The organism is Flavobacterium pectinovorum, assembly GCF_022802975.1.
Lineage (GTDB): Bacteria > Bacteroidota > Bacteroidia > Flavobacteriales > Flavobacteriaceae > Flavobacterium > Flavobacterium pectinovorum_B.
Map to the genome: position 1 here is coordinate 1 of NZ_JAFEVZ010000009.1, position 115,343 is coordinate 115,343.

Annotated in this window: 95 protein-coding genes (1 of these 95 running past the window's edge); 53 read left to right on the forward strand and 42 right to left on the reverse strand. The window is 34.3% G+C overall.

What is annotated here, in order from left to right; all coding sequences use genetic code 11:
- Nucleotides 1-344 precede the first annotated feature (344 nt).
- Complete coding sequence (locus FLV_RS13545) at nt 345-1,553, reverse strand: anhydro-N-acetylmuramic acid kinase (RefSeq protein WP_243234559.1); 1,209 nt, start codon at nt 1,551-1,553, stop codon at nt 345-347.
- Between the two features lie 215 nt (nt 1,554-1,768).
- Between FLV_RS13545 and FLV_RS13550 the strand changes: the two genes are divergently transcribed.
- Nucleotides 1,769-3,205, forward strand: a complete 1,437-nt coding sequence (locus tag FLV_RS13550; RefSeq protein ID WP_243234560.1) for an AAA family ATPase — start codon at nt 1,769-1,771, stop codon at nt 3,203-3,205.
- A gap of 529 nt (nt 3,206-3,734) precedes the next feature.
- Here the strand turns inward: FLV_RS13550 and FLV_RS13555 are convergent.
- Together FLV_RS13555 and FLV_RS13560 are read right to left on the reverse strand one after the other, a co-directional pair.
- Complete coding sequence (locus tag FLV_RS13555; protein WP_243234561.1) at nt 3,735-4,151, reverse strand: DUF1634 domain-containing protein; 417 nt, start codon at nt 4,149-4,151, stop codon at nt 3,735-3,737.
- Nucleotides 4,129-4,965, reverse strand: a complete 837-nt coding sequence (locus FLV_RS13560; protein WP_243234562.1) for a sulfite exporter TauE/SafE family protein — start codon at nt 4,963-4,965, stop codon at nt 4,129-4,131. Before FLV_RS13560 ends, FLV_RS13555 begins: the two co-directional genes overlap by 23 nt.
- A gap of 95 nt (nt 4,966-5,060) precedes the next feature.
- On the opposite strand from FLV_RS13560, the gene FLV_RS19955 reads away from it, so the two are divergent.
- Nucleotides 5,061-5,195 (forward strand): hypothetical protein, encoded by a 135-nt coding sequence (locus tag FLV_RS19955; RefSeq protein ID WP_262916450.1) that lies wholly within the window; start codon nt 5,061-5,063, stop codon nt 5,193-5,195.
- 58 nt (nt 5,196-5,253) lie between these two features.
- Here the strand turns inward: FLV_RS19955 and FLV_RS13565 are convergent, their stop codons facing one another.
- Nucleotides 5,254-7,692 (reverse strand): TonB-dependent receptor, encoded by a 2,439-nt coding sequence (locus FLV_RS13565; protein WP_243234563.1) that lies wholly within the window; start codon nt 7,690-7,692, stop codon nt 5,254-5,256.
- Nucleotides 7,693-8,013: 321 nt separating this feature from the next.
- Here FLV_RS13565 and FLV_RS13570 point away from each other — a divergent pair, with 321 nt between their 5' ends.
- Nucleotides 8,014-10,920, forward strand: a complete 2,907-nt coding sequence (locus tag FLV_RS13570; protein ID WP_243234564.1) for an FAD-binding and (Fe-S)-binding domain-containing protein — start codon at nt 8,014-8,016, stop codon at nt 10,918-10,920.
- A gap of 199 nt (nt 10,921-11,119) precedes the next feature.
- Here FLV_RS13570 and FLV_RS13575 read toward each other — a convergent pair whose 3' ends face one another.
- Nucleotides 11,120-12,277, reverse strand: coding sequence for a Gfo/Idh/MocA family protein (locus FLV_RS13575; RefSeq protein ID WP_243234565.1), 1,158 nt, complete (start codon nt 12,275-12,277; stop codon nt 11,120-11,122).
- A gap of 380 nt (nt 12,278-12,657) precedes the next feature.
- Between FLV_RS13575 and FLV_RS13580 the strand changes: the two genes are divergently transcribed.
- Nucleotides 12,658-14,592: an amino acid permease gene (locus FLV_RS13580; RefSeq protein WP_243234566.1), complete on the forward strand. Its 1,935-nt coding sequence runs from the start codon at nt 12,658-12,660 to the stop codon at nt 14,590-14,592.
- Nucleotides 14,593-14,690: 98 nt separating this feature from the next.
- Here the strand turns inward: FLV_RS13580 and FLV_RS13585 are convergent, their stop codons facing one another.
- Nucleotides 14,691-17,510, reverse strand: coding sequence for a starch-binding protein (locus FLV_RS13585; RefSeq protein WP_243234567.1), 2,820 nt, complete (start codon nt 17,508-17,510; stop codon nt 14,691-14,693).
- Nucleotides 17,511-17,843: 333 nt separating this feature from the next.
- Nucleotides 17,844-19,046: an aminotransferase class I/II-fold pyridoxal phosphate-dependent enzyme gene (locus FLV_RS13590; RefSeq protein WP_243234568.1), complete on the reverse strand. Its 1,203-nt coding sequence runs from the start codon at nt 19,044-19,046 to the stop codon at nt 17,844-17,846.
- A gap of 363 nt (nt 19,047-19,409) precedes the next feature.
- Between FLV_RS13590 and FLV_RS13595 the strand changes: the two genes are divergently transcribed.
- From FLV_RS13595 to FLV_RS13610, 4 genes are all read left to right on the forward strand, one after another.
- Nucleotides 19,410-19,868, forward strand: a complete 459-nt coding sequence (locus FLV_RS13595) for an Lrp/AsnC family transcriptional regulator (protein WP_243234569.1) — start codon at nt 19,410-19,412, stop codon at nt 19,866-19,868.
- 267 nt (nt 19,869-20,135) lie between these two features.
- Nucleotides 20,136-20,381 carry a hypothetical protein gene (locus tag FLV_RS13600; protein ID WP_243234570.1) on the forward strand — a complete coding sequence of 82 codons (246 nt, stop codon included), beginning with the start codon at nt 20,136-20,138 and terminating at the stop codon, nt 20,379-20,381.
- Between the two features lie 499 nt (nt 20,382-20,880).
- Entirely contained in the window at nt 20,881-22,284 is a 1,404-nt protein-coding gene (gene lpdA / locus FLV_RS13605) for a dihydrolipoyl dehydrogenase (protein WP_243234571.1), read from the forward strand.
- Between the two features lie 158 nt (nt 22,285-22,442).
- Nucleotides 22,443-22,985, forward strand: coding sequence for a lipocalin family protein (locus tag FLV_RS13610; protein ID WP_243234572.1), 543 nt, complete (start codon nt 22,443-22,445; stop codon nt 22,983-22,985).
- Nucleotides 22,986-23,044: 59 nt separating this feature from the next.
- On the opposite strand, the gene FLV_RS13615 is transcribed toward FLV_RS13610, so the two are convergent.
- Together FLV_RS13615 and FLV_RS13620 are read right to left on the reverse strand one after the other, a co-directional pair.
- Complete coding sequence (locus tag FLV_RS13615) at nt 23,045-23,419, reverse strand: DoxX family membrane protein (RefSeq protein ID WP_243234573.1); 375 nt, start codon at nt 23,417-23,419, stop codon at nt 23,045-23,047.
- 206 nt (nt 23,420-23,625) lie between these two features.
- Nucleotides 23,626-24,537, reverse strand: a complete 912-nt coding sequence (locus tag FLV_RS13620; protein ID WP_243234574.1) for a DUF4349 domain-containing protein — start codon at nt 24,535-24,537, stop codon at nt 23,626-23,628.
- A gap of 188 nt (nt 24,538-24,725) precedes the next feature.
- On the opposite strand from FLV_RS13620, the gene FLV_RS13625 reads away from it, so the two are divergent.
- The 3 genes from FLV_RS13625 to FLV_RS13635 all read left to right on the forward strand — a co-directional run bounded on the left by FLV_RS13625 (nt 24,726) and on the right by FLV_RS13635 (nt 27,617).
- Nucleotides 24,726-26,021, forward strand: coding sequence for an anthranilate synthase component I family protein (locus FLV_RS13625; protein WP_243234575.1), 1,296 nt, complete (start codon nt 24,726-24,728; stop codon nt 26,019-26,021).
- A 26-nt stretch (nt 26,022-26,047) separates the two neighbouring features.
- On the forward strand, nt 26,048-27,058 hold the full coding sequence (locus FLV_RS13630; protein WP_243234576.1) for a dipeptide epimerase: 1,011 nt from the start codon (nt 26,048-26,050) through the stop codon (nt 27,056-27,058).
- 94 nt (nt 27,059-27,152) lie between these two features.
- Nucleotides 27,153-27,617, forward strand: a complete 465-nt coding sequence (locus tag FLV_RS13635) for a DUF1456 family protein (RefSeq protein WP_243234577.1) — start codon at nt 27,153-27,155, stop codon at nt 27,615-27,617.
- Nucleotides 27,618-27,890: 273 nt separating this feature from the next.
- Here FLV_RS13635 and sucC read toward each other — a convergent pair whose 3' ends face one another.
- Entirely contained in the window at nt 27,891-29,084 is a 1,194-nt protein-coding gene (gene sucC / locus FLV_RS13640) for an ADP-forming succinate--CoA ligase subunit beta (RefSeq protein ID WP_243234578.1), read from the reverse strand.
- A 416-nt stretch (nt 29,085-29,500) separates the two neighbouring features.
- On the opposite strand from sucC, the gene gltB reads away from it, so the two are divergent.
- The 20 genes from gltB (at nt 29,501) to FLV_RS13740 (ending at nt 55,510) form a co-directional block, all read left to right on the forward strand.
- Entirely contained in the window at nt 29,501-34,015 is a 4,515-nt protein-coding gene (gltB, locus tag FLV_RS13645) for a glutamate synthase large subunit (RefSeq protein WP_243234579.1), read from the forward strand.
- Nucleotides 34,016-34,019: 4 nt separating this feature from the next.
- Nucleotides 34,020-35,480: a glutamate synthase subunit beta gene (locus FLV_RS13650; protein ID WP_243234580.1), complete on the forward strand. Its 1,461-nt coding sequence runs from the start codon at nt 34,020-34,022 to the stop codon at nt 35,478-35,480.
- Between the two features lie 214 nt (nt 35,481-35,694).
- Nucleotides 35,695-36,918, forward strand: coding sequence for a diaminopimelate decarboxylase (gene lysA / locus FLV_RS13655; RefSeq protein WP_243234581.1), 1,224 nt, complete (start codon nt 35,695-35,697; stop codon nt 36,916-36,918).
- Between the two features lie 348 nt (nt 36,919-37,266).
- Nucleotides 37,267-38,505 (forward strand): PorT family protein, encoded by a 1,239-nt coding sequence (locus FLV_RS13660; RefSeq protein ID WP_243234582.1) that lies wholly within the window; start codon nt 37,267-37,269, stop codon nt 38,503-38,505.
- Nucleotides 38,506-38,943: 438 nt separating this feature from the next.
- A complete protein-coding gene (locus FLV_RS13665; protein ID WP_243234583.1) occupies nt 38,944-40,599 on the forward strand; it encodes a sensor histidine kinase in 1,656 nt (551 codons plus the stop codon).
- Nucleotides 40,596-41,228, forward strand: a complete 633-nt coding sequence (locus FLV_RS13670) for a response regulator (RefSeq protein ID WP_243234584.1) — start codon at nt 40,596-40,598, stop codon at nt 41,226-41,228. The genes FLV_RS13665 and FLV_RS13670 overlap by 4 nt, the downstream gene beginning before the upstream one ends.
- A 116-nt stretch (nt 41,229-41,344) precedes the next feature.
- Nucleotides 41,345-41,665, forward strand: coding sequence for a hypothetical protein (locus FLV_RS13675; protein WP_243234585.1), 321 nt, complete (start codon nt 41,345-41,347; stop codon nt 41,663-41,665).
- A gap of 430 nt (nt 41,666-42,095) precedes the next feature.
- Nucleotides 42,096-43,049 (forward strand): phosphatase PAP2 family protein, encoded by a 954-nt coding sequence (locus FLV_RS13680; RefSeq protein WP_243234586.1) that lies wholly within the window; start codon nt 42,096-42,098, stop codon nt 43,047-43,049.
- A gap of 187 nt (nt 43,050-43,236) precedes the next feature.
- Nucleotides 43,237-43,686: a hypothetical protein gene (locus tag FLV_RS13685; protein ID WP_243234587.1), complete on the forward strand. Its 450-nt coding sequence runs from the start codon at nt 43,237-43,239 to the stop codon at nt 43,684-43,686.
- Between the two features lie 42 nt (nt 43,687-43,728).
- A complete protein-coding gene (locus FLV_RS13690) occupies nt 43,729-44,091 on the forward strand; it encodes a hypothetical protein (protein ID WP_243234588.1) in 363 nt (120 codons plus the stop codon).
- A 125-nt stretch (nt 44,092-44,216) separates the two neighbouring features.
- On the forward strand, nt 44,217-45,083 hold the full coding sequence (locus FLV_RS13695) for an alpha/beta hydrolase (protein ID WP_243234589.1): 867 nt from the start codon (nt 44,217-44,219) through the stop codon (nt 45,081-45,083).
- 295 nt (nt 45,084-45,378) lie between these two features.
- Complete coding sequence (locus FLV_RS13700) at nt 45,379-46,563, forward strand: hypothetical protein (protein ID WP_243234590.1); 1,185 nt, start codon at nt 45,379-45,381, stop codon at nt 46,561-46,563.
- Nucleotides 46,564-46,769: 206 nt separating this feature from the next.
- A complete protein-coding gene (locus FLV_RS13705; protein ID WP_243234591.1) occupies nt 46,770-49,151 on the forward strand; it encodes a TonB-dependent receptor in 2,382 nt (793 codons plus the stop codon).
- A 34-nt stretch (nt 49,152-49,185) separates the two neighbouring features.
- Complete coding sequence (locus tag FLV_RS13710) at nt 49,186-50,007, forward strand: DUF4249 domain-containing protein (RefSeq protein ID WP_243234592.1); 822 nt, start codon at nt 49,186-49,188, stop codon at nt 50,005-50,007.
- Between the two features lie 7 nt (nt 50,008-50,014).
- The gene (locus FLV_RS13715; RefSeq protein ID WP_243234593.1) at nt 50,015-50,497 is read left to right on the forward strand and encodes a GyrI-like domain-containing protein; all 483 of its coding nucleotides are present in this window, start codon (nt 50,015-50,017) and stop codon (nt 50,495-50,497) included.
- Nucleotides 50,498-50,501: 4 nt separating this feature from the next.
- Nucleotides 50,502-50,954 carry a DinB family protein gene (locus FLV_RS13720; protein ID WP_243234594.1) on the forward strand — a complete coding sequence of 151 codons (453 nt, stop codon included), beginning with the start codon at nt 50,502-50,504 and terminating at the stop codon, nt 50,952-50,954.
- A gap of 101 nt (nt 50,955-51,055) precedes the next feature.
- Nucleotides 51,056-51,718, forward strand: a complete 663-nt coding sequence (locus FLV_RS13725; protein ID WP_243234595.1) for a thiamine diphosphokinase — start codon at nt 51,056-51,058, stop codon at nt 51,716-51,718.
- A gap of 90 nt (nt 51,719-51,808) precedes the next feature.
- Nucleotides 51,809-52,489, forward strand: a complete 681-nt coding sequence (gene trmD, locus FLV_RS13730; protein WP_243234596.1) for a tRNA (guanosine(37)-N1)-methyltransferase TrmD — start codon at nt 51,809-51,811, stop codon at nt 52,487-52,489.
- 168 nt (nt 52,490-52,657) lie between these two features.
- The gene (gene rplS, locus FLV_RS13735; RefSeq protein WP_243234597.1) at nt 52,658-53,008 is read left to right on the forward strand and encodes a 50S ribosomal protein L19; all 351 of its coding nucleotides are present in this window, start codon (nt 52,658-52,660) and stop codon (nt 53,006-53,008) included.
- Between the two features lie 279 nt (nt 53,009-53,287).
- The gene (locus FLV_RS13740; RefSeq protein WP_243234598.1) at nt 53,288-55,510 is read left to right on the forward strand and encodes an NADP-dependent isocitrate dehydrogenase; all 2,223 of its coding nucleotides are present in this window, start codon (nt 53,288-53,290) and stop codon (nt 55,508-55,510) included.
- A gap of 93 nt (nt 55,511-55,603) precedes the next feature.
- On the opposite strand, the gene FLV_RS13745 is transcribed toward FLV_RS13740, so the two are convergent.
- Both FLV_RS13745 and FLV_RS13750 read right to left on the reverse strand, forming a co-directional pair.
- The gene (locus FLV_RS13745; protein WP_243234599.1) at nt 55,604-57,139 is read right to left on the reverse strand and encodes a YifB family Mg chelatase-like AAA ATPase; all 1,536 of its coding nucleotides are present in this window, start codon (nt 57,137-57,139) and stop codon (nt 55,604-55,606) included.
- A 103-nt stretch (nt 57,140-57,242) separates the two neighbouring features.
- Complete coding sequence (locus tag FLV_RS13750) at nt 57,243-58,217, reverse strand: Gfo/Idh/MocA family protein (RefSeq protein WP_243234600.1); 975 nt, start codon at nt 58,215-58,217, stop codon at nt 57,243-57,245.
- Nucleotides 58,218-58,357: 140 nt separating this feature from the next.
- Between FLV_RS13750 and FLV_RS13755 the strand changes: the two genes are divergently transcribed.
- The 3 genes from FLV_RS13755 to FLV_RS13765 all read left to right on the forward strand — a co-directional run bounded on the left by FLV_RS13755 (nt 58,358) and on the right by FLV_RS13765 (nt 64,364).
- On the forward strand, nt 58,358-61,354 hold the full coding sequence (locus FLV_RS13755; protein WP_243234601.1) for an amidohydrolase family protein: 2,997 nt from the start codon (nt 58,358-58,360) through the stop codon (nt 61,352-61,354).
- Between the two features lie 37 nt (nt 61,355-61,391).
- Nucleotides 61,392-62,699 (forward strand): amidohydrolase family protein, encoded by a 1,308-nt coding sequence (locus FLV_RS13760; RefSeq protein WP_243234606.1) that lies wholly within the window; start codon nt 61,392-61,394, stop codon nt 62,697-62,699.
- A 339-nt stretch (nt 62,700-63,038) separates the two neighbouring features.
- Nucleotides 63,039-64,364 carry an ammonium transporter gene (locus FLV_RS13765; RefSeq protein WP_243234608.1) on the forward strand — a complete coding sequence of 442 codons (1,326 nt, stop codon included), beginning with the start codon at nt 63,039-63,041 and terminating at the stop codon, nt 64,362-64,364.
- A gap of 771 nt (nt 64,365-65,135) precedes the next feature.
- Here FLV_RS13765 and FLV_RS13770 read toward each other — a convergent pair.
- The 7 genes from FLV_RS13770 to rlmF all read right to left on the reverse strand — a co-directional run bounded on the left by FLV_RS13770 (nt 65,136) and on the right by rlmF (nt 73,826).
- Nucleotides 65,136-67,235, reverse strand: coding sequence for a protein-disulfide reductase DsbD family protein (locus FLV_RS13770; protein ID WP_243234609.1), 2,100 nt, complete (start codon nt 67,233-67,235; stop codon nt 65,136-65,138).
- The gene (gene tilS / locus FLV_RS13775; RefSeq protein WP_243234610.1) at nt 67,235-68,545 is read right to left on the reverse strand and encodes a tRNA lysidine(34) synthetase TilS; all 1,311 of its coding nucleotides are present in this window, start codon (nt 68,543-68,545) and stop codon (nt 67,235-67,237) included. Before tilS ends, FLV_RS13770 begins: the two co-directional genes overlap by 1 nt.
- Nucleotides 68,546-68,614: 69 nt before the next feature.
- Nucleotides 68,615-70,606: an excinuclease ABC subunit UvrB gene (gene uvrB / locus FLV_RS13780; protein ID WP_243234616.1), complete on the reverse strand. Its 1,992-nt coding sequence runs from the start codon at nt 70,604-70,606 to the stop codon at nt 68,615-68,617.
- Between the two features lie 50 nt (nt 70,607-70,656).
- On the reverse strand, nt 70,657-71,595 hold the full coding sequence (locus FLV_RS13785; protein ID WP_243234618.1) for an alpha/beta fold hydrolase: 939 nt from the start codon (nt 71,593-71,595) through the stop codon (nt 70,657-70,659).
- Between the two features lie 419 nt (nt 71,596-72,014).
- A complete protein-coding gene (locus tag FLV_RS13795; protein WP_243234619.1) occupies nt 72,015-72,605 on the reverse strand; it encodes an SMI1/KNR4 family protein in 591 nt (196 codons plus the stop codon).
- Complete coding sequence (locus FLV_RS13800; protein ID WP_243234620.1) at nt 72,581-72,820, reverse strand: hypothetical protein; 240 nt, start codon at nt 72,818-72,820, stop codon at nt 72,581-72,583. The genes FLV_RS13795 and FLV_RS13800 overlap by 25 nt, the downstream gene beginning before the upstream one ends.
- Before the next feature lie 55 nt (nt 72,821-72,875).
- The gene (rlmF, locus tag FLV_RS13805; RefSeq protein ID WP_243234621.1) at nt 72,876-73,826 is read right to left on the reverse strand and encodes a 23S rRNA (adenine(1618)-N(6))-methyltransferase RlmF; all 951 of its coding nucleotides are present in this window, start codon (nt 73,824-73,826) and stop codon (nt 72,876-72,878) included.
- Nucleotides 73,827-74,006: 180 nt separating this feature from the next.
- Here rlmF and FLV_RS13810 point away from each other — a divergent pair, with 180 nt between their 5' ends.
- The 5 genes from FLV_RS13810 to FLV_RS13830 all read left to right on the forward strand — a co-directional run bounded on the left by FLV_RS13810 (nt 74,007) and on the right by FLV_RS13830 (nt 78,092).
- A complete protein-coding gene (locus FLV_RS13810) occupies nt 74,007-74,876 on the forward strand; it encodes an archaemetzincin (protein ID WP_243234623.1) in 870 nt (289 codons plus the stop codon).
- A 183-nt stretch (nt 74,877-75,059) separates the two neighbouring features.
- On the forward strand, nt 75,060-75,407 hold the full coding sequence (locus FLV_RS13815; protein WP_243234625.1) for a cupin domain-containing protein: 348 nt from the start codon (nt 75,060-75,062) through the stop codon (nt 75,405-75,407).
- Between the two features lie 145 nt (nt 75,408-75,552).
- Nucleotides 75,553-76,689 carry an MFS transporter gene (locus FLV_RS13820; RefSeq protein ID WP_243234627.1) on the forward strand — a complete coding sequence of 379 codons (1,137 nt, stop codon included), beginning with the start codon at nt 75,553-75,555 and terminating at the stop codon, nt 76,687-76,689.
- A gap of 60 nt (nt 76,690-76,749) precedes the next feature.
- A complete protein-coding gene (locus FLV_RS13825; RefSeq protein WP_243234629.1) occupies nt 76,750-77,682 on the forward strand; it encodes a peptidylprolyl isomerase in 933 nt (310 codons plus the stop codon).
- A gap of 89 nt (nt 77,683-77,771) precedes the next feature.
- Nucleotides 77,772-78,092: a cytochrome c gene (locus FLV_RS13830; protein ID WP_243234631.1), complete on the forward strand. Its 321-nt coding sequence runs from the start codon at nt 77,772-77,774 to the stop codon at nt 78,090-78,092.
- A gap of 105 nt (nt 78,093-78,197) precedes the next feature.
- On the opposite strand, the gene FLV_RS13835 is transcribed toward FLV_RS13830, so the two are convergent.
- The 3 genes from FLV_RS13835 to FLV_RS13845 all read right to left on the reverse strand — a co-directional run bounded on the left by FLV_RS13835 (nt 78,198) and on the right by FLV_RS13845 (nt 80,527).
- Nucleotides 78,198-78,593, reverse strand: coding sequence for a GreA/GreB family elongation factor (locus FLV_RS13835; RefSeq protein WP_243234632.1), 396 nt, complete (start codon nt 78,591-78,593; stop codon nt 78,198-78,200).
- 362 nt (nt 78,594-78,955) lie between these two features.
- A complete protein-coding gene (locus tag FLV_RS13840; protein WP_243234634.1) occupies nt 78,956-79,510 on the reverse strand; it encodes a thioredoxin family protein in 555 nt (184 codons plus the stop codon).
- A 123-nt stretch (nt 79,511-79,633) separates the two neighbouring features.
- On the reverse strand, nt 79,634-80,527 hold the full coding sequence (locus FLV_RS13845; protein ID WP_243234636.1) for an alpha/beta fold hydrolase: 894 nt from the start codon (nt 80,525-80,527) through the stop codon (nt 79,634-79,636).
- Nucleotides 80,528-80,648: 121 nt separating this feature from the next.
- Here FLV_RS13845 and FLV_RS13850 point away from each other — a divergent pair, with 121 nt between their 5' ends.
- Nucleotides 80,649-80,984, forward strand: a complete 336-nt coding sequence (locus FLV_RS13850; RefSeq protein ID WP_243234638.1) for a tRNA-binding protein — start codon at nt 80,649-80,651, stop codon at nt 80,982-80,984.
- A gap of 103 nt (nt 80,985-81,087) precedes the next feature.
- Here FLV_RS13850 and FLV_RS13855 read toward each other — a convergent pair whose 3' ends face one another.
- The 4 genes from FLV_RS13855 to FLV_RS13870 all read right to left on the reverse strand — a co-directional run bounded on the left by FLV_RS13855 (nt 81,088) and on the right by FLV_RS13870 (nt 86,301).
- Nucleotides 81,088-81,636, reverse strand: a complete 549-nt coding sequence (locus FLV_RS13855; protein ID WP_243234639.1) for an RBBP9/YdeN family alpha/beta hydrolase — start codon at nt 81,634-81,636, stop codon at nt 81,088-81,090.
- A gap of 96 nt (nt 81,637-81,732) precedes the next feature.
- Nucleotides 81,733-84,051 carry a beta-glucosidase BglX gene (bglX, locus tag FLV_RS13860; protein WP_262916453.1) on the reverse strand — a complete coding sequence of 773 codons (2,319 nt, stop codon included), beginning with the start codon at nt 84,049-84,051 and terminating at the stop codon, nt 81,733-81,735.
- A gap of 34 nt (nt 84,052-84,085) precedes the next feature.
- The gene (locus FLV_RS13865; protein ID WP_243234811.1) at nt 84,086-84,454 is read right to left on the reverse strand and encodes a PUR family DNA/RNA-binding protein; all 369 of its coding nucleotides are present in this window, start codon (nt 84,452-84,454) and stop codon (nt 84,086-84,088) included.
- 68 nt (nt 84,455-84,522) lie between these two features.
- Entirely contained in the window at nt 84,523-86,301 is a 1,779-nt protein-coding gene (locus FLV_RS13870) for an ABC transporter ATP-binding protein (RefSeq protein ID WP_243234644.1), read from the reverse strand.
- 203 nt (nt 86,302-86,504) lie between these two features.
- On the opposite strand from FLV_RS13870, the gene FLV_RS13875 reads away from it, so the two are divergent.
- From FLV_RS13875 to yajC, 3 genes are all read left to right on the forward strand, one after another.
- The gene (locus tag FLV_RS13875) at nt 86,505-87,611 is read left to right on the forward strand and encodes a Glu/Leu/Phe/Val dehydrogenase (RefSeq protein WP_317235672.1); all 1,107 of its coding nucleotides are present in this window, start codon (nt 86,505-86,507) and stop codon (nt 87,609-87,611) included.
- Between the two features lie 216 nt (nt 87,612-87,827).
- Nucleotides 87,828-88,739 (forward strand): transcription antitermination factor NusB, encoded by a 912-nt coding sequence (gene nusB, locus FLV_RS13880; RefSeq protein WP_243234645.1) that lies wholly within the window; start codon nt 87,828-87,830, stop codon nt 88,737-88,739.
- Between the two features lie 100 nt (nt 88,740-88,839).
- The gene (gene yajC, locus FLV_RS13885) at nt 88,840-89,115 is read left to right on the forward strand and encodes a preprotein translocase subunit YajC (RefSeq protein ID WP_243234653.1); all 276 of its coding nucleotides are present in this window, start codon (nt 88,840-88,842) and stop codon (nt 89,113-89,115) included.
- A 268-nt stretch (nt 89,116-89,383) separates the two neighbouring features.
- On the opposite strand, the gene FLV_RS20010 is transcribed toward yajC, so the two are convergent.
- The 4 genes from FLV_RS20010 to FLV_RS13900 all read right to left on the reverse strand — a co-directional run bounded on the left by FLV_RS20010 (nt 89,384) and on the right by FLV_RS13900 (nt 92,504).
- Nucleotides 89,384-89,644, reverse strand: a complete 261-nt coding sequence (locus FLV_RS20010) for a YdeI/OmpD-associated family protein (protein ID WP_317235673.1) — start codon at nt 89,642-89,644, stop codon at nt 89,384-89,386.
- Complete coding sequence (locus tag FLV_RS20015) at nt 89,574-89,945, reverse strand: DUF1801 domain-containing protein (RefSeq protein WP_317235674.1); 372 nt, start codon at nt 89,943-89,945, stop codon at nt 89,574-89,576. The genes FLV_RS20010 and FLV_RS20015 overlap by 71 nt, the downstream gene beginning before the upstream one ends.
- A gap of 27 nt (nt 89,946-89,972) precedes the next feature.
- A complete protein-coding gene (gene pepT, locus FLV_RS13895) occupies nt 89,973-91,250 on the reverse strand; it encodes a peptidase T (RefSeq protein ID WP_243234654.1) in 1,278 nt (425 codons plus the stop codon).
- A 114-nt stretch (nt 91,251-91,364) separates the two neighbouring features.
- The gene (locus tag FLV_RS13900; RefSeq protein ID WP_243234656.1) at nt 91,365-92,504 is read right to left on the reverse strand and encodes a formylglycine-generating enzyme family protein; all 1,140 of its coding nucleotides are present in this window, start codon (nt 92,502-92,504) and stop codon (nt 91,365-91,367) included.
- Between the two features lie 195 nt (nt 92,505-92,699).
- Here FLV_RS13900 and FLV_RS13905 point away from each other — a divergent pair, with 195 nt between their 5' ends.
- From FLV_RS13905 to guaB, 5 genes are all read left to right on the forward strand, one after another.
- A complete protein-coding gene (locus FLV_RS13905; RefSeq protein WP_243234657.1) occupies nt 92,700-93,734 on the forward strand; it encodes a quinone-dependent dihydroorotate dehydrogenase in 1,035 nt (344 codons plus the stop codon).
- A 173-nt stretch (nt 93,735-93,907) separates the two neighbouring features.
- The gene (locus FLV_RS13910; RefSeq protein WP_243234658.1) at nt 93,908-94,774 is read left to right on the forward strand and encodes a hydroxymethylglutaryl-CoA lyase; all 867 of its coding nucleotides are present in this window, start codon (nt 93,908-93,910) and stop codon (nt 94,772-94,774) included.
- A gap of 83 nt (nt 94,775-94,857) precedes the next feature.
- Nucleotides 94,858-95,418 carry a hypothetical protein gene (locus FLV_RS13915; protein ID WP_243234659.1) on the forward strand — a complete coding sequence of 187 codons (561 nt, stop codon included), beginning with the start codon at nt 94,858-94,860 and terminating at the stop codon, nt 95,416-95,418.
- 1 nt (nt 95,419) lies between these two features.
- Complete coding sequence (locus tag FLV_RS13920; protein ID WP_243234660.1) at nt 95,420-96,820, forward strand: DUF5723 family protein; 1,401 nt, start codon at nt 95,420-95,422, stop codon at nt 96,818-96,820.
- 208 nt (nt 96,821-97,028) lie between these two features.
- A complete protein-coding gene (gene guaB / locus FLV_RS13925; RefSeq protein ID WP_243234662.1) occupies nt 97,029-98,501 on the forward strand; it encodes an IMP dehydrogenase in 1,473 nt (490 codons plus the stop codon).
- A gap of 83 nt (nt 98,502-98,584) precedes the next feature.
- Here guaB and FLV_RS13930 read toward each other — a convergent pair whose 3' ends face one another.
- The 12 genes from FLV_RS13930 to FLV_RS13985 all read right to left on the reverse strand — a co-directional run bounded on the left by FLV_RS13930 (nt 98,585) and on the right by FLV_RS13985 (nt 112,524).
- Nucleotides 98,585-99,469, reverse strand: coding sequence for a L,D-transpeptidase (locus tag FLV_RS13930; RefSeq protein ID WP_243234663.1), 885 nt, complete (start codon nt 99,467-99,469; stop codon nt 98,585-98,587).
- A 671-nt stretch (nt 99,470-100,140) separates the two neighbouring features.
- Nucleotides 100,141-100,401 (reverse strand): hypothetical protein, encoded by a 261-nt coding sequence (locus FLV_RS13935; protein ID WP_243234665.1) that lies wholly within the window; start codon nt 100,399-100,401, stop codon nt 100,141-100,143.
- Nucleotides 100,402-100,460: 59 nt separating this feature from the next.
- Nucleotides 100,461-101,042 (reverse strand): NUDIX domain-containing protein, encoded by a 582-nt coding sequence (locus tag FLV_RS13940; protein WP_243234667.1) that lies wholly within the window; start codon nt 101,040-101,042, stop codon nt 100,461-100,463.
- Nucleotides 101,043-101,097: 55 nt separating this feature from the next.
- A complete protein-coding gene (locus FLV_RS13945) occupies nt 101,098-102,369 on the reverse strand; it encodes an adenylosuccinate synthase (protein ID WP_243234668.1) in 1,272 nt (423 codons plus the stop codon).
- 91 nt (nt 102,370-102,460) lie between these two features.
- Nucleotides 102,461-102,919, reverse strand: coding sequence for a Fur family transcriptional regulator (locus tag FLV_RS13950; RefSeq protein ID WP_029268726.1), 459 nt, complete (start codon nt 102,917-102,919; stop codon nt 102,461-102,463).
- An 88-nt stretch (nt 102,920-103,007) separates the two neighbouring features.
- The gene (locus tag FLV_RS13955) at nt 103,008-105,227 is read right to left on the reverse strand and encodes a RelA/SpoT family protein (RefSeq protein ID WP_243234671.1); all 2,220 of its coding nucleotides are present in this window, start codon (nt 105,225-105,227) and stop codon (nt 103,008-103,010) included.
- A gap of 311 nt (nt 105,228-105,538) precedes the next feature.
- Nucleotides 105,539-106,327: a TrmH family RNA methyltransferase gene (locus FLV_RS13960; protein ID WP_243234674.1), complete on the reverse strand. Its 789-nt coding sequence runs from the start codon at nt 106,325-106,327 to the stop codon at nt 105,539-105,541.
- Nucleotides 106,328-106,960: 633 nt separating this feature from the next.
- Nucleotides 106,961-108,292 carry a DUF58 domain-containing protein gene (locus FLV_RS13965; RefSeq protein WP_243234675.1) on the reverse strand — a complete coding sequence of 444 codons (1,332 nt, stop codon included), beginning with the start codon at nt 108,290-108,292 and terminating at the stop codon, nt 106,961-106,963.
- A gap of 133 nt (nt 108,293-108,425) precedes the next feature.
- Complete coding sequence (locus tag FLV_RS13970) at nt 108,426-109,439, reverse strand: AAA family ATPase (protein WP_243234677.1); 1,014 nt, start codon at nt 109,437-109,439, stop codon at nt 108,426-108,428.
- Between the two features lie 120 nt (nt 109,440-109,559).
- The gene (locus FLV_RS13975) at nt 109,560-110,765 is read right to left on the reverse strand and encodes a DUF4350 domain-containing protein (RefSeq protein WP_243234679.1); all 1,206 of its coding nucleotides are present in this window, start codon (nt 110,763-110,765) and stop codon (nt 109,560-109,562) included.
- Nucleotides 110,758-111,531: a DUF4129 domain-containing protein gene (locus FLV_RS13980; protein ID WP_243234680.1), complete on the reverse strand. Its 774-nt coding sequence runs from the start codon at nt 111,529-111,531 to the stop codon at nt 110,758-110,760. Before FLV_RS13980 ends, FLV_RS13975 begins: the two co-directional genes overlap by 8 nt.
- A gap of 27 nt (nt 111,532-111,558) precedes the next feature.
- Nucleotides 111,559-112,524, reverse strand: a complete 966-nt coding sequence (locus tag FLV_RS13985; RefSeq protein WP_243234681.1) for a stage II sporulation protein M — start codon at nt 112,522-112,524, stop codon at nt 111,559-111,561.
- Between the two features lie 20 nt (nt 112,525-112,544).
- On the opposite strand from FLV_RS13985, the gene FLV_RS13990 reads away from it, so the two are divergent.
- The 5 genes from FLV_RS13990 to FLV_RS14010 all read left to right on the forward strand — a co-directional run.
- Nucleotides 112,545-113,291 carry an RDD family protein gene (locus FLV_RS13990; RefSeq protein WP_243234683.1) on the forward strand — a complete coding sequence of 249 codons (747 nt, stop codon included), beginning with the start codon at nt 112,545-112,547 and terminating at the stop codon, nt 113,289-113,291.
- A gap of 122 nt (nt 113,292-113,413) precedes the next feature.
- A complete protein-coding gene (locus FLV_RS13995) occupies nt 113,414-114,262 on the forward strand; it encodes a hypothetical protein (RefSeq protein ID WP_243234684.1) in 849 nt (282 codons plus the stop codon).
- Complete coding sequence (locus FLV_RS14000; protein WP_243234685.1) at nt 114,263-114,688, forward strand: PH domain-containing protein; 426 nt, start codon at nt 114,263-114,265, stop codon at nt 114,686-114,688.
- 28 nt (nt 114,689-114,716) lie between these two features.
- Entirely contained in the window at nt 114,717-115,319 is a 603-nt protein-coding gene (locus FLV_RS14005) for a trimeric intracellular cation channel family protein (protein ID WP_243234686.1), read from the forward strand.
- Between the two features lie 8 nt (nt 115,320-115,327).
- Nucleotides 115,328-115,343, forward strand: the 5' portion of a protein-coding gene (locus tag FLV_RS14010; protein WP_243234690.1) for a GNAT family N-acetyltransferase. Its footprint extends 962 nt past the window's final position; the window shows 16 of its 978 coding nt (coding positions 1-16); its start codon is at nt 115,328-115,330; its stop codon lies beyond the right edge, outside the window.

Here is a 115,343-nt window from a genome sequence, read left to right on the forward strand (position 1 = left end):
ACTGTATCTATGTATTTGAAATTTTAAGTTCTGCCTTTATTTTTTAAACACATAGCAACATAGTTTTTCTTTGTCTGTAAAGGCGTTTCACTTGTTTAAAAAACACAGAGCTATGTGTGAAAATCCAAATTTTTTAAGAACATCTTTTTGAAATTCTAAAACTGTATCTATGTATTTGAAATTTTAAGTTCTGCCTTTATTTTTTAAACACATAGCAACATAGTTTTTCTTTGTCTGTAAAGGCGTTTCACTTGTTTAAAAACGCAGAGCTATGTGTGAAAATCCAGATTTTTTAATATATCTTTTTTGAAATTTAAATCTATGTAATCTATGTGTTTAAATTTTTAATCCGGAAACGAAATTTTACCCATTGTTACAGATGGAATTCCTTTGTTTGCTCCAAAATTATAATCTCCGCCGGCAACCGTTTCATTGGCTAAAACAGCAAATAAAACCGCTTCTTTGGCATCGCTTAAAATGCCTAAATCATCGCTTTTTTGAAATTCGCATCGCAATAACTCTTTTAACCACTTGACCAATAAAGGATTGTTAGTTCCGCCTCCTGACATATATACTTTAAAATCTGTAATTGGTATTCCCGTGTTTTTAACTACAAACTGAATCGCTTCGGCAATTGTTTCTGCGCTCAGACGTGTTAAAGTAGCCAGCAAATCTGGTGCCGAAATGTTTTCAAGATTGGTTTTTGAAAGTGCCGAATCAACAAAACCTTTATTGAATAATTCCTGACCAATGGTTTTTGGGAAACTTTTTGTAAAAAAAGCATCGTTTTTTAGTTCCGCCAAAAGGATTTGATTTACGGTTCCGCTTTGGGCAATTTCGGCGTCTTTATCGTAGCTTTTTTCAGGGAAAAACTGTTTGGTGAAAATGTCGATTAGGGTATTGGCCGTTCCGGTGTCGGTTACAAAAACTTCCTCGGCGTTTAGGGAAGCGGGCAGATAGGTAAAATTTGCGATTCCGCCCATGTTGAGCATGATTCGGTTTTCGCCTTTTTTGCTGAATAATAAATAATCGCCATAAACTGCCAAAGGCGCGCCTTCGCCACCCGCTGCAACATGTTTTTGCCTGAAATCGGATAAAGTTATAATTCCGGTTTTTACGGCAATATGATCGCCATCGCCAATTTGTAAAGTCGCATTTGGGAATTTTTCCTGCTGATGCAAAAACTTCGGAGCATGCAAAACCGTTTGTCCGTGTGAAGCAATCAAATCGACTTCGTCAGCTGGAATATTCCATTTTTGAAGACAATCATTGACCATTCCGGCATGCAAAAGACCGATCCATTCGTTGAGCAAAGCCAAATGCTGAAAATCGATAGTTTTTTTAGCAAAAACTTTCTTGATTTCAGTTTTAATATCTTCTGAGTAATTGATGGTTTCAAATTCGAGAATGGTAACCTTTGTATTTTCGCCCGCTCCCGAAATTTCACACAACGCAATATCAAGCCCATCAAGCGAAGTTCCGGACATTAAACCGAGTATTTTTCGGGTTTGTTTTTGGGCGATGTTGTGGAGAGCGGTTATGTTTTTGTTCATTTTGATGAAGGCTTTTTTGATAATGCTAAAATCGGAATGTTTTGGGGATAAATTTAGGGAAAGTTGGGGATTTTTTGGTTTTAGAAAACGGGTATATATACGTGTTGTTCAATTTTCATTTATCTCTATCCTTGTTTTAAAATAAGCTTATGGTTTTCCATAATAGTTATAATGATTAAAAATTTAAATTTGTTTTTTTTAATAATATATTAAATATGGTTATAGATTTTTTAAAAGGAAGTGCGTTAGTAGCATTCGTTGTAGGATTTTGGGATAAGATAAAGACCGTAATATGGATAATTATATCGACATTTATTCAAAAAATTGAGATTAAAAGTGAAGATACGCATGATGCTATAGTTGCATATTTGATAACAAATTATAAAAAAATATCAAGTTATGATAGGGTTTATGGCTCACAATATGAGTCATATAGAAATGGAAAATATGGACTTGTTCCATATGAAAAATACGGAGTAAAATCTATAATATTTTTAACTGAGAAAAAGTTTTTGAAGCTTTTTAGGCTTCCTTTTTATTTTACCCACACAAACCCTCATACAGAAATAGGAAATGACAACAATCCTCATTCGATAAGTGAAACTGACAAGACTTATTCTTATATTTTTTGTTTACGATTTACTGTTAACTTCGATGAAATTGTAACTAAATCAATAATTGGGAGAAATAACGTAAGTTGGAATATTGATGAAAAGGAAGAGAATTCAAATAGATTCAATATCTATTATTTTCCTGAGAGAGAATATGGTGGAAGTGAGCGTCATGGACATAATTCTGGTTATGCATGGTATAAACAGAATCAATATCGGATCTTGGGTGTAACACAAGATGAATTAGGTAGAGAAAGGAAAAGTAATGGAAAAGCACTAGAGAATCTTTTTTTTCCTAAAAAAATTAAGAATTTAATTGACATTATTGGACTCTGGGTAAAAAGCCAAAATTGGTACAAGGAAAAAGGAATCCCATGGAAAAGAGGTTGGCTTTTGTATGGTCCTCCAGGTACAGGAAAAACTGCATTGGCACGTGCTTTTGCAGAAGATTTGGATATGCCAATTTATTTTTTTTCGATAGGTCAATTATCAAATAATGAATTTGTAAAATCTTGGCAAAGTATGCAACTTAATGTTCCTTGTATTGCACTCATTGAAGATATTGACAATGTTTTTGATAAAAGGAAAAATATAGCCCAAAATTCAATGGTTTTGTCAGGTTTATTACAAAACAGTGATGATGGAGCTAACACGGAAAATCAGTCTATGAAGATGCCTTTGACATTTGATACATTACTAAATTGTATTGATGGGGTTGATAAATCAGAAGGTGTTTTTACTATAATAACTACTAATGATATTACAAAAATTGATTCAGCGATTGGGGTTCCTCAGACTCTTGATGATGGAACGCTAAATTTTGTTTCCACAAGACCAGGAAGAATTGATAAAGCAATTGAGCTTACATATATGGAAAGAGAAAATAAAATTGAGATGGCTAATAAGATACTTGGAGATTTTAATGATGAATTAGAAAAGGTATTAGAGTATATTAGGACAGAAACTCAGGAAACTCCGGCTCAATTTCAAGAATATTGTTCACAAATAGCTTTACAAGAATATTGGAAAATTAATCAATAGGTTTCTAGAGATGTTTAAAATAGAATATACTATTCAATTAACATCAATATTATGTTAGATTAATATAAACCTAACTAGCGCTCGTTTACCAACAAATCTGGTGCTTGATTGCATCGAGTACCTACTTATATTATGTAACCGAATCGTAGCGTTTGCAACGCGAATAATTAAAATAAAGCTTTCATAAAATTGAAATCATACAGTCTCAATTTCAGTAGATTTATATTAAGTACTAAAAATATCCGCGTTGCAAACGCTACGTTTTAGTATCCAAAAGAAATTAGGTACTCGATGCAATCGAGCACCAGAATTAGTGAGGAACTATCTCTTAATTTGATGATTTTATTTTGAACGTTTCATGTTTTATCACATCAACTAATTCAAATATAAATTTCCACCAAAACCTCTCATGAAACCCAACCGCCCTAACCCAGATGGAAGCGGCATCCTTTTGTGGCGGGGTTCGCCACAAAAGATATAGTGGACAGCTGGATTAGCTTCTGAAAATCCTTAAACTAAAATGGCTTTATTAATGCGAAAACCCAAACGAAATACTGAGGATAATGATTCCGATTACGATGGAGGTGATGGCAACATAGAGGTAGTCTTTTTCGAGGAGAAAAGAAAATAACGACAGCAACACCCGAAACACTGGCGTGAGAAACAAAAGTATGATTCCGGAGAAGATGATCGAGTCACCTTTGCCCTGAATCAGTCCCTGGTAAATGGAGGCGATTACTTCGAAAATGTTTTTGTCTTTTTCTATAAATACCGAGTAGTTTTCGATTTCCTGCCCGTGGTGCAACAGATAAACAATGCCTCCAATGGCGGCTACAGACAAGGCCGTCCAAACGCCGTAGCGTAGTAAATTACCTATAATGTTCTGAAAATCTTTTTCCTGAGATATATTGGGTGTCATGTTTTTAGATTTTTCCGTTAATGCCATTGTAAATCATGTTTATCGCCAGTACAAAAATGAGGCAGGCAAAGAAAATGCGTAATTTTTTCGGGTTGGTTCTAACCAGAATTTTGGCTCCCGCCATGGCTCCGAACAACACCCCAATTACGACCGGCATACAAATTCCGGGTTCGATATAGCCTTTCTGAATGTAAATTACCGAACTGGCCATTGCCGTAACGCCCATCATAAAATTACTTGTGGTGGTAGAAACCTTAAACGGAATGCGCATGATATTGTCCATTGCAATTACTTTGAAAGCTCCTGAACCGATTCCTAACAATCCCGACATCATTCCGGCGATGCCCATCATGCTGAATCCGCCAATGACATTTTTTGTTCCGTATGCAATTACTTCTCCGTCATGAGTAGGGTAGGTGCCGTTTAGATGTAGTTTATTGGCCAGCGGACTGGATTCTAAAACAATGTGTTCTTCTTTTTTTCGGAGTGAATTAACAGCCGAGAAAATAAGTGTGAGTCCGAATAAAACGGCTATAAACGAAGTCGGTGCGATGGTCGAAAGCAATGCTCCGCCAACTGCCCCGAGTGTGGTGGCGATTTCGAGAAATATTCCCAAACGCATATTGGTAATTCCTTCTTTGACATAAGCCGCTGCAGAACCGGATGATGTTGCGATTACCGATACCAAAGCCGCACCTATGGCATAATGAATATCGACTCCGAGCATAATTGTAAGTAGCGGTATGATGATGATTCCGCCGCCTAATCCGGATAAGGAGCCTACAAAACCGGCTAAAAAAGCTCCTAAAAGCATAATCAGGGTGAATGTTAATACTGTCATTGTGGTGTGTTTATCTTGCCGCTAATTTACGAATACATATTGGCTATTAAGACTTAAAAAGAACTTAAAAATTATCAGCCCCGCATAAGCTTCTTATGAAAAAGAACATCTTAGCCCAGATGGGAACGGTATCCTTTTGTGGCGGGGTTCGCCACAAAAGATATAGTGGACAGCTGGAAACAGCTCCTGAAAAAATCAATTGTAATTTCAATAACAAAATAGGATCATAAAACAACGTCTCAAATAACACTTTGAGACGTTTTTTTTATGATAAAACAGAATTGCTTTTTAGAATTTATAGGTTACACCTACTCTAAAGTTTCTTGGTGGTTCGGTTTGCCAGTAATAAACTCCATTACTAACCCATTGGTAGAAGGAACCGCTATACAAATATTCATCTAAAATATTAAAGACATTAGCCGTTACTTTGAATTTGTTTGTTTCATACGACAATCCGCCATCTAATTTAAAATAATCAGGTAATTTTTCTAATCCTTCACTCCAGGTATCGGTTTGACGTCCTGCAAGATATGTTCCGCCAATAGAGGCACCGAAACCTTTTAAAATTCCTGAAGGAACTACATAATTTAGCCATGCATTAGCTACGTGTTTAGAATATCCGGGAACTATATCGCCTTCTGTAAAAGTGCTGACATTTGCTTCGGTTACTTTTGATTCTGTAAAAGCATAATTAGCAATTAAGTTTAAACCATCAATAATTTTACCTCTTAAATCAACTTCAAAACCTTCAGCTGTTTTTTCTCCTAATGTTGTACTGTAAATAACTGTCGATCCAGGGGGTTGAACAGGGTCAGTAGTCAATTCATTCTGTTTAATGATACTATAAGCAGAAACGGTGGTACTCCAGGTACCGTTAAACCAATCTTTTTTAATACCTATCTCACGATTTGTGCCTGTAAGTGGTTTTATACTTTCGGTAGGTCTCACTCTTCCGGACTGTGGAGTGAATGCCTGATCGTATACACCATAAACAGCTAAAGAAGGTGTTACTGACCAGCTTAATCCTATACGAGGTGTAATGTGGTTATCTGCAGCCGGATCACTATAACTGCTGGTTTGTTTAATCCAGGTATAACGTGCTGCTAAAGTAAGTCTTAATTTATTTTCAAAGAAACCTAATTCATCCTGTATATATCCGGCTGCAAACTGCTGACCATATAATCCAGCTGCCCTCTGACTTAAAGGTGTACTTTCATCAAAATTTGGCAGCCCATTTGCAGGCGTTCCATAATCAGGATTTAAAATATTAAAAGGATCTTCTAAAGTGTCTAATGCATGATTTTGTCCCCAATCGGCCATATAATCTTTTCTTCCTAAATCAATACCTCCTAAAAGTTTATGACTTACTGGACCCGTATTGAATTTTCCATTCACGAAAATCTGACCTAAAAACATATCACTTTCTGCATCCCAAATACTAACACCTCTGATAATTTCTCCTTGAGACAAAACTTCAGTATCTAAAGAACCATTTGCATCAGTATCAATACTTACGGGACCAACTGCTCCTGGCCAGGAGCTGTAACCATCCATTAAATATTTAAAATAGGAAGTCTGTGCGGTTAATTTCCAATTACTGTCAAAATTGTGTTCAAACATTAAATAACCACTGTGGTCATTAATTTTTGTATCAGGCAAACCTGGCTGAGTCATAGTAAAATCAACAGGTGTAGTTGCATAGCCTTCATTTGCTGAACTAAAAACATAATACGAACCTACTTCGCTCATATTAGCAAACTGACCATTGTATTCTAATGTTACTTTTGTTTTATCGCTCAATTGATAAGAAAAAACCGGGGCTATTACGTAACGATCATTATGTTCAAAAGGTCTGTGAGATCCCTTTTTTTGAAAGGCACCATTAAAACGGTAAAGGAATTTTCCGTCTTTATCAAATTTTCCGTCTAAGTCAATACTGGCACGGTAAAAGTCGTAGCTTCCGGCCAAAACGCTAGCCTCCCCTTTAGTAATTCCGGTTGGTTTTTTTGTTACTACATTGTAAAGACCACTCGGATCACCACTTGAAAGCATGAATCCCGCAGGTCCTTTTACAAATTCAATGTGGTCAACAAAACTCATATCTTCGGTAAGTGGTCCCCAGAAAGAAGATACTACGTTGAAACCATTTCTAAATGCCTGAATTTGAGATCCGCGCATAGAGATATTAGTGTACATGTCTCCCCAGTGTTCTAAACGAACAGCACCACTCACATTACGAATAACTCCATCGCTCATACTTGTAATTTGTTGGTCTTTTAAAGTCTGAGCGCTTACAATCTGAATATTTTGGGGAATTTCAAGTATAGGAGTCTGAAGACGCAATGACATTGACGGCTTGTCTTGTTTATACTTGTTTTTTGTAATGATTACTTCATCAAGATCTTCCTGACTTTCAGAAAGAGAGAAGTTTTTTGTTGTAGTCTGATTTGCTGCTACTACAATTTTTTCTTCTACCGATTTAATTCCGACAGAATTAATACTAATGATATAGCTTCCCGGTTTAACAGACTTAATTTCATATTGTCCGTTTTCATTCGTAACAGCTGTGTACTTTGTTCCTTTTAGTTTTATAGAAATATTCTCAGCAGGAAAATTTCCACTTAGCGATACTTTACCGCTTACTTTTCCAAGTTCCTGACCTATTGCAGTTAACGAGCTAAAAAACAGTAAGCTAAAGAACAGTTTTTTAATGGTATTTATTTTCATCTTTGGTAAGAGTTAAAATTTTTATGAAGCAAAAGTAATGGCTAATGTTCTTTTATCCAAATTATTTTTAATTATTCTAAATAAACTTAATAATACCGAAAAGTAATTAAACATTTTTGTGTTAGCAATTTAAAATAAATGCAAAAAACACATTTCTAAAAAGGATTTAAAGTCAAAACACAGTACAAGTTCGCAGTAATATGGCATAAACATTGATAACTCAGTGCCTAATTTTCTTAATTTAGAATAAAAACAAAGGAAATAAGAGTATTTTTGTAGCCGAAAAAACACATCCGTTTTAGGTTATAAATTCAAATCAGAATGTCAATAATTAAGGAGTTAGAACAACTGTCTGCATCATTAGAAGGAACACTTTTATACGATGATCTTCATAAAACGCTTTATTCAACCGATGCTTCGGTGTACCGAATTAAACCGAATGCCGTAGCTATACCCAAAACAACTGCGGATATTGCCAAATTAATCAAGTTTGCAGGGGATCATAACATTTCGGTTACGCCAAGAACTGCGGGGACTTCGCTGGCAGGACAGGCGGTAGGAGACGGATTGGTCATTGATGTTTCGAAGCATTTTACCAAAATTATTTCGTTTGATGCCGCAAAGAAAACCGTTACGGTTCAGCCCGGTGTTATCCGCGACGAACTGAATTTATTCTTAAAACCACACGGGGTATTTTTTGCCCCAATTACATCAACCTCAAACCGTGCGATGATTGGCGGAATGGTGGGAAATAATTCTTCGGGAACAACTTCGATTCGATACGGTGTTACCCGCGATAAAATTGCAGAGGTAAAAGCAATTTTGAGCGACGGTTCTGAAGTAGTTTTTAAAGACCTGACTTCGGATGAATTTATAGAAAAAACTAAAGGGGATACTTTAGAAAATAAAATATACAAAACGATTTCCGATGAGCTTTCGATTAAGGAAGCACAGGAAGAAATTGTAAAAGAGTTTCCGAAGCCTGAAATTCATCGAAGAAATACCGGTTATGCCGTTGATATTTTGCTGAAATCGGAATTATTTGGCGGCACAGAACCAACAATCAACCTTGGGAAACTGCTTTGCGGAAGCGAAGGAACTTTAGCTTTTACAACTGAAGTGACACTGAAAGTAGATGATCTTCCGCCAGCACACAGTATTATGGTTGTGGGGCATTATCATACAATTCAGGAATCTTTAGAATCGGTTGTCGTAGCAATGAAACATCATTTGTACACCTGTGAAATGATTGACGATACGATTTTGGATTGTACCAAAACGAATCGGGAACACGTAAAAAACAGGTTCTTTTTGCAGGGTGAACCTAAAGCGATTATGCTGTTTGAAGTGGCTGCCCATACTTTGGAAGATGCCGAAAAACAAGCAGATGCTTTAATTGCTGATTTAGAAAAAAATAATTTTGGTTATGCAAGTGTAAAGATTTACGGAGCTGATATTGACAAAGCCAACGAACTGAGAAAAGCCGGTCTGGGACTTTTAGGAAGTATTGTAGGCGACAATAAAGCGGCGGATTCAATTGAGGATACTGCGGTTGAACTAAGCGATTTACCTGCCTACATTGCAGAGTTTTCGGCGATGATGTTAAGCCACGGACAGGAAGCGATTTATTATGCACATGCGGGAGCGGGAGAATTGCACCTTCGTCCGGTTTTGAATTTAAAGAAAACCGAGGATTTAAAATTATTCAGAACCATTGCGACCGAAGTGGCACATCTGGTTAAAAAATACAGAGGTTCATTAAGCGGTGAACATGGCGACGGAATTGTTCGAGGTGAATTTATTCCGTTTATGATTGGCGATAAAAACTACGAATTGCTGAAAAGAATCAAACTGGCATTCGATCCGAATTCGGTTTTGAATATTGGGAAGATTGTCAACGCTGGGAAAATGGACGAAAACCATCGTGTAATTTCCGGAAGGGTTGAACCGGATATTAAAACGTTCCAGGATTTCTCAGACAGTTTGGGGATTTTGCGTGCAGCTGAAAAATGCAACGGTTCCGGTGATTGCAGAAAATTACCATCAGCAGGAGGAGCGATGTGCCCGAGCTATCGTGCGACCAAAAATGAAAAAGAAACCACTCGTGCCAGAGCAAATGCGTTGCGAGAATATCTGACGTATTCTGAAAAAGAAAATAAATTTGACCAGAAAGAATTATACGAAGTTTTTGAATTGTGCGTAAGCTGTAAAGCCTGTGCCAGCGAATGTCCTAGTAATGTGGATGTAGCAACTTTAAAGGCCGAATTTTTATACCAATATCAAAAAGCAAACGGATTCTCGACCCGAAATAAGATATTTGCCAACAATGCGAAACTGAATAAAATGGGGAGTAAATTCCCAGCAATTACCAATTTTATTTCGAATCAGTCCTTCGTAAAAAAAACAATGGGAATTGCGCCGGAAAGGCAAGTTCCTCTATTGGCGAAAAAGACTTTTAGAAAATGGTTTGCAAACCATAAACCTTCAGGAACAGATTTTCCGAACGGAAGATTATACTTATTTGTAGACGAATTTACGAATTATTACGACGTAAATATCGGAATCGATGCTTTCGAATTATTGACTAAATTAGGTTATCAGGTTTTAGTCGTGGATCACGAGGAAAGCGGAAGAACCTATCTTTCGAAAGGATTTTTGGAAGAAGCGAAGAAAATTGCCAATCATAATGTGAACGTTTTTAAAGATCTGGTTTTAGGAAATGCGCCTTTGGTTGGAATAGAACCTTCGGCGATTTTGACTTTCAGGGATGAATATCTTCGTTTAGCGGATGATAAAGAAGCTGCAGAAAAATTAGCCAGAAATGCTTTTACGATTGAAGAATTCTTCAAAAAAGAAATCATCGATGGAAAAATAACGCCGGATTCTTTTTCGGAAGAAACAAAAGAAATTAAAATCCATGGACATTGCCACCAGAAATCATTGAGTTCTGTTGAAGCAACTTTTGCGATGCTGAATCTGCCTAAAAATAACACGGTCACCATTTACAATTCGGGCTGCTGTGGCATGGCGGGTTCTTTTGGTTATGAAAAAGAGCATTATAAGGTAAGCATGCAAATGGGAGAAGATACTTTATTTCCGAAAGTACGTAATACAGCTGAAAATGTAAAAATCGCTGCAGCAGGAACGAGCTGTCGTCACCAGATTTATGATGGAACGAGTCGTGAAGCTCAGCATCCGGTAAGTATTCTAAGGAATTGTCTTAAATGAAATGTAAATTGTGAAATGTGAAAAGTTTTGCCACAGATTATAAGGATTTCTTTCACGCAGATTCTGCAGATTTTGGCAGATTTAATTTAAATTTTAGAAATAAATAAAATCTGCAGATATCTGCTTAAATCTTTTTTAATCTGCGTGAAATAAATATTTTAAAAAATCTGTACTAATCTGTGTAATCAGTGGCAAAAAACTATCTCAAACTAACTTTCTTTCCTATTTCAGCAGCTTTATAAATGGCGTTGATGATTTTTATGTCTTTAAGTCCTTCTTCACCTGTGATATGATTTGGAAGTTTTTTGTTTTCTAAAATGACTTTACAAATTTCATCCATTTGAGTCTGCTGTTGGTTCATTACAGGGAATTTTAATTCTTTTTCGGATGCTTTACCTTTAAAAGGACCGTAACTCAAAGCGGGGCTCAACTCAAACGAACCTTCATCCGCAGAAGCGTAAAATCTGTCAATATTGTAACTCACCGTAGTGTTGCAATTTGCAGTAGCTCCGCTCGGAAATTCCATTTGCCAGGAAATACTTTCTTCGGTTTCAGTAAAAATCTGTTTGTTGTGCACGGTACCAAATTGTGCCGTAACTGCAATTGGTTCTTCACCTAAGACGTAACGGCTTACCTGAATACAATACACTCCTAAATCCATTAACGGACCACCACCGGATAATTTTTTGTTAAGCCTCCATTCGTAGCGGTCATTGAAATTGACAGTACTTTTGGTGTCAGCTGGATCATGTATTTTATAGCCTAGAGAAGCTTCAATATAACGTACCTGCCCAAAAACTTTTTCCTGACCCAGACGTTTTATTTCCAAATGTGTTGGTTCATAATGCAAACGATAACCAATTGCCAATTGCACATTATTTTCGTTGCAGGTTTTTATCATTTCTTCACAATCTTTGACCGAAATTGCCATTGGTTTTTCAGTAATAACGTGTTTTCCTGCTTTTGCGGCACGGATAGTGAATTCTTTATGCAATCCGTTTGGTGTAACGACATATACTAAATCAATGTCTTTATTTTTTATGATTTTATCGAAGTTTTCGTAGTTATAAATATTCTTTTCTGGAATATTATATTTCTTTTTCCATTGTTCAGCTTTCGCCGGTGTTCCGGTAACGATTCCGGCAAGATGACAGTATTCAGAAACCTGAATTCCTTCTGCAAGCATAGAAGCGTAGTTTCCTAAACCGCAAAGCGCAGTATTTAATTTTTTTCCGGTATAAGAGAATCGTTTACTTTGAGCTTCAGTCAAAAAAGAAGGAAGCGTAGTCATTACAACCGAAGCCCCCATACCTATCCCTAATTTATTTACAAAAGAACGTCTTGTGATTTTTTCCATAAAATGATTATTTAAAGTTAAAAGGCTTCTTGATTAGTAAGCTGATTTTAAGAAATGTTACATTTATATTTAAATCGTAATGAAAATTTAACCACAGAATTAGAAGGATTTTTTTTCGCAGATTCTGCAGATTTTGGCAGATTGCTTTTTTGTGATAAATAAAATCTGTGAATATCTGCTTAAATCTTTTTAAATCTGCGTGCACTGAATATTAAAGAAATCTGTGCAATCTGTGGCAAAAAAATAATTCGTTACAGAAAAAAAAATCACAAAAAAAACAAAAACGTTTTATAAATTTGAAATCAGGATAATTTTTGCATTATTTGCAAAATAAAACGATAAACATCTAAAAAATTTAATTTTTAATAGCTAAACCACGTATGGCATTTTCAAGTTTATTTCGAAAAAAGACAGTACAGGATATCCTGAAACAAGTTGCACAAAATGAAACTGATGGGCACAATGCATTAGGGAAACATTTAACTACAAGGGATTTGACTGCTTTTGGAATAGCTGCTATTGTGGGGGCTGGTATTTTCAGTACAATCGGAAAAGCCAGTGCCGATGGTGGGCCAGCCGTTATTTTTCTGTTTTTATTTACTGCATTAGCCTGTAGTTTTGCAGCTTTTGCTTACGCCGAATTTGCTTCAATGGTTCCGGTTTCAGGAAGTGCTTATACGTATTCTTATGTTGCTTTTGGAGAATTAATTGCCTGGATAATAGGCTGGGCGTTGATTATGGAATATGCCGTAGGAAATATAACGGTTGCCATATCGTGGAGTGATTATTTTACGGGATTGCTCCAAAGTGGTGGTATTCGTTTGCCACAATGGATTCAGATGGATTATTTAACCGCTTCCAATGGTTTTAAAGATGCGATGGCTTTAATGCAGGGAGGAAAAACTTTTGAAAATTTAGATTCTGGATTGCAGGCGGCTTATATGGCCTGGACTACAGCACCAACAATTGGTTCCTTTCATTTTGTTGCCGATCTGCCTGCTTTGTTTATTATCGTTTTAATTACGGCCTTAGTTTATCGTGGAATGAAAGAATCTCGTAACGCCAGCAATTTAATGGTAGTGGTGAAACTTTGTATTGTACTTTTAGTTATTGCAGTTGGCGCTTTTTATGTTGATACAGCCAATTGGGATCCGTTTGCACCAAATGGAGTTGGTGGAGTTTTAAAAGGTGTTTCAGCAGTTTTCTTTGCTTACATAGGTTTTGATGCAATTTCAACAACGGCAGAAGAATGTAAAAATCCACAGCGTGATTTACCACGCGGAATGATGTGGGCTATTATTATTTGTACGATTTTATACATTGCGATTGCCTTGGTTTTAACCGGAATGGTGCGTTATAATGAATTAAATGTTGGAGATCCTTTGGCATTTGTTTTTGAAAAGTTAGATTTAAAATGGATGTCGGGTATTATTGCCGTAAGTGCTGTTGTGGCAATGGCAAGTGTTTTATTGGTTTTCCAGATGGGACAGCCACGTATCTGGATGAGTATGAGTCGTGACGGTTTATTGCCAAAGAAGTTTTCTACAGTGCATCCAAAATTTAAAACGCCTTCATTCGCAACTATTGTTACCGGTTTTGTGGTTGCTGTTCCTGCCTTATTTTTGAATCTGACTATGGTAACTGATTTATGCAGTATCGGAACCTTATTTGCCTTTGTACTGGTTTGTGCAGGAGTTTTGGTCTTGCAGAATAAACCTGAAATCCCGAGAGGAAAATTCAAAACACCTTATGTCAATTCAAAATATATTCTACCTGTTTTAATCTTAGCCGGATTGTATTATGCTTTTGCTTTTAATAATAAAGCGACTATGGCTTTTGTTAATAATGAAGCGCAGACTTTTGACGCAACAACAATTATAACTTCGTTAAATAAAGAAGAGTCAGTCAAAGTTCTCAATTATTTAGAAACTATTGATGTTAAAAATAAAACTTCCGAAACATCAGATTTGGAATATTTATTAAGTCAATATCAAGATGACGATGTAAAATACGCTCAAATAGTAAAAGGATTACCAATTAACGATTCACTAAAATATGAATCAGGGTTCAGTTTATTCAAACACAAAATTCCTATGTGGATTTTCCTTTTTGTTTTGGTAGGATTAGTCGTTTGGGCTTTTAGAAAAAACTTGTCTTTAATTCCGCTTTTAGGATTAATATGTTGCTTATATATGATGGCTGAATTAAGTGTCTGGAATTGGATTTATTTTACAATTTGGCTATTAATAGGACTTGTGATTTATTTTACTTATAGTCGAAAAAACAGTAAATTAAATTTTAAACAGGTTTCTTAGTTTTAATTTGAAAGCAGCTTTAACATTAAGTTTTTAACCAATAAAGGGATGATTTTAGAACTCTAAAATCATCCCTTTATTGGTTAATTAAGTGGTTTTTACTTCTTGATTACATTTTTATAAATTGTTTTTTTATCTTCCGTAATCATTTTGATAATATAAATTCCTGCAGCTAAATTGCTTATGTCTATCTGTTGATTTTGAATGCTTTGGAAAGAAACTAAAGCTCCTTTGCTGTCGAAAATCCCGGCCTCTGTTACTTTATTATCCAAAGAGATGTTTACAGTACCGTAAGTTGGATTGGGGTATAGTATCAAATTTTTTGGAGAATTTATAGGGTCGTTTAATCCAAGTACTGCATTATATGAAGAATCATACCATTTATCAGAAGTGATTCCTGTTAAATCAGGACTTTGTGCTGTTCCGGCCTGATTCCTAAAAATAACGTTTACAGAAGTTGTTCCGGTAAAACTGTATTTGTACCAGCCATTTGATGTAGCTTCCATTGCAATTGATTGTGCCCATGTGATAGTTGGTACACTACCTGAAGGAAGTGCTGCCCAATAATAAATTTTTGGTATTCCCCATGCAGTTGCCGGTTTAAAATAAACGGTTATAGGTGCAATATTTTCTCCAACTGTATATGTTTTTGTCACAACATCAGATGTATTACCATCTGCATCCACGGCAAAAGTCTTAAAGGTTGTAGTTTTGGTAATGTTAATTGTTTTGGAAGACTCTGCAAAAGAGGAAGAAAGAGTAGGGGTAGAACCATCCGTTGTATAATATAATTTAGGTTTTGGATCAGTGCTGTCAGTTGCAGAAATAGTAACATCCAAAGCTGTTGAAGAGTAATTATTTTCTGGTGTGAAAGCAATTTTTGGTGCAACATCCAGATTTTTTCCTACCCAGACATGCTGAATTTTCGATTTGGTTACGTTTCCTTTTTTATCCGTTACTTCTACATAATAATCTAATAACTTTTCAGAGATACCTGCAATTTCAGCATAGTATTGATTTGCTATAACTTCTGGCAGCATGTATAAATCTGCTTGAGTATTACTGGTAATATTTCCTTTTGGAAAAATTCTTTCACTCATTGGTAAAGTAATCCAGTTTCCTACTTCTGAACCGCCTGCGTAAATTTCATTATCATTTGAGTTCAAACTGTTTTTTCCATCAACATCAATTCGATATTTTAATTCAGACTTTTGAATACCGCTTACATCATACGCAAAAGTATATACTGTAAAATCTGCTGAATTGAGAAAATCTTTATAAGCATAAGGGGCTCCATATCCCTTTTCTCCAGGGTTGTATGGCCAGCGTTGCGGAATAAATACTGACGGTTTTGTGGCATCTACACCCGGATGTGCATCGAGAGTTGGTTTTGCAAATTGTACACAGCGGTTAACAGCAAGTGTAGTTTTTATTTCTAAATCTTCTGCAAGGCCATAATACGCATTTCCACTGTCATAACCGGCCATTAAAAAATGCCAAGCTTTTTCGGCAGGGCTTACAGCTGCAGTGGGGTTTACAATTTCACTCATTCTAAGGTTGTTGCCTTCCAGTTGCTCTGCCATGATAGCGTGATTTTCTCCTGCAGTTGTAATTGCTTGGTTCATCATGTCTTCTGTCCAGGCGGTCGGATTAAATTTTTTTGTCACCGAATCATAAAATGGCCACAGCCAGTTTGTAAACTGTGGGTGTCCAAAATCGCCATCTGCATTTACCCATGCCCCATCTTCAACATGCACAACTTCTGATTCCGGTACAGGATTGTCGTGTAAATATTGAGGTATTGTAGTTGGGATGTTTCCATTGGCAGCAGCTGCATGAGAAAATCCTGTAACCGATTCATTGTAATATGAGGAGCCACCGCCCCAGGCATTATCTCCATCATGGGCAAATAAAACCAAAGGAGGTCTTGGAGAAGTAGAAGCTTTTGCAACAATTGGAGCAATCAGCGAAGTACCAATTGCGGAATACCCATCTTCATAACTCTCATAATCAGCCATAGGAACTACAGTAATTTTGTATTCCTGAGCGGTTTCCGGATCTACATATTTTGCTTTGTATGGAAGGTAAGAATAAGGTATGGCAAACTGACCTCCACGAGCATCTTTTTGGGCAGAAAACCAAGTGTTCCCTTTGGTTTCGACTTGGTCGGCTTTATTAGGAACATCACACATTGTTCCGCCGGAACCATATTTTAGAGGATAATCAGAGAGTGTTCGGGACAAATGGCTATTGGCGATTACTGACCATTCAATACCGCATTCTGTCAATGTTTTTATAATTCTTTCAGAAAAAGCACATTCTGCCGGCCAATATCCTTTAGAATCATGACTGCCAAATAATTGAGCAGTATAATATTGATGTGCTTTAATTTCTTTTTTTAAAGCTTCGTCGCTTAATAGCGGTGAAAGTGCATGATGCATCGTAAACGAAACCATTTCCATGCGGGAGAATCCGCCCGAAGTCTTCCATCCTTTAGCATCTTTAATATTTTGTATCCAGGAGTTAGAATATCCCCATTGATTGGCTTGTGCGAGTTCGTTAACGTTTTCCAGCAAAGAACCTCCGTAAGTAATTTGTGCTCCGGCTTTAGCTAAATCCCGAATAGAATTAATGGCATTTTTTGGGGCAAATTGATAAGCAGCAACCCGATCTCCGGTGCTGAAAATTTCTACCAGATTGTTTGTAGGGTGTGCTAGTCCGTTTTGATCATTATTGGCCCCTGAAACTTTTAAGTCCTGAGATTCTTTTACAATCTGGTATCGGTTTGGATTTTTTTTACTAATATCTCCCCAATATGTAGGTTGATGTAGGTGCCATAAATAAGATGTATTCACTTGTGCCTGTAAAAAAGCAAAGGGAATTAACAGGGTATAAAATAATAGTAGGCTTTTTTTCATAATTTAATTTCTGTTAGTTAAATTGTAAATTTTTTGTTAAAAATATAATTTATTGGTATTGAAATTATTGTATGAATTTTTATTTAAGAACTATTACGTTTTAGTGTTTGTAACTTTTTGTTAAAACCAAATAAAAAATACTTTATTCGTAAAAAATGTTGTTTTTTATTGATTTGTGTTTTTATTGTGTTTTTATTGTGTTGTTAGTTTGTTGGTAATGAGTATTTAATGTTTTTTTTTGGTAAAAAAAACCGCTTAGAGAAAAATCTCCAGCGGATTCAAACAAATTAATTAAAAAATAGTGCAAATTTATCTATTAAGAAATGTTTCTGTCTATAAAACTCCAATCTCCATCATGCAAGCCTTCATCATCTCGTAAGTACGCTTAATATCATTATCCAACCCGATAGAAAAACGAATCAGACCATCTGTCAATCCCATTTGGTGTTGTTCTTCTAGCGGAATTTCGCTAGAGGTCGAAGTTCCCGGAGCGCTGAATAACGTTTTATAAAACCCTAAACTTACCGCCAGATAGCCCAGATTTCTCGCTTGCATTAACTCCATCAATTCGTTGGCTTTAGCTAAAGTTCCAACATCAATAGTCAGCATTCCGCCAAAACCATATTCTGGATTAATCATCGTTTTGTATAATTCGTGACTCGGATGGCTTTTTAATCCCGGATAGACTGTTTTTAAACCATCAGCTTCAAATTGATCGGCCAGAAAATGCGCATTATGACTGTGCTGTTTAATTCGGATATGAAGTGTACGCAGGTTTTTCATCACGCTTGCAGAACGTAAACTATCCATTGTTGGTCCCAAAAGCATACTTGCTCCCGAGTTTACGTTTTTCAGCGAATTAATAAATTCCTTTGAAGCACAGGTCACACCGCCAACAGTATCGCTGCTTCCGTTAATGTATTTGGTTAAACTGTGAATCACAATATCAGCACCCAATCTTGCCGGAGAAACCGATAATGGTGAAAATGTATTATCAACAACCAGTTTCAGATTATATTTTTTAGCAATTTTTGCTAAACCTGCAATGTCTGCGACTTCCAATAGTGGATTACTTACAGTTTCACAATACAAAATTTTGGTTTTAGTAGTAATTGCAGCTTCTACAACATCCAGCTTTGTAATGTCAACAAAGCTCGTTTCAATACCAAAACGAGGTGTAAAATTCTTCAAAAAAGCGTAGGTTCCACCATAAATCGTTCGGCTCGAAACAATGTGATCGCCTGCTCCGCATAACTGTAAAATAGTAGGCGTAATAGCTCCCATACCCGAAGCCGAAACATTTGCTGTTTCGGTCCCTTCCATCGCCGCCAAAGCCTGATCCAGATACAAATTACTCGGCGATGAATGGCGGGAGTACAAATAACAACCTTCCATATTGCCTTCAAAAGTGTCGAACATAGTCTTGGCCGAAAGAAAAGTATATGTCGAAGAATCAGAAATCGAAGGATTCACGCCTCCAAATTCACCAAAGTATTGCAAATCCTGAATGTTGTCTGCCGGGTTAAAGTTTTTCATAATAGTTAGTTTTTGTTTTGTTTAAAGTTTCAGGTTTCAAGTTCCAACAACCTGAAACTTTAAACCTGAAACAATTTTTTTAGAAGCTGTTTCCTGCTATCCGCTATATCTTTTGTGGCGAACCCCGCCACAAAAGGATGTCGCTTCTATCAGGGCTAGGGCACTCGTTTTCAAAAGAAATTCAGTTCAAAATAAAGTCTATTTAGAAAATTAATCAACTATAAAACAAATAATTAGATTTTAAAACTACAAAAATGATTTTATAATGATTTTTGATCTAAATTTGATGCAAAAATTGTAGTCTGGTAGATTTTATTTCTCTTTATAAAACTATCAACCATCAACCAAAAACCATCAACTAAAATGACTCTAGACGCTACAGATAAAAAACTCCTTGTTTTACTCCAAACCGACAGTAAAAAGACAACCAAAGAATTATCCTTAAAACTCAATCTTTCAGTAACGGCAGTTTATGAAAGAATCAAAAAACTTGAGCGTGAAGGTATTATCAAAAACTACGTAGCCTTAGTTGATAAATCTAAAATTGAAAAAGGTTTTGTGGTTTTCTGTCATTTGAAACTAATTCAGCACACAAAAGAGTTTCTGACCAAATTTGAAAGCGAAGTAATAAAACTAAACGAGGTTTTAGAATGCCATCATGTAAGCGGTGACTATGATTATATTTTGAAAGTTTTGGTAAAAGATATGGAAGCTTACAGAGAGTTTTTAGTAACTAAACTAACTTCCTTACAGCATATTGGAAGTACACAAAGTACCTTTATGATTAGTGAAGTGAAGAATTCGACGGTGATTTCGTTCTAATGATTCTAAGATTTTGAGATGCTGAGATTCTAAGTTTATAATATCAAGATGGTTAGCGTATTTTTTGTCATTTCGACGAAGGAGAAATCTCCACAAGTAGCTCCGCATAGAATTTCCCAATCGTTGTAGAGTTTCTCGCGAAGATTTCTCCTTCGTCGAAATGACATAACTTACGAAAGTACTTTACAACTGTGAAGTAAAAATTAAGTAATCAACACATTTTTTAATTACTAAAAAGTATTAAATTTGATTTAAAATGCTACGACAATGGAAACGAAAGAATTAAGACGTAAACTCATAAAAGATTTTGGGAAATTCATTGAAGACGATTCAAAATTAGAAATTTTAAAAAGTGTTTTTGATGCCATTAATCATGATGAAAAAAAGTCAATAGTTTCCGATTCCCACTACGATTTAGTTGCTGAAGAAAGAGAAAAATATATCTCTGGAGAAAATAAGTCAAGTTCCTGGGGAGAAGTAGAAAAACGTCTGAATGCTAAGTATGGCTTTTAAAATTACTATTTTACCATTAGCAGAAAAAGAGATAGACGAATCTATTGAATTTTACGAAAGCAGAAGTAAAGGTTTAGGTAAGCAATTTCTAATTTATCTAAAATCATACTTAAAAGTCTTAAGTGTAAATCCCAAGCTATTCGAAATAAAAAGTAACCAATTGATCGCGAATTGACATTGGTTAAATTTCCATTTGTTATTATTTATGAGATTATTGAAAAAGAACTAATCATTTATTCAGTTTTTCATAATTCAAGAAATCCTCAAAAAACCTTGAGTCTTAACTTTTGAAAAATATTCTGGCTTTAAATTTATATATTTTTTTGATATCGAAATTTATAAGATTTTAAAAAGTTCAAATTCGTTAATCAAAAATCAAAAAAGAATCACTTTCTTTTTAAAAATTAAAGAAATCATAACAAAAAACCTTAAGCTTTAAACTTTAAACAAAACTTTATTCCTTAATTTTGTAACGCTAAAAATAAAAAATAGAAAAACTATGAGTTCATTTGACGTAGTCATTATAGGTTCAGGTCCTGGCGGATATGTATCAGCAATTCGTTGCGCACAATTAGGTTTCAAAACTGCTATTGTAGAAAAATATACTTCATTAGGCGGAACTTGCCTTAACGTAGGTTGTATTCCTTCAAAAGCATTATTATCATCTTCTCATCATTATGCAGAAATTGCTCATTTTGCAGATCACGGAATCGAAGTTTCCGGGGATGTAAAAATTAATTTAGAGAAAATGATCGCGCGCAAACAAGCCGTTGTAGATCAAACCGTAGGTGGAATCAACTACTTAATGGATAAAAATAAAATCACTGTTTTCAATGGTTTAGGTTCTTTCTTAGATGCAACTCACATTGCTGTTGCAAAAGCAGACGGAACGTCTGAAACTATCGAGGCAAAATATACTGTAATCGCTACAGGATCAAAACCGTCTTCTTTACCATTTATCAAAATTGATAAAGAAAGAATCATCACTTCTACAGAAGCTTTGGCTTTAAAAGAAGTTCCAAAACATTTAGTAATTATTGGAGGAGGAGTTATCGGAATCGAGCTTGGACAAGTTTATCTTCGTTTAGGAGCTCAGGTTTCTGTTGTGGAATTCATGGACAGAATCATTCCTGGAATGGACGGTTCTCTTTCTAAAGAATTAACTAAAGTATTGAAAAAACAAGGAATGAAATTCTACGTTTCCCACAAAGTAAAATCAGTTGAAAGAAACGGCGATGCTGTTACCGTTCAGGCTGAAAATGCAAAAGGAGAAACCATTACGCTGGAAGGAGATTATTCGTTAGTTTCTGTTGGGCGTCGTCCTTATACAGATGGATTAAACGCTGATAAAGCAGGAGTTAAAATCTCAGACAGAGGACAAGTTGAAGTAAACGATCATTTACAAACCAGTGTTCCAAATATCTACGCAATTGGTGACGTTGTTCGTGGAGCAATGTTAGCACACAAAGCGGAAGAAGAAGGAACAATGGTTGCTGAAATCTTAGCAGGTCAAAAACCACATATCGATTATAACTTAATTCCTGGTGTTGTTTACACTTGGCCAGAGGTTGCAGCAGTTGGACAAACTGAAGAGCAATTGAAAGCAGCCGGAGTTAAATACAAATCGGGAAGTTTTCCATTCAAAGCGCTAGGACGTGCCAGAGCAAGTGCTGACTTAGACGGATTCGTAAAAATCTTGGCTGATGAAAAAACAGATGAGGTTTTAGGTGTTCACATGATTGGTGCCCGTACTGCAGATTTAATTGCTGAAGCGGTTACGGCTATGGAATTCAAAGCTTCTGCTGAAGATATTTCAAGAATGAGCCATGCGCATCCAACTTTCGCAGAAGCGGTAAAAGAAGCAGCATTGGCAGCTACTGAAAACAGAGCGATACACGTATAATATTTTACGTAAAATCATATTTCAGAACCGTCAGAATTTATCTGGCGGTTTTTTTTTATCCTCATTTTAGCTTCGTAATAATATAATAATCAGGAGCAATTTTGTAAATCAAATGTATTTCAGTGGTAGTATCTTTAGAAAAATAAAAAGATAATGATATGAAAAACAGGTATATCGTTCCAATTTTAATCGGAGCAGGAATCGGACTCGCATTATGCTCATGTGGAGGAGGAATTCCGAAGAAAGCAACTGCTGTAACAAATTTTGACAGCACAAAATATCTTGGTAAATGGTATGAAATTGCCAGACTGGATTATAAATGGGAAAGAGATTTAGACAATGTTACTGCTGAGTATTCTTTGAATGAAGATAAAACGATTAAAGTCGATAATAAGGGATATAATTTCAAAAAAGGCAAAAGGGAACAGAGTATCGGGAAAGCTAAATTTGTCGAAAAAGAAAATATTGGAATGCTAAAAGTCTCTTTTTTCGGCCCTTTTTATTCCGGCTACAATGTGGTTTTAATTGACCCCGATTACAAGTACGCTCTTGTTGCCGGTGAAAGTTTAAAATATATGTGGATACTTTCAAGAGAAAAGACAATTCCGGAAAGTGTTAAAACTGATTTTCTTATGAAAGCCAGAGAAATTGGTTATACAACATCAGATTTGGTTTGGGTAAAACACGATAAAACAAATTAAAAATAAACCCGAGAGATTTTTATTTCTGTCGGGTTTTGTATTTTGAATTAAAATCAGGATCATGGAGTAAAAACGCTTTTATAATTATCCCAATATCTGTAAATCAAAAATAAATTAGCTAAGAATAATAAACCTGCAATGGGTAAACCTTCCGGGGCAAGAAAATAATTGATGAACAGAATATTTACCGTTATGGGTAAAATCAAAATATTGGCTAATGTTACAAAACGTCCCGTGACGAAAGCGATTCCACAAAGTAATTCAATAGATTTTGCCAAAGGGAGTAAATAAGTTGAGGCAACAAGGCCTACATTAAAAGCTTTAAAGTTTCCTGTTACTTCTGGCTCAGGAGCCAGCTTAAAGAAAAAGCTGATTGAAGCAAAAAGAAGTAAAAGACCAATTAAAACGCGGACAATAATCGTGGCAATTTTCATAATACTTAGGATTTTTTAAGGTTAAAAAATATATATAAGCTATTGGAAAAGATGCAAACCGAAAGTCTCAAATTAAAATCACAAATATATTTTTTGTAATCTTTTTTAAGAATTTTGTAATTAAACGCATCAAATTTTAGTGATTGGTTTAATTCTATATCAAATATAACGAATTTTTTCTTATGAAAATGCAAATTTATTACCGATTATTGTTTCTTCAGATACTTCTTGTAAAGGAAAAATCCGCCAATGCTTATTAAGATAAATGGCCACAGATTAACGAAGAAAACTAAGATTGACTGTAAAATATACCAGCCACTTTTCAGCGAGTCTATTATCTGGATTCCAAGGTTTGGTTTGTAAGCAGCAGGATCTTTTTCGCAGGCAATTATTTCTTGCTGTATTGTTTCGTTTTGATAAAGTTGTAAAGTAACCGTGCTGAAATTAATTTGATCCTGAAGCGATAAATTTTCTACTGTTCGATTATCATTTGCTTCTTTTTGGTTTGCCAAAGTATTTTCAGCCGCCATAATATCATTGATTTTTTTGCCCTTTTCGTCAATCGCTTTTTCGACTCTTTTTTCGGTATTGGTACTTCTTTTTTGAGAAAGCTGATTTGATAATAATTTCAGTGAAACATCATCGGCTTTGATTACCCTGAAATCAAGGAAATCAATTTGTTTGGCAATAGTTTTTATAACCGTATCGAGCTGAGTATTAGGAACGCGGATTATGATGTTGTTTTCTACCGTATATTTAGTAGTTTCAAGAGTGCTGTCCTGACTGATTTTGGTTTTAATCTGTTCCTGAATAGTGCTCTGTAAATTGGTATAGGTAACAAATCCACCGAATTTTTGGGTAGCATTTTCAATTGCATAAGTTGATCTGACGACGTTTTTAACCTTGAATTTGATATCAGCAGTTCGGATGAATTTCTGTTTGCTGTCTTTTTTTTCGACTGCTGCCGATGATGAAATGGCTGTGCTGGATAAAACAGCTGTACTGTCGGTTAGTGCGTAATCTGCTGTAGCTTCAGCTGTAGCGTCTGCTTTTTTGCAGGAAAATAATACTGCGGTAACGACTAAGGTGGTCAAGCCTAATTTTGCAATTGTTTTCATAAAGTTTTTAAATGTTGATTAATAAATAATTTTTGTAAAAGGGTAGGTAGTGTTTAATCAAATAGGCAGAAAAGTTTTAAGAATTACTGTTAATTCGATATACTAAAAAGTGTGCCAATATTTTTTTACGATTACTTTATCGAAGGAAATTTTTTGTCGTAATTTTGAAGTCTAAAATTGATTCATTTTTGAGAGTTTCCATTCACAAGCACATTCCGGATCCGGAGCATTTTAAACAACAGCTTTTAAGTTGGTCACAACAATTTCGAGAAGTTATTTTTTTGGATAGTAATACGTATCCGCAAGAATATTCCAATTTTGATTGTATGATGGCTGTTGATGCTTTTACGTCTTTAAAAACAGATTTTCATAATGCGTTTGAGGATTTAAAACAGTATCAGCAAACTACAAAAGACTGGCTTTTTGGTTATTTGTCTTATGATCTTAAAAATGATACAGAGTCTTTAAAATCATCCAATTTTGATGGACTGAATTTTCCTGATTTGTTTTTCTTTCAGCCCAAAAAAGTATTTTTGTTGAAAGGAAATCAGCTTGAAATCAGCTATTTGATGTTATGTGATGATGAGGTCGAAGATGATTTTGAAGAAATTATTCAAAGTAAAAAGGATTCTTTTGAAACTTTGGATAAAGTCGAAGTGCAACACCGAATTTCAAAAGAATTATATCTTCAAAAAGTAACAAAAATGCTGGAACATATTCATGTAGGTGATATGTATGAAGCTAATTTTTGTATGGAATTTTTTGCCGAAAATGTAGTTGTAAATCCGCTGGAAAAATTTCAAAAACTGAATGAGATTTCAAAAGCGCCTTTTTCGGTTTTCTTTAAAAATAACAAACAATTTTTGCTTTCTGCTTCACCGGAACGCTACCTGAAAAAAGTGGGAGACAAAATCATTTCTCAGCCGATAAAAGGAACTTCAAAGCGATTTTCAGATATAAATCTGGATGAAGAATCGAAAAAAAATCTTCAAAACGATGCAAAAGAACGTGCTGAAAATATCATGATAACCGATTTGGTTCGAAATGATTTATCACACACAGCACAAAAAGGTTCAGTAGAAGTTACAGAACTCTGTAAAATTTATTCTTTTTTACAGGTGCACCAAATGATTTCTACGGTAACTTCAAAATTAGATCCTCAATATGCTCCTGTAGATGTTTTAAAAACAACTTTTCCAATGGGAAGTATGACGGGGGCTCCAAAAATTTCGGTAATGAAAATTATTGAAAATCTGGAAGAAACCAAGCGTGGTTTGTATAGCGGAGCAGTAGGTTATTTTACTCCTGAAGGCGATTTTGATTTTAATGTTGTAATCAGAAGTATTTTGTATAATCAGGAAAATAAATACGTTTCGTTTTCCGTTGGAAGTGCTATCACAGCTCAATCGGTTCCTGAAAAAGAATATGAAGAATGTTTGTTAAAGGCCAAAGCAATGTCTGAGGTATTATCAGGTTCATTTTGAAAATAATAATTTAAAAGTGTTTGTATATGAAGTTAATCTTAAGAGCTTATAATTTAAAATTAAAACACACTTTTAGAATTTCAAGAAAAACAATCGATTTTCAGCCTTCATTAATAGTTGAATTACAGGATGATGGATTTTCAGGATATGGTGAAGCAACTTCAAATCCATATTATAATATTACAGTTGAAATTTTGCAAAATGATATTGAAAAAATCCGCGATATTATAGAAGTAACTTCAAATGAAACGCCTGAGGAATTTTGGTCAAAGATAAGTCTGTTTTTAAAAGATAATCCTTTTGCTTTATGTGCTTTGGATAATGCATATAATGATTTGTATGCGCGTAAAAAAAGGAAAAAACTATACGAATTATGGAATTACGATATCAGTCATAATCCGTTGACTAATTATACCATTGGAATTGACAGTATCGAAAATATGATTGCTAAGATGAATGAGCTTCCGTGGCCCATTTATAAAATTAAACTTGGAACGCCGGAAGATATTGCAATTGTTACCGAATTACGAAAACACACCAATGCCATTTTTAGGGTCGATGCCAATTGCGCCTGGACAGTTGGAGAAACTTTAGAAAATGCAAAAGCATTTAAAGATTTAAACGTAGAATTTATAGAACAGCCTTTGAAAGCTGATAATTGGAAAGGCCATCGGGAGGTCTATCAAAATGCTGTTTTACCTGTTATAGCCGATGAAAGTTGTATTGCAGAATCAGATGTTGCAAAATGTCACAATCATTTTCATGGTGTGAATATCAAATTAATGAAATGTGGCGGAATAACGCCAGGTCGAAGAATGGTTGCTGAAGCCAAAAAACTGGGTTTGAAAACAATGGTGGGTTGTATGACCGAATCGTCTGTTGGAATTTCAGCTATTGCACATTTACTGCCTGAATTAGATTATGTTGATATGGATGGTTCGCTATTGCTGGCAGAAGATATTGCTGGCGGTGTGATAATAAAAAACGGTAAAACTTATTATTCGGACAGAGCAGGAACAGGAGTGATTTTATTCTAATATTTCCTTTTAAAATAGTGTACCTTTGCAAAATAAATGATCCTGAGGAAGAACAAATAAAACTTGAAACCTCAAACCTGAAACAAAACAAAAAATGACAAATAACGATATCTTAAAAAAACTTCGCGTGGCTCTGATGCTCCGTGACGATCAAATAGTTGAAATTTTAGAATTAGTAGATTTTAGAATTTCAAAATCAGAATTAGGAGCTTTTTTCAGAGCTGAAGATCATCCTAACTATATGGAATGCGGCGATCAGCTTTTGCGTAATTTCCTAAACGGATTGGTTATTCATTTAAGAGGAACTAAAGAAAATCCTAAAAATCCAACTGATGTTTTAGCGAAGCATAAAGCTGAAATTCCGAAGAAAGAAAATGCTAAAGACAGACCTGAGTTTAAAGCTGTGCCAAAAGACAGCGAAAGAGGAAGAGGTGATCAAAGTCCTTCAAAGTCTGGTTCGGCTGCTAAAAAACCTAAAAAGAAAGAATTTCCAAAAGGCAATGGAAAAATAGCTGTTGTAGAGAAAGTAGTTTACAAAAACGGTAAGAATAAAAAGTAGTAAATATTACGCGATATAAGATTTCATGAAATCCTTTCGATTGTTCGAGGGGATTTTTTTTACAAAGCATTTTATGGTAGAGACGCACAGCAGTGCGTCTACGTCCCGTGAATCCATAATCAAAATACGTTGGTAGACGCACTGCTGTGCATCTTTACAATATACCTTGTCTTAAAATATTCTCGAAAGGAATATTTTTGATATAATTACAAACAAAAAATCCATTCGTTTTTACGAATGGATTTTTAATATATAACTAATTTTCTTATTTAATTAAGAAAGAGCAGCTTTAACCTGATCAGCAGCTTCCTGAAATTGAACTGCAGATAAGATTGGCATACCAGAGTTGTCAATTAATTCTTTTGCAATTTCAGCATTTGTTCCTTGCAAACGAACGATAATTGGCACATTGATAGCGTCACCCATGTTTTTGTAAGCATCAACAACACCCTGAGCAACACGGTCGCAACGAACGATTCCTCCGAAGATGTTAATCAAAATAGCTTTTACGTTTGGATCTTTTAAGATGATACGGAAAGCTGTTTCAACACGTTTAGCATCAGCAGTTCCTCCTACGTCAAGGAAGTTAGCAGGTTCAAAACCAGCGTATTTAATTAAGTCCATAGTTGCCATTGCAAGACCGGCTCCGTTTACCATACATCCTACAGTACCGTCAAGATCTACATAGTTCAAACCAACTTCTTTAGCTTCAACTTCGATTGGATTTTCTTCAAGAATATCGCGCATCTCTGCATAGGCTTTTTGTCTGTACAAAGCGTTATCGTCAATATTTACTTTAGCATCAACAGCTAATATTTTGTTATCAGATGTTTTTAATACAGGGTTGATTTCGAACATAGAAGCATCAGATCCAATGTAAGCATTGTATAGTGCGTCAATGAATTTAACCATTTCTTTAAAAGCATTTCCTGAAAGGCCTAAGTTAAAAGCAATTCTTCTTGCCTGAAAACCTTGTAAACCTACAGAAGGATCAACTTCTTCAGTAAAGATTAAGTGTGGTGTGTGTTCAGCAACTTCTTCGATATCCATTCCACCTTCAGTAGAATACATAATCATGTTGCGTCCTGTAGCTCTATTCAATAAAACAGAAACATAAAATTCAGAAGTTTCGCTTTCGCCTGGGTAATATACATCCTCAGCGATTAAAACTTTGTGTACTTTTTTACCTTCAGCAGAAGTCTGTGGTGTAATTAATTGCATTCCGATAATTTCGCTTGCAATTCCTTCTACTTTATCAATTCCTTTGGCAAGTTTTACTCCACCACCTTTTCCACGTCCACCTGCGTGAATTTGTGCTTTAACAACATACCAGCTTGTACCGGTTTCTGTTGTTAATTGTTTTGCAGCAGCTACAGCTTCAACCGCATTGTTAGCCACAATTCCGCGTTGAATGCGTACTCCGTAACTCGCTAAAATTTCTTTTCCTTGATATTCGTGTATGTTCATAATATAGAATTTGTCTGGTTCTGAATTTATTTCAGAATAAAAGTGCGACAAAAGTAGCAAAATTGAACCGAAAAGTAAAATCTTTTTTAATTAATAATAAAGCAATCTTAGTTTGTTAAATAAATCTGTATTAAAGCTAAAAAAAGGTTAAATAAATATTTCCTTATCATTAATTTTAAATCACTATATCGTTTTAGAATTAACAGAAAAGCAACCTGTTTTTGTTACATAATGTTGATTTTTCTTAATATAATTTAAATGCAATTGTCATTTTGGCAATTCACAATGCTTTCTGTAATATTATTATCATTTAAGAACCGTTTTTCTAATATTCCTATAAAAGTGTAAGGTAAAGCATAATTTTGGTATATTATATTTAATGAAATCTTTATTTTTGTAAAAAAAAAATATCAAGAATGAAACTAAAAGAACAAGGCCTTTATTTGCCAGAATTCGAGCATGAAAATTGCGGAGCTGGTTTTATCTGCAATCTTAAAGGAGAAAAGACAAACCAAATTATTCACGACGCTCTTGAGATTCTAGTTAAGCTGGAACACAGAGGAGGAGTGAGTGCCGATGGAAAAACAGGAGATGGAGCTGGACTTTTAATTGATATTCCTCATGATTATTTCAAGAGGATATGTGATTTTGAATTGCCTGCTGCACGTGAGTATGCTGTTGGAATGGTATTTTTACCAAAAATTAAGAATCAATATGATTTTTGTAAAGATATTTTTGAAAAAGAAGTCAATGCACAAGGGCTTTCTGTTTTAGGATGGAGAGAAGTGCCGGTTGATTCTTCTCAACTGGGGGAAATTGCATTGGCATCAGAACCAAGTATCGAACAGATCTTTATTGGAAAAAACGAAGCGATTGATGATGCTGTTTTTAAAGCAAAATTATATGCAGCACGTAAGATTACTGAGCATAGTATCAGGCATTCAAAGATATCACAAAGCGCGTATTTTTATCTTCCGAGTTTATCAACGACGACCATAATATATAAAGGTATTATTATGCCTGAAGATATTGGGCCGTATTATACTGATTTACAGCAAACGGATTTGGTGACTCGTCTTGCATTGGTACACCAGCGTTTTTCTACCAATACAATGCCTACGTGGGAATTGGCTCAGCCATTTAGATATATGTGTCAGAATGGAGAGATCAATACTTTGCGTGGTAACGTGAGTAGGATGCGTGTTCGTGAAGAAATTATGAAAAGTGAGGTTTTCGGACCACAAATCGATAAATTATTCCCAATCATTTTACCAGGAAAATCAGATTCTGCTTCTATGGATATGGTGGTAGAATTGTTGACACACACAGGAAGATCATTGCCTGAAGTAATGATGATGATGATTCCTGAAGCATGGGAAAAACACAAAACAATGTCTCCTGAAAGAAAAGCATTCTACGAATATAATGCTTGTATCATGGAGCCTTGGGATGGTCCTGCTTCGGTACCTTTCTCTGATGGAGATTATGTAGGGGCTTTATTAGATCGTAACGGACTAAGACCTTCAAGATATACGGTTACCAAAAGCGGTAAATTAATTATGGCCTCAGAAATTGGGGTTGTAGATGTTGATGCTGAGGATGTAGAAAGCCATGGTAGATTAGAACCGGGTAAAATGTTTCTTGTAGACATGAACGAAGGTAGAATTATAAATGATGAGGAAATTAAAAGTAAAATTGTTTCTGAAAGACCTTATCAGGAATGGTTAAACCAATATAGACTTCACTTGAGAGATGTTCCTGAAACATCAGATGTTTGTCCAGTTGAAACTATCGATCTTCCAACAAGAGAACGTCTTTTTAATTACACATTAGAGGATATTCAGGATATGATTACGCCAATGGCTCAAACTGGTAAAGAAGCCTTGGGGTCAATGGGTATTGATACACCTCTTGCGGTATTATCAGACAGACCACAATTAATTCCTAATTATTTCAAACAATTATTTGCACAGGTAACCAATCCGCCTTTGGACGGAATCCGAGAGGAAATTGTGACAGATATTGCTCTGAATTTAGGTCAGGATCGTAATATTTTTGACATTAGCAGTAAGCAATGCCGAAAATTAAGAATTCAGAATCCGGTTATTTCTAACGGAGATTTAGAAAAAATCAGAACAATTTCTATAGATAATTTTAAAGCAGAAACTTTTAAAATTTTATATCCGAAATCAGAGGGTATGAATGGTTTGGAAAATGCTTTAGATGCTATTATTGTTCAAATCACAAAAGCGGTAGAACAAGGTACAAATATTATTATCCTTTCTGACAGAGGGGTTAATAAAGAATTTGCTCCAATTCCGGCTTTATTGGCTTGTTCGTATGTGAATCATCAAATGAACCGTTTACGTAAGCGTTCATATTTTGATATTATCATGGAATCTGCTGAACCGCGTGAGCCACATCATTTTGCTACTTTGTTTGGATATGGTGCAAGTGCGATTAATCCTTATATGGTTAATGAAATTATTAGAGTTCAGGTTAAGGAAGGGTTTATTACCGGAATTCCAGAACAAAAAGCAGTTGATAATTTCAATAAAGCTATTGGATCAGGAATTTTGAAAATCATGAATAAAATTGGAATCTCAACTTTACACTCGTACAGAGGTTCTCAGATTTTTGAGATTGTTGGATTTAATTCTAAATTCGTTGAAAAATACTTCCCATATACAGCTTCAAGAATCGAAGGTATTGGGCTTTATGAAATTGAAAAAGAAATTACAGAAAGATATAAATATGCTTATCCTGATAAACTAATTGCAAACCGATTAGGATTAAACATTGGAGGAGAATACAGATGGAGACGTAATGGAGAAAGACACTTGTTTAATCCTACTACGATTGCCAAATTACAACAAGCTGTTCGATTGAGCGATCAGGACAGTTACGATGTGTATGCCAATACAATTAACGATCAGGCTAAGAGTTTAATGACGATTCGTGGATTATTCGAATTTGATAATTTAGATCCGATTCCATTAGACGAAGTAGAGCCATGGACAGAAATTGTAAAACGTTTCAAAACGGGAGCAATGTCTTACGGATCGATTTCAAGAGAGGCACATGAAAATTTAGCGATTGCCATGAACCGTATTGGAGGAAAATCCAATTCTGGTGAAGGTGGAGAGGACAGAAAACGTTTTCAACCGGATGTAAACGGTGACAGCCGTAACTCGGCTATCAAACAAGTTGCTTCGGGACGTTTTGGAGTTACTTCTCACTATTTGTCAAGTGCAAAAGAAATTCAGATTAAAATGGCTCAGGGAGCTAAGCCTGGAGAAGGTGGTCAGTTACCTGGAGAAAAAGTATTACCGTGGATTGCAGAAGCACGTAATTCAACTCCTTTCGTAGGATTGATTTCACCTCCGCCACACCATGATATTTACTCTATTGAGGATTTGGCACAATTAATTTTCGACTTGAAAAATGCAAATAGAGAAGCCCGTATCAATGTGAAATTGGTTTCTGAAGTTGGAGTTGGTACAATTGCTGCAGGTGTTGCGAAAGCAAAAGCAGATGTTGTTTTAATTGCAGGTTATGACGGTGGAACAGGAGCTTCTCCTTTGACTTCATTGAAACACGCAGGTCTTCCTTGGGAACTTGGATTGGCAGAAGCACAGCAGACTTTAGTGTTAAACAACTTAAGAAGCAGAATTGTTGTAGAGTGTGATGGCCAGTTAAAAACAGGACGTGACGTAGCTATCGCTGCTTTATTAGGGGCTGAGGAATTTGGTTTTGCAACTGCTCCTCTTGTAGCTTCAGGTTGTATCATGATGCGTAAATGTCACCTGAATACGTGTCCTGTTGGAATTGCAACTCAGGACAAAGAATTGCGTAAAAATTTCAAAGGAACTCCTGAGCATGTTATTAATTTCTTCTATTATGTTGCTGAAGAATTAAGAGGTATCATGGCGCAATTAGGATTTAGAACTTTAGGAGAAATGGTTGGGCAAACCCATAAAATCAATTCTAATAAAGCAATCGATCATTACAAAGCAAAAGGATTAGATTTATCTTCTATTTTACACAGACCGGCAGCGTATAAAACAATGCCAGTTTCAAATACAGAAAAACAGGATCATGGTTTAGAAGGTGTATTGGATTTCCAAATTCTGAAAGATTCTCACCGTGCTTTGTATAGAAAAGAAAAAATGACTTTAGAGTATCCAATCAACAATATAAACCGTTCTGTTGGAGCTATTGTAAGTAATGAGATTTCTAAAATATACGGTCACCTTGGATTACCTGAGGATACTTTAAATATTAATTTTACTGGTTCTGCAGGTCAGAGTTTAGGAGCTTTTAGTGCTCATGGACTAACATTTACTGTAGAAGGAAATACGAATGATTATTTAGGTAAAGGATTATCCGGAGCTAAATTGATCATTAAAAAACCTGCAAAAGCAACTTTTGTAGCTGAGAATAATATCATTGTTGGAAACGTTTGTTTATTTGGTGCAATCGAGGGAGAGGCTTATATCAATGGTATAGCCGGAGAACGATTTGCAGTACGTAATTCTGGAGCGATTGCTGTAGTGGAAGGTGTTGGAGATCACGGTTGTGAGTACATGACCGGAGGTAAAGTAGTAGTATTGGGTAGTACCGGTCGTAACTTTGCTGCAGGTATGAGCGGTGGTATCGCTTATATCTATGATCCTGAACACAAGTTTAAAAACGGATTGTGTAATACGGAAACAATCGAATTTGAAACAGTTGAAGGCGCAGATGCTGATGACTTGAAAAATTTAATCCAAAGACACGTTCTGTACACGAACAGTACAAGAGGGACAGAATTATTAAACGATTGGGAATCTAGCTTGGACAATTTCGTCAAAGTGATGCCTACAGAGTACAAAAAAGCATTGAAACGTCTGGAAACAGAAGAACAAATGGTAGAAGAATTAACAGCATAATACAATGGGAAAAGTAACAGGTTTTAAAGAATTCGAAAGACAAGACGAATCATATCTAGCGGTTAAAGAACGCGTAGGAAATTATAATGAATTTACGATTCCTTTGAGTGAAGCTGAAATTACTACTCAAGGTTCTCGTTGTATGGATTGTGGTATTCCTTTTTGTCACAGTGGCTGTCCTCTTGGGAATTTGATTCCCGATTTCAATCACATGGTTTACCAGGAAGAATGGCAAAAAGCCTCATGGATTTTACATTCAACCAACAACTTTCCTGAATTCACAGGACGTTTATGTCCGGCACCATGCGAAAAAGCATGTGTATTAGGGCTTATTGAAGAGCCAATCGCTATTGAAAATATAGAGAAAAATATCGTTGAACGTGCTTTTAAAGAAGGATGGATCAAACCACAGCCACCAAAAGTAAGAACTGGTAAAACAGTTGCAGTGGTAGGATCAGGTCCTGCTGGTTTAGCAGCAGCTCAGCAATTAAACAGAGCGGGTCACACTGTTACTGTTTTCGAAAGAGACAATGCAATAGGAGGTTTATTACGTTACGGAATTCCAAATTTCAAATTAGAAAAAGGAATTATCGACAGACGTGTAGCTATTTTAGAGGCAGAAGGAATTATCTTTAAAGTGAATACAAATGTAGGTGTAAACTATTCAATTGAAGAATTAAAAGCATTCGACTCTATTGTACTTTGTGGAGGTGCTACAGAAAGAAGAGGCTTGCCTACGCCGGGAGCTGATGCTGATGGTGTAGTTCAGGCAATGGATTTCTTGACACAGCAGACTAAAGTTGTTTTTGGGGAAAAAATTGAAAATCAGGTTTTAGCTACCGGAAAAGATGTAATCGTAATTGGTGGTGGAGATACAGGTTCTGACTGTGTGGGAACATCAAACCGTCATGGTGCGAAATCGGTAACGAATTTTGAGATTATGCCAAAACCGCCGGTTGGAAGAAGTGCATCTACTCCTTGGCCTTACTGGCCATTGCAGTTAAAAACATCTACTTCACACAAAGAAGGTTGTGAAAGAGACTGGTTAATCAATACGAAAGAATTTATCAAAGACGAAAAAGGTAAATTAATCGCTTTGAAAACCGTAAAAGTAGAGTGGAAAATGGTTCCTGGACAGCGTCCTGAATTGATTGAAATAGAAGGTTCTGAACAAGTTTGGCCTTGTGACTTGGCTTTATTGGCACTTGGCTTTACAGGTCCTGAAAAAACATTAAGCAGTCAGTTAGGGTTGGAAATTGATTTTAGAAGTAACTATAAGGCGGAGTATGGTAAATACCAAACAAATGTTCCTAATATATTTACAGCTGGAGATATGAGAAGAGGCCAGTCATTAATTGTTTGGGCTATTTCTGAAGGTAGAGAAGCAGCTCGTCAGGTTGATATTTACTTAATGGGTAAATCTGATTTGCCTACTAAAGAAGGTGGAGATTTACCTGGAGTGTAATAATTATGCAATAAAATTTTTAAACGGCTGTCAATATTGATAGCCGTTTTGCTTTTTTTGTATTTATTTTTCATGAATTTTCAAAATGTTTTAAATCTAAATAAAATTCATCGAAATATTAAAAAACAAACAATTTGTTATAATTTGTTATTTTTCTGTAATTTATTTGCTGGTAGATAAAAGAGTAATAAATTTGCTCAAAATAAGTTTAAAAATGCAAGCAAAAGATTTACTGCAGTTAGCAGACCAATTTGGAAGTCCATTGTATGTTTACGATGCTGAAAAAATCCAATCTCAGTACAACAGATTAACTAAAGCTTTCTCTAAGGTAGAAAACTTAAGAGTTAATTATGCCATGAAGGCATTGTCTAACATTGCGATTCTTCAGTTATTAAAGAACATGGGGTCTGGTTTAGATACTGTATCAATTCAGGAAGTTCAGTTAGGACTTCACGCTGGCTATGATCCTGACAAAATTTTCTTTACACCAAACGGAGTTTCTCTTGAAGAAATCGAAGAAGTTGCCGCAATGGGTGTACAAATTAATATTGATAATTTATCTATTCTGGAGCAATTCGGGACAAAATATCCTCAAATACCAGTTTGTATTCGTATTAATCCGCACGTAATGGCAGGTGGAAATGCTAATATTTCTGTTGGGCATATCGATAGTAAATTTGGAATTTCTGTTCACCAGTTACCGCATTTATTGCGAATTGTAGAGAATACAAAAATGAATATCGTGGGTATTCACATGCACACAGGATCTGATATTTTAGATATCGAAGTTTTCTTGTATGCTGCTGAAATTTTGTTTGATACTGCTAAACATTTCAAAAACCTTGAGTTTTTAGATTTCGGAAGCGGATTCAAAGTTCCTTACAAAAAAGACGATATTGAAACAGATATTGAAGAATTAGGTAAAAAATTATCAAAAAGATTCAACGCTTTCTGTACAGAATACGGTAAAGATCTAACGCTGATTTTCGAACCGGGGAAATTCCTTGTGAGCGAAGCAGGTTTCTTCTTAGCTAAAGTAAACGTAGTAAAACAAACAACATCCACAGTATTTGCCGGAGTTGACAGTGGTTTTAATCATTTGATTCGTCCAATGTTCTACGGATCTTCACACCATATCGAAAACATCTCAAACCCAAAAGGAAAAGAGCGTTTTTACTCAGTGGTAGGATACATTTGCGAGACGGATACTTTTGCCAACAACCGTAGAATTCCTGAAATTACCGAAGGTGATATTTTAGCGTTCAGAAACGCTGGAGCCTATTGTTTTTCAATGTCTTCAAACTATAACTCAAGATACAAACCTGCTGAAGTGCTTTGGATCAATGGGAAAGGAGTTTTGATTCGTGCACACGAAACATTCGAAGATTTACTTAAAAATCAAATTCCATTGCCACAAGAAATTGCAGCAGTAGTTTAAAAATAAAAAAAAAGAGAATGTCATTTCGAAAAACCTGTTTCCTATGAGGCAGGTTTTTTTTATTGGAATTATCTGACGAAATGAAGTTGTTTTACGAAATAAATATCTAATTTAATGAAGAAGATTTAAGTTGAAATTAGTTAATTTTATTGTAATTGCATTTAATGATTTAGTTGTAACTTGTAAGTGTTAAAATGTTTTTAGTCGAATATAAAAAAATACACATGTCTTTTTTTACGGGTTAAATTAATTTAGATTTGCGAATCTTATCTGGAAATATACTTTTTGAATATATTCTTTTAGTTATTCCATACTCAATACATAATTTATAATAAACAGCAAACCTAAATGAGAAAACTATTACTATTTCTTTTTATTACAATTACTACTTCTATCAATTGCTATTCACAAATTGTATTCGAAAAAGGATACTTTATTAATGAAAATAATCAAAAAATTGATTGTTTAATAAAAAATTCAGATTGGAAAAATAATCCGGAAAAGATAGAGGTTAAACTACCTCAAAATGAAATTTCTCAAATTGTTGATATTCATCAAGTAAAAGAGTTTTCGATAAACGGAAAATATAAGTTTGTTAGAGCTTTAGTAAAAATTGACAGATCCAGTGAGAATATAAATATAATGAGCTTAGATAAAAACCCAGTTTTTAATGTAGAATTATTATTTCTTAAGGTGTTGATTGAAGGAGATGCGTCTTTATATTATTACGTGAATGGATCCTTGGTTAGATTTTTTTACAAAACTAATACTACAGTTAACGATGAAATAACTCAATTGGTTTATAAATTTTATTTGATAAACGGAGATAGTTCTTATGCAAAGAATAATTATTATAAACAGCAAATTTATCTCGATTTAAAGTGTGAGAAGATTACGATTTCTGCAATTGAGAATACTGATTATAAAAAAAGTGACTTAATGAAGTTATTTATGCAATATAATGAATGTAAAAATTCAAAAAATGTTTATCAAAATTTGGAACAAAAGAAAACTTCATTTAAATTGAATATAAGGCCAGGGATAAATAGTAGTGATCTTGAATTGAATAGTGTTAATTTAGAGTCATTAGATATTACGTTTGGCAATCAATATAATTTCAGATTTGGTCTTGAAGCAGAATTTATTTTTCCATTCAATCAAAATAAATGGTCGGCTATAGTTGAGCCAACTTATCAATATTATAAATCTCAAATAATGAGACAATCGAGCGATGTTTCTGGAGGTGAAGCACATGCTGCTGTTGATTATAAATCTATAGAAGTACCGATAGGAATAAGGCATTATTTTTTTCTAAAAAATGGATTTAAGATTTTTGCAAACGTTTCTTATTTGTTAGATTTTAATAAGCAAGGGGCAATTGATATTACAAGATATGATGGTTCGTCATTTGCTTCTTTAAAATTGAATACAAAGCCTAATTTTGCTTTTGGTATTGGAGGTAAGTATAAGGACAGATATAGTTTGGAAATGAGAATTCTTTCAGGTAGATCAATGGTGTTGAGTGATGCTAATTGGGAATCAAGTTATAAAACGGCATCAATAATATTTGGTTATTCGTTTTTTTAGAAAAATAAGTTAATTCGTTCTTAAGAACTAGCTTTTGATAGTAATGTTTTTTCAGTTAGAATGTTATTTGATAAGAAGGTGTCGAAAATGGAGAAATTATTCATATTGAAATTAAAGACAGAGCTGGTTTTACTGAGAAGTAACCAACCAATAATAGAAATGATTTTTACACAAAAAAGAAGCTGTCCTTTTGAGACAGCCTCTTTTTTATCAACAGTTAGGGAGACACTGCCAACTTATTTTTACATCAGGTGTTTTTTTGTGTAAGTATAGGTGAATTTTGGAATTTAAACAATTACATTTTTCAAAACTATAGGATGTCTTTCATTATAGATTTAGATAAATGTAGCTGAACAATCCCTTCAAAGTTTCTTTTAAAGCACTAAACGAAGTATATTTACATGTATTAAACCGGGCTCTATCTTTAAATTGATTTTAATGAACATCAAAACATTAATACTGATCATAATTAATAGTTTAATTGCTTTGGTAATTGCTTTGTTGTCTTTTTCCTCATATCAGCAGTTTTCAAATGTTTTAAATGATCGTATTTTGCTGCAGTTAAATTCTATCAAAACACTTAAGCAAAACCAGATTGAGCATTTATTAAAATCAGAATGGGAGCGATTTGAATCTTCCGAATTGTACAGCCAGAACATTGATACTACGATATTAAAAATTCCGGATAGTATTAAAAAAAGTAATGGCATTTACGATTTTACAAGGTATCATGTTGCTAAAAAAACAACAATAGGCTTTATCTCAAACTCTAAAAAGGGCACAACTATTAAAGTTTTAGACTACAGCAAAATTAAAAAAATCCTCCTTGAACGAACCGGAATGGGGGATAGTGGAGAATCCTATCTGGTGGGGAACGATTTTCGAATGCGTTCTCAATCCCGTTTTTATCCCAATAAAACGCCTTACACCATATTGGTTAAAACAAAGGGCGTGAAGAATGCCTTTAAAGGGATAAATGGCAGAGGTGTTTTTGAGGATTACAGAGGGATTGATGTGTATAGTGTGTACAGTCCGATAGTAGTTCAAAATTTAAAAATGGTTATTCTGTCTGAAATAGATGTTGATGAGGTTACGCTTCCCTTAAAAGAATTAAGGCAAAGACTTGTAGGGCTGACTCTTGGTATCTTTTTGCTGGCTGTTATGCTTTCTCTTTTTCTGACAAAATTTATTACCAATCCAATTAAGAACATGCAAAAAAGCCTCCGGATTATGGCAGAGGGAGACTACAATCAAACCAATGAATTTATAAAAAATTCGAAGGAAATAAAGGAAATGTTCGATGCTTTGGCAAATTTAAAAGCCTCTCTGCAGGGGGCAGTGAAATTCTCCGATGATATTGGAAAAATGAATTTGCATACCGATTTTAAGCCTAAAAGTCCTAATGATCTGTTAGGGAAAAGCCTTCTGGCGATGCGGGATAAGCTGATAGAGTTCAGAAATAATGATGAAAATACCAGAATACAATCAAAACGGATGCTGGTAAACGGTCTGGAAGATGAAAGACGCAGGCTATCCCGTGAGCTCCATGATGGGGTAGGCCCTTATTTAACATCATTAAAGCATTATATTGAGAATAGGGTTAAAAACGAATTGAAGAAAGCAGAAATGAAAAAAATAGTAGATGATACCATTTCTGAAATTAGATTGATGTCTAATGCTTTAATGCCTGCTTCAATAGATGATTTTGGAGTTGGAGTTACCTTAACAAATTTTATCGAAAGCCTGAAAAAATCGACAAATGTGACTATTGAATATGAAGATTTAACCCAACAGGATAATTCTAATATTACCAACCATCAGGCAATTAATCTTTTTAGAATAACACAGGAGCTAATTAATAATGCATTAAAACATGCTGAGGCAAAAAATATCCGAATTACACTTTCGGAATTTGATGAATTTATTTCTCTTTTTTATTTTGATGATGGAATTGGGTTTGACCTAAATACCGTTAAATTAGGTTTAGGAATTATTAACATCAAAGAACGTGTAGAAATTTGCAACGGTACAATTGTAATCAATGCAGCTCCTGGAAATACAACTTTTGAAATCGAGTTACCTATAGAATTATGAACGAAATCAAATTAATAATAGCTGACGATCATGAGCTTTTCCGAAACGGACTTGCTGAGCTCCTTAGAAAGCATAATGATATAAAAATTGTTAAAAGCGTTGGTGATGGTATTCAATTTATGGAGCTTATGAATACCCGCTTTGAAGCTGATATTGTATTGTTAGACATCACTATGCCCAATATGGATGGTTTCCAGGTTTTAAAAGAACTAAATAGCACTGCGTCTGATATAAAGCCTATTGTAATTTCTATGCACAACGATGGTAATTATATCGCAAAATGTGCTAAAATGGGTGCTTATGGCTACCTGTTAAAAAACACAGATGAATCTGAATTAATTCTTGCAATAAGAAGCGTGAGTAGTGGGAAAAAATATTTTAGTGCTGAAATTTCTGAAAAAATGATCAACTTTATGTCCACACAAAGCATCAGTGAGGATATTTTATCTAATAAGGAAACCGAAGTTTTAGGATTAATTTCTAAGGGGCTGACAACTAAAGAAATTGCTGCTCAGCTATTTGTAAGTTCCCGGACAATAGAAACCCATCGTGCTAATATTTTAAAAAAGTTAGAAGTGAAAAATACCGCCGAACTTATTAAAAAAGCGGCAAAAATGAATTTAATATAACGAAATTAGAAGCTGTGCTATCCGTATAAATACGGATGCAAATTGGGTAGATTCACATAATACTAAAAGCCTGTTACCTATTGTAAATTTATAAAAAACAATAAATGGTAATAGTTATGAAAAATATAGCATTAATTTTAGGAGTTTTATTTATTTCTTTTGGTGCATTTGCACAGGAGAAACCGAATGTGAAACAAAGTGATTTAAAAGGTCCGGCTTTTAAAAATTATAAATTTTGGGAGCACGAAACAGTGCCGACAAAAATATATGCAGAAAACAATAAAAAATCACTTCAGGGACCAGCATTTAAAAATGAGCAGCCATTAAAAAATACTCCAAAAAAAGACCTGACTGAAGTAAAAATAGGTGGTTCAGAAAGACAAAAATTAACGGGACCAGCGTATAAAAACTATGGGCCATGGAGTAAAAATTGGTAATGAATCACAGACTGAATGAGATAATTCAGATGTTTACCACTGTCTAAAATCTGATTCAACTGATATTGTAAACTGAAAAGGCTGTCCGAAAAGTAATTTTCGGACAGCCTTTTTTTATTTTTTTGCCCGAGCAAGTTCTCTCTCGCACTTATCTCAATCCAGGGTTTTAACAATTGACAGGCATCAATTCAGGTATTGGTCTAAATTCAACTTGTCGCAAAATCATGTTTTTTTGTAAATATTTGATATTCTTTAATTTATAATTAAAAGAGTTTGTGTCCTATTAAAATTCTTATAAATTTTTTATTAAATTTGAAATTCAGGCTGTTTTGTGATTCAAAATACTGATTTTAGAATATTCCGTGTATTTTATTTTTAAATAGTACAGCCTTGATACAAGCCAATCGAATTTTAATTTAAAATTGTCATTATGAAATTTTTCAACATAATATTTTTTAGCCTATTATCTATTACTTGCCTTTCTCAGGAAGACACCTTAAAGATAAAAAAAGAGAATGACAGTATAAAAATAAAAAAAGACAATCGATTCAAAGTTGCAGGTTCCGTAATCGCAAACAGTATTCTTAGTGTTCCCGGAGATTTTTCGGCGATGGGTCATAACGTTTCAAGTAACTGGAAAAGAACAGCGCTTTATACTGCAGGAATAATTGGTTTGATAGCTGTTGACAAACAAACTACAGGTTTTTTACATGATCATATCGAACCTAATATTGATTATAGTTTGCCTGAAATTAAAAGTACAATACCCCATGTAATCGGTGCTGATTCCTATATTGTTTATCCAATCATTGGGCTATATGCAGGTTCATTAATTATTAATAACGAAAAAGGACAAGTTGTAGCTCTTAATGCGGCTAAATCTTTAGCCTATTCTTACGTTATAACGCAAATAGTTCTAAAAACACTATCATCAAGAAACAGGCCTCAAAGAAAAATAAATGATGATAAACCTGTAGTTGAACCTTGGACAAAAAATCCATGGGATTTTGGAAATTATGACAATGTTCATTTTGGGCATGGGGGTACCGGTACTTCATTTCCATCTTTTCATGCGACCTCTTATTTTGCTGTAGCCAAAGTATTCCAAATGGAATACAACAACTATTGGATACCTTATACATTTGTAACTGCAGTATTTCTTTCAGATATAAAAAGCCATGAACATTGGGTTTCAGATTTACTGGTAGGTGGATTAGTAGGTACCATAATTGGGCGTTCTATTGTAATTAGCAGCCGTAAGCAAATAGCAAAAAAAGAATCTAATGGTTTTAATGGCAGCCCTAAAAAAATTACAATGCACAAACAATTAATCCCTCAAATTTCAAACTCTATGGTTGGACTTCATTTTATTGGAACTTTTTAGACTTTAAATTATATCTTCGATGTTGAATGTGTTTATTGATGAAACATTATGATTGTTTAGTTTTGTGACCAAAACAAGTTTAATTAGCATCAAATTAAATGCTATTTTAGCTGGGTGCAAATTCAATTTTTGTTAAAAAAAATGGAAGGTTTGTATTTGTTGTAATCTAAAAGCTAAACCCAAATCTATGGAAAATACAATTCGGCTATCATTATTGTTTCTGTTTCTTACTGCTAATTCATTTTGTCAGACTATTGCTGATTTAAAATTAAAATCTAAAGAAATACCCAAAAACTATATTTTAAGCGATGGTAATAATTGTGTTTCTGTTCAGGCTTGTACTTTTTATAATGATATTGAAACGTACAGTAATATTGTTGGGACAGTAAAAAGCAAAGGAATTCAAAGTTTTAAAAGTAAAACTGATCGTGGCTCTATTATGTATTTTGAATTTGAAAACAGATTCAAAGGTGACAGATTTCTGCAAGGGATGCTTTGGGGAAAAGAAGGTCAGCCAACCGATGAACATCCTGAAGAATATCTTGTTAAAGGTAAGTTTTTGATTATCTGGAGTTTATATCCAAACAGCACCATAAGAGAAAAATCAGAAGCTAAGATTGAAACTATTTTGCAGTAAGTGTTTTTTTAAATTAGACATCTTCATCAAAAAACACAAAAAATGAAAGCACATATTAGAATCCTAATTTATTCAGTTCTATTTATTTTATATATCGTTTTAACGACATTTTTTCTTTCGGTTCAGTCGAAATTAAAAACGGATCTGTACATTACTTTAAGCTGTGGTTTTGCTGTTTTTAATATCATTTATGCTTTTCTGGTTTTAAAGTGGAAGCCGTTGTTTAATATACTTTTTTCTGTGGCTATAGCCTTTCTGGCTTTATTTCTGGCTTTAAAAACTTCAGATTTACATCTGTTTTCAAAGTATGATCCTTATGATATCAAAACAGCAATAATGACTAATGCTGTTGTTTCTATTATTGTTTGGGAGATTGTGTATCAGGTGCAAGTTAGAAAAGGGTAAAATAAAAAAGGAATAATTATGAATAAATTGTTATTATTGAATTTTGCAGGCTAAACTTATTCGAAGATGGAATTTTGGAAAGAAGAGACAAATCAAAAAAATGTAAATAAAATTTCAACATCAAAATGAATAAATTTTTTATTCTTATCTTATTATCAGCTACCACAACAGCTTTCAGTCAAAAAGGAAAATCAAAACCTGCTGAACCTGCTAAACCTTTTATTTTAGGTGTTATTGATGAAATTCAATCAAAAGAATTAAACGAAAAAAGAGTTTTAAATATTTATCTTCCTGAAGGTTATAAGGCAGAAGATGCAACAAAATACCCTGTCATCTATTTGCTGGACGGATCTGCAGATGAAGATTTTATTCATATTTCAGGTTTGGTACAGTTTAATAGCTTTGAATGGATCAGTCAGGTTCCAAGGTCAATTGTGGTAGGTATCGCTACAGTTGACAGAAGGCGCGATTTTACGTTTCCAACTACAATTGAAGAAGATAGAAAGCGTTTTCCAACGGCGGGACATTCTAATAAATTTATTGCTTTTATCGAAAAAGAATTACAGCCTTTTATTGATAAAAAATATAAAACCAACGATTCTAAAACAATTATTGGGCAATCTTTAGGAGGACTCTTAGAAACTGAAATATTATTGAAAAAGCCATCACTTTTTGATAAATATGTGATTGTAAGTCCAAGTTTATGGTGGAACAACGGCTCTGTTTTGAACCAAAATTCTGAAATTTTTCAGGAGAATTTTAAACAGCCAATACAAATTTATATAGCAGTTGGAAAAGAAGGGCTTACGCCAACTGCAATTCCGAGAGTTATGGAAGTTGATGCGAATGTATTAGCCGAAAAAATAAAAGCAGCTAAAAGCAAAAATGTTGAAGTCTTTTTTGATTATTTGCCTCAGGAAAATCATGGTTCAATTTTGCATCCGGCGGTCTCAAATTCTTTTAAATTCTTTTATCCTATTGAGAAAAAATAATTAGGTTTATACAATAGAATATGAAATTCTGCTTTATGAAAGCGGGATTTTTTTATGCATCATTATTTCCTGAAGAAACACAAAGAGCGTTTTTGAATCTTTTGAAAATAAAATTTCTAATTTAGCCCCGATCGATCCGGTATCCTTTTGCGGCGGGGTTCGCTGTAAAAGATTTAGGGTAGAGCGGGACTGGTTTTGCGGTTAAAGAAAATGAGTCAGCTCCTTAAAATAAATAGTAAAGGCATACTTGTTGAAAGTTAAAAAAAGATATATTTACATCTTCAAAACGATACCTATGCGAAAAATTACTTTACTGGTTTCAATATTATTTCTTGCGTTTTCCTGTGGAGTAAAAACAACACAATCACTTATTAGTGACGGTAATTATGACGCAGCTATAAACCGGGCTGTCGAAGCATTAAGAACAAATAAAGATTCAAAAGGAAAACAGGATTATGTGTATTTGCTGGAAGAAGCTTTCGCAAAAGCAAAAGAACGAGATTTGCACGATATCGAAATGATGGTTAAAGAATCAAACCCTGTAAATTTTGAACGCATTTACAACACCTACCTGAATTTAGAAGATCGTCAGGCAAAAATTCGTCCATTATTACCATTGCGATTGCTAAAACAAGGCAAAAATGCCACTTTTGTATTCGATAATTATACTGACAGGATTATAGAAAGCAAAATTGCTTTGTCAAAATATTTGTATAATAATGCGGCAGTGCTTTTAAAATCGAAGGTAAAGCAGGATTATAGAAAGGCTTATGATGATTTGGGATATCTCGAAAAAATAAATCCGGGTTATAAAAATGTCAAAAAACTCATGGAAGAAGCGCAGTTCAAAGGAACTGATTTTGTAAATGTTTATACCCAAAATCAAACAAATCTTGTAATTCCTAAACGCCTGCAGGATGATTTATTAGATTTTAGTACTTACGGATTAAATGATAAATGGACAGTTTATCATACCGTAAAGCAGAAAAATACCTCATACGATTATAGTCTGATTGTTAATTTCAGGGAAATAATCATCTCTCCCGAACAAATTAAAGAGAAAGAATTTATTAAGGAAAAACAAGTCAAAGATGGTGTGAAAACGCTTTTGGATTCAAGAGGCAATCCTGTAAAAGATAGTTTGGGACGCCCGATTAAAGTAGATAAATTTAAAAATATCCGAATTAATATATTTGAATATAAACAATTCAAATCCTGTCAGATTACAGCAAAAATAGACTATGTAAATGCAAAGGATAATCAGTTGATACAGTCTTTTCCTTTGGCAAGTGAATTCGTTTTTGAGTCACTTTATTCTACTTATAAAGGAGACAGAAATGCTTGTGACGAAAGTTATCTGCCTAATTTTAATAAAAGATTAGTTCCTTTTCCTAACAACGAACAAATGATTTATGATACGGGAGAAGATTTAAAAGTAAAATTAAAAAACATAATTGTTCAAAATAGATTTAAAAGTTAAAAATATAAATAAAGTCTGTTTTGGGATAGAATGTACATATTTTATATATTCATTTTTTTTAAAAGAGAATGATTTAAATAAGAATAATACGCTGTTTTTGAGGATATGTTCTAAAAACAAACAGAAATTCTTAACTCATTTTTAACAATTTTAAAGGGATAATGTCTTCCTGTAATTGTTAACTATGTAACTCAAAAATTCAGACGATGATTTCAAAAAAAATTGGCACGTTTATTATTTTTATTCTTACGATTTTAACTTCATATTCTCAGGAAAAATTTACTTTGAGCGGTGTCATAACCGATTTTAAAAATAACGAGACTTTAATAGGTGTGAATATTTATGTTCCATTACTGAAAATTGGAACAACGACCAATGAATATGGATTTTATTCGCTAACGCTTCCGGCGGGTGAACATCAGGTCGAAATAAGTTATTTGAGCTATCAAACTCTTGTACAAAACATTGTTTTAAATCAAAACGCCAAAAATAATTTTGCTTTAAATGAAAGCGGAGAAGAACTTCAGGAGGTTGTGATTATCGATAATAAAGGTAAAATTAATATCAAATCGCCTGAGATGAGTACCAATAAACTTTCTATCTCTGCTATTAAGAAAATGCCTGTAGTTTTTGGTGAAGTCGATGTTTTAAAATCCATTTTATTGCTTCCCGGGGTTACAAATGCAGGTGAGGGGGCTTCAGGGTTTAATGTTCGTGGAGGTGGTGCCGATCAGAATTTAATTTTACTGGATGAAGCGAACATTTTTAATTCATCTCATGTTTTTGGGTTTTTCTCTGTTTTTAATCCCGATGCTGTAAAAGATTTAAAATTATACAAAGGAGGGATTCCGGCTCGTTATGGCGGAAGAGCTTCATCTGTTTTGGAAATTTATCAAAAAGACGGAAACAGTAAAGAATTTCATGTAAATGGTGGAATCGGATTAATTTCCAGTAGAATTCTTGCAGAAGGTCCTTTGGTAAAAGATAAAGGTTCTTTTTTAATAGGAGGAAGGGCTTCGTATGTCCATTTGTTTTTAAAATTATCAGAAGATCAAAAAGACAATTCGGCTTATTTTTATGACTTAAACACTAAATTAAGTTATAAAATAAACGATAATAACAGTTTGTTTTTATCAGGCTATTTTGGTCGTGATGTTTTTAATCTGAATAATAGTTTCACGAATATTTATGGGAATTCCACTCTGAATTTGCGTTGGAATCATTTGTTTTCAGATAAATTATTCTCCAATTTATCACTGATTTACAGCGATTATTATTACGGTCTTGATTTGAATTTTATAGGTTTCAATTGGGATTCCGGAATTAGAAATTACAATCTAAAATATGATTTTAAGAACTATGTTTCGGATAAATTCAGATTGAACTATGGTATAAACGGAATTTATTACGAGTTTAACCCCGGAACAATAAAACCTTCAGGCAATGATTCGGGAATTAATCCGGATCAGTTAGATAAAAAATATGCCTTTGAACCGGCAGTTTACATCGATGCAGAAAATCAGTTATCGAAAAAAATTACTGTTTCTTATGGATTGCGATTCAGTTTGTTTTACCGATTAGGCGAATCGACTATCAATTTATATGAAAATAATAATCCGGTAGTTTTTAATTCGGATTTACAGATTTATGAAAAAGGAACTCCAATTGCAACAGAGCATTATGGTAAAAACAAGGTTATTGAGGATTATAATAATTTAGAACCAAGATTTTCAGTTTCCTATCAGGTAAATCAAGATCAGTCAATAAAAGCCAGTTACAACAGGATGGCGCAATATCTTCAGTTAATTTCAAATACATCATCTCCAACACCTCTGGATATTTGGATGCCAAGCGATACTTACATCAAGCCGCAAATTGCAGATCAGGTGGCTTTGGGATATTTTAGAAATATCAATAACGGAGCTTATTCACTTGAAGTGGAAACGTATTATAAAGAAATTCAAAATAGACTGAATTATATTGATGGCGCTGATCTGATTGCAAATGATGCTATCGAACAGGTGATTTTAAACGGGCAGATGCGTGCTTATGGTATGGAAATTATGTTTAAGAAAAACGAAGGAAAATTTAACGGATGGATAGCTTACACACTCTCAAAATCAGAAGAGCAAACTCCGGGAAGAACCCCAGAAGAACCTGGGATTAATAACGGCAAATGGTATAATTCAGCTTTTGATAAAACGCATAATTTAGCAATAACGTCTGCCTATACCCTTAACGAAAAATGGTCGTTTGGGGCTAATTTTTCCTTGCAATCCGGTCAGCCTGTTACGTATCCAAACGGTCAGTATGTGTATTTAGGAATTACGGTTCCAAGTTACGGACTGCGTAATGGATATCGTTTGCCGGCTTACCATCATTTGGATGTTTCGGCAACATTAACTTCCAGAAAAAACAAAGACAGAAACTGGAAGGGCGAATGGGTTTTCAGTATCTACAATCTGTATAATCGCCAGAATGCTGCTTCGATTAACTTTCGTCAGAATGTAGATACGGGATTTAATGAGGCAGTTAGAACCTCCATTTTCGGAATTGTACCGGCTGTGAGTTATAATTTTAAATTTTAAAATCATTTTCTGCAAAAGAAACAAAAGATATAGTATGAAAAAGATAATTTTAATAATCGTGTTTTTTACTTCGATTTTTATCACAGGTTGCGAAGAAGTGGTTGATGTTGATTTAGATAATGCTGCTCCAAAATTGGTAATACAGGCAGATATTAATTGGAAAAAAGGAACAACAGGAACACATCAATCTATAGAACTAACTACGACAACGGGTTATTTTGAGGAAAAAATTCCGGTAGTTTCCGGAGCAACTATTTTTGTTATGAATAGCGAAAATCAACAATTTAATTTTATTGAAATACAAAAAACGGGTCGGTATGTCTGCAATAATTTTAAACCTGAAATTGATGAACAATACACCCTGACCGTGATTAGCAACGGAAACACCTACACCGCTACTGAAACGATGAAATCTGTTGCGCCAATAACCCGAATTGAACAAAATAATGAAGGAGGTTTTACAGGAAAAGATATTGAAATCAGGGCTTATTATGATGATCCGGAAGGTATTGATAATTTTTATTTGTACAGATATCTTTATTCAAATAAGGTTACGTCCAATTATTATGTTGATGAAGATAAGTTTTTTCAGGGCAATGAATTTTTTAGCGTTTCGGACGATGATGAATTAAAGGCAGGTGATGAAATTGAACTGACTCATTACGGAATTTCTAAGCAGTATTACAATTATATGAGTATTTTGGTGAGCATTGCAGGAAGTAATGTTGGCGGGCCTTTTCAGTCTCCGCCGGCTACTGTAAAAGGAAATATTGTCAATGCAACCAACAAAGCCAATTATCCGTTGGGTTATTTTTCATTAAGTGAAATAGATTCAAAAAAATATACGATTCAATAAATGCATAATGGACACCAGAATTGAAATATTAGCTGAGAAAAAACTTATTGGAAAACATATTACGATGTCTTTTCTTGATAATAAAACATATCGTTTATGGAGCAGTTTTATGCCGGAACGAAAAGAAATCCAAAATTCAATTGATTCTAATTTGTATTCGCTTGAAGTTTTTTCAATTGGTTATTTTAATGATTTTGACGCTAAAAAGACTTTTGAAAAATGGGCTGCCATTGAAGTTTCTGATTTTAATGAAATTCCGTCAGGTATGGAAACTTTGATTATCCCTGATGGATTATATGCCGTTTTTATCCACAAAGGGCCAGCAGCTGAAGCAGAGGAATCCTATCGTTTTATTTTTACAGAATGGCTTCCAAACTCAGAATACAATGTCGACGACCGCCCTCATTTTGCTGTAATGACTGAGAATTATAAAAAAGAGGATCCCAATTCAGAAGAAGAAATCTGGATTCCGGTAAAAAATAAAATTTAAAAGTATGCTCATAGAAACTTTAAAATTACTTTTTAGTCGTGATCTCAATAAATTAAAAGACGAAATAGAATCCTATCAAATCGAAAGTCAGCTTTGGAGGACAGATAAAGATATTTCTAATGCTGCAGGAAATCTCTGCCTGCATTTAATTGGAAATCTCAATACTTATATTGGAGCCGAACTCGGAAAAACAGGTTATGTCAGAAACCGTCCTTTGGAATTTTCGGAAAAAGAGGTTCCCAAAGATCAATTAATCAGCAAAATTAACGAAACGATTTTGATGATAAATAATACTTTGGATTCTTTAGCTGAAGCCGATTTAGAAACCATTTATCCGCAAATAGTTTTTGAAAAAGAAATGACAACCGGTTTTTTTCTGGTTCATCTTTCGACGCATTTAGCCTATCATTTAGGGCAAATCAATTATCACAGACGATTATTAGATTTAAAATATTAAAATTAGATTCTCAAAGAATCAGAAATCTAAAATCGTTAATCAACATTCAAAAACTTCTTTCTTTCGTACATTTGCATCACATTCAAAAATAATAATTCAGCATGTCATCACACCATATAGTTCGCGACGATCAGGAACCTGCTTTAATCATTGCCAACGGAGCTGCCTGTAGTCCTGAATTATTAGGACAATTGCTCGAATGGTCGCCGCTTGTTGTTGTGCTTGATTCAGCCATTGAACGTGTTATTGATTTAGGAATCAAAGTTGATGTGCTTTTGGGGGATTTCGATCGTGGATTCGATCCCGAAATTTATAAAACATCCCAATATCCTATCGAAATTATCCATACTCCTGATCAGGACAAAACCGATTTAGAGAAAGCTTTTGATTACCTGATCGAACGAAAAATTCCTGCAGCAAATGTTGTTTGGGCAACCGGAAAACGTGCCGATCATACGATTACAAATCTTACCAATATCGTTCGTTACCGCAATTTACTTAAAATCGTAATTCTCGACGATCATTCAAAAATATTTTTACTGCCTGATAAATTCGAAAAATGGTACACGGCAAAAACGCCAATTTCCCTTATTCCTATTGGTGTTGTGAGCGGTATTTATTCAACTAATTTAGAGTATTCGCTGCAAAATGATACTCTGACAATGGGTTATAGAACAGGAAGCAGCAATGCAGTCGCAAAAGATGGGATTGTTATTATTACCCATAAAAGCGGTGATTTATTGCTGATGGAATGTATGGATTAGTCATTGAATTTTGAAATTGGCATTGTTATTTGAACTTGATGAAGCTATTTACTTTGTATCTTTGCCGCTTAGAACTATTGAAAAAATAAAATGCGAATTGACATTATAACGATTTTGCCGGAATTACTAAAAAGCCCTTTTGAAGCTTCGATTATGAAACGTGCCATTGATAAAGGTTTGGTCGAAGTTTATTTTCATAATTTACGTGATTACACAACCAACAGACAAAAAAGCGTTGATGATTACCCGTTTGGAGGAGGAGCCGGAATGGTGATGACCGTTCAGCCTATTGACGACTGTATTACATATTTGAAGAGTCAACGCGAGTATGATGAAATCATCTATATGTCGCCTGACGGAGAAACACTAAACCAGAAAATGGCGAATACAATGTCGATGTATGAAAATATTATCATTTTGTGCGGGCATTATAAAGGTGTAGACCAGCGTGTTAGGGATCATTTTATTACCAAAGAAATTTCAATAGGTGACTACGTTTTATCCGGTGGAGAATTGGGGGCTTTGGTTTTGTCTGATGCTTTAATCAGGTTAATTCCAGGCGTTTTAAGCGATGAAACTTCGGCATTGACAGATAGTTTTCAGGATAATTTGCTTTCAGGGCCTATATATACGAGGCCTGCAGATTATAAAGGATGGAAAGTTCCGGAAGTTTTAACCAGCGGGCATGCAGCTAAAATTGATAAATGGCGTGAGGATATGGCGTACGAACATACAAAAAACAGACGTCCGGATTTATTAGAAGAACAATAAAATTTGTTTCAGGTTTCAAGTTTCAGGTTGAGTTACAGAGTGCCAAAACTTTAAACAAGAAAAACTTTAAACTTTAAACTTTTTTTTTATCTTTGCACCCGAATTAGACTAACCTCTGGCGAGGTCCGTGAATGTTATTCTATAATAAAACAATAATAAAAAATTATCATGGCAGATTTATTAAAATTCGTTCAGGACGAATTCGTTGCTAGAAAAGATTTCCCTGTTTTTGGAGCTGGAGATACAATCACAGTTTTCTACGAAATTAAAGAGGGTGAAAAAACAAGAACTCAGTTTTTTAAAGGAGTTGTTATTCAAAGAAGAGGTTCTGGTAATACAGAAACTTTTACGATTCGTAAAATGTCTGGAGCAGTTGGGGTTGAGCGTATCTTCCCGGTAAACTTACCAGCTTTGCAAAAAATCGAAATCAACAAAAAAGGTGCAGTTCGTAGAGCTAGAATTTTCTACTTCAGAGAACTTACTGGTAAAAAAGCTAAGATTAAAGATAAAAGAAGATAATCATTTATCTGTTTGTTATAAAAAACTCGTTTCAAGTAATTTGAAACGAGTTTTTTTTTGAGGCAAATTTTTTAAATACCAAAACCATAATTTTTTACTGCAAAAATCATTGATTTAATAATTTAAAGTCTGCGAAATAGCAATCTGTTAATTTGAGGATTTCTCTTGAAAACTACACCGTTTTCGCACTGTTTTTACTATATTTGCTCCGCTCATTTTGAGCCGACTATACCTTTCACATTGTCATTCTATGGCGATACGATTATAAAAAAAAAAAAAATGACACAGAATTCAAAAATTTTTTACACCTTAACTGATGAGGCGCCATTATTAGCGACTTATTCTTTATTACCTATTGTTCAGGCTTTCACGGCTACAGCCGGTATTGCAATTGAAACCAGAGACATCTCTTTGGCGGGGAGAATTTTATCTAATTTCCCTGAATCATTAACAGATGCTCAAAAAACAGGCGATGCTTTGGCTGAATTAGGTCAGTTGGCGACACAACCTGAAGCTAATATTATCAAATTACCAAACGTTTCTGCATCTGTACCGCAATTAAAAGCAGCTATTGCTGAATTACAGTCTCACGGATACAATGTTCCTAATTTTCCGGAAGATCCTCAAACGGATGCTGAAAAAGAAATTAAAGCAAAATATGCAAAAGTTTTAGGTTCTGCAGTAAACCCGGTTTTACGTGAAGGAAATTCTGATCGTAGAGCGCCAAGAGCGGTTAAGAATTTTGCAAAAGCAAATCCACACTCAATGGGTGCATGGTCTGCTGACTCAAAAACTAAGGTTGCTTCTATGGCAAGTGGTGATTTCTACGGAAGTGAAAAATCACTTACTGTTGCAGAAGCTAATGATGTAAAAATAGAATTCGTTGCTAAAGACGGGACTACAACTGTCTTAAAAGCAAGTACGCCGCTTAAGGCAGGTGAAATTATTGACAGCTCTGTTTTAAGCGTAAAAAAATTAAAAGCTTTTGCTGCTGATGCAATCGCTGATGCTAAAGCTGCAGGAGTTTTACTTTCTGTGCATTTAAAAGCTACAATGATGAAAGTTTCAGACCCAATTATCTTTGGCGCTATCGTTGAAGTATATTTTGCTGATCTTTTCAAAAAATACGAAACTTTATTTGCAGAATTAAACGTTGATACTAAAAACGGTTTAGGTGATATTTATGCTAAAATTGCAGGAAGACCTGAGCAGGCCGAAGTTGAAGCTGACATTACTAAAGCAATCGAAAACGGTCCGGCTTTGGCAATGGTTAATTCTGATAAAGGAATCACAAACTTACACGTTCCTTCAGATGTAATTGTTGATGCTTCTATGCCGGCAATGATTCGTACTTCTGGACAAATGTGGAACAAAGAAGGTAAAGCACAAGATACATTTGCTGTTATTCCGGATCGTTGTTATGCAGGAGTTTATACTGCAACTATTGATTTCTGTAAAAAACACGGTGCTTTTGATCCTAAAACAATGGGAAGTGTTCCTAATGTTGGATTAATGGCTCAAAAAGCTGAAGAATACGGATCTCACGATAAAACTTTTCAAATAAAAGGTGACGGAGTTGTTCGTGTTGTTGATAAAAACGGAACTGTTTTAATGGAGCAAAACGTTGAAGCCAATGACATTTTCAGAATGTGTCAGGCAAAAGATGCTCCTATTCAGGACTGGGTTAAACTGGCTGTAAACAGAGCTCGTTTATCTGATACTCCTGCTGTTTTCTGGTTAGACGAAAACAGAGCACACGATAGAGAATTGATCGTAAAAGTTCAAAAATATCTTAAAGATTACGATACTACAAACTTAGATATCCGTATTTTAAACCCGATTGCTGCTACTGAATTTACTTTAGAAAGAATCATCAAAGGTTTAGATACTATTTCTGTGACAGGAAACGTATTGCGTGACTACTTAACAGATTTATTCCCAATCTTAGAATTAGGAACTTCTGCAAAAATGTTATCTATCGTTCCGTTAATGAACGGTGGTGGATTGTTCGAAACCGGTGCGGGAGGTTCTGCTCCTAAACACGTTGAGCAATTTACAGAGGAAGGATACTTACGTTGGGATTCACTTGGAGAATTTTTAGCTCTTGGTGCTTCATTAGAGCATTTAGGTCAGACTTTAGATAATTCTAAAGCCATCGTTTTATCTGAAACTTTAGATCAGGCAAATGATAAATTCTTAGCAAATGATAAATCTCCGGCTCGTAAAGTTGGTCAGATTGATAACCGTGGTTCACACTTTTACCTTGCTTTCTACTGGGCTCAGGCTTTAGCTGCTCAAACGAAAGATGCTGAATTAAAAGCAATCTTTACTCCAATTGCTGCTGAATTTGAAGCTAACGAAGCTAAAATTGATGCTGAATTAATTGGTGCTCAGGGTAAAGCTCAGGCTATTGGTGGTTACTACCAGCCAACTCCTGAATTAGTTAGCAAAGCAATGCGTCCTAGTGAAACTTTTAATGCTATTATCGCTAAAATTGCATAATTAAAAGCAATCTTATTTATATATTGAAAAAGACAATCAGAAATGGTTGTCTTTTTTTTATATATAATTGAAAAAACGGAAGGATCATTTTTCTTATCCCAGCCAGCCATCACGATCTAAACTACGATATTGAATTGCTTCAGCGATATGTGATGAAACTATTTGGGGAGCTGCATCTAAATCGGCAATAGTTCTGGCGACTTTTAAAATTCTGTCATAAGCTCTGGCAGAAAGGTTTAAACGTTCCATAGCGGTTTTTAGTAATTCTTTTGATTGTTGGTCCAGAGCACAATATTCACGAATTAATTTACTGCTCATTTGTGCGTTGTAATGAATATTTGTTAATTCTTCAAATCGAACAGATTGCAATTCCCGGGCGGCTGTAACCCTTTCTCTGATTGATACGCTGCTTTCCGCTTTATTGTCATCTGCTAATTTCTCAAAAGGTACAGGCGTTACTTCTATATGAATATCAATTCGGTCTAGTAAAGGACCCGAAATTTTACTCATATAGCGTTGCATTTCATGCGGAGAAGAAGTATTTGGCATCGAAGGATCGTTGAAAAATCCACTTGGACTGGGGTTCATACTTGCTACCAGCATAAAAGAAGAAGGGTAGGTTACGGTAAATTTCGCTCTTGAAATTGTAACTTCTCTATCTTCCAAAGGCTGACGCATTACCTCTAAAACATCTCTTTTAAATTCCGGTAATTCATCCAAAAATAAAACACCGTTATGCGCCATTGAGATTTCACCCGGCTGAGGATAACTTCCTCCGCCTACAAGTGCGACATTCGAAATAGTATGATGCGGACTGCGAAACGGCCTTTGATTCATTAATCCAACTTCTTTCAGTTTGCCAGCGACACTATGAATTTTTGTAGTTTCTAATGCCTCTCTTAAAGTCATTGGAGGTAAAATACTTGGTAAACGCTTCGCTAACATTGTTTTTCCTGCTCCGGGTGGGCCAATCAGAATGATATTATGCCCTCCGGCTGCTGCAATTTCCATACAGCGTTTGATGCTTTCCTGTCCGCGGACATCCGAAAAGTCAAACTCAGGAAAATCTAAGGTTTTATAAAATTCTGCTCGTGTATCAATAACAGTAGGTTCTAAAGTTCCTTTTCCTTCAAAGAAATCAATAACTTCCTGAACATTTTCAACTCCATAAACATCTAATCCGGCAACAATGGCCGCTTCTTTCACATTTTGCTTTGGAAGAAAAAATCCTTTATAGCCTTCTTCTTTTGCTTTAATTGCAATTGAGAGTGCACCATTTATTGATTGTAGACTACCATCTAATGAAAGCTCTCCCATTATAATGTAGCGGTCAATTTCAGCTGCTTTTATCTGATCTGAAGCTATCAGAATTCCAATTGCCAGTGTTAAATCATAGGCAGAACCTTCTTTTCGTAAATCAGCAGGTGCCATATTTATGGTTATTTTTTTGCCCGGTAAAGCGTAACCGTTATTTTTAAGGGCTGCAGCTATACGATAACTGCTTTCTTTTATGGCATTATCAGGCAAACCTACTAAGTGGTAACCAATTCCCTTATCAATATTCACTTCTACCGTTATGGTAGTGGCTTCAACTCCAAAAACAGCGCTTCCAAAAACTTTAATCAGCATGCTTTATTATTTTAATTTGTAAATATTTTTTTATTATTGGCAAAATAAGAAAATATTTTAATAAATAAAGTATTACAATTAATAAAAAGTTTTGTTTTTAAATTTAATCAAATTCTAAACCAATTTGATTTTTTACTTTTTCGACGATATGACTTAAATCTAAACTATTTTGATGTGACCAAAGTTTGCTCTCGATTTGCTCATTTCTAATACAGGTATGACATTCAACAGCTTCATGTGTGTAACCTTTTCCAATATTAGGAATTCGAAATTTTTCTTCCTGTTCATTTTCAATAATAGAATAGGCTTCCGTCATAAACCAGGGAGAATCAATATCAATTCTTCCTTTTGTGCCGCTAATGGTAGCTTTCATGTCAGAAGCCGAAACTAAACCGGCGTGTAAAACTGACTGAGCCAATTTGTACTGCAAAATCATAGTGGTCTGCAGGTCGACTCCGGTTGTATGATAAGTTGATTTTGTTATGATTTCTTCCGGAATTCCGAGCATGATATATGATAGGAACAACGGATATACGCCTATGTCATAGAGAGCTCCGCCTCCTAATTTTTTGTCTGTCAGTCTAATCCCTAATTCACTGTTGTAATAAGCAAAATCTGCTTTAAGATATTTTATTTCGCCAATTTCTCCATTCTTCACTTTTGATAATACTTCCCGAATTGAAGGAATAAATCGGGTCCAAAAGGCTTCCATGAAAAATTTATTATACTTTTTTGAAGCCTCAATCATTTTTACAGCATCATTATAAGATAAAGATAAAGGCTTTTCACACAATACATGTTTTCCGCTTTTCATAGCTTTAACAGATAATTCAGTATGAGAATTGTGAGGTGTTGCTATATAAATAATATCAACCCGATCGTCTAAAAAAAGCGCATCGTAAGAATCATAAAATGTATTACAATTATGTTTTTTTGCAAATTCAGTTGCTTTATCAATGTCTCTTGAAGCAACTGCGATTAATTCTGCATCTTCTATTAATTTTAAATCATCGGCAAACTGATTGGCGATATTTCCCAAACCAATAATTCCCCACCTTATTTTATTTCTGTTTTTCATAGTAATTCTTTTTAGTTCAATGCTTTAAAGAGTTCTTGATATTTTTTTAAACTAAAGATAAGATTCTAAACAAATCGAAAAAATTAAACTTGTAGGATTGTATATATTTCATATTTTTATAACAAATTATATACTTACATATGAAAAAAATAATATTAGTAATCTTCTTAAGTGTTTTTTTAACAAAAACGCATGCTCAGGAATACTTTCCGGTTAATGAAAGTGTACACAACAAAAACAATAATTATACGGTTTTTACAAATGCTGTAATTTACATTACTCCAACTCAAAAAATAGATAAGGGAACTTTAATTGTTCAAAATGGAAAAGTTGTCAATGTTGGAAATAATATTGCAATCCCTAAAAATGCAGTTGTAATTAGCCTCGAAGGAAAAACAATTTATCCCTCATTTATTGATATTTACACTTCTTTTGGAATTGAAAAACCAAAAAGCAACTTAACTCCAGGCAGAGAAGACAATATTTATGATACCAAAAAAACAGGACGTTATTGGAATGAAAGTATATTAACTGAATTAAACGGATATGAGACATTTAAATATGACCAGCCAAAAGCCGAAGAACTTTTAAAAGCAGGTTTTGGAGTTGTAGGAACCCATATTCATGACGGAGTTGCACAGGGAACGGGACTTTTGGTCGCTTTGAATAATACAGACGGCAAAAATCAAATCATCTCTAACAAAATAACCAATCACTTTTCGTTTAACAGAAGTGCTTTAACAAATCAGGCTTATCCAAGTTCTTTAATGGGGGCTATGGCATTGCTTCGCCAAATGTATCTGGATCTGGATTGGTATAAAAAAGGAAATTCGGCTATTAAAGATTTATCATTAGAAGCTTTATCCGAAAATGAAAAACTAATCCAGATTTTTGCTTCAGAGGACAAGCTGAACAGCTTGAGAGCTTCTAAAATTGCAAAAGAATTTGGTTTAAATTATATTTTGAAAGGAAGTGGGAATGAGTTTGAAAGAATTGACGAAATTAAAAACACCAATTCAAAATTCATTATTCCGATTAATTTTCCTGAGGCTTATGATGTTTCAAATCCGTATTTATCCAATCAGATAGAACTGGCTGATATGCGTTTCTGGAATCAGGCACCTACTAATCCCAAAGTACTGTCAGATAACGGAATCGTTTTTGCCCTGACAACTGACAAATTGAAAAAAACGGAAGATTTTAGGACTAATCTTTTAAAATCAATCAAATACGGTTTTGATAAAACAAAAGCTCTGGAAGCACTGACCACAGTTCCTGCTGCGATTTTAGGAAAAAGCAACGAAATTGGAAGTTTGAAAACAGGAAGTTTTGCCAATTTTGTAATCACTTCCGGAGAAATTTTTGATGAGAAAACAATTTTATACGAAAATTGGGTTCAGGGAAATAAATATGTTATAAACGACATCAATGCAAAAGATATTCGCGGCAATTATAATCTGATAATTGGAAATGAAACTTTAAAATGGAAAATTGAGGGCACTGCAGATGCCCCAAAATCTGAAATAACTACTGCTGATGATAAAAAAGTAAAAAACACTTTTTCTGTTTCAAAAAACTGGATTTCACTTTTGATTAAATCAAATGATACTATAAAATCAAATTTTACCCGTTTAACAGGATTTGTAGAGAACACAGATAATTTATCCGGAAAAGGTGAATTATACAATGGAACTCAGGTGAACTGGACAGCTGTAAAAACTTCTCCATTTGTTGTTGTAAAAGATACTGTAAAACCAGAAAAGCCAAACCCAATCATACCAACCACTTTTCCGAATATTGCTTTTGGAAATTCAAAAAAGTTAACAGCACAGACTTTACTGTTTAAAAATGCAACGGTTTGGACCAATGAAAAAGACGGAATTTTAACCGAAACTGATGTTTTGATAAAAAACGGCAAAATCATCTCCATCGGTAAAAATATTTCAGATGCTTCAGCAACAATTATTGATGCTAAAGGAAAGCACCTTACCAGTGGAATTATTGATGAACATTCGCATATCGCCATTTCAAAAGGGGTAAATGAAAGCGGGCATAATTCAACCGCCGAAGTAACGATCGAGGATGTCGTAAATTCTGAAGACATTAATATTTACAGGGATTTAGCGGGAGGCGTGACTATTTCGCAATTATTACACGGTTCAGCTAATCCGATCGGCGGACGTTCGGCTATTGTAAAATGGAAATGGGGATTAACTCCGGATGAAATGCTGTATAAAAACCAGCCTAAATTTATCAAATTTGCTTTAGGCGAAAATGTAAAGCAGTCCAATTGGGGAATTGTAAATCCTACTCGTTATCCTCAAACCAGAATGGGAGTTGAACAGGTTTTTACAGACTATTTCCAACGTGCCAAAGAATATGATGAAAGCTGGAAAAAATTCAATGCCAATTCTAAAAAAGAGAAAGCACCAAGAGTAGATCTTGAATTACAAACACTGGCCGAAATCCTAAACAAAAAACGTTTTATTACCTGTCACTCTTATGTAGAATCAGAAATATTGATGCTGATGAGGGTAGCGGATAAATTTAATTTTAATGTCAATACTTTTACGCATATTCTTGAAGGATATAAGGTTGCTGACAAAATGAAAGAACATGGTGTTGGTGCTTCAACTTTTTCAGACTGGTGGGCATATAAATTTGAAGTAAATGATGCTATTCCTTTCAACGGGCCTATTATGCATAATGAAGGATTAGTCGTTGCTTATAACTCGGATGATGCCGAAATGTCCAGAAGGCTAAATCAGGAAGCTGCAAAAGCGGTAAAATACGGTGACATTTCAGAAGAGGAAGCCTGGAAATTTGTAACGCTAAACCCAGCCAAACTATTACATATTGATGATAAAGTTGGAAGTATTAAAATAGGTAAAGATGCAGATGTAGTGCTTTGGAGTGATAATCCGTTATCTGTTTATGCCAAAGCAGAAAAAACGATTATTGAAGGTGTTGTTTATTATGACATTGAAAAAGACCTTGAGAAGCAAGAAGCCATAACCAAAGAAAGAAATCAACTGATTGGACTAATGTTACAGGAAAAAAACAAAGGAATGAGTACTCAGGAACCAACAAAAAAGGAGAAAAAAGAATATCACTGTGACACTTTGGAGCAATACTAAAGCGTTAAAAAGATTTTCAAAATAAAAAGATACCATTATGATAATTAAAAACATATATATAGTTCTGCTGGTTTTGTGCATGACAATACAGATCAAAGCACAGCAGACTCCTGAGCCAAAACAAACCAAATCGATATTGATACTAAATGCTACGGCACATTTAGGAAACGGAAAAGTAATTGAAAAGAGTGCTATCGGATTTAAGGATGGTAAAATCACATTAGTAGCTGATGCTTCAACAATAAAACTTGCAGATAATGCTTATGATAGTACTATTGACGCTACAGGAAAACATGTTTATCCCGGTTTTATCGCTCCAAATTCTACTTTAGGTTTAGTAGAGATTGATGCTGTAAAATCATCTGATGATCAGGAAGAAATTGGAAATTTTAATCCGAATGTAAGAAGTATTATCGCTTATAACTCTGCATCAAAAGTTACGGAGACTGTTCGTCCAAACGGAATTTTGATAGCTCAGATAGTTCCTCGTGGCGGGAGAATTTCGGGAACATCTTCAATCGTTCAGCTGGATGCCTGGACCTGGGAAGATGCTGTGATAAAAGAAAATGACGGAATACATTTAAATTTTCCGTCAGGTTTCAGAAGAACCGGCAACTGGTTTGAACCCGGAATAATTGAGCCTAACAAAGATTATGCGACACAGGTTAACGAAATAAATACCTTTCTAATTAATTCTAAAGCTTATTTAGGAGATGCTTCAAAAGAGAAAAATCTGATTTTTGAATCTACAAAAGGTCTTTTTGACGGCTCACAAATTTTATTCATCCATGCAGATGAAGAAAAACAAATTACGGATGCCATTCAGTTAGCACAGAGCAATGGAATAAAAAGAATCGTTATTGTAGGAGGTTTTGAAGCTTATAAAACGGCTGATTTATTGCAAAAAAACAATATTGGAGTGCTTTTAAGACGTGTGCATGATATGCCAACAAGTGACGATCAGGATGTTAGAACTCCTTTTAAAATGGCTAAAATCCTAACAGATAAAGGAATTATTGTGGGTCTTGAAAATAGCGGTGACAATGAGCGTATGAACACTCGTAATTTACCATTTTTAGCAGGAACTAGTGCTGCCTATGGACTTGATAAAGAAAAAGCATTACAATTAATAACCCTTAATACAGCTCAATTATTAGGTATTGATGCCTTCTGCGGCTCTTTAGAAACAGGAAAAGATGCTACGTTATTTATTTCTGAAGGAGATGCCTTAGATATGAGAACTAATAAACTTACGAGTGCCTTCATTCAGGGAAGGGCTATCAGTCTCGAAACACATCAGACTAAATTGAATAAAAAATACAAGGAAAAATACGGTCAGAAATAAGCCAAATATTTCACTAAAAGAAAGGCATCATTTGAATTATCATTTGATGCCTTTTTTATTTATTATTGAATGTTTTTCAGAAAAACGAAAAAATAATGTTGCAATAAGTCTTAAAACTAAAATTATTTTCATGTTTTTTCTTATAAAACGAAATTAAAATACATTTTTGGAATAATCGGGATTAACAAATTACAAATTTTAAGTCATTTTTAACGAATAGGTGTAAAACTAAGGGGGTGTAAAATGAAAAATTAACAAAAATTAAACATTGGGTACTATTTTTATTGGGGGTATCAAATGATTTTATACTTTTATCAAAATTTTTAAAACTAAATAACTATGCGAAAAATTATTTTAAGTGTGATTCTTATCACAATTTTGTTACTATCCATTTTTTCTATTTCATTTGTTACTGAATCCAAAACATTAGGAGCCCATGTTGTCGAATTAAAAATGGATACAGGGGATACGGCTTGGATGGTTGTTGCAACTGCTTTTGTATTATTAATGACACCGGGTTTAGGTTTCTTCTACGGAGGTATGGTTGGTAAGAAAAACGTAATTAGTACTATGCTTCAAAGTTTTATGGCAATGGTAATTGTTACTATTCTATGGGTAGTTATTGCTTTTGGATTGTGTTTTGGTCCATCAATAGGCGGATTTATAGGAGATCCTACTTCAAATATATTTTTCCAGGGAGTTAGCCCGAATACTGCTTGGGAGCTAGCACCAACAATTCCTTTTATTCTTTTTGCATTGTTTCAGGCAAAATTTGCAATCATTACACCGGCGTTAATAACAGGAGCTTTTGCTGAACGTGTACGTTTCTGGGCTTACTTATTATTCATGGTTTTATTCATATTATTAATTTACGCTCCATTATGTCACATGACTTGGCATCCTGATGGATTATTCTTCGGATGGGGAGTTTTAGATTTTGCTGGTGGAACAGTAGTACACATGAGTGCTGGATGGGCTGCATTAGCTGGAGCTATCTTCTTAGGTAAACGTAAAGTTCAAAAAGTAAACCCTGCAAGAATTACTTATGTATTATTAGGTACAGGTTTATTATGGTTTGGTTGGTTTGGTTTCAATGCGGGTTCTGCAGTTGGAGCAGGAAGTTTGGCAGCGCAAGCTTTAGGAACTACAACAGTTGCGGCGGCTTCTGCAGCAATGGCATGGGTTTTCCTTGATAAAATTTTAGGTCATAAATTATCTGCAATGGGAGCATGTATTGGTGCTGTTGTAGGTTTGGTAGCCATCACACCGGCAGCAGGTTTTGTATCTATTCCTCACGCATTGGCAATTGGTATCATCGCAGCAGTAATCAGTAATCTTGTAGTAAGTAAATTCCCTAAAGGAAAAATTGACGATGCTCTTGATGTTTTTGCTTGTCACGGTGTTGGTGGAATGGTAGGAATGCTGTTAACCGGAGTTTTCGCATCAAACACTGTAAATTCAGTTGTAGGTGATAACCAAGGTTTAATTTTTGGAGATGCTACTTTATTCTTAACACAATTAAAAGCATTAGTATTGGTTTCTGTATTTGCTTTTGTAGCTTCTTATGCATTATTCTTCATCGTTAATAAAATTACTCCATTAAGAGTTACTGAAGAAAAAGAAGAATTAGGATTAGATATTTCTCAACACGGAGAATTCTTATAAGAAGTTAATTCAACTTTGCCTTAATAGAAAATCCCTCTAAGCCAAAACTTAGAGGGATTTTTGTTTGAATTAATTTCAACCTTAAAAAATACGGATACATTTTACGATCTAAAACCACAAAATAAATTATTACTTTCCAAAATAGTTAACCTGTAAATATCTTCAATGATTCTTAAATCAGCTATTAATATAAAATCCATCATTTTTAGATCAATTTTGCATGGCAGATCAGATAGAAAACAACTCGATTATTATTTTTTGGAGTAGAAAGATTAGGCTTTTCAGTAAGTATCGTCCCGCTTTCCGTTACAATTTTATGTCCCGAACTCCGGGCTATAATGATTTTTACTTCACACGAGCGAAGCGAACTGGCGTAGCAATCGGGGCTAAATGGGAACATTTTGCTTTTTTAGCATCCGTTGTAAAAATAATAAATAAACTATAGTCAGCGGTTTCAACCGTTGAAGGTAATAATCGAATTCAGGTTGACAACATAACTGATTCATGTAAAAAACAAATAAATCAGAAAGTACAAATTCAAGTAAAAACATTCTATACTAAAACATCAATATTACATTCTATTTTAAAAAATAATATAGCATTTAATATCTTCTAAATGTACAGGAAGAATTTTCGAAGTAAAAATGTAGTTGGCAACCAAACAGTGTCGATTTTTTTTCTATTTTAAAAAATAAGCCACAGATTAAAAGCTTTCATAAATTTCAATAATAAGAAATCCATTTGTACCTTTTAATCTGTGGCAAAAATGATTTATTTAAAATTCGAAATCCCCTCTTTCAGCCATAGCAAATATTCTTCTGTTGGAACATAGCTGATTGTTGGTTTTGAACTGTTTAGATTGTTTCCTTCTAAATCTGTTATAACGTATAAAGGCTGTGTATTGGTTTTATATTTTGAAATCATAAAATCGGTCCATTTATCGCCAAAAGTTTCAATTTCATCACCTGCAGCTGTTTTGAATTTTTCGTTTTCAGGCAATTCTCTTTTATCATCAACATAAAGCGAAATAACCACAACTTCATTTTTTAAGATTGACAATACACTTTTGTCAGACCAGACATTATTCTCCATTTTTCTGCAATTCACACAAGCATATCCTGTAAAATCCAGCATGATAGGTTTGTTGATTGATTTTGCATAGGCCAGACCGTCTTCATAATCATGAAAAACTACAATTCCGTGTGGGCCAGATTCGGCACCTTTTGGCAGGCCATTTTCAGATGCGGCAGTATTGCTGTTTCCTGAGCCTCCTACTCCAAACGGACTTTCACTATATTGCGGAGGTGGCGGAAAAGCACTGATTAATTTTAATGGCGCTCCCCAAAGTCCCGGAATCAAATAAAATGTAAATACAAGTGTAATCAATCCTAAATACAATCGTCCTACTGAAATATGTTGTAGCGGACTATCGTGGGGTAATGTAATTTTTCCGAACAAATAAAGTGACAGAGCTGCAAAAATAGCGATCCAAATGGCGATAAAAACTTCTCTTTCCAGGAAATGCAATTGTAAAACCATATCCGCATTTGATAAAAATTTAAAAGCCAAAGCCAATTCTAAAAATCCTAAAACCACTTTTACCGTATTTAACCATCCTCCTGATTTTGGCAATGAGTTTAACCACCCGGGAAACATGGCAAATAACATAAATGGAAGTGCTAATGCAGATGAAAATCCTAACATTCCAACAACCGGAGCAATTCCTCCATTTGAAGCGGCCTCAACTAATAAGGTTCCAACAATTGGTCCTGTACATGAAAAAGATACAATTGCCAAAGCCAAAGCCATAAATAATATTCCGATAATTCCGCCCTTATCTGCTTGTTGGTCTGCTTTGTTTGCCCATGAATTTGGCAGCATAATTTCAAATGCCCCTAAAAATGACGTCGCAAAAATAATCAGTATCACAAAGAAAATCAGATTAAACCAAACATCTGTTGATAGCGCATTTAATGCATCCGCACCAAATATTTTGGTCACTATTAATCCTAAAATCACATAAATAGCAATAATGGAGAAGCCGTAAATAACAGCATTTCGAATTCCTTTAGCCCTGCTTTTACTTTGTTTAGTAAAAAAGCTTACGGTCATTGGAATCATTGGAAACACGCAAGGTGTCAACAATGCCGCAAAACCAGATAAAAAAGCAATAAAAAAGATGGACCATAAACTTCTTGGAGAATCTGAGACCGGTGCATCTGATTTAGATACAGGTTTTTCAATGTTTGATTTTGCAACTTCAACCTTTTTTGTTGTATCCGCAGCTTTTTCTACTGTATCAATAGCGAGACCTTCTTGTTTGGTTTCATCTAATTTTGACTCCGTTACTACCGGAATAGCTTCTGTTTTAAATGTTGCCGGAATAGCGATTGAGAATTTTTTATTTGAATTGATACAAACTTCTTTACAAGTCTGAAAATCAAACTCAACTTCAACCGTTTTTAAATTCGGATTAATGATTTTTATTTCCTGCTCAATATGCGCTTTGCCTTCAAAGAAAGTTTCGTTTACCTCAAAAATATCGTTATAAGCCGTTTTCGTTTTTCCTTCTTTGGCTTTTCCAACCAAATCATAATTTCCTTTTTGATTTTTAAAAGAAATTTCCAACGCCAAAGGACCTCCTTCGGGAGTAAATTGCGAATACATGTGCCAGTCTTTTTCAATTACAGCATCAAAAATTAGAAGGGCATTGTTTCCTGATTTTTTCTCAATTTTAGCCGTCCATTTAACGGGCTCTAAAACCTGAGCGTTACTTTTTGCAAAAGCAAAAAAGAAAAACAGTAAAAATAAAATGGATTTACTCCAGAAACTTCTTGGCGTTATAGCCTGACGGGATTGATTAAAGTTCATTATTGCAGTTCTATTTTAAGTATATTATTTGTGGTGTTTTCTATTTTAAATCGCTCGTCCTGTCTGATTCCAACGACCCATACAATTTGATCGTCTGAACATAATAACCAGCTGTTTTCTTTTTCAATCAGAGATAACTTCTCATCCTTAAAAAGTTTGCTGATTTTTTTCGACTTTCCATTCATTCCAAAAGGATGAAAAGAATCGCCTTCTTTCCATTTTCGCAAAATCAACGGGAAACGTATTTTTTCAGCATCCACAAATATAACTTTATTTGAATCTATAGTTATGTGACTAACGTTACACAGACGCAACTTTAAGGGAAAATTAACTTCCTGATCGTTTTTATTGATTTCAAATTCCTTTGTTTCAGTCGTTTCTGTAATCGGACTCAAAATCAACGTCTCTCTGTTTTTTAACAATCGAAATTCTGCCGAAAACACCTGTTTTCCTGATTGTCCGTCTACTAAATCATAAATATCATTCCATGCCAGAAAACCAAATTCATTCAGCCACTGATACAAATACGATTTATAATTGGGTAATTTTTTAAGCTGTTTTAAATCAAAATGTATTTCCTCTCCTTGTTCTTTCGCTACCTGTTGGTAAATCATAATCGAAGCATCTTCGGCCATTTCATTGGACTCCTGCAAATAGGATTGCGTTTTTTGGAAGGCTTTCAGAAAATTAGGATTGATTTCTTTTAAAACTGGAATCAAATCATGTCGGATTTTATTACGAAGGTATTTATTCGAAGCATTACTGCTGTCTTCACGCCATTCAATAGTATTGGCCTTGGCATATTCAAGGATTTCTTTTCTTGAAAAAGGCAAAAGCGGACGGATAATTTTATCATTTTGTTCCGGAATACCAACAAGCCCGTCCAATCCTGTACCACGGCTGAGGTTGATGATAAAAGTTTCCAGATTATCGTCTGCGTGATGAGCTGTCAGGATGTAATCGAATTTATGAGTTTCTAATAATTCATAAAACCAACTGTATCGAAGTTCCCGTGCTGCTATCTGGGTAGAAAGTTTGTAATCTTTTGCAAAAGCTTCGGTATCAAACTGCGTTGTGAAAAATGAAATATTATTTTCTTCACAGTAGTACCGAATAAAATCCTGATCACCAAAACTTTCTAATCCACGAAGCTGAAAATTACAATGCAAAACCGCAATTTCATATTCTAATTGCTGAAACAAATGCAGTAAAACCATACTGTCTAATCCGCTACTAACAGCAAGAAACAGTTTTTTGTTTTCCAAAAATGGAAATTTTGCCGAAATATGATTTTTAAAATTTGAAAGCATCTGAAAAATTAAAAAATGAATATTTTAAGAACTGCAAAATTACGTCTTTTGAAAGAAACGGGAAGTAATCTAAGAAAGTTGTTCCTGTAATTTTTTAATATCATCACGCAATTTGGCAGCCTGCAAAAAGTCAAGTTCTTTCGCAGCTTTTTCCATCGATTTTCGTTTTTCGCGAATCATTTTCTCTAATTCAGGTTTTGATAAATAGGCTGTTTCTGGTTCTGCAGCAGCCGATAAAGTATGTCCTAATTCGTATTCTACCAATGGATTTTTAGTAAAAGCGCTTTCAATTTTTTTGTTTAAGGCCTGTGGTGTTAAGCCGTTTGCTGTATTGAAATTAATTTGTTTGGTTCTTCGGTAATTGGTTTCATCAATGGTTTTTTGCATACTGGCTGTAATTTTATCAGCATACAAAATCGCCTTTCCATTTATATTTCTGGCTGCACGACCAATCGTCTGGGTTAAAGATCTGTGATTTCTAAGAAAACCTTCTTTATCGGCATCTAAAATAGCAACTAGCGAAACTTCCGGTAAGTCCAGACCTTCACGAAGCAAATTGACTCCAATCAATACATCAAAAATTCCTTTTCGTAAATCCTGCATAATTTCGATACGTTCCAAAGTGTCTACTTCTGAGTGAATATAACGGCAGCGAACATTTACTTTAGTCAAATATTTGGCTAATTCTTCTGCCATTCTTTTGGTTAAAGTTGTTACGAGAACTCTTTCATCCAATTCGCAGCGTACCTGAATTTCTTCAATTAAATCATCAATCTGATTCAGACTTGGACGCACTTCGATAGTTGGATCCAATAATCCGGTTGGACGAATAATCTGTTCTACATAGATACCATCTGATTTTTGCAATTCGTAATCGGCCGGAGTCGCAGAAACATAGACTACCTGATTTTGCATGGCTTCGAATTCTTCAAATTTCAATGGGCGGTTGTCCATTGCTGCGGGCAAACGGAAACCATATTCTACCAGATTTTCTTTTCGGCTTCGGTCGCCTCCGTACATGGCGTGAACCTGCGAAACTGTTACATGGCTTTCGTCAATTACCATTAAATAATCACTTGGAAAATAATCCAATAGACAGAAAGGTCTTGTTCCGGCTTCTCTTCCGTCAAGGTAGCGGGAATAATTCTCAATTCCGGAGCAATACCCTAATTCCCGAATCATTTCCAGATCAAAATTGGTTCTTTCTTCCAGACGTTTGGCTTCCAAATGTTTGCCTATTTCTTTAAAATAATCGACCTGTTTTACCAAATCCTGCTGAATCTCCCAAATAGCACCCTGCAGTACATCCGGAGAAGTCACAAACATATTGGCCGGATAAATCGTCAGTCTTTTGAATTTTTCTATTACCTGTGATGTCTTTACATCAAACGATTCAATTTCTTCAATTTCATCTCCAAAAAAGTGAATTCGATACGCATCATCGGCATAACTCGGGTACACTTCTACAATATCGCCTTTAATTCGGAAAGTTCCCGGGTTAAAATCGGCTTCCGTTCTGGCGTATAAACTTTGTACTAAACTGTGTAATAATTTAGTTCTCGAAATAACCTGATCTCTCGTAATTTCAATTACATTCTTTTGAAATTCCACAGGGTTTCCAATACCATATAAACATGAAACCGAAGCAACTACTAAAATATCCCTGCGTCCTGAAAGTAATGAAGAAGTGGTGCTTAAACGCATTTTCTCCAGTTCTTCATTGATAGATAAATCCTTTTCGATAAAAACTCCTGTTACCGGCATAAATGCTTCCGGCTGATAATAATCGTAATAAGAAACGAAATATTCTACAGCATTATTCGGAAAAAACTGTTTGAATTCTGAATATAACTGTGCTGCCAAAGTTTTGTTATGTGCCAAAACCAAGGTAGGTTTCTGCACTTCCTGAATCACATTGGCCATTGTAAATGTTTTACCTGACCCTGTTACACCTAATAAAGTTTGATATTTTTCGCCATCAACAATACCTTGTGAAAGTTTTTGGATTGCCTGAGGCTGATCTCCTTTTGGACTATATTCTGAGGATACCTGAAAATTCATTTTTGACTGATGAAATTAGTTTTGTAAAGATACAAAATGTTAAGTTCTGCTTATTCTAAAAAATCAACCATTGCATCATTAACTATTTTCGTCTGATCAATGCTTAAAAAATGCCCTGCGTCTTTTATGATTTTTGTTTTGCTGTTTGGCAGAAACTCTTTTACTTTTTCTAAACTCTCTTCTGAGTTGATTACATCTTTGTCACCTATAAGTACTAAAACCGGATTTTTTATGGATTTTAATTCCTCGTTAGAAAAAGGCATCATTTTCAACATACTCGAATTCGATTTGGCATATTTGTTAGCCAGATAGAATTGTCTTTTGTAAACAGGACTAATTTTTTCAGGATGGGTTGAGAAGGTTTTCAGCGTTTTTCCGAATCTCTTTTCGCTTGGAAAAAGTTTCAGCATCAAAGCTGAAGACGTTTTTCCTACTTTATCAATAAATTTAAACGTCTGTGCAGGGCTTAACAGCACTATTTTATCAATTGAATTTTCTTTCTGAACTGCCAGCAATGTTGTAATCCAGCCTCCACGGGAAGCTCCTATAATGTTAAACTTTTTTAATTTGTAATGGGCAAAAATCTCATTGTACCATGCCACAATATCTTCTTTGGAAAGAGATTTGGCTGTCAAACTAGATTTTCCGGGTTCTATCAGGAAATCGATGGCATATATTCGATGATTTTTTGCTAAAACCTTAATGTTAGGATACCACATTGTTGAACTGGCATCCATTCCGTGCAGCAATACCAAATCTTTTCCGTTTTTAGTGCCTGCAACTATAACATGTGCTGTTCCGAAACTGGTTTTAATATTTTCTTCAGCATACGGGATATCCCAAAGTTTTAAGGCTTTATCGTATGAATTCAGATAACTTTGTTTCTCTTTTTTGGTTTGAAAAACATAGTCCTCAAATTTTGCTTTTTTAGAAGAAGCGCATCCAAAAAGCAAAAATAAGAGCATCAGATTAAGAACTTTTCTTGCCATAATCGTTTATTATTTTACTTTAAAGTTACAACAATCCCTTCCGAAAGGAGTTCCAGAATTTTAGTTCAAAATATCATAATTTTAAGCTCATATTTTTTTTGTTGTAAGATGATAAATTTGCACAAAAGCTAAAATAGCATTCGGAATAATTACCGGCAAAAGCCATTGATTAACATCCCTGAAATCTTTTAAAAAGATGCCTTAAACCACGAAACAGATACAGCCAAAAAGATTAATAAACCGTATATTTCTGAGATCTTTGAGCAAAAAAACTCCTACTATAAAAACTGATGCGAGATAACCGATATGTTCTGCCATAGCTTTTTGATATTAAATAGTTTACACTAAATACAACAAAAGCAGATTGTAAAATCAAGGATTCAAGCTGAAAATCAATATCTTAGAAAAACATAAAACAATTACCTTTGTTCCTTTATTCCCAGTTCCTCCTGCCAATCATAAAGTCCTTCAATTTCAAATACATTTCCTCTTAAAAATCGTTGAAGGAATTCGATCAATGAGGATGTCATAGCTTTATCTGAAAAACTTCCATTAAATATTTCATATTGCCCGGTTGAAATCTGTCTAAGTCCCCATGTATCACAATAAATCATATACTCTGAAAAATAAAACCAATTTTGTCCGAAATCTTTTTTATATAATCTAATTTCTGAAAGAGGCACCATTCTGAATATGTCCTCGTTACATTCGAAACCATTGCAAGTCAAATAAAATTCTTTAAAATCTGCTGGTAATGAAAAACCAATTTGTTTCTCGAAATCAATGATTTCTGAAAGTTTAGCCGGAGGATTTATATCAATACCGTCTTCCTGATGTTTATGCTTTATCAACTCGACTAAACTTTTCATCATATTCCCACTCTCCGTCTGGTCATTGTCATTGACAGCTTCGATTGGAATATTTTTTCTTTTAGATTCTTTAAATAAATGAGAATATATTTTTTCAAGCCTATTCTGAGAAGCTTTTAACCAAGTAGTTTTCTTTGCCATTGTTCAATTTTATCCTTAACCTCATCATGAGAATAAAAATTACCATTATGAATGTCATCTTCAGCAACTTTTAAGTCGTTGTTATAGTCTTCCGAATACTCTTTCGGCGAAGTTTTTCGGCTGTCTAATATGGTTTTTAATGCTGATATAAATGCATTATCATCAATTTTCTCAATTTCAGAAATCAGGATATTTTTAAGCTGAAGCGTATTCATGATGTTATAATTTACCCGAAGTTAAAAACAAAATTAATATCAGGGCTGAATAAAATTATAATTTCCATGTATTTTGTTCAGATGGATTCAAAAAAGTCCATGCCACAATCCGGCTGTTTTTTTGACCCTGAGCCATCTCGATTGTTTTGACTTCGGCTGCATTTACTTTTTTTAAGGTTTTGTAAATAGATGAAAGATTTTCTTTTTTAGAAACCAAAGTGGTAAACCACAAACATTGCGAGGCATACTTTACGCTCTCGTAAATCATTTGGGTTATAAAACCTATTTCGCCGCCATTGCACCACAATTCGGCATTCTGTCCTCCAAAGTTTAAAACAGGATTGGTGTTTTTCTTTTCTTTTGGATTTAGGTTAGAGACTTTTCTGGAAGTACTTTTATTAGCCTCTGCTGCAGATGCGTGAAAAGGCGGATTACACATGGTAAATGTAAAACGATCTTCGGGTGTGATGATATTTTTGAAGATAAAACGGGATTCGGTTTGCTGTTGTAGACTGATCGCTTCGATTAATTTCGGGTTTTCTTCAATAATTTTAGCACAGTTTTCGATTGCTTTTTTATCAATATCTGTTGCTACAAAGCTCCAGTCGTAAATTGCATTTCCTAAAATTGGGTAGATACAATTGGCACCGGTCCCTATATCCAATCCCAAAACTGAGGAGCCTTTCGGAATGTTTCCGTTGTTGGTTTCTGCTAGTAAATCAGCCAGATAGTGGATGTAATCTGCTCTTCCGGGAATGGGAGGACAAAGGTAATTTTTAGGGATATTCCAATTTTGGATATCGTAATACGTTTGCAGTAAAGCTTTATTGAGTGTTTTTACAGCAACCGGGTTACTGAAATCAATCGTTTCGATTCCGTATTTGTTTATGGAAACAAAAGCTTTTAACTCAGGACAATTTGAAACAAGAAGTTCAAAATCATAACGGGAACGGTGAAGATTTCGTGGGTGTAAATTGTTTTTTTTAGAATTGTCAGCTGCTTTCATTTTGCGAATTTGAGTGCAAAGATAGGCATTCCTTTTTTAGAAAAGTTTCAATGTAATCCTTTAGGAATTTTGTAAAAGGCTGACTTTTAAATACTGATTTTTATTATAAGAAAAGTTGTTGTAAAATTATTACAATTTTAAGCTGTGATTATTTATTTTTGGCGTCATAAGCTTACTAATATGAAAAAAACAATCCTTCTGGCAATCCTGCTTTTTTGTACTACATGTGTTAAACATGCCGATAGTGTATACTTCGACCAAATCGAAAAAAATGATATTGAATTAGCAAAACCGGTTGAAGGGGATTGGTTATATTCTCATAAAGAGAAAGGACAGAGTTTTGAGCAGTTTATAAATTCAAAACATATTGTTCCAACCAGTGAATCCAATATTATTTATATCAGGCCTATTGGGGATTTTAATTCTTTGCAAAACAAGCAAATAGAACTGCTTAGGGAATATCTGGAAATTTATTTTCAGTTAAAAACTAAAATTTTGGAAATGGTTTCTAATGATATAATTCCAGAATCTGCACAAAGAATTGGGTACGAAAATAACCAGCAGTTTTTAGCAGGATATATTTTAGACAATGTTTTGAAAAAAGACAAGCCTTTAAACAGAATTGCCCTGATGGGATTGACGGAAGTTGATTTGTATCCTAAACCGGAATGGAATTTTGTTTTTGGCCTGGCCTCTTATCACGATAAGGTAGGGGTGAGTTCTATTTATAGATTACAGGACGGAATACTGACTTCTGATAATTTTAATTTGTGTTTATCAAGGCTTCTTAAAATAAGTTCCCATGAAATTGGACATATGTTTGGTTTGCATCATTGTATTGCTGCAGAATGTGTAATGAATGGAACCAACAGCATGAGTGAAACAGACAAGAGTTCTGTAAGATTGTGTTCTGTTTGCCAGAGAAAATTAAATTCGGGTATAAAATACAATAACGAAAAAAGGCTCACAGAACTGAAAATATATTTTCAAAAAAATCATTTAACTGAAGAACTTCAATTGATTAATAAGGATATTGCCCTCTTTCAATAAATATTTTTGAAGGAATGTTTAAAGATATATTTTTACAAGAGAAATTCTTATCATAGCTGCAAGCAGATTAAAAATGCCGAAATTTATTTATGTAAAAAACAAGCTGTGATTTTATTTCAACACAAATGATTTAAATTAACTCATCAGAATGCTTTATTTTTGTATAATAAATGAAATAATAATATGGAAAGTTCTGTTACAAGTAAAGAGTTTCTTTTTGGAGAAGAAATTCAATGGGAAGTGGTTGGAGAAGGTGTAAAACGTAAAATTTTGGCTTTTGACAATCGCGTTATGCTGGTTAATGTGTATTTTGAAACAGGGGCTGTTGGTGCTTTACACGAACATTATCATACGCAGGTTACTTATGTAGCAAAAGGTAAATTTGATGTTACGATAAACGGGATTACAAAAACACTAAAAGAAGGCGATAGTTTTTACATTCCGCCACATGCAATTCATGGAGTTTTATGTTTAGAAGAAGGAATGCTGACAGATGTTTTTAGTCCGATGCGCGAAGATTTTATGAAATAATAAAATTTTATAAACCGATATGATTTCTAAAATACCAGTCTGATTTGACTTAAACATTGAAAAATTTATACTTTTTTTAAAGTTTTGGTAAAAATTAGATTGGTATTTTTGCAAAATGAATTTATCCAAAACGAATGTCTTGTTCATGGCAGTCTGCACTGGACTTATAGTTGCAAATCTGTATTACTGCCAGCCTTTAATTGTTTTAATTGCCAACGAATTTAAAATTCCTGAAGCCAATGCCGGAACAATAACCTACTTAACACAGGCGGGTTATGCCATAGGATTATTTTTTATGGTTCCTTTAGGCGATAAAATCGAACGCAAAAAACAAATCTTAATGACCACTTTTGCTTCTGTAATTGCCTTGATAATTGCGGCTACGGCAAAAAGTTTCCTTATATTACAAATTGCTTCTTTGCTTATCGGAATCACTTCAATCGTGCCACAGCTAATTTTGCCTTTGGCAGCATCCTTAAGCAGTCAGGAACAAAGAGGAAAAGTTATCGGAACTATAATGAGCGGATTATTAGTTGGTATTTTACTATCAAGAACTTTAAGCGGATTTATCGGTCAGGTTTTTGGGTGGAGATCGATGTTTTATATCGCTGCCGGAATTTGTCTTTTGATTTTTTTTGTAATTCAGAATAAATTCCCAGTCAATAAACCTCAGTTTCAGGGTTCTTACGGGCAATTAATCCAATCACTTTTTACACTTATAAAAACACAGCCTGTCTTACGCGAAGCGACTCTAATTAATGTATTTAGTTTTGCTCAGTTTGGAGCTTTCTGGACCACTATGGTTTTATTGCTTTCGGGAGAGCCTTTTTATTTCAATAGTGCTACAATTGGCTTATTCGGAATTGTAGGCGCTTCAGGAGCTTTGGCAGCGCCTTTAGTTGGAAAAATGGGAGACAAAGGAGGTTCAAGGGTAGCAGTTGGTTATGGTTGTTTATTAATACTAATCAGCTTTTTGGTTTTTTATTTTTCAATAGAAAGTGTTATCGGAATTGCGATTGGAATTGTATTTATTGACATCGGTATCCAGGGCGTTCATATTTCAAATCAAACCCGTGTGTATTCGTTACTTCCGGAAGCCAGAAACAGATTAAATACGGTTTTTATGTCGTTTAGCTTTTTAGGAACAGCAGCCGGATCAGCTTACGGATTGTTATTATGGAAATTAGGAGGCTGGCACGCCGTAACTATCGGATGTGTGGGCTTGTCAATATTAGCCTTAACAGTTTACGGACTTACTTATAAATCAAAATCTAAAAAATAGAAACCACAAATTGATATAAAATTAATTTGTAAATTTGCGTTCAATTAAAAAATAACAACAATGGAAAACGGAATATACGCTAAATTCAATACCGGTAAAGGTTCGATTTTAGTAAAATTAACACACGATTTGACACCGGGAACTGTAGGGAATTTTGTAGCTCTTGCAGAAGGAAATATGGAGAACAAAGTAAAACCTCAGGGAAATAAATTTTATGACGGATTAACTTTTCACAGAGTAATTCCTGATTTTATGATTCAGGGAGGTTGTCCTAAAGGAACCGGAACAGGAGATCCCGGATATAAATTTGATGATGAATTTCACCCAAGTTTAAAGCACGATCGTCCCGGAGTTTTGGCAATGGCAAATTCAGGACCAGGAAGCAACGGTTCTCAGTTTTATATCACACACGTTCCAACTTCATGGTTAGATAACAAACACACTGTTTTTGGTCATGTTATCGAAGGTCAGGATGTTGTTGATGCTGTTGCTCAGGGTGATGCTCTTGAAACTTTAGAGATTATCAGAGTTGGAGAAGAAGCTCAAAAATGGAATGCTATTGAAGCTTTCATCGGTTTAAAAGGTGCACGTTTAAAAAGAGAAGCAGCTTTAAAAGCTGAATCTGAAGCAAAAATGGAACAATTAGCTGCCGGTTTTGATAAAACCGAAAGCGGTTTACGTTACAAAATGATCCAAAAAGGTGAAGGAAAAAGAGCTGAGGCAGGAAAAACAGTTTCGGTACATTACGAAGGATCTTTAGAAAACGGAAAAGTTTTTGATTCATCTTACCCAAGAAAAAAACCAATCGAATTTAAATTAGGAATTGGTCAGGTTATTGAAGGCTGGGACGAAGGTATTGCTTTATTGCAGGTAGGAGACAAAGCTCGTTTTGTAATTCCATCTGATTTAGGTTACGGACCAGCAGGTGCAGGAGGGGTTATTCCTCCTCATGCAACTTTGATTTTTGATGTTGAATTAATGGATGTAAAATAATTTAGATACAATTTAGTATTGTTTTAAATAATAATCCCATTCGGTTGCCGAATGGGATTTTTTTATATTTACTTCAAAAATAAAGAAACATGAAACTAAGAATCTTAACCGTGACCGCAGCAATTTTACTTTTAATTTCGTGTGGTACTAAAAAAACAGCTTCGACTGCTCCGCAAGCCTCAGCTGCTCCTACAGTAACTGAAACTGTAAAAGCAACAGAATTGACACCTGAATTGGCTGAAGGTAAAAGTTTATATGAAAACAGCTGTGCCAGATGTCATAAACTTTATGAACCGAAAAAATTTACTCAGGAAGAGTGGAAGCCAATTTTGGTTAGTATGCAGAAAAAAGCAAAGTTAGACGATATTAAAATGGCTTCTATAACAAATTATATCCATTCACAATTGTAAGAAGTTGTTGAGGTAATTGTAAACAAAACTATTCAATAATTTATTTATTGGATAGTTTTTGTTTTAAATAAAAAAACACCTTCGTAAATGAGGTGTTTTAGAAAATTAAGAATTGGGTACAACAGTATTATTTACTTCAATTATTTTTAATGTTTTTATTCCGGAAGGTAACTCCCACTCAACCTGATCTTTCTCTTTAAAACCAATAATAGCAACGCTTAACGGCGCTAAAATTGATATTTTTCTTTCTTTAACATCTGATAAAGAAGGCAGGACAATTTGAATCTTCATCTGTTTATTTGCTTTAACATCTTCAATTGTTACATACGAATTGATTCGGATAATTGAATTATCAAAAAGGCTTTCTTCGCTGATAATAGCACGGTCTAATTCTTGCGAAAGCAGTCCGATTTCTTTAGCGTTTGTGGTGTTTTTACTTTTTATTATCAATTCTCGTAAGAATTGATAATCTTTTTTACAGAAAATAGGTGTTGGTTTCATACTTGTGTATTATTAAATATTTATAAAGAGCTGTATTAAATTCCGGATTGCGCTGATGAGCAATTGAAATTTAAAATGATTTTTTTAAAATTTTGGTTGAGTAGAAACAGTTGTTCTATTTGAAAGATAAAATCGATTAAATAGAATGACAATTTAAAGTGGGTAAAAATCCTCCGTCTGAAAGAAGAAAAATGAAATTGACGGAGGCCTAATTAATAAAGGCCTTATTGTGTGAAATAATTATAGCCACAATTGGTTTTCTCCTGAAGGAAAACAATAATATAGAAGCTATAAATAATATAATATTCACCATTGAAAACGTAACAGAACAGTAAAGATAAGTAAACAGAATTAAATAATATCTATTTCCATTTAATGTTACAGCCGATACTTGGTTTTTGGGTTTCGTTTAAGCTTCTGTTGTAAATTAAAGCATCAATAGCACTCCGTAAATCGCTTCCACTTAACGGAATTTCGTTTCCGGGTCTTGAATCATCCAATTGACCTCTGTAAAACAAGCGGTTTTGGTTGTCAAATAAATAAAAGTCGGGTGTACAGGCTGCGTCATAAGCTTTTGCCACATCCTGAGTTTCATCAAATAAATACGGAAAATCTATTTTGTTTTCAAAAGCAAATTCAGTCATCATTTCAGGAGAGTCCTGTGGGTATTTCTCAATATCATTGCTGGAAATAGCGATAATACCAATTCCCTGAACGCGATAATCATTTGCAATCATAACAATTTCTTTGATTACGTGAAGTACAAAAGGACAGTGATTGCACATAAAAATAACAAGTGTACCTTTTGCTCCTTTTAAATCTTCAAAAGAAAACTCATTATTCGAATTAGTATCTTTTAGATTGAAGTTGGGAGCAATTGTTCCAAGTGGAATCATGTTTGAAGGAGTTCGTGCCATTTTTTCTAAAGAATTAGTTAGCCAAAAATAACTTTTAATTCTGTAAAAGAAAGTGCATAGCTATAAATATATCCAAAGATTATTACTGAAGTAAAGTTCTTTGGATATATAAATTGTTTTTTTTTAGGTATTTAAAAAATGGAGTAAATCCTGATTCAGTCGATCTTTTTCAGTGTAAAATAATCCGTGCGGCGCGCCTTCGTAAACAATGAAAGTATTATTTGCTATGGCTGCAGCAGTTTTTTCTGAACTCAATTCGATTGGAACATTTTTATCATCGTCACCATGAATAATTAAAGTTGGAACTTTAATGGTGTGGAGTTCATCTCTAAAATCTGTATTTGATAAAGATTCAGCACATTTTAGTGTTGCTCTTGGTGATGCTAAAGAGCATAAATTTCTGTAATATTCGAGTAAAGACGTACTTAAGGGTTTGTTGACTATATTAATGCCAAAAAAAGTTTTACCAAAATTTTCGAGAAATCCTATTCTGTCTTTTCTGATTGCAGCTTCAGTTGCTTCGCCCTTTTCTTTAGGCCGCCCTTCAGGATTATCTTCAGTTTTGGCTAAAAAAGGAATAATTGATGAAATTAAAGCAGCTTTTGTAACGCCTTTTCCACCATGACGGCTAAAATAACGTACTACTTCACCGCCTCCCATAGAAAAACCAACAAGTGTTGCATTTTCTAATTGAAGCTGTTCAATAATTTCACTTAAATCGTCTGTCAAAGTATCGTAATCATAACCATCCCAAGGCTGAGATGATTTACCAAAACCACGACGGTCATAAGCAATTACCCTAAAGTTATTCTGAACTAAAAATTCAATTTGATATTCCCACATTTCGTTAGAAAGCGGCCATCCATGAATCAGAATTACCGGTTTTCCTTTTCCGTAATCTCTCACATAAAGTTTTACATTCTGTGCTGTTTCAATGTATTTATCTGTGTTTTGCAATTGAATATCAAAATTTGAATCTCTAAGAGTTGTATTGGAGTTTATTAGACTATTTTCCATTTTTTATATTAGCTTAATAATTTGATTTGTAAAATTAAAAGCATAGCTTAAAAAAGGGTTATAGAATTAGTAATAACAATTACAAAATTAATAGGTTTGCAAACTAACATCAAATAATAAAATGGATTTAACCTGGAACGAATTTGAAAGAACCGACATGCGTGTTGGAACTATAATTGAAATAAATGATTTTCCTGAAGCAAGAAAACCGGCTTATCAGCTTACAATTGATTTTGGTTCCGAAATTGGTGTCCGAAAATCATCGGCACAAATTACAAAGCGTTATCAAAAAGAAGATTTGCTTCATCGCCAAATTGTAGCGGTTGTAAATTTTCCTAAAAAGCAAATAGGAAAATTTATGAGCGAATGTCTGGTACTGGGCGCCGTAGGTGAGGAGGGAGACGTGATTTTACTGGCTCCTGATTTTAAAATAGAAAACGGACTGAGAATAGGGTAAATTAGTGTTCAGTATTCAGTTCAAAAGTGATTAATCAGTGTTGATAAGAATGCTTAAAAACTGAATACTAAAGATCTGAGCACTAATTACTCTTTAAAATTGATTATTTTCTGATATTAGCAATCAACTGTTGCAAAATTAACTGTCCTTCTTCCCAATATTTTAAATCAGAATCAGAGTTGATGTGTCCTTGCTGTCCCACATTTACAAAATCACTGCCCCACATTTTTGCAAAATATTGTTTCCTTTCAAAAGAAGCATACGGGTCATTTTCGCTAGCCACAACAATTGATGGAAATGGTAATTTATAAAGTGGCATTGGCGAAAAATTTCTGATTACGTCCGGTGTGTGTTCTGGTGAATCGACATCTGCAGGAGCAACTAATAAAGCACCAATTATATTTTTATCAGAATTATTTTTTGCCCAATGCAAGACTAAAGAAACGGCTAAACTATGCGCAACTAAAATTGTCGGGTTTTCAAGTTTTGAAATTACTTCGTTTAAACGTATAATCCAATCTTCCCGAACCGGTTCATCCCAATTATCCTGAAAGAGACGAATTGAATTTTTAAATTTTTCATGCCAAAAGGTTTGCCAGTGTTTTTCGCCTGAATTGCCCAGTCCGGGTAATATTAATAGTTGTGTCTCCATTGCCGTGGATTTTTTTGTTTTTAATTTTACTGATTATTAACAATAATAGCAAAAATATTTTTGAAAAAGAAGTTATTTTGTTCTTAAAAGCAATTTTTACTCCACTTTAAAATCGCCTTCCAGACCATTTTCAGCATGTGATGCAATCCAGATTTTAAAATCTCCAGACTCTGTTTTCAGTTCCATTTTATCATTATAAAAAGCAAGGTCTGAAACAGGAATTGAAAAGTTTACCGTTCTGGATTCTTTAGGTTTTAATTCGATTTGTACGAAATCTTTAAGTTCTCTGACAGGTCTGACAATACTTCCTGTAATATCCCGAACGTATAATTGAACAGTTTCTGTCCCTGTATGGTTTCCTGTATTGGTAATAACAGCAGAAACGTTTAATTTTTCGTTGCTATTGTTTTTCAGTGATGTTTTCTCGATTTTTAAAGTATCATAGGAAAAAGTGGTGTAGCTCAATCCAAATCCAAAAGGAAATTGAGGCTCATAACCCGCATCCAGATAATGCGAATTATTTCCTAATGAACTTTGCCATGCTTCGACCGGAATATCCTGAATAGCTACAAAAGTTTTAGGGTCTGCCGGTCTTCCTGTATTGGGGTGATTGTAATAAATAGGAATCTGACCTACTTCTTTTGGCCAGGTTACCGGTAGTTTTCCTGAAGGGTTTGTTAATCCCAATAATACATCAGAAATTGCAGGACCAGCCATAGTTCCGGGATGCCAGGCCATAATTAATGCATCTGTTTTTGGTAAAACAGCTCCCAGGGTTATTGGTCTTCCCGCCATTATGATTATTACTATTGGTTTTCCTGTTTTTTGTAATTCTGCTATCAATTTCTCCTGTAAGCCCGGTAAATTAATATTGGCCCTTGAATGTGCTTCTCCTGAAAGAATGGCTTCTTCTCCTGCAAAAAATAAAATGACATCTGATTTTTTTGCTTGTGTGATTGCTTCTGCAAATCCTTCTTCAGATAATGAGCGGCTATGTGAAAGCCCGGAAGCATAAAACACATTATTTTGTCCGAAACTATTTTGTAATGCTTTAAGCGGAGTTTGTGAATCTCCTTTGTTACCGTCAAAAATCCATGTGCCTAATTGTTCTCTTCCAGCATCTGCCAGTGGACCAATTACCGCTATTTTTTGATTGGTTTTTAGAGGCAAAATTTGATTTTCATTTTTTAATAGCACGCAGCTTTTACTGGCAGCTGTTCTGGCAGTTTGTAAAGCATCTGCATTTAGCAATGAAAATTTTTCACGGTCTTTAAAATAAGGATTATCAAAAACCCCGGCTCTGAATTTTATTCTCAAAATATTGCGTACCATGTCATCTAATTGCTTTTCAGAAATTTTCTTTTCAGCAATCAGCGCTTTTAAATGATTTGCGTATGACAAACTGGTCATTTCCATGTCAAGCCCTGCTGATGCAGATTTTAATGCGGCATCTTTTTCATCGGAAGCATATCCATGCGGAATCATTTCAGTAACCGAATTCCAGTCGCTTACGACAAATCCGTCATATTTCCATTCTTCGCGTAATATTTTTTTAAGCAAAAAACTGTTGCCTGAAGCCGGAATTCCGTTTAGGTCATTAAACGAACTCATGAAAGTTGCGGCCCCTGATTTTGCTGCTGCTTCAAAAGGTTTTAAATACACATTTCGAAGTAACGATTCGGACATGCTAACCGTGTTATAATCTCTTCCTCCCTCAGCGGCGCCATAGGCTGCAAAATGTTTTGCACAGGCTAAAATTTGTCCAGGGACAGCAGGGTCGTTTCCCTGAAATCCCTTAACATAAGCTATTCCTAGTCTGGAAGCTAATAAAGGATCTTCACCGGGAGATTCTGCTATTCTTCCCCAGCGGGCATCTCTGGCAATATCAACCATTGGTGCGTAGGTCCAGTTTATGCATCTTGAATAGGATTCATTAGCAGCAATTTTTGATGTTTTCTCCACTAATTCCATATCCCAGGATGCAGCTAATCCTAATGGAATCGGGAAAATAGTTTTGTATCCGTGAATAACATCCCTGCCAAATAATAGCGGAATATGTGTGGGACTTTCCTCAACAGCGATTTTTTGTATTTGAAGGACAAGATCAGGGTCGGTTAAGTTTAAAATGGCTCCGGCCAATCCAAGTCTGACTTCTTTTTTAAGTTCTTCTGATAAACCTTTGCTTCTGCTTGAAGTTCCTTTCAGGCAAAGTTGTCCTATTTTTTGTTCCAAAGTCATTTTTTTAATGACCTGATCTATTTTTTTTTCAATATTTAAATCTGGTTTTTGACTGTACGATATTGAATTTATCAAGAGAGAAACTGATAAGAAATAAAAGAATCTTGTGGTTAATGTTTTCAAGGCTAGCAGTTTTAAAAATCTAAATATATAAAAAAAGTCCAAAATGCAGGACATATTGGACTCGTACTTTTTTAAAAGCTATATTAGACTAGATATCGTCGAAATCAATATCTGTAAAACTTGATCTTTGTTCTTCCGTTTTATCAGAGCTGTATTCTTTTTTAAAATCTTTTTGATGTCTTTCAGATATTACTTCTTCGCCTTTGTGGTTCAAGACATAAGAAGTCATTTCTTCTAAAATTTCAGCAAAAGAGCTAAAATCTTCTTTGTACAAATAGATTTTGTGTTTTTTAAAATGAAAAGACCCATCCTCTTCAGTAAATTTTTTACTTTCTGTAATCGTGATATAGTAATCGTCAGCTTTAGTAGCTCTCACATCAAAGAAATAAGTTCTTCTTCCTGCTCGTAATACTTTAGAAAAAATCTCTTCTTTTTCTAACATGTCATTTTCTCTCATAATACGTTCTATCATTTTTGGAATTAATAGTACTCAAAAATCATAAAAAAATATCTATTATACAACAATTAAAGTAATTCTTTTTCCGAAAGTTGTTTTAAATATAAAGACGAATAATAGCCTTCCTGATTTATTAATTGATTATGAGAACCTTGTTGTATGATTTTACCGTCTTCTAAAATGATTATTTTGTCAGCATTTTTTGCAGACGATACCCGATGACTCACTATAATAGTCGTTTTGTCTTTACAAATTTCAAACAAATTATTTAAAATTGTCTCTTCGGTTTCGGTGTCAACCGCCGAAAGACAATCATCAAAAAGCAAAATAGCCGGGTTTTTAATAATCGCCCTTGCAATAGAAACGCGCTGCTTTTGTCCGCCGGAAAGCGTGATGCCTCTTTCGCCCAGGATGGTATCATATTGTTTATTGAAAGCCGTAATATTATCATGAACCACAGCATTTTTAGCCGCTTTAATTACTTCGTCATCAGTAGCATTTTGATTGCCAAATTTGATATTGTTTTTAATGGTGTCCGAAAACAAAAAAGCATCCTGAGGTACAATTCCGATGTTGTTTCTCAAATCGTTCAAATTCAAAGTGCTGATTTCGTTTTCATCAATTTTAATTTTTCCTTCAGTAACATCGTACAGTCTTGAAATTAAAGATAAAATAGTTGATTTTCCCGAACCTGTTTTTCCTAAAATAGCAAGGGTTTCTCCTTTTTTAACTGAGAAGGTTACATTTTTAAGGGCTTCAATATTTGTATCCTGATAAGTAAAGCTTACATTTTCGAAAACAATTGAACCCTGAATTTCTGATGAATCAGGATTGTTGTTTTTGATTTCAGGTTCTATTTTTAAAAATTCATTTAAACGTTTTTGTGAGGCTTCTGCTTCCTGAACCATTGATGAGACCCATCCAAGAGAAGCTACAGGCCAGGTAAGCATATTAACGTATAAAATAAATTCGGCAATGGTTCCGATGTTCGGAATCGTTCCGTTGATGTACATCACGCCTCCAAAATAAATTACAACCAAATTACTGATTCCGATAAGGGCAATCATCAAAGGACCAAACAGCGATTGCACTTTGGCCAGGTCTAAGCTTTTCTTTTTGCTTTCATCGGAAAGATCAATCATGTTCTTTTGATGCTGATTTTCTAATGAATAGGCCTTAATAACACGAATTCCGGAGAATATTTCCTGAGTAAAACTGGAAACTTTTGATAAATATTGCTGAAAAGTGGTACTGCGTTTATTGATTTCAGAACTTAGTTTAAAAATACAATACGAAAGAATCGGTAAAGGCAAAATGGTATATAATGTCAATAATGGTGAAACATTATACATATATAGGATAACAATCGCAAAACGTATAAAAGTATTGATTGTGTACATCACGGCAGGACCAACGTACATTCGAACTTTTGAAACGTCTTCGCTGATGCGGTTCATCAAATCTCCGGTTCGGTTTTGTTTGTAAAAATTTTGAGAAAGGTTCTGATATTGGCTGAAAACCTCATTTTTTAAATCAAATTCAATATGACGGGACATTACAATTAAAGTCTGGCGCATTAAAAAGGTTAAAAATCCGGCGACCATTGCACTTCCTATGATTAATAGTACGTTATGAATTAAATCTTGTTTGTAATATCCAATAATAATTGAGGACTGTCGGTTAACTTCAGATAATTTTAAGAATTTTTCAATAGTATCAAAAGACTGACTAACCAGTTTTGGAGTAAACAAGAAAAATATTTGTGCGATTATAGTGATTAAAATTCCAAAAGAAAAACTGTATTTGTACTTAATGAAATATTTGTTTAAATAGCTTAATTCTTTCATTTTTTTAAGAAATGTGGTGTTGAATTGATTTAAAATTTTAAATTATTATGAATTAAAAGTATAATAAATTGCAATTTAATCAAAACAATTATATTGTGAAATTATTAATTTAAAGTTTAAAAATTAGCACATGTGTATTTTTTATGTATGTTTGATTTGTCTTTTTGACGAATTCATAATTTTAACTAAACAATACTAGCGCTATGGATGCAACTTTCGCAACTGGAAAGGAACTTCAAAAAATGGATCCCGTTTTTGGTCAGTTATCTTTTAACGATCACGAACAAATTGTATTTTGCAATGACAAAGATACAGGTTTAAAAGCAATTATTGGTATTCATAATTCTGTTATGGGCCCGGCTTTGGGAGGTACAAGAATGTGGAATTATGCTACCGAATGGGAAGCTCTAAACGATGTTTTGCGTCTTTCAAGAGGTATGACGTATAAATCTGCCATTACCGGACTTAATATTGGTGGAGGTAAAGCGGTTATTATTGGTGATGCTAAAACGCAGAAAACACCTGAACTGATGCGTAAATTTGGTGAATTCGTTCATTCTTTAAGCGGAAGATACATCACAGCGGAAGATGTTGGAATGGAAACAAAAGACATGGACACTGTAAGAGATGTAACACCTTATGTAACGGGAATCTCTGAAGAAAGAGGCGGTTCCGGAAATCCTTCGCCTGTTACGGCATACGGAGTTTATTTAGGGATGAAAGCCGCTGCTAAAAGTCAGTTTGGTTCTGATGTTTTAGAAGGTAAAAAAGTTTTGGTTCAGGGAATCGGACATGTAGGTGAAACTTTGGTTGAATATTTAACGAAAGAAGGAGCGCAGGTAACGATTACTGATATCAATGAAGAAAAATTGTATCAGGTTGCTTCAAAATACAATGCCTCAATTTATACAGGTGAGGATTTATATACAGCCGATGTTGATATCTACGCACCTTGTGCAATGGGAGCAACTATCAATGATAATACAGTAGATAAAATTAAAGCGAAAGTGATTGCCGGTGCTGCAAACAATCAGTTGGCAGATGAAAATGTTCATGGGGCAAGATTACAGGAAAGAGGAATTCTATATGCTCCGGATTTCTTAATTAACGCTGGTGGAATTATCAACGTTTATGCTGAATTAGCACATTATGGAAAAGCTGAAATAATGAGCAAAACCGAAAATATCTATAATACAACTTTAGAAATTATCGATTTTGCTGCCAAAAACGGTTTGACAACGCATAAAGCTGCGCTTACAATTGCTCAGAATCGTATCGATCAAAGAAAAATCGAGAACAGCAAAAAATAATTTTCAAACAATAGTTTAATTTTTAGTCTCAGTTTTTAGTTTCGGTTTAAGCCGTTACTGAAAACTGAGATTTTTTTAGACTGAAACTGAATTGGTTTTTTAGGTTTTTTTTATCCGATTAAATTTTAATATAATGTCTTTAATTCTTATTTTTGCAGACTAATTTTTAAAAGTTCTTACAAGGTGGTAAATAGAAGACACTTACGCGTTAAAGTCATGCAATCCATTTATGCAATGCATCAAAGCGGTTCTGATAATCTGGAGAAAGAAGAAAAATTTCTTTTTTACAGTATTGATAATATTCAGGATTTATATCTTATAATGCTTTCTTCGTTGATTGAAATTTGCAAAAAGGAATCAGTATTCTTGCACCTTTCAAGCAAAAAACATCTTGCAACCGCTGCAGAACGTAATCCGAACGAAAAATTCATCAAAAACAAAATTTTTCAGCTTCTTGCCGAAAGTAATTCTCTTAGCATTGCTTTAGAAACCCGTAAAATCAACAACTGGTCTTTAAACGACGATTATATCATTTTACTTTTAAATGATATTAAAGCGAGCGATTTGTATAAAAATTACATGAGTAATAAGGTGAATACGTTTGAAGAAGACAGACAATTTGTAATTGATTTGTTCGAAAATGTTATTGTTCCGAATGAAAAATTATATGAGTATCTGGAAGATGATAAATTAACGTGGGTTGATGATATTCCGGTTGTAAATACGCATATTGTGAAGCAGTTAAAGGCAATTAAAACAGAAGATCCGGATGCTTTTAGGGTTCCGAAATTGTATAAAGATGTTGAAGATAGGGACTTTGCAAAAGATTTGTTCAGACGTACCGTTTTAAACGAATCAGTTTTAGCAAAAGAATATGATGATAAAACGCCAAACTGGGACAGCGAAAGAATTGCAGAAATCGATACGATTATCCTGAAAATGGCGATTTGCGAGTTTTTGAAATTCCCTTCAATTCCGGTAAAAGTAACACTGAACGAATATTTAGAAATTGCAAAAGAATATTCTACACCAAAAAGCAGTATTTTTATCAACGGAATTTTAGATAACCTTGTAAAAGAACTTACCGCTAATAAAAAGATGGTTAAGGTTGGAAGAGGATTAATGTAATTTGAAATAAATTCCAAAAGACAAGTTTCAATGTCACTCTGAGCGGAGTCGAAGAGTAAACAAGAATATTTTAAATATAAATCAAAAACAGAATTTAATTATGGGACAATTAAGTCAATTTGCGCCATTTCTTTTAATGTTTGTGGTAATCTATTTCTTTATGATAAGACCACAGCAAAAAAGAGCCAAAAACGAAAAAGAATTTGAAAGCAATCTAAAAGTAGGGGATAAAATAGTTACAAAAAGTGGTTTTCACGGTAAAGTTGCTGAATTGGCTGAAACTACAGTTGTAATCGAAACGATGTCTGGAAAATTAAAATTAGAGCGTTCTGCTATTTCTTTAGAAATGAGTGCTGCTTTGAATAAAAAAGCTTAAGTTTTTTTTTAAAAATTCCAAAAAATATAAATCCCAAATTCCAATTTTATAATGGAGTTTGGGATTTTTTGTGTTCGATCTTGTCATTCCGAGGAACGAGGAATCTCCGTAAGTAGCTCCAGAATCTATATCGCCAATCTTTGTAGAGTTACTCGAGGAGATTCCTCGTTCCTCGGAATGACAAAAAGTAAAAACCTTTGTCAAAGTTTTAAACTTTTGACAAAGGTTTTATATAGTTTTGGAATTTAAAAATTGGAATTTCTAAACGTTATCTGTATTTATCATTCAGTCCAACATTCCCTAAAATCATCGGAATCACTTTTTCTATTCTGGATATTTTAGTTTTTTCCTGCTTAGCTGATTCAATATATTCTAAAAATTCATATTGCTTGTAAGGAGATAACTTCTGAAATGCTTCTTTTAAAACAGGATTCTGATCCATTTCTTTTTTTAAAAGTTCAGATATAATTGCTTCTTTTTTTGGAAGGTTTGATGACTTTTCCTTGTTTTTCGTTTTCAATCGCTTCATGAATGTATTCTAAAACTTCTTTTTCATTGACTTCATTTTTCGAAGTAAAACGCCACTGACGTAAAGACTTTGTTAGATTCTCCTGAGCGTTTATCAGTTTCTTTTTTTCGTCTTTCAGGAAAACTCCGTTGAAAAACCAAATGGCAAAATAATCTTTAAATCCGCCAAGGCCAATTACGTTTTTCTTTTCGTAAACATAAACCGGCCCGCCCCATTTTGTGGTTTCGGTCAGCTCAGTTTTATCGATAATAGATTTAAGAAGCAGCAGTTCTTCTTCCCATTGGTCTCCGTATTTCCAAATGCCTTAATTCTCGGATTTTGATTCCAATTATTTTCTTGTTTTAGATTTTTCTGGTGCGTCAAAAATTCCCGGTATTGCAGTTAATTCCGCAATTTTTACAATTACATCAGTTGCTTTCTGAATGCTTTCAGCGGGAACATATTCGTATTTTCCGTGAAAGTTATGACCACCTGCAAAAATATTTGGGCAAGGTAGTCCCATAAATGACAATTGAGATCCGTCTGTTCCGCCACGAATCGGTTTGATGATTGGTTTTATATTCAGTTCACGCATTGCTTTTTCGGCAATATCCACAATATGTTTTACCGGAAGTACTTTTTCTTTCATATTGTAATACTGATCTTTAACTTCAGTAATTACAATGTCTTCGTCATATTGCTTAGCGAATTTTTTATTGATTTTTTTGGCAATCTTTTCGATTAGCTCTTTTCGTTTTTCGAATTTTTTCCTGTTATGATCGCGGATGATCAATTCTAAAACCGTTTCTTCAATGTTTCCTTTTATGTGATGAACATGAAAAAAGCCTTCATAACCTTTGGTTTCCTGCGGCGTTTCTCCTTTTGGAAGCTCGTTGATGAAATCATTTGCAATCAGCATTGAATTGATCATTTTTCCTTTCGCATAGCCAGGGTGGACACTTTTTCCTTTAAAGGTGATTTTCGCTCCTGCAGCATTAAAGTTTTCGTATTCTAATTCACCAATCTGGCTTCCGTCCATTGTGTAAGCCCATTGTGCGCCAAATTTCTCTACATCAAAATGATGTGCCCCGCGTCCAATTTCTTCGTCAGGGGTGAATCCGATTCTGATTTTTCCGTGTTTGATTTCAGGATGCTGAATTAAATATTCCATTGCTGAAACAATTTCGGTAATTCCTGCTTTATCATCAGCTCCTAAAAGTGTAGTTCCATCAGTTGTGATAATGGTCTGTCCTTTATATTGTAATAAGTCTTTGAAGTAATTTGGAGATAAAATGATGTTTTTTTCGGCATTCAAAACAATGTCTTTTCCGTCATAATTCTCTACAATCTGAGGTTTTACATTCGCTCCGCTAAAATCCGGAGAAGTATCAAAATGCGAAACAAATCCAATAGTTGGAACTTCATGCTCAACATTACTAGGCAGGGTTGCCATAATGTAGGCCTTGTCGTCTATGGTTACGTCTGATAAACCAATCGTTTTTAGTTCTTCGACTAATTTGTTGGCAAGATTCCATTGCTTTTCGGTACTCGGCGTTGTTTGTGAATTTGGGTCTGATTCGGTATCAATTGTTACATAACTGATAAAGCGATCTATGATATGTTGCATTTTTTTGAATTTTTAGCAAAGATAGAAAAAAAATCTGCTGTAAAATTTAGCTTTCAATATCTGAATTAATAAAAAAGGGATTCTGTATAGAATCCCTTTTGGTGTTTTTAGATTTTATTTACTTTTTGCACATCTAAAACCAACATGGTTGGCGGCAGATCTGATTTCACCTTTTCCTCTGGTTCCTACCATGTATCGGGTGCAATATTGATCTGTACATAAAAATGAACCGCCTCGGTGTACTCGTTTTATTTCAGCGGTATCATTCGGATCGTAATATGCATCAGGTCCTTGTGGGTTTCTGGCAGTTTTGCCGTTTTCGGCTAATGACTTGTAATAATCAACGCTGTACCAATCGTGAACCCATTCCCATACATTTCCGGCTATATCGTATAAGCCGTATGCATTTGGGGTGTATTGTTTTGTTGGGGCTATTCCTTTAAAGCCGTCTTCACCAGTGTCGCCGTTTTTTATTGGGAAATTCCCTTGATAAATGTTGGCCTGAAATTTTCCGTTAGGTTTTAAATTATTTCCCCAGGCATACAGGTTACCTGATTTTCCTCCTCGTGCTGCAAACTCCCATTCGGCTTCTGTTGGGAGTCTTTTTCCTGCCCATTTTGCATAAGCTTCAGCATCTTCGTACACAACATGTACAACAGGATATTTTTCTTTTCCTTTAATTGTACTTTGCGGTCCTTCCGGATGTCTCCAGTCAGCACCAGGTTCATAACGCCACCATTGCAGAAAATCATTCAGATTAACAGCTGCTGATGTAGGAGTAAAGACAACAGAACCGGTAATCAAATCTTCTTCGCTTGCCGTTGGAAATTCCTCTTTCGTTGGTTTTTGTTCGGCTACCGTTATATAACCTGTCGCTTTTACAAATTTTTCAAATTCTTCATTAGTTACTTCAGTTTCATCCATATAATAACCATCTACATATACACGATGTATTGGAGCTGCATCTTTAGTAACCCCTTTTATACTGCATAAACTTTCGTCCTCTACATTTGATCCCATAGAAAATTCACCTCCCGGAATCCATACCATACCCTTTGGAGCTTTTCCTGTGGGTTTATTTTTGTTTTCAATGGTTGGTTTAAATGCATTTGTATCTGAAGTATTAGGGATTTCATGACATTCTTGTGTTACAGTTTCTTTTTTAGGTACAGGAACTAATTTAGTGTAACCAAATGCTATTGAAATAATGGAAATAGTAAGTAAACCGAAGATCCAAAAGGTTTTGTTTTTCATTGAAATAGTTTTTATCTAGAGATAATCTTTGTGACTTGTCAAAAATAAATAAAATATTCTACTTATTCTATAGGATTAGTTATTATTTTATTTTTGAAAAGATCAAACAAATAGAATTTATATGTGTTTATAAAAATACGCATTTTTAAAGTTTAATATTTAAATTTGCATCCAAAAAAATAACAACACACACTTATGTATAAATTGCTAATCCGCCCGATACTTTTTTGTTTTGATCCTGAAGAAGTACATTATTTGACTTTTTCATTTGTTAAATTCATTTCAAAGATTCCGGGAGTTTCATCAATTATCAAATCGATTTACGAAGTAAAAGACGCCCGATTAGAAAGAGAAGTTTTTGGAATTAAATTCAAAAACCCGGTTGGACTTGCTGCGGGTTTCGATAAAGATGCGAAACTGTACAAAGAACTTGGAGATTTTGGTTTTGGTTTTATCGAAATAGGAACCGTGACCCCGGTTGGTCAGGAGGGAAATCCAAAAAAACGTTTATTCAGATTAAAAGAAGATCAGGCGATTATTAACCGAATGGGGTTTAATAATGGTGGAGTTCTGGAAGCTGTTGAGCGATTGAAAAAGAATTCGGGAGTTTTGATTGGCGGAAACATCGGAAAAAATAAAGTAACCGATAATGAAGATGCTGTTAAGGATTATATCATTTGTTTTGATGCACTTTTTAATCACGTAGACTATTTTGTAGTGAATGTAAGTTCACCAAATACGCCAAATTTAAGAGCTTTACAAGATAAAGAACCTTTAACGGCATTGCTTCAGACACTACAAAACAGAAATATTGAAAAGCAAAAAACAAGTACTCAAAAAGTAAAACCAATTCTTTTAAAAATTGCTCCGGACTTAACAGATGAGCAGTTATTGGATATTATTGACATTATAAAAACAACCCAGATTGCAGGTGTAATTGCAACAAATACAACAATTTCAAGAGAAGGGTTACAATCTCAAAATCAATCAGAAATGGGGGGGGTGTCCGGGAAACCACTAACAAAACGTTCGACAGAGGTGATTCGTTTTCTTTCGGAAAAAAGCAACAAAGCATTCCCGATTATTGGAGTGGGCGGTATTCATTCTGCCGATGATGCCATCGAAAAACTGAATGCAGGTGCGAGTTTAGTGCAATTGTACACTGGTTTTATTTATGAAGGACCCGCATTGATAAAAGCAATCAATAAAAAAGTTTTACAACAGTTGTAAAAGAAGAGACTGTACAATTAAACCGATAATTATTGTATTCCACTTTTTTGTAATAGTTATATTTATTACGCTTTTTGGTAATTTTTAATAAACCTGTAAAAATAATTCAGGAAAGAGTTAATTTTTATTTCTTTAAAAAACAAACTAACTTAGCATTTACAAAAGAGAAAGCTTTGAATAAAGAAATCAAAATCATCGAATGTCCACGTGATGCCATGCAGGGTATCAAAACTTTTATTCCTACTAAAAATAAGGTTTCTTATCTACAGGCTTTGCTAAGAGTGGGCTTTGATACGATAGATTTTGGAAGTTTTGTGTCTCCCAAAGCGATTCCTCAAATGCAGGATACGGCAGAGGTTTTGGCACAGCTTGATTTATCTCAGACAACAAGTAAACTTTTGACAATTATAGCCAATACACAAGGGGCGCAAACTGCGGCAGAACATGAAGCCATTCAGTATCTGGGATTTCCTTTTTCGATTTCAGAGAATTTTCAGATGCGAAATACGCATAAAACAATTGCCCAGTCCTTAATTACACTACAGGAAATTTTTGAAATTGCTGATAAAAAAAATAAAGAAGTTGTAACCTATCTTTCAATGGGATTCGGAAATCCATACGGAGATCCGTGGAATGTTGAAATCGTGAGCGAATGGACAGAAAGATTATCTGAAATGGGGGTCAAAATCCTGTCGCTTTCTGATACTGTTGGTAGCTCAACGCCGGAAGTGATAACCTGGCTTTTTTCTAATTTAATTCCGAAATATCCTCAAATAGAATTTGGAGCGCATTTGCATACAACACCCAATAGCTGGTTCGAAAAAATTGACGCCGCACACAAAGCGGGCTGCACACGTTTTGACGGAGCAATTCAGGGGTTTGGAGGCTGTCCTATGGCAACAGATAAACTGACAGGTAATATGCCTACGGAAAAACTCATTTCTTATTTTACTGCCAATAAAAAAACTACAGGTTTAAATTCTCTAAGTTTTGAAAGTGCTTACAACGAAGCTTCAAAGCTGTTTGGTAAATTTCATTAAGATTATTCGTATATTTACTGTAATTATCACAATAAGTGATGGTTAAGTGACGTTGTTTTTAAATAACTTAATCTTTTTTAGTTATGAAGCCAGCAGACATAAGTAAATTTGCAACACTTTTAGTTTTGGTATTCCTGAGTTTTTCGTGTTCAAGCGATTTAGATTTTGATCAGATTGATGATTTGAAATTGGAACCCATTGTAGTAGCTAATTTAACCTACTTTAATATTCCGGCAAAAGATTTTATTGATAACGGAAATGAAAACAGCATTGTTTTTGACGCTCAGGATTTTAATCCGTTCAGAAACTCGCTGATGCGGGAAGATTTGATAAAGGCCGAATTTAATTTCGAAATAACAAACACAATCAACAGGGCCTACAAAATTGATTTGGTTCTTATCGATGCCCAAAATAATACTATTGAAACATTAAGTTTTAATATCCCGGCTTATTCCGGCACTACTAATATTCTAAATTTTACTGAAGTTTTTGAAAATCAGCGTTTGCTTAACCTTAAAAGACTGCGAAAAATAGGGTTTGTAATCACCATGGCGGCAGGTCCTGCGTTAACCGAAAACAGTCCCGGGGAGTTAAAACTCCGCTCGGCAGGAACACTAAATTTTGATATCGAAATAGAAGATTGATATGAGAAAAGCATATCTAATTATAGCGATCCTTGCTCACATCTTTTGTTTTTCTCAAAACAAACAAATCCTGTATAATTTTACTTCGATTCCGCAGTCGTTACTTGTAAATCCGGGTGCCGATGTGTCCTATAAATATTTTTTCGGGGTTCCGGCATTGTCCGGCATTTCGGCAAATTTTGGTTCGAGTAGTTTTTCAGCGTATGATTTATTCGCTGATAACGGAGTCGATTTTAATGATAAAGTAAGGAATGTTGTCAATAAATCATCTGACAAAGACAAAATATACACCAATCAGCAGCTCGAATTGTTTTCCGGAGGATTCAGGATTGGAGGTGAAGAAAGTAAATCGTATATTTCTTTTGGAGGTTATCAGGAACTTGATTTTTTAATGTATGTTCCAAAAGATATCGCAATTTTGGCTTTAGACGGAAATAGGGACCACATTGGAAAATCTTTTAATTTGGGAGATATAAATTTACGTGCCGAAGTACTTTCAGTCTTTCATGTCGGATTTCATAAAAAAATGAGCGATAAGCTGGTATTGGGTGGTCGAATCAAATTATATTCGAGCGGAGCCAATGCAAATTCTACTAAAAATTCCGGATTTATTTATACCACAAACGGAACAGCTGATCAAAATATTTATTATCAATATATTTCTTCTAATTTAGAATTGAAGACATCCGGAATTGGTGCTTTTACAAAAGATGAATATGACGGAAATATAACCAAAGATCTTATTCATAATACATTCTTTAATGGAAGTCTGGGATTAGGTTTTGATGCAGGAGTTACGTATTATTATAGAAAGAACCTTCAGTTTACGGCTAGTATTATTGATGTTGGTTTTATCAGGCATACAAAAGATATAGAAACGATCACTTACAAAGGAAGTTATGAATACAAGGGTGTAAACCCAAGTTTTGATTTTACGAATGAGCCCGAAAATGTTTTGGATGATTTTCAAAAAGCTATTCCACGAGATACACTTTATAATAAATACACCACCTGGCGGCCTGCAAAATTCAATACTTCTGTCGAATATTCGTTTGGAGAATCCAGATTTGATGATGGAGAGTGCAGCTGCAAAACTCCAAATGAGCGACTATATGTAAATGCAATTGGAGCGCAGTTTTTCGCCATGACCATGCCAAAAGATCCTTTCGTAGCTTTTACAGCTTTTTATAAACGAAGACTCTTTCGGAAATTAGAACTCAAAACAACTTATACAGTCGATTCGTTTTCTTATAAAAACATCGGTTTGGGAGTAGCAGGAACATGGGGAAAACTAAATATGTATTTCCTTGTCGACAATGTATTAGCGTATAGGGATATAGCCAAAGCCAATAGTGCTGCATTTCAGTTAGGTATCAATTTTGTTTTTCAGGATTCCGATTAGTTTTTGAAATTTAGAACTTAGACATTAATATTTGAAATTGAAATTGGCATTGATTTTTGATATTGGTTTTTGATATTGGTTTTTGATATTGGTTTTTGATATTGGTTTTTGACATTGATAGAGTCAAAAAAAAAAATCTGAATAAGTTAATGAACAAGTTTCCAATTTATTCACTATATTTGCACGCAATTCAACTACAAATTGCAACATGATAGCACACAACTCCAAGATCATCGGCGAAGGTTTAACTTACGATGATGTATTATTAGTACCTAACTACTCGAATGTGCTTCCACGCGAAGTGAGTATCAAATCAAAATTTTCAAGAAACATAACATTAAACGTTCCAATTGTATCTGCTGCTATGGATACAGTGACCGAAAGCGCAATGGCAATCGCTATGGCACAAGAAGGCGGAATAGGTGTTTTACATAAAAATATGACCATCGAGCAGCAAGCTGCGAAGGTTAGAAAAGTGAAGCGTGCAGAAGCAGGAATGATTATCGATCCGGTAACATTACCAATGACTTCAACAATTGCCGATGCAAAAGCTGCTATGAAAGAATTCGGAATTGGCGGTATTCCTATCGTTGACGAAAACAGAATCTTAAAAGGAATCGTGACCAATCGTGACTTGCGTTTCGAAAAAAACGGAGCAAGACCAATTGTTGAGGTTATGACAAGTAAAAATCTTGTAACCGTTGCAGAAGGAACCTCATTAGAGCAAGCTGAAGTAGTGTTACAAGGTCATAAAATCGAAAAATTACCGGTTGTAAACGCTCAAAATGAATTAGTTGGCTTGATTACCTTTAGAGATATTACAAAACTGACACAAAAACCAATTGCCAATAAAGATTCGTTTGGGCGTTTAAGAGTTGCTGCTGCCATTGGTGTTACAGGTGATGCTGTTCAAAGAGCTGAAGCTTTAGTTGCTGCGGGTGTAGATGCAATCATCATCGATACCGCTCACGGACATACTGAAGGTGTGGTAAATACATTGAAAGAAGTAAAAACAAAATTCCCTCAAATAGATGTAATTGTAGGAAATATTGCAACTCCGGAAGCTGCTAAATATTTAGTAGAAAACGGGGCAGATGGTGTAAAAGTAGGTATTGGACCAGGTTCTATCTGTACAACACGTATTGTTGCAGGTGTTGGTTTTCCTCAATTTTCAGCAGTTTTAGAAGTTGCTGCTGCTATCAAAGGAACCGGGGTTCCGGTTATTGCAGACGGTGGAATTCGTTATACAGGAGATATTCCTAAAGCGATCGCTGCAGGTGCTGACTGTGTAATGTTAGGTTCATTATTGGCAGGAACAAAAGAGTCTCCGGGTGAAACGATTATCTTCGAAGGAAGAAAATTCAAGTCATACCGCGGAATGGGTTCTGTTGAAGCGATGCAGACAGGTTCAAAAGATCGTTATTTTCAGGATGTTGAAGACGATGTTAAAAAATTAGTTCCGGAAGGAATTGTGGGGCGTGTTCCTTATAAAGGCGAATTAAACGAAAGTATGCTTCAGTTTATCGGAGGGCTTCGTGCCGGAATGGGATACTGTGGTTCAAAAGATATTCCGACTTTACAGGAAACCGGACGTTTTGTTCGTATTACTTCAAGCGGAATAAATGAAAGTCACCCGCATAACGTAACTATTACAAAAGAAGCTCCAAATTATTCAAGATAATTTTAGTTTTTTAATATAAAAAAAGGCGTAAGAAGTTAATTCTTTCGCCTTTTTCAGTCTTATTTATTTCTGATTAAACCAGCTTAAAAGGAAGTTGTCTTTTGCTCCGTTTCTCTTAAAATTTGATTTTCTAAAATTTCCTGAATAAAAGGTTTTGTCTGCTTTTCAATTTCGGCCTCAGAAATATCCAAAGTCTTTGGATTTGAAGCTAGTTGCAGCCAGGGCTTAGGTTTGTCAAAAGCATAACTTCCGAAAATAACTACCGGAGTTCCTTTTACTTTTACATTTTCTTTATCTTTCAAAATCCATTCATCAGCGAATTTATACAAATATTTGGCATCTTTTTCTAATAGACGTAAACAGGAATGTGAAGCAGGATAACCGGGTAATTCATATTGATGAAAACCAACTCCAAGTTTGTTTTCTATGTTGAAATTCCACTTTAAGTCCCATTCATCATTAAAGGTACTGGTAGTTTTTTCAGCCTTCCAATTGGTGAAAAATAATCCAGTTGGAGTTGGGTCTGCTTTTCTTCCCATATTAGTAGGGCCTGTATAAACTAATTCACCATTTTTATAAGCGGCAAAAGTTTGTGTAGGATAGGAAAAAATAATAATTTTTGAAACTTCTTCTAAAGCATTAACATGCAATGGAAATGGAAGGTAATAGACCAAATCACCGCTAAAATCCGCAGGAATTACAATTGAATCCAGTTTTTTAAGATTTGCTTTATCTGTTCTGTTTAAAGCATAAATAATATCTAATTTACTGCTGTCGGCTTCATTTGTTTTAAGCCACTCTTTGGTATTCTCAATCTGGTAAGAAACTGATTTTGGTTTTTTGTATTCTATTGTTTTTTGGGATTTAGTATTTTCGTTTAGTTTTATTGAATCGCTTTTTTTACATGAAACCATTAGAACTAAAATCAATAAAAGTAGTGTGTTTGCTACGTAGTATAACTTCTTCATAATTTGGTGTTTTTGATTATGGTAAAGTTCTATTTTTATTATCAGCTCATGTTATAGAATTTTTGAGATTATTTATTGTATTTTCATTATGGTGAAGATTTATATAAAAACATATAGTAATAACTCGCATGATTGTTAACAATTATGTTGATAACAATTCTAAAACATTAGAAAGCAAAAAAGTGCACGAAAACGAATGAAAACGAATACTATATTGCATTAGGGGTGTAATTAAAGTGCATTTTTTCGTAATTATTACATCGTTTATAGCATTATGCATGCATTAGATTTTTCTCTAATAATAGGGTATATTTGTAATGCAGACGAGTAAGTCATCTGAAGCCATAAAAAAAACCAAAAGCTTGCGACTTTTGGTTTTAAAGTTGGAATTATAAATCCCTTTTATTTTCGTTGTGATGAAAATACTATATGCAATGTGTGGGTCTTTGATATTATCTCAGGTCAGCCACCTTGTCAAGGAAATTAGAAAATTAGTCCTTGCATTTAAAAAGTAATTAAATTAACTTTTAAACCACTAGACCTGTTTGCAGGCTCTGGTGGTTTCTTTACAAAAGTAATTAAAAGTAGCAAAATATGCTACATAGTATACAATATATTACTTTGTAGTATATTTTATTACATCAATGTAATAATTACCACCTCGAATTCCTTCAATCATAACTGTTTAATTTAAAAGTTTTGTATTCCTGAGACGGAAATTTGGAGTTATGCGGCTTAGGATTGTTAACGCCAAAACATAATGTTTTTACTTTCTCAAACGAAGATAATTTCTCAGGACTTTTGGTTTTTTCAGATTGTTTTTCTGTAAAATGAGTAAACTTGTAAGCATGAAAAAAAGCAATCGTATTCATAATTATAAAAATGAATAGGATTGCTTTTATGTAATTTATCCAGTTTTTAAATGATTTCATTTAGTTTTTGAGTTTAGGTTTGGTGTAGTTATTCCAAATCTAAAATAATAAAAACAATCTTAAATCAATCCTTTTATTTTAGCATGCTGCAATAGCATAATCGTTTTTGCATCCGTAATCTCGCCTGATTCAATCATGGCATAAGCTTCATCAAAAGTAAATTCTAAAACTTCTATATTTTCCTGTTCGGCATCCAGTCCGCCGCCTTCGCTTACTTTCATGCTTTGGTCGTATTCGCCAACAAAAAGATATAAAATTTCGGTTACTGCACCGGGAGACATATAGGTTTCAAAAACTTTTTCTACTTTAGAAATTCGATAACCTGTTTCTTCTTCTGTCTCCCGAATGATTGCGGTTTCAGGATTGTCTTTGTCTAAAAGACCGGCGCAAACTTCAATCATCATTCCGCTTTTATTTCCATTAAGAAAACTTGGCAAACGAAACTGACGTGTTAAAATAACTGTTTTTTTGTTTGAATTGTATAATAGAATTCCGGCGCCATTACCACGATCATAAACTTCACGGGTGTGAGTTTGTGTCGCTTCATTTTCTTTTTGATAGGTAAAAGTAACTTTGTTTAAAATATACCAATTGTCTGACAGTAAAGAAGTTTCTGTAATTTTGATTTCTGGATTTTTCATAAGGCGAATAAATTTGTATAAAAAAACGCTCTGGTTATCAGAGCGTTTAGGTTTGTTATTTTGTTATTGTTTGCTTTCTGTCCGGTCCAACCGATACAATTTTGATTGGCACTTCGATTTCTTTCTCAATAAACTCGATATATTCTTTTAGCTCTACAGGTAATTGATCGTAAGTCGTTAATCCTGTTAAATCAGCTTTCCATCCTTTAAATTCTTTGTAAACCGGAGTAACATTTTCCGGCTCGATATTGTAAGGAAAGTGAGCAATGTTTTGTCCTTTGTAATTATATTCAGTACAGACTTTTAAAGTTTCAAAACCGGAAAGGACATCACCTTTCATCATCATTAACTGTGTAACTCCGTTAACCTGAACAGCATATTTTAAAGCTACAAGGTCTAACCATCCGCAACGTCTTTGTCTTCCTGTTACAGATCCAAATTCGTTACCTACTCTTGCCATAGTAGCACCAACTTCGTCAAAAAGTTCTGTTGGGAAAGGCCCGCTACCAACACGTGTAACGTAAGCTTTGAAAATTCCGTAAACTTCTTTGATTTTGTTAGGAGCAATTCCTAAACCTGTACAAGCTCCGGCAGCAGTAGTGTTTGATGAAGTTACGAAAGGATAAGTTCCAAAATCAACATCTAATAAAGATCCCTGAGCTCCTTCGCAAAGAATAGATTTACCTGCTTTTTGAGCCTGGTGCATGTATTCTTCACTGTCAATAAAATCTAATTTTTTAAGTTCTTCAATAGCTTCGAAGAATTCTTTTTCTAATTCAGCTAAATTATATTGAATAGCAACATCATAAAAAGCAATCATTGCCTCATGTTTGTCTGCTAAAGCTCTGTAGCGCTCTTTGAAATCTTCAAGTTCAATATCTCCAACTCTTAAACCGTTTCTTCCTGTTTTGTCCATGTAAGTTGGTCCAATTCCTTTAAGGGTAGAACCAATTTTTGCTTTTCCTTTTGATGCTTCAGAAGCAGCGTCAAGCAAACGGTGAGTCGGTAAAATTAAGTGTGCTTTTCTTGAAATGATTAATTTACTTTTGATGTCAAGGTTGAATTTTTCTAAACCTTCAATTTCTTTTTGAAAAACTACCGGGTCAATTACAACTCCGTTTCCGATGATGTTTACTGAATTTTTGTGGAAAATTCCGGAAGGAATGGTTCTTAATACGTGTTTTATTCCGTCAAATTCTAATGTATGTCCTGCATTTGGTCCTCCCTGAAAACGTGCAATAATATCATAATTTGAGGTAAGAACGTCAACAATTTTTCCTTTACCTTCGTCTCCCCATTGTAATCCTAGTAATAAATCTACGGTCATTCTGTTTTAATTTGCGTTGAGGCAATCTGTTTTGCCTTACTGATTAATGTAGTTAATTTTCTTTTTTTATTTTGAATAATTCCTTTTCGGATTATTGTTTTTGCTTTTTGTTTCCGTAGAAATAAAGTGAATGATTCGTAATTTCGATATCAAATATTTCTTCGATTGTTTTTTTGATGGTTTGAATTCTTGGGTCACAAAATTCAATTACTTCTCCTGAATCAGTCATGATAATATGATCGTGCTGTTTATCAAAATATGATTTTTCGTAGTAAGCCTGATTTTGCCCAAATTGATGTTTTCTAACCAATGCGCAGTCTAACAATAACTCGATCGTGTTGTATAAAGTTGCTCTACTCACACGATAGTTTTTGTTTTTCATTTTGATGTATAGGTTTTCTATGTCAAAATGTTCTTCGCTGTCGTAAATTTCCTGAAGTATAGCATAACGCTCAGGAGTTTTGCGATGCCCTTTTTGCTCAAGATACATTGTAAAAACATTTTTTACAATTTCTTGATTTCTAGTGTTGTCAGTTGAAATGAGTGTCATATCCTGCAAAGATAAATTTTTATTTTCAATCAATAAAAGTTTAAGGTTTAAAGTTTAGTTATAAAACCCGGATAGCGTGATTAAAAAGTTAGGTTCTGTATTCTCTCGTTACTTTATCAACGCCATCAATTTTTTTAATGGCACTGATCATTTTTTTCAAAATCGCATTGTTTTTTACAATTACGGCAACCTGACCATGAAAAATTCCGGCATCAGTACTAAGCGAAATACTCTGAATATTCACACTCATATTATTCGAAATTACTTTTGTAAGCTGATTGGTAAGTCCCAAAACATCCATTCCGGTAATATTGATAATGGCTTTAAATTCTTCCTGAGAAGAGTCAATCCATTTGGCGCTCATGATGCGGTATGCGTAGTTCGACTGCATTCCAATGGCGTTCGGACAGTCTTTTTTATGTACTTTGATTCCTTCGTTTATCGTTACAAAGCCAAAAACATCATCGCCCGGAATTGGGTTACAGCATTGTGAAAGTTTGTAATCCAGTTTGTCATGTTCAGTTCCAAAAACCAGCATGTCGTAATTACTGCTGATGACTGGTTTATGGATATCTTCAGAAGCTGTGTCTTTAGTTCTTTTGATTTTACTTTTGAAGAAATTGATAAAAGTATTGCTCTTTTGCGCCGCATAATCTTTTAACTGCTGATTTTCGATAGCGCCAATTCCAACACGATAAAATAAGTCTAAACTTGTTTTTAATTTAAAAAAATTGACTAATTCGTTTGTAACTTGTTCGTTAAGAGTAACTTTTAAGTGTTTTAGCTTTCTTGTAAGTAATTCTTTTCCTTCTTCTGCAATTTTTTTAGTGTTCTCGTTAAGAACATTTTTGATTTTATTTTTAGCTCTCGAAGTCGTTACATACTCAAGCCAGTTTACCGTTGGTTTTTGATTTGCAGAAGTAATAACTTCAACCTGATCACCACTTTTTAATTCATGGTTTAAGGGAACCAAACGTCCATTTACACGGGTTCCTCTGGTTTTTATTCCAATTTCAGAGTGAATACTGAAAGCAAAATCAAGTGATGTGGCGCCTTTTGGTAATGATTTGATTTCTCCTTTTGGTGTAAAAACAAAGATTTCTTTTGAATATAAATTCATTTTAAAATCTTCTACAAAATCTACTGCATTAGTTTCCTGGTTTTCTAAAGCTTCACGAAGCAGGTTCAGCCAGGTGTCAAGTCCGCTTTCTTCAGATGCACCGTTTTTGTACTTGTAATGTGCAGCATATCCTTTTTCGGCAATTTCATCCATTCTTTCACTTCGAACCTGTACTTCAACCCAACGGCCTTTTGGCCCCATAACGGTGATGTGCAATGCTTCGTAACCCGTTGATTTAGGAGATGAAATCCAGTCACGCAAACGACTCGGGCTGGGTCTGTAATGATCTGTTACGATGGAATAGATTTTCCATGCAATAAACTTTTCTTCATGAGAATCGCATTTGTAGACAATTCTTAGCGCAAATTTATCGTAAACTTCATCAAAGCTTACATTTTGGGCACGCATTTTTCGGCGAATCGAATAAATAGATTTTGGACGGCCTTTTATGATGTAGTCAACATTTTCAGCATCCAGAGATTTTTTCAAAACATCCGAAATGTCTTTGATGTAAGCGTCCTGCTCTTCTTTGGTTTCTCTTATTTTGCTTACAATATCTTCATAAACAGCCGGTTCGGTATATTTTAAGCCTAAATCTTCAAGCTTGGTTTTAATGTTGTAAAGTCCCAGACGATGGGCGAGAGGGGCATAAATGTATAAAGTTTCAGAAGCGATTTTGGTCTGTTTGTACTCAACCATTGACTCCATAGTCTGCATATTGTGCAAACGATCGGCCAGTTTGATCAGAATAACACGTACATCGTCGTTCAGGGTCAGGATCATTTTACGGAAATTCTCTGCCTGCATTGAGGCATTTAAATCCTTTTGAACCATCGAAATTTTTGTTAGTCCTTCGACCAATTGAGCCACTTTTGGGTTAAATAAACGCTCAATATCTTCAACTGTTATTGGCGTATCTTCGACAACATCGTGCAATAAGGCCGCAGCAATAGAGGTGGCTCCCAGACCAATTTCGGAAGCTACAATTTTTGCAACTGCAATAGGATGAAAGATATACGCTTCTCCGGATTTGCGTCTCTGCTCTTTATGGGCATCAACGGCGACATCAAAGGCTTTTCGAATTAGTTTTTTATCGGTAGGTGTTAAAGTCTGGTAACTGATTCGAAGTAATTCTTTGTACTCTTGTGCAATTGCTTTGTTTTCTTTTTCAATATCTATTTCTGTCATAACGGCATGGTTCAAGTCCTAAAAATAAGGATTTGTTTGAATATACGCAAGGGAATGGATGGCTGATTTTAGATTTTAAATTTTAAGTTAGAGGGAGCTAAATTAGATTTTTTTTGAACAAAAAAGGACTTCGACTCCGCTTAGTCTAATAAGTAAAGTGTTCAAAAATAAATGAAAATTCTTTAATCTTTTTGTTATAACAAAGTCGCAGACTTTTAATTTTCAAACTAAAAACTAAAAACTAAAAACTAAAAACTAAAAACTAAAAACTAAAAACTAAAAACTAAAAACTAAAAACTAAAAACTAAAAACTAAAAACCTCTTTGTCTTTTGGCTTCAAAAATTAAAATAGCGGCAGCCACGGAGACATTCATGCTGTCGATTTCTCCCTGCATTGGGATAATAATGTTTTGTGTTGCAGCCTCACGCCATTCCTGAGTTAAACCTGTAGCTTCCGTGCCTACAACCAAAGCAGTTGGAGTAGTAAAATTTTCAGTGTGATAAGAAGTTGAATTTTGTAAAGTAGCGCAATAAAAATCAATCTTTTTTTCTTTCAAAAAAGTAATAATTTCAGCGGTAGTTCCGGCTGCAATCTGATTGGTAAACAAACAGCCAACACTGGAACGAACAATATTCGGATTGTATAAATCACTTTTTGGATTTGCAATCAATACAGCATCCAGATTGGCAGCATCGGCAGTTCGTAAAAGAGCACCAATATTCCCGGGTTTTTCAGGAGCTTCGGCTACCAAAATCAATGGGTTTTCGGATAATTTTAAATTGGATAATTGCAGCGATTTTGTTTTGGCTACAGCCAAAATCCCTTCAGTCGTGTCACGATACGCCAGTTTTTGGTAAACCTCTTTGTTGATTTCGATTAACTGAACTGATGATGAAACTAGTTTGCCAATTTGATTTTCAGTAACCAATTCAGGTAAAAACAAAACGGTTTCGATTTCGTAACCGCCTTTTAAAGCTAATGAAATTTCACGTAATCCTTCAATCAAAAAGGTGCCGGTTTGTTTGCGGGCTTTTGCTTTTTCCTGCAATAAAACAAGCGATTTTATAAACGGATTTTGGACTGACGTGATTTGTTTCATTTTTTAAGCGACTAAGTTTCTGAGGCGCTAAGGTACTGAGATTTTTTGAAAAAGGGATAGTTAGGTTTAGAGCGATTTTTTGTTGGAATTTTAAATTTTTATTACTCTTGACTTCTTAATATTTATTGCAGTTTTAACTGCTACGAGAATTAGAGTAATCACTAAGAAGATTTGTATGCCTATGGCGACATGAAAAATATTTTTCATACTATTATCTTCATGTATTTGTATATTAGCCGAAAGAGGTGGGTAAATTGTCCAGCCTGCTTCTACGATAAACAGTCTTGTGATCTGAATTATATATGTCACGACAATAATCATTAATACATTTGAAAAGAGGAATATTCCGTTGATGATGTTATTTTTTAATCGGGTGACTATTATTCGAATTGAATAAACGATAAAAAATAAAACAGTTATAATCAAAAAGAGGATATTTATAGATTCTATCACAAAATAGGTGTCGTGAATATTTACATCTATTGTCGATTTAGTATTTGTATTGAAAGACAGATTAGGATTATAAATGAAGTAGCTGATGATTAATAAAGCTACTGGCCAAATAATTTCTTTTTTTAATAGTTTCATAGCAATTTACATTTCACATTTTACAATCTTCATTTCACAATTTCGCTACAAAATTCCCCTGGACTTAATCTCCAAATATTTATTAATAGCATCCAAAGTCAGATTCTCAGGCTGCGTAAGAACCGAATGAATTCCGTATTTCTTAAGTTCATTGGCAATCAAACGTTTTTCGAACATGAATTTTTCAGCAATTACTTTATCATAAACTTCCTGAATCGTGTCGGTTTTTTTGTTGATGATTTCGTTTAGTTCTGTATTGCTAAAGAAAACCACAACCAATAAATGATTTTTTGCAATTCCTTTTAAATAAGGCAACTGGCGGTTTAGACCGTCCATGGTTTCGAAATTGGTGTACAAAATAATCAGGCTTCGCTGGTTGATGTTTTTCTTGACATCAACATACAAACGGCTGTAATCGCTTTCAAAAAAATCGGTTTTGATGTTGTATAATGTCTCCAGAATTTTTTGCATCTGTGAACCTCTTTTTTCGGCAAAAACTCTGTTTTCTACTTTTTTGGAGAAAGCAAAAATTCCTGCTTTGTCCTGTTTTTTCAGAATTACATTGGCCAAAACCAAAGCCGAATTAATGGCGTAATCCAGTAAGCTCAAACCATTAAAAGGCATTTGCATCACACGTCCTTTATCAATGGCTAAATAAACCGACTGAGATTTTTCGTCCTGAAATTGGTTGACCATCAATGCATTTTTCTTGGCGGTTGCCTTCCAGTTTAAAGTTCGAAGATCATCACCCTGAACATATTCTTTAATTTGCTCAAACTCCATGGTGTGGCCAATTCGGCGGATTTTCTTTATTCCGTATTGATACAGATTATTCGAAAAAGCCAATAAATCGTATTTTCTAAGCTGAATATAAGACGGATAGGCAGGAACCATTTTGTCTTTATCGAAAGTAAACCTTCTGGAAATTAATTTCAAAGGAGAAGAAACGTAAATATTTAAATTGCCAAAGTAATATTCCCCGCGTTCCGTCGGACGCAAATCGTATGCAACTTTATCCTGAGCAGACGCTTTAACATCTCTCACAATTTTAAAATCACGTACTTGAAACTGAAACGGAATTTCGTCAATAATTTTAATTGAAATTGGGAAAGTGTAATGATTTTTGACCGAAATAGTAACCGGATTCAAATCACCATTAGAAAGTTTTTCCGGCATTTCCCTTGAAGCTTCAATTCCGGTTCGGGCTATATATAAAATCAAAAGATCAAGTGCCAGAAAAGTAATTAAAACCAAAACAAGGAACCAGACTCCGTTGTATATAACCGGAAAAATAAAAGCGCACACGAATAGCCCAATGATACCTAAAAGGACATAGAAAAAGAAGTTGTTGAGGTATAGACTTTTTATGAATTTCACTGTTTTAGTTTTTTGTGACTTAAGTGTTACCCTGAGCGAAGTAGTAGGGCTTTTAAACTTGAAAGGGCTTCGACTCCGCTCAGCCTGACAATTTTAATTTTTTATTTTTCAGTTGTCATTTGTAAACTGAAAACTACCTCGGAATTTCAACAGTTTCAATAATCTGTTTAATAATTTCTGCACTTGTAATTCCTTCCATTTCTCGCTCCGGAGCAACAATTACACGGTGCTGTAAAACCGGTACAGCGGCTTCTTTGATATCTTCAGGCGTTACAAAATCACGGCCACGAATGGCTGCAAAACCTTTGGACGCATTTAAAATAGCAATGGAGGCACGAGGTGAAGCTCCTAAATATAAAAAGGCATTTTCTCTCGTGTTTACCACAATTCTGGCAATGTACTCCAGTAAATTTTGTTCTACTCTGATTTGTTTAATCAAAGCCTGATATCCTTTTATTTCTTCTGCAGAAAGAATGGTTTTAATGGCTTCTAATTTTCCGTGATCCTGCAATAAATGCTCTCTCTGGATAATCAGGATTTCTTCGTCTAATTTTGGATAATCAATCGAAATTTTGAATAAAAAACGATCCAATTGTGCTTCGGGTAAACGATAAGTACCTTCCTGTTCTATTGGATTTTGTGTGGCGATAACCAAAAATGGAGTTTCTAATTGATAGGCTGAACCGTCAATAGTAATCTGACGTTCTTCCATAACTTCAAAAAGAGCGGCCTGAGTTTTGGCAGGAGCACGATTGATCTCGTCAATTAAAATCAGATTAGAAAAAATAGGGCCTTTTTTAAATTCAAATTCTGAATTTTTCAAATTAAAAATCGACGTTCCTAAAATATCCGATGGCATTAAATCCGGTGTAAACTGAATTCGGCTAAAACCAATATTAAGTGTTTTTGATAATAATTTGGCAGTAATAGTTTTGGCAACTCCCGGAACACCTTCCAATAAAACGTGCCCGTTGGATAAAATGGAAACCAATAATTGATCGATCATTTTGTGCTGACCCACAATTACGGTTTCAATTTCTTTTTTGATAGTATTGACATGATCTAAAAGCGGGGCTAAATTCAGCCTTGTTTCAAAATTCACATTTTCGTTAGTGATTTCAGTTTCTGTTGTATTGATATCGTCCATGTTTGGTATTTTTTTATAAGAATTTTGATTGAAACTATTTTTTTTCGCCACAGATTAGAATGATTTTCAAAGATTTAAAAAACTTTTTAATCTTTATTAATCTGTTGCTGATATTTTTATTTAATGTAAAACTTTTTCTATTGCATTATTGATTCTGATTAAATCTTCTTCAAGACTTCCGTGGTAGCTTTTTCGGTGTTCGTTGATTAAAAATACAAGATCCCTGATGTCATTTTCGTCTTTTCCGGATTTATGCTGCAATTTTTTGATAAAAGCATCATCAAGTTTTGAGGTATCGATCAAATATTCATTTCTGATTTTTTCCAGAAAATAAATGATTTTTTTATCAATAATATTATCATGGTCGCCTTCCTGATAATATAAGTTTCCAATGGTTTTGGTAAAATCTACAGTTAAATTAGGTAATGGCTTTAATATTGGGACAATCCTTTGTTTTCGCTTGGCATTAAAAAGAATAAAAATCAATATTCCGATTAAAGATAAATATAGTGCCCATTCTAATGGAGGCTGACTTAAAATATATCGTAAAGGATTACCTGAAATCGATTCACTGTTTTGCCCTTTTGTGTACCAAAAAACATTTCCTTTTGGTACATAAGAAAGAACACTTTGAGCATATTGGTAATGATCGTTTTTTAATAAATGAAAGTTAGAAAAAGCGGCAGGCTGCATATGCAAATAGAAATAGCCATTTACGTATGGAACTCGTATAAAATTAATACGTTTTTTATTTTTATAGTTTTCCTGATACCCTAAAACGGTAGTATTTGAGGTGTCAATTTTAGAGAAAAAATCTTCAAGGGATTCCTTAAAATAATATTTTTTAGAATTTAATTTTTTATTAGCCATAAAAACCGAAGTACTGTCAGAATGTTCAAAACCTGAATCTAATTCGATTTTTAAACTGTCTAAAAGCGGCTGTGGGAACGACTTCATACTTAAAAAAGCATTATTTCCATGTGATACAAAATAAAAGAGCTCATTCATGGACTGATCATCGATTGTAGAATATTCTGTGATATTAAAAAAAGTTCCTTTTATCTTATAAGTACCAACAACAGTATCGGGAACATATTTTGAATCCAGAAATTCATAAGGAGTTAAAGCAGAAACTCTTTCGATCTTTTGTTTTTTTAAAATCCCGTCAATTTCTTTGTCGAAAACATATAATCCAAGCGGAATTTTATCATTTACAGAATAAGTTGGAGTCCAGTCAATAGGTTTTGAAGAATTGCTGCCCGTTATTAAAATTAAGGAGAAAACCAAAACCAGAATAGCGATATAAATTTTCATCGATTTATTCATAGCTAAAGGTTTTTAGGGATTTTTTAAATTGGTTTTCGGCTTTTACAAAAGCGGTTTCATCAATTTCAAATTCGCCATACCAGATGTAATTATACAGGTAAGACAAATACATAAATTCTTCTTTGTGTGCAGGTTTTTTAAGTTCGTATAAATAGTCGGTATTGGTTTTTTCGGTATCCCATTCGATATAATGATTTTTTGCCATGATCTTCAATAGCCAAAGATAATAGTAGCGGATTGCAATTCTCTTTTCTCCGGATTCAATACTTTCTTTAATCAGTTTTTCAAAGTCCAGAAGATGGATATTCTTTTCAATATCGGTATAATGAACGATTTTTTGTTTGGCGTCTTTGCTAAAAATCCATTGACCTTCTTTTCCAATGAGAGCCTTTACTATTAAATAAATTACAAAAACGACAATTAGTATAGCGAGTACTTTCAATAAAAGTGCTACAAAATCAAGTGAAGCCTGAGGATCTTTAAAAGTAAATATTTCATCAAAGATACCAGCCAGCCATTCTTTAAAATGATCCCACCAATTTTTTTCGGCTTTTTTTTGTTCGTACACAAAATCACTCTCTGTGTATTTTTTTTTGAAATTTTTCTGAAAAGATTTGGCTTCAATAGTGTCTGAATCAACATAGATATCTGCCTCTGTATATTTTACTGAAGTGACTTTTGGCGGTTCGGTTTTAACCAAAGTATCCTGTGCATTCAGGATATTGCAGCACAGAATAAAAGATAAAAAAAGTAATAATCTATTCATTATTGGTTCTGGTTAATTTAATTTGGTTTAAAGTTGTTGTGTCTTTTTGTGTACAATAAAAGGATAAACCAAATAATAAAAAGAAATAAGACCCAGTGTAAAAAGGATGATAAAACTACTCAGCCAATTGGGCATATCAATAGAGTATCGTGTTATAAAACCTTCCAGAAATCCTGCACTGATTGTAAATGGGAAAGTGCTCAGGAAGATTTTGAAACTGTTTTTAAAGCCTATTTTAAATGAATTTACTCTCGAAAAAGTTTTAGGAAATAAAATCGAAGCCCCTAAAACAAATCCGGCAGCAGTTTCAATGACAATGGCAAAAATTTCCATAGAACCATGAATCCAGATGCCGCGTACACTTTTCCAGAATACATTTTGTTCGAAAAAAAAGTATTGAAATGCTCCTATCATGATTCCGTTTTGAGAGGAAATATAAAAGGTGCCCAGTCCCCCAAAAAGTCCCCAAATATAGCATCTTGCACCTACATAAAGGTTATTCATGGTTATACCTACAAAACTTCCCCAGTTGCTTCCGGTACCGTAAACAGCCATTGGATTTCCTTTTTTGATATTCTCCAAAGTCATATTGACATAACCATCGCCTAAAATTAACCGGACAAAATCGGGATCAAATCTGGCAGAAATTACTCCAATTGCAACGGTTATAAAAAATAAGGCAAAGGCGTACAGCAAATACCTTCTGTAGTCGTAAACCAATAGCGGAACTTCGGTTTTAAAAAATTCAAAAAATCTGTTTTTTTCTGCCCGCTTGGTTTTGTAAATCTTTTGATAAATCTGTGATGCAAGATGATTTAAATAAATCACGGTTTTACTTTTGGGGTAATACGTTTGTGCATACGACAGGTCATTCATCATTTGAATGTACAAATTAGCTAACTCATCAGGATTTTTTTTAGCTTTACCAAAAATAGCCAGTTCAAATTCCAGCCATTTTTCTTTATTTTGTTTTATGAATGCAACTTCTCTCATTGAGGGCTAAAATATAAAATATGTCAGAATTATCTATTAACACAACCCAAAATGTTAAAATAAATTTTATAGCCGCTTCTGCAGGTGAGCGAATAGGTTCTTATTTTATCGATTTGCTTATCAAAATAGCTTATGGAATAGTGGTTTACTTGATTTTTTTCTATTGGCTTAATCTGGATCTTTTATTTCAAAATTTAGATCAGTGGTCTGTAATGACAATTCTTTTAGGATTTTATTTTCCGGTTATGATTTATTCCATTACCCTTGAAAGCATTTTTGAAGGACAGACAATAGGAAAAAAACTGAATAAAATAAAAGTGGTAAAAATTGACGGTTATCAGGCCGGATTTGGAGATTATTTGATGCGATGGTTTTTTAGATTGATAGATATTTCAATTCTTAACGGAATTATAGCTTTGATTACTGTTGTTTCAAGTAAAAAAGGGCAGAGGCTGGGCGATATGGTGGCAGGAACTTCTGTCATCACTTTAAAAAATAAAATTAATATCAGTCATACGATTTTAGAAGAAATAGAAGTAACCTATGTACCAACTTATCATTTGGTGATAAAATTATCAGACAACGATATGCGTATCATAAAGGAAACATTTTTAAGGGCTGAAGCCAAAAATGATTACGAAATTATTTATAAACTGGTTCATAAAATTGAAAATGTAACCGGAATCAAAAATCAGTCAATAGGAGATCCTGCCGGTTTTATTCGCACTGTTTTAAAAGATTATAATTTCTATACGCAGAATATGTAATTAAATGTTTAAAGAAATGCTTTATTAGATATGTTTGCGATTTAATTTGTAAATTTAACAAGTAATATTCTGTTGTCAGAATAACTTAAAAGCCTAAATAAGAAAATTTAATAACTAAAATTATGAATCTGAAGAAAGTAATTACTGTAACATTATTATGTTTTGTTTGCATTTTTAGTTTTGCGCAAAGCGGGAAAAAATTAGATAAGATTATAAAAAGAGATTATCAGATTATTGAATGTACGATTTCAAAAATGTCAGATAAAACAGTTGAGTATTCCTTGCCGGGCGAAACACTGCAAATTTCATTAGATGTATCTCAAATAGCACGAATTGATTTTGCAAGCGGACGTTCTCAAACTTTTGATATTTCTGCAAATAACAATACTCAGGCAAGCACAAATCAAACCGTTGTAAGTGCCGAAATGAAACCCAATACAATTGCGGTATTGCCGGTTCCTTATGTAAATTCAGATAATTTACAAAGCTCAGAAGAGATGTCGAAATTTGCTCAGAATGATATGTATAATAAGTTATTGGATAAATCTGCTAATATTTTTCCACTAACAGTACAGGATTTAAGGACAACGAACAGTTTATTGCATAAGGCTGGAATTAATTATGCGAATATTGATGAAACGCCAATTGAAGACCTCGAAAAAATTTTAGGAGTCGATAACATTGTTGCAGCAAAAGTTTCCTTTACAACGTCTGAAAGCTCTATTGCTACTACTTATAACAGCGGAAATGCAAAAGTAAGCGACAATAACAAAAAACTTAAAACCAACGATATTTCTACTACAACAGCCAATAATCAGACCTATTATTACTATACGGTATATTTTGATATGTATAAAAATCAGACCAAAATTTACTCTCAAACCAGAAAGCCGTTACTTGCCGTAAAAGACAGCTGGATGGATTCGATTACTTATTTGTTAAAAAGAAGTCCAATTTATGTTAAAAGATAAATGGAAAAATTTAAATCAAAAATTGATCTTTGGCTCATACTCTTTCTGGCAATTATTTTAGGAGGTATGCTTATAAAACTGCTTTATGATGGTGTTTGGTTAGTGTCTTTATTGATTTTTAGCCAAATAGTGTTTATTGCACATATGTTTACTACGACTTTCTATGTCATTGAGAGCGAAAAACTCATAATAAAATGTGGTTTTCTTATTAATACTTCGATTTCAGTTGCAACTATAAAAAAGATTTCAGAAACTAATAATATAATGAGTTCTCCTGCACTTTCTCTAGACCGTCTTGAAATTTTGTATAATAAATTTGATACCGTCATGATTTCTCCAAAAGATAAAACTAGATTTATTGAGGCAATTCAAAGCATAAATCCTCAGGTAGAAATAAAATTAAAGCATAAAACCTTCGTGAATTAACGGCACAGCAACTTAGAATCTCAAAAAAATGTTTCATCTTTTAGATATTATCGGTACAATGGCATTTGCTATGTCAGGTGCTTTAACAGCTATGCATAAAAGGCTGGATCCGTTTGGTGTTTTTATAATAGCTTTTGTAACAGCAGTTGGAGGAGGAACACTGCGAGATGTTTTGATAGGAAGAACTCCTGTTGGATGGATGCTGGATTTGCAATATGTGTATGTGATTATTTTAGGATTTGGATTAGCGATTCTGTTTAGAAAAAAGTTTGATAAGCTTCGAACCTCCTTATTTTTGTTTGACACGATAGGATTAGGGGTTTTTACATTAATAGGTCTTGAAAAGGGGATTTCAATTGGTCTGCATCCTGTAATTTGTATTGCATTAGGAACAATGACTGCCTGTTTTGGCGGAGTAATTCGGGATATTTTATGTACTGAAATTCCAACGATATTCAGACGGGAAATATATGCCACAATTTGTATTTTTGGCGGAATTGTATTTTTTGCACTGCGAAGTTTAGATTTAGATAAAGATATTTTGTATTTATCTACTTCAATTGTTATAATTTCGGTGCGGTTAATGGCAGTAAAATTCAAATGGTATTTGCCTGCCTTTGAGCATAAATAGAAACAACATTGGATAAATATACCG

What these genes read in the sequence shown, in the direction of transcription:
- FLV_RS13545 (WP_243234559.1), bottom strand. Translation starts at nt 1,553, where the DNA reads ATGAACAAAAACATAACCGCTCTCCACAACATCGCCCAAAAACAAACC.
- FLV_RS13550 (WP_243234560.1), top strand. Translation starts at nt 1,769, where the DNA reads ATGGTTATAGATTTTTTAAAAGGAAGTGCGTTAGTAGCATTCGTTGTA.
- FLV_RS13555 (WP_243234561.1), bottom strand. Translation starts at nt 4,151, where the DNA reads ATGGCATTAACGGAAAAATCTAAAAACATGACACCCAATATATCTCAG.
- FLV_RS13560 (WP_243234562.1), bottom strand. Translation starts at nt 4,965, where the DNA reads ATGACAGTATTAACATTCACCCTGATTATGCTTTTAGGAGCTTTTTTA.
- FLV_RS19955 (WP_262916450.1), top strand. Translation starts at nt 5,061, where the DNA reads ATGAAAAAGAACATCTTAGCCCAGATGGGAACGGTATCCTTTTGTGGC.
- FLV_RS13565 (WP_243234563.1), bottom strand. Translation starts at nt 7,692, where the DNA reads ATGAAAATAAATACCATTAAAAAACTGTTCTTTAGCTTACTGTTTTTT.
- FLV_RS13570 (WP_243234564.1), top strand. Translation starts at nt 8,014, where the DNA reads ATGTCAATAATTAAGGAGTTAGAACAACTGTCTGCATCATTAGAAGGA.
- FLV_RS13575 (WP_243234565.1), bottom strand. Translation starts at nt 12,277, where the DNA reads ATGGAAAAAATCACAAGACGTTCTTTTGTAAATAAATTAGGGATAGGT.
- FLV_RS13580 (WP_243234566.1), top strand. Translation starts at nt 12,658, where the DNA reads ATGGCATTTTCAAGTTTATTTCGAAAAAAGACAGTACAGGATATCCTG.
- FLV_RS13585 (WP_243234567.1), bottom strand. Translation starts at nt 17,510, where the DNA reads ATGAAAAAAAGCCTACTATTATTTTATACCCTGTTAATTCCCTTTGCT.
- FLV_RS13590 (WP_243234568.1), bottom strand. Translation starts at nt 19,046, where the DNA reads ATGAAAAACTTTAACCCGGCAGACAACATTCAGGATTTGCAATACTTT.
- FLV_RS13595 (WP_243234569.1), top strand. Translation starts at nt 19,410, where the DNA reads ATGACTCTAGACGCTACAGATAAAAAACTCCTTGTTTTACTCCAAACC.
- FLV_RS13600 (WP_243234570.1), top strand. Translation starts at nt 20,136, where the DNA reads ATGGAAACGAAAGAATTAAGACGTAAACTCATAAAAGATTTTGGGAAA.
- lpdA (WP_243234571.1), top strand. Translation starts at nt 20,881, where the DNA reads ATGAGTTCATTTGACGTAGTCATTATAGGTTCAGGTCCTGGCGGATAT.
- FLV_RS13610 (WP_243234572.1), top strand. Translation starts at nt 22,443, where the DNA reads ATGAAAAACAGGTATATCGTTCCAATTTTAATCGGAGCAGGAATCGGA.
- FLV_RS13615 (WP_243234573.1), bottom strand. Translation starts at nt 23,419, where the DNA reads ATGAAAATTGCCACGATTATTGTCCGCGTTTTAATTGGTCTTTTACTT.
- FLV_RS13620 (WP_243234574.1), bottom strand. Translation starts at nt 24,537, where the DNA reads ATGAAAACAATTGCAAAATTAGGCTTGACCACCTTAGTCGTTACCGCA.
- FLV_RS13630 (WP_243234576.1), top strand. Translation starts at nt 26,048, where the DNA reads ATGAAGTTAATCTTAAGAGCTTATAATTTAAAATTAAAACACACTTTT.
- FLV_RS13635 (WP_243234577.1), top strand. Translation starts at nt 27,153, where the DNA reads ATGACAAATAACGATATCTTAAAAAAACTTCGCGTGGCTCTGATGCTC.
- sucC (WP_243234578.1), bottom strand. Translation starts at nt 29,084, where the DNA reads ATGAACATACACGAATATCAAGGAAAAGAAATTTTAGCGAGTTACGGA.
- gltB (WP_243234579.1), top strand. Translation starts at nt 29,501, where the DNA reads ATGAAACTAAAAGAACAAGGCCTTTATTTGCCAGAATTCGAGCATGAA.
- FLV_RS13650 (WP_243234580.1), top strand. Translation starts at nt 34,020, where the DNA reads ATGGGAAAAGTAACAGGTTTTAAAGAATTCGAAAGACAAGACGAATCA.
- lysA (WP_243234581.1), top strand. Translation starts at nt 35,695, where the DNA reads ATGCAAGCAAAAGATTTACTGCAGTTAGCAGACCAATTTGGAAGTCCA.
- FLV_RS13660 (WP_243234582.1), top strand. Translation starts at nt 37,267, where the DNA reads ATGAGAAAACTATTACTATTTCTTTTTATTACAATTACTACTTCTATC.
- FLV_RS13665 (WP_243234583.1), top strand. Translation starts at nt 38,944, where the DNA reads ATGAACATCAAAACATTAATACTGATCATAATTAATAGTTTAATTGCT.
- FLV_RS13670 (WP_243234584.1), top strand. Translation starts at nt 40,596, where the DNA reads ATGAACGAAATCAAATTAATAATAGCTGACGATCATGAGCTTTTCCGA.
- FLV_RS13675 (WP_243234585.1), top strand. Translation starts at nt 41,345, where the DNA reads ATGAAAAATATAGCATTAATTTTAGGAGTTTTATTTATTTCTTTTGGT.
- FLV_RS13680 (WP_243234586.1), top strand. Translation starts at nt 42,096, where the DNA reads ATGAAATTTTTCAACATAATATTTTTTAGCCTATTATCTATTACTTGC.
- FLV_RS13685 (WP_243234587.1), top strand. Translation starts at nt 43,237, where the DNA reads ATGGAAAATACAATTCGGCTATCATTATTGTTTCTGTTTCTTACTGCT.
- FLV_RS13690 (WP_243234588.1), top strand. Translation starts at nt 43,729, where the DNA reads ATGAAAGCACATATTAGAATCCTAATTTATTCAGTTCTATTTATTTTA.
- FLV_RS13695 (WP_243234589.1), top strand. Translation starts at nt 44,217, where the DNA reads ATGAATAAATTTTTTATTCTTATCTTATTATCAGCTACCACAACAGCT.
- FLV_RS13700 (WP_243234590.1), top strand. Translation starts at nt 45,379, where the DNA reads ATGCGAAAAATTACTTTACTGGTTTCAATATTATTTCTTGCGTTTTCC.
- FLV_RS13705 (WP_243234591.1), top strand. Translation starts at nt 46,770, where the DNA reads ATGATTTCAAAAAAAATTGGCACGTTTATTATTTTTATTCTTACGATT.
- FLV_RS13710 (WP_243234592.1), top strand. Translation starts at nt 49,186, where the DNA reads ATGAAAAAGATAATTTTAATAATCGTGTTTTTTACTTCGATTTTTATC.
- FLV_RS13715 (WP_243234593.1), top strand. Translation starts at nt 50,015, where the DNA reads ATGGACACCAGAATTGAAATATTAGCTGAGAAAAAACTTATTGGAAAA.
- FLV_RS13720 (WP_243234594.1), top strand. Translation starts at nt 50,502, where the DNA reads ATGCTCATAGAAACTTTAAAATTACTTTTTAGTCGTGATCTCAATAAA.
- FLV_RS13725 (WP_243234595.1), top strand. Translation starts at nt 51,056, where the DNA reads ATGTCATCACACCATATAGTTCGCGACGATCAGGAACCTGCTTTAATC.
- trmD (WP_243234596.1), top strand. Translation starts at nt 51,809, where the DNA reads ATGCGAATTGACATTATAACGATTTTGCCGGAATTACTAAAAAGCCCT.
- rplS (WP_243234597.1), top strand. Translation starts at nt 52,658, where the DNA reads ATGGCAGATTTATTAAAATTCGTTCAGGACGAATTCGTTGCTAGAAAA.
- FLV_RS13740 (WP_243234598.1), top strand. Translation starts at nt 53,288, where the DNA reads ATGACACAGAATTCAAAAATTTTTTACACCTTAACTGATGAGGCGCCA.
- FLV_RS13745 (WP_243234599.1), bottom strand. Translation starts at nt 57,139, where the DNA reads ATGCTGATTAAAGTTTTTGGAAGCGCTGTTTTTGGAGTTGAAGCCACT.
- FLV_RS13750 (WP_243234600.1), bottom strand. Translation starts at nt 58,217, where the DNA reads ATGAAAAACAGAAATAAAATAAGGTGGGGAATTATTGGTTTGGGAAAT.
- FLV_RS13755 (WP_243234601.1), top strand. Translation starts at nt 58,358, where the DNA reads ATGAAAAAAATAATATTAGTAATCTTCTTAAGTGTTTTTTTAACAAAA.
- FLV_RS13760 (WP_243234606.1), top strand. Translation starts at nt 61,392, where the DNA reads ATGATAATTAAAAACATATATATAGTTCTGCTGGTTTTGTGCATGACA.
- FLV_RS13765 (WP_243234608.1), top strand. Translation starts at nt 63,039, where the DNA reads ATGCGAAAAATTATTTTAAGTGTGATTCTTATCACAATTTTGTTACTA.
- FLV_RS13770 (WP_243234609.1), bottom strand. Translation starts at nt 67,235, where the DNA reads ATGAACTTTAATCAATCCCGTCAGGCTATAACGCCAAGAAGTTTCTGG.
- tilS (WP_243234610.1), bottom strand. Translation starts at nt 68,545, where the DNA reads ATGCTTTCAAATTTTAAAAATCATATTTCGGCAAAATTTCCATTTTTG.
- uvrB (WP_243234616.1), bottom strand. Translation starts at nt 70,606, where the DNA reads ATGAATTTTCAGGTATCCTCAGAATATAGTCCAAAAGGAGATCAGCCT.
- FLV_RS13785 (WP_243234618.1), bottom strand. Translation starts at nt 71,595, where the DNA reads ATGGCAAGAAAAGTTCTTAATCTGATGCTCTTATTTTTGCTTTTTGGA.
- FLV_RS13795 (WP_243234619.1), bottom strand. Translation starts at nt 72,605, where the DNA reads ATGGCAAAGAAAACTACTTGGTTAAAAGCTTCTCAGAATAGGCTTGAA.
- FLV_RS13800 (WP_243234620.1), bottom strand. Translation starts at nt 72,820, where the DNA reads ATGAATACGCTTCAGCTTAAAAATATCCTGATTTCTGAAATTGAGAAA.
- rlmF (WP_243234621.1), bottom strand. Translation starts at nt 73,826, where the DNA reads ATGAAAGCAGCTGACAATTCTAAAAAAAACAATTTACACCCACGAAAT.
- FLV_RS13810 (WP_243234623.1), top strand. Translation starts at nt 74,007, where the DNA reads ATGAAAAAAACAATCCTTCTGGCAATCCTGCTTTTTTGTACTACATGT.
- FLV_RS13815 (WP_243234625.1), top strand. Translation starts at nt 75,060, where the DNA reads ATGGAAAGTTCTGTTACAAGTAAAGAGTTTCTTTTTGGAGAAGAAATT.
- FLV_RS13820 (WP_243234627.1), top strand. Translation starts at nt 75,553, where the DNA reads ATGGCAGTCTGCACTGGACTTATAGTTGCAAATCTGTATTACTGCCAG.
- FLV_RS13825 (WP_243234629.1), top strand. Translation starts at nt 76,750, where the DNA reads ATGGAAAACGGAATATACGCTAAATTCAATACCGGTAAAGGTTCGATT.
- FLV_RS13830 (WP_243234631.1), top strand. Translation starts at nt 77,772, where the DNA reads ATGAAACTAAGAATCTTAACCGTGACCGCAGCAATTTTACTTTTAATT.
- FLV_RS13835 (WP_243234632.1), bottom strand. Translation starts at nt 78,593, where the DNA reads ATGAAACCAACACCTATTTTCTGTAAAAAAGATTATCAATTCTTACGA.
- FLV_RS13840 (WP_243234634.1), bottom strand. Translation starts at nt 79,510, where the DNA reads ATGGCACGAACTCCTTCAAACATGATTCCACTTGGAACAATTGCTCCC.
- FLV_RS13845 (WP_243234636.1), bottom strand. Translation starts at nt 80,527, where the DNA reads ATGGAAAATAGTCTAATAAACTCCAATACAACTCTTAGAGATTCAAAT.
- FLV_RS13850 (WP_243234638.1), top strand. Translation starts at nt 80,649, where the DNA reads ATGGATTTAACCTGGAACGAATTTGAAAGAACCGACATGCGTGTTGGA.
- FLV_RS13855 (WP_243234639.1), bottom strand. Translation starts at nt 81,636, where the DNA reads ATGGAGACACAACTATTAATATTACCCGGACTGGGCAATTCAGGCGAA.
- bglX (WP_262916453.1), bottom strand. Translation starts at nt 84,051, where the DNA reads ATGTCCTGCATTTTGGACTTTTTTTATATATTTAGATTTTTAAAACTG.
- FLV_RS13865 (WP_243234811.1), bottom strand. Translation starts at nt 84,454, where the DNA reads ATGAGAGAAAATGACATGTTAGAAAAAGAAGAGATTTTTTCTAAAGTA.
- FLV_RS13870 (WP_243234644.1), bottom strand. Translation starts at nt 86,301, where the DNA reads ATGAAAGAATTAAGCTATTTAAACAAATATTTCATTAAGTACAAATAC.
- FLV_RS13875 (WP_317235672.1), top strand. Translation starts at nt 86,505, where the DNA reads ATGGATGCAACTTTCGCAACTGGAAAGGAACTTCAAAAAATGGATCCC.
- nusB (WP_243234645.1), top strand. Translation starts at nt 87,828, where the DNA reads ATGCAATCCATTTATGCAATGCATCAAAGCGGTTCTGATAATCTGGAG.
- yajC (WP_243234653.1), top strand. Translation starts at nt 88,840, where the DNA reads ATGGGACAATTAAGTCAATTTGCGCCATTTCTTTTAATGTTTGTGGTA.
- FLV_RS20010 (WP_317235673.1), bottom strand. Translation starts at nt 89,644, where the DNA reads ATGAAGCGATTGAAAACGAAAAACAAGGAAAAGTCATCAAACCTTCCA.
- pepT (WP_243234654.1), bottom strand. Translation starts at nt 91,250, where the DNA reads ATGCAACATATCATAGATCGCTTTATCAGTTATGTAACAATTGATACC.
- FLV_RS13900 (WP_243234656.1), bottom strand. Translation starts at nt 92,504, where the DNA reads ATGAAAAACAAAACCTTTTGGATCTTCGGTTTACTTACTATTTCCATT.
- FLV_RS13905 (WP_243234657.1), top strand. Translation starts at nt 92,700, where the DNA reads ATGTATAAATTGCTAATCCGCCCGATACTTTTTTGTTTTGATCCTGAA.
- FLV_RS13915 (WP_243234659.1), top strand. Translation starts at nt 94,858, where the DNA reads ATGAAGCCAGCAGACATAAGTAAATTTGCAACACTTTTAGTTTTGGTA.
- FLV_RS13920 (WP_243234660.1), top strand. Translation starts at nt 95,420, where the DNA reads ATGAGAAAAGCATATCTAATTATAGCGATCCTTGCTCACATCTTTTGT.
- guaB (WP_243234662.1), top strand. Translation starts at nt 97,029, where the DNA reads ATGATAGCACACAACTCCAAGATCATCGGCGAAGGTTTAACTTACGAT.
- FLV_RS13930 (WP_243234663.1), bottom strand. Translation starts at nt 99,469, where the DNA reads ATGAAGAAGTTATACTACGTAGCAAACACACTACTTTTATTGATTTTA.
- FLV_RS13935 (WP_243234665.1), bottom strand. Translation starts at nt 100,401, where the DNA reads ATGAAATCATTTAAAAACTGGATAAATTACATAAAAGCAATCCTATTC.
- FLV_RS13940 (WP_243234667.1), bottom strand. Translation starts at nt 101,042, where the DNA reads ATGAAAAATCCAGAAATCAAAATTACAGAAACTTCTTTACTGTCAGAC.
- FLV_RS13945 (WP_243234668.1), bottom strand. Translation starts at nt 102,369, where the DNA reads ATGACCGTAGATTTATTACTAGGATTACAATGGGGAGACGAAGGTAAA.
- FLV_RS13950 (WP_029268726.1), bottom strand. Translation starts at nt 102,919, where the DNA reads ATGACACTCATTTCAACTGACAACACTAGAAATCAAGAAATTGTAAAA.
- FLV_RS13955 (WP_243234671.1), bottom strand. Translation starts at nt 105,227, where the DNA reads ATGACAGAAATAGATATTGAAAAAGAAAACAAAGCAATTGCACAAGAG.
- FLV_RS13960 (WP_243234674.1), bottom strand. Translation starts at nt 106,327, where the DNA reads ATGAAACAAATCACGTCAGTCCAAAATCCGTTTATAAAATCGCTTGTT.
- FLV_RS13970 (WP_243234677.1), bottom strand. Translation starts at nt 109,439, where the DNA reads ATGGACGATATCAATACAACAGAAACTGAAATCACTAACGAAAATGTG.
- FLV_RS13975 (WP_243234679.1), bottom strand. Translation starts at nt 110,765, where the DNA reads ATGAATAAATCGATGAAAATTTATATCGCTATTCTGGTTTTGGTTTTC.
- FLV_RS13980 (WP_243234680.1), bottom strand. Translation starts at nt 111,531, where the DNA reads ATGAATAGATTATTACTTTTTTTATCTTTTATTCTGTGCTGCAATATC.
- FLV_RS13985 (WP_243234681.1), bottom strand. Translation starts at nt 112,524, where the DNA reads ATGAGAGAAGTTGCATTCATAAAACAAAATAAAGAAAAATGGCTGGAA.
- FLV_RS13990 (WP_243234683.1), top strand. Translation starts at nt 112,545, where the DNA reads ATGTCAGAATTATCTATTAACACAACCCAAAATGTTAAAATAAATTTT.
- FLV_RS13995 (WP_243234684.1), top strand. Translation starts at nt 113,414, where the DNA reads ATGAATCTGAAGAAAGTAATTACTGTAACATTATTATGTTTTGTTTGC.
- FLV_RS14000 (WP_243234685.1), top strand. Translation starts at nt 114,263, where the DNA reads ATGGAAAAATTTAAATCAAAAATTGATCTTTGGCTCATACTCTTTCTG.
- FLV_RS14005 (WP_243234686.1), top strand. Translation starts at nt 114,717, where the DNA reads ATGTTTCATCTTTTAGATATTATCGGTACAATGGCATTTGCTATGTCA.